Source organism: Picosynechococcus sp. PCC 7117, from assembly GCF_001693275.1.
In the GTDB taxonomy this organism is placed as follows: domain Bacteria; phylum Cyanobacteriota; class Cyanobacteriia; order Cyanobacteriales; family MRBY01; genus MRBY01.
Map to the genome: position 1 here is coordinate 170,418 of NZ_CP016477.1, position 115,343 is coordinate 285,760.

The 115,343-nt window shown below is 49.4% G+C and carries 101 protein-coding genes and 4 tRNA genes (2 of these 105 cut by a window edge); 61 read left to right on the plus strand and 44 right to left on the minus strand.

Going from position 1 to position 115,343, the window contains the following annotated elements:
- Positions 1 to 3 carry the final stretch of a dUTP diphosphatase gene (gene dut / locus AWQ22_RS00840; protein ID WP_030006710.1) on the plus strand. 426 nt of this gene lie to the left of the window's left edge, so only the last 3 of its 429 coding nucleotides appear in the window; its start codon lies beyond the left edge, outside the window; the stop codon is at positions 1 to 3.
- Between the two features lie 61 nt (positions 4 to 64).
- Entirely contained in the window at positions 65 to 913 is an 849-nt protein-coding gene (locus AWQ22_RS00845) for a hypothetical protein (RefSeq protein WP_065709887.1), read from the plus strand.
- A gap of 183 nt (positions 914 to 1,096) precedes the next feature.
- On the opposite strand, the gene psbA is transcribed toward AWQ22_RS00845, so the two are convergent.
- The 3 genes from psbA to AWQ22_RS00865 all read right to left on the minus strand — a co-directional run bounded on the left by psbA (position 1,097) and on the right by AWQ22_RS00865 (position 5,709).
- Positions 1,097 to 2,179 (minus strand): photosystem II q(b) protein, encoded by a 1,083-nt coding sequence (psbA, locus tag AWQ22_RS00855; RefSeq protein ID WP_065709889.1) that lies wholly within the window; start codon positions 2,177 to 2,179, stop codon positions 1,097 to 1,099.
- A gap of 178 nt (positions 2,180 to 2,357) precedes the next feature.
- Positions 2,358 to 4,511 carry a transglycosylase SLT domain-containing protein gene (locus AWQ22_RS00860; protein ID WP_065709890.1) on the minus strand — a complete coding sequence of 718 codons (2,154 nt, stop codon included), beginning with the start codon at positions 4,509 to 4,511 and terminating at the stop codon, positions 2,358 to 2,360.
- A 145-nt stretch (positions 4,512 to 4,656) separates the two neighbouring features.
- On the minus strand, positions 4,657 to 5,709 hold the full coding sequence (locus AWQ22_RS00865; protein ID WP_030006707.1) for a fatty acid desaturase: 1,053 nt from the start codon (positions 5,707 to 5,709) through the stop codon (positions 4,657 to 4,659).
- Positions 5,710 to 5,895: 186 nt separating this feature from the next.
- Between AWQ22_RS00865 and AWQ22_RS00870 the strand changes: the two genes are divergently transcribed.
- On the plus strand, positions 5,896 to 6,363 hold the full coding sequence (locus AWQ22_RS00870; RefSeq protein WP_012305798.1) for a Tic20 family protein: 468 nt from the start codon (positions 5,896 to 5,898) through the stop codon (positions 6,361 to 6,363).
- A gap of 102 nt (positions 6,364 to 6,465) precedes the next feature.
- Positions 6,466 to 7,023 (plus strand): COP23 domain-containing protein, encoded by a 558-nt coding sequence (locus AWQ22_RS00875; RefSeq protein WP_084448936.1) that lies wholly within the window; start codon positions 6,466 to 6,468, stop codon positions 7,021 to 7,023.
- Positions 7,024 to 7,047: 24 nt separating this feature from the next.
- On the opposite strand, the gene AWQ22_RS00880 is transcribed toward AWQ22_RS00875, so the two are convergent.
- From AWQ22_RS00880 to AWQ22_RS00890, 3 genes are all read right to left on the minus strand, one after another.
- Positions 7,048 to 8,145 (minus strand): ATP-dependent 6-phosphofructokinase, encoded by a 1,098-nt coding sequence (locus AWQ22_RS00880; protein ID WP_012305800.1) that lies wholly within the window; start codon positions 8,143 to 8,145, stop codon positions 7,048 to 7,050.
- 184 nt (positions 8,146 to 8,329) lie between these two features.
- A complete protein-coding gene (locus AWQ22_RS00885) occupies positions 8,330 to 9,058 on the minus strand; it encodes a hypothetical protein (protein ID WP_030007882.1) in 729 nt (242 codons plus the stop codon).
- Positions 9,024 to 9,566: an Npun_F5560 family protein gene (locus tag AWQ22_RS00890; RefSeq protein WP_012305802.1), complete on the minus strand. Its 543-nt coding sequence runs from the start codon at positions 9,564 to 9,566 to the stop codon at positions 9,024 to 9,026. Before AWQ22_RS00890 ends, AWQ22_RS00885 begins: the two co-directional genes overlap by 35 nt.
- A gap of 270 nt (positions 9,567 to 9,836) precedes the next feature.
- On the opposite strand from AWQ22_RS00890, the gene AWQ22_RS00895 reads away from it, so the two are divergent.
- Positions 9,837 to 11,270, plus strand: a complete 1,434-nt coding sequence (locus AWQ22_RS00895) for a phosphoglucomutase/phosphomannomutase family protein (RefSeq protein ID WP_030007883.1) — start codon at positions 9,837 to 9,839, stop codon at positions 11,268 to 11,270.
- 79 nt (positions 11,271 to 11,349) lie between these two features.
- Here the strand turns inward: AWQ22_RS00895 and AWQ22_RS00900 are convergent, their stop codons facing one another.
- Positions 11,350 to 12,336 carry an ABC transporter ATP-binding protein gene (locus AWQ22_RS00900; RefSeq protein ID WP_065709892.1) on the minus strand — a complete coding sequence of 329 codons (987 nt, stop codon included), beginning with the start codon at positions 12,334 to 12,336 and terminating at the stop codon, positions 11,350 to 11,352.
- A gap of 152 nt (positions 12,337 to 12,488) precedes the next feature.
- On the opposite strand from AWQ22_RS00900, the gene AWQ22_RS00905 reads away from it, so the two are divergent.
- The gene (locus tag AWQ22_RS00905; RefSeq protein ID WP_012305805.1) at positions 12,489 to 12,842 is read left to right on the plus strand and encodes a c-type cytochrome; all 354 of its coding nucleotides are present in this window, start codon (positions 12,489 to 12,491) and stop codon (positions 12,840 to 12,842) included.
- A 196-nt stretch (positions 12,843 to 13,038) separates the two neighbouring features.
- Here the strand turns inward: AWQ22_RS00905 and AWQ22_RS00910 are convergent, their stop codons facing one another.
- Positions 13,039 to 14,340 carry a DUF4912 domain-containing protein gene (locus tag AWQ22_RS00910; RefSeq protein WP_012305806.1) on the minus strand — a complete coding sequence of 434 codons (1,302 nt, stop codon included), beginning with the start codon at positions 14,338 to 14,340 and terminating at the stop codon, positions 13,039 to 13,041.
- A gap of 320 nt (positions 14,341 to 14,660) precedes the next feature.
- Between AWQ22_RS00910 and aroA the strand changes: the two genes are divergently transcribed.
- Positions 14,661 to 16,001 (plus strand): 3-phosphoshikimate 1-carboxyvinyltransferase, encoded by a 1,341-nt coding sequence (aroA, locus tag AWQ22_RS00915; protein WP_065709893.1) that lies wholly within the window; start codon positions 14,661 to 14,663, stop codon positions 15,999 to 16,001.
- Positions 16,002 to 16,010: 9 nt separating this feature from the next.
- Here aroA and AWQ22_RS00920 read toward each other — a convergent pair whose 3' ends face one another.
- Positions 16,011 to 17,378 (minus strand): cytochrome P450, encoded by a 1,368-nt coding sequence (locus AWQ22_RS00920; protein WP_065709894.1) that lies wholly within the window; start codon positions 17,376 to 17,378, stop codon positions 16,011 to 16,013.
- Between the two features lie 240 nt (positions 17,379 to 17,618).
- On the opposite strand from AWQ22_RS00920, the gene AWQ22_RS00925 reads away from it, so the two are divergent.
- The 5 genes from AWQ22_RS00925 to AWQ22_RS00945 all read left to right on the plus strand — a co-directional run bounded on the left by AWQ22_RS00925 (position 17,619) and on the right by AWQ22_RS00945 (position 23,872).
- Positions 17,619 to 18,554: a LysR family transcriptional regulator gene (locus tag AWQ22_RS00925; RefSeq protein ID WP_030007888.1), complete on the plus strand. Its 936-nt coding sequence runs from the start codon at positions 17,619 to 17,621 to the stop codon at positions 18,552 to 18,554.
- Positions 18,555 to 18,681: 127 nt separating this feature from the next.
- Entirely contained in the window at positions 18,682 to 20,532 is a 1,851-nt protein-coding gene (locus tag AWQ22_RS00930; protein WP_065709895.1) for an NAD(P)H-quinone oxidoreductase subunit F, read from the plus strand.
- 55 nt (positions 20,533 to 20,587) lie between these two features.
- Positions 20,588 to 22,084, plus strand: a complete 1,497-nt coding sequence (locus AWQ22_RS00935) for an NADH-quinone oxidoreductase subunit M (protein WP_012305811.1) — start codon at positions 20,588 to 20,590, stop codon at positions 22,082 to 22,084.
- Between the two features lie 59 nt (positions 22,085 to 22,143).
- Positions 22,144 to 23,427 carry a CO2 hydration protein gene (locus AWQ22_RS00940; RefSeq protein WP_065709896.1) on the plus strand — a complete coding sequence of 428 codons (1,284 nt, stop codon included), beginning with the start codon at positions 22,144 to 22,146 and terminating at the stop codon, positions 23,425 to 23,427.
- Between the two features lie 43 nt (positions 23,428 to 23,470).
- Entirely contained in the window at positions 23,471 to 23,872 is a 402-nt protein-coding gene (locus AWQ22_RS00945; protein WP_065709897.1) for a fasciclin domain-containing protein, read from the plus strand.
- A gap of 79 nt (positions 23,873 to 23,951) precedes the next feature.
- Here AWQ22_RS00945 and AWQ22_RS00950 read toward each other — a convergent pair whose 3' ends face one another.
- The 4 genes from AWQ22_RS00950 to AWQ22_RS00965 form a co-directional block, all read right to left on the minus strand.
- Complete coding sequence (locus AWQ22_RS00950) at positions 23,952 to 24,725, minus strand: thioredoxin domain-containing protein (protein ID WP_223209951.1); 774 nt, start codon at positions 24,723 to 24,725, stop codon at positions 23,952 to 23,954.
- A gap of 76 nt (positions 24,726 to 24,801) precedes the next feature.
- Positions 24,802 to 25,950: an alanine--glyoxylate aminotransferase family protein gene (locus tag AWQ22_RS00955; RefSeq protein WP_065709898.1), complete on the minus strand. Its 1,149-nt coding sequence runs from the start codon at positions 25,948 to 25,950 to the stop codon at positions 24,802 to 24,804.
- A 104-nt stretch (positions 25,951 to 26,054) separates the two neighbouring features.
- On the minus strand, positions 26,055 to 28,700 hold the full coding sequence (gene mutS, locus AWQ22_RS00960) for a DNA mismatch repair protein MutS (protein WP_065709899.1): 2,646 nt from the start codon (positions 28,698 to 28,700) through the stop codon (positions 26,055 to 26,057).
- Positions 28,701 to 28,803: 103 nt separating this feature from the next.
- Positions 28,804 to 29,064: a glutaredoxin family protein gene (locus AWQ22_RS00965; protein WP_065709900.1), complete on the minus strand. Its 261-nt coding sequence runs from the start codon at positions 29,062 to 29,064 to the stop codon at positions 28,804 to 28,806.
- A 209-nt stretch (positions 29,065 to 29,273) separates the two neighbouring features.
- Here AWQ22_RS00965 and AWQ22_RS00970 point away from each other — a divergent pair, with 209 nt between their 5' ends.
- Positions 29,274 to 29,468, plus strand: coding sequence for a hypothetical protein (locus AWQ22_RS00970; RefSeq protein WP_198166510.1), 195 nt, complete (start codon positions 29,274 to 29,276; stop codon positions 29,466 to 29,468).
- 117 nt (positions 29,469 to 29,585) lie between these two features.
- On the opposite strand, the gene AWQ22_RS00975 is transcribed toward AWQ22_RS00970, so the two are convergent.
- Positions 29,586 to 30,062 (minus strand): hypothetical protein, encoded by a 477-nt coding sequence (locus AWQ22_RS00975; RefSeq protein ID WP_232318843.1) that lies wholly within the window; start codon positions 30,060 to 30,062, stop codon positions 29,586 to 29,588.
- 155 nt (positions 30,063 to 30,217) lie between these two features.
- On the opposite strand from AWQ22_RS00975, the gene AWQ22_RS00980 reads away from it, so the two are divergent.
- Positions 30,218 to 31,801 (plus strand): S8 family serine peptidase, encoded by a 1,584-nt coding sequence (locus tag AWQ22_RS00980; protein ID WP_065709902.1) that lies wholly within the window; start codon positions 30,218 to 30,220, stop codon positions 31,799 to 31,801.
- A gap of 42 nt (positions 31,802 to 31,843) precedes the next feature.
- Here the strand turns inward: AWQ22_RS00980 and AWQ22_RS00985 are convergent.
- The 5 genes from AWQ22_RS00985 to AWQ22_RS01010 all read right to left on the minus strand — a co-directional run bounded on the left by AWQ22_RS00985 (position 31,844) and on the right by AWQ22_RS01010 (position 35,647).
- Positions 31,844 to 31,916, minus strand: a tRNA-Thr gene (locus AWQ22_RS00985).
- Between the two features lie 59 nt (positions 31,917 to 31,975).
- Complete coding sequence (locus AWQ22_RS00990) at positions 31,976 to 33,172, minus strand: glycosyltransferase (protein ID WP_084449024.1); 1,197 nt, start codon at positions 33,170 to 33,172, stop codon at positions 31,976 to 31,978.
- Between the two features lie 187 nt (positions 33,173 to 33,359).
- Positions 33,360 to 33,704, minus strand: coding sequence for a hypothetical protein (locus AWQ22_RS00995; protein ID WP_012305821.1), 345 nt, complete (start codon positions 33,702 to 33,704; stop codon positions 33,360 to 33,362).
- A 625-nt stretch (positions 33,705 to 34,329) separates the two neighbouring features.
- Positions 34,330 to 34,467, minus strand: coding sequence for a chlorophyll a/b-binding protein (locus AWQ22_RS01005; RefSeq protein WP_012305823.1), 138 nt, complete (start codon positions 34,465 to 34,467; stop codon positions 34,330 to 34,332).
- Between the two features lie 235 nt (positions 34,468 to 34,702).
- Positions 34,703 to 35,647 (minus strand): PRC-barrel domain-containing protein, encoded by a 945-nt coding sequence (locus AWQ22_RS01010; protein WP_012305824.1) that lies wholly within the window; start codon positions 35,645 to 35,647, stop codon positions 34,703 to 34,705.
- A 364-nt stretch (positions 35,648 to 36,011) separates the two neighbouring features.
- Between AWQ22_RS01010 and prfB the strand changes: the two genes are divergently transcribed.
- The 3 genes from prfB to AWQ22_RS01025 all read left to right on the plus strand — a co-directional run bounded on the left by prfB (position 36,012) and on the right by AWQ22_RS01025 (position 40,183).
- Positions 36,012 to 37,125, plus strand: a protein-coding gene (prfB, locus tag AWQ22_RS01015; RefSeq protein ID WP_157094643.1) for a peptide chain release factor 2 whose coding sequence is annotated in 2 segments (ribosomal slippage) — positions 36,012 to 36,083 and positions 36,085 to 37,125 — 1,113 coding nt in all. Because the reading frame shifts where the segments join, the coding sequence is not laid out codon by codon here.
- A gap of 49 nt (positions 37,126 to 37,174) precedes the next feature.
- Complete coding sequence (locus AWQ22_RS01020; RefSeq protein ID WP_084448937.1) at positions 37,175 to 38,641, plus strand: hypothetical protein; 1,467 nt, start codon at positions 37,175 to 37,177, stop codon at positions 38,639 to 38,641.
- 57 nt (positions 38,642 to 38,698) lie between these two features.
- Positions 38,699 to 40,183 carry an Ig-like domain-containing protein gene (locus tag AWQ22_RS01025; RefSeq protein WP_065709906.1) on the plus strand — a complete coding sequence of 495 codons (1,485 nt, stop codon included), beginning with the start codon at positions 38,699 to 38,701 and terminating at the stop codon, positions 40,181 to 40,183.
- Between the two features lie 9 nt (positions 40,184 to 40,192).
- Here the strand turns inward: AWQ22_RS01025 and AWQ22_RS01030 are convergent, their stop codons facing one another.
- The 3 genes from AWQ22_RS01030 to ureC form a co-directional block, all read right to left on the minus strand.
- Positions 40,193 to 41,518 carry a PhoH family protein gene (locus AWQ22_RS01030; RefSeq protein ID WP_065709907.1) on the minus strand — a complete coding sequence of 442 codons (1,326 nt, stop codon included), beginning with the start codon at positions 41,516 to 41,518 and terminating at the stop codon, positions 40,193 to 40,195.
- Between the two features lie 128 nt (positions 41,519 to 41,646).
- Positions 41,647 to 42,225 (minus strand): Uma2 family endonuclease, encoded by a 579-nt coding sequence (locus tag AWQ22_RS01035; protein WP_157094561.1) that lies wholly within the window; start codon positions 42,223 to 42,225, stop codon positions 41,647 to 41,649.
- 92 nt (positions 42,226 to 42,317) lie between these two features.
- On the minus strand, positions 42,318 to 44,027 hold the full coding sequence (gene ureC / locus AWQ22_RS01040; RefSeq protein ID WP_065709909.1) for an urease subunit alpha: 1,710 nt from the start codon (positions 44,025 to 44,027) through the stop codon (positions 42,318 to 42,320).
- Between the two features lie 212 nt (positions 44,028 to 44,239).
- Between ureC and hypE the strand changes: the two genes are divergently transcribed.
- The 13 genes from hypE to hypD all read left to right on the plus strand — a co-directional run bounded on the left by hypE (position 44,240) and on the right by hypD (position 56,580).
- Positions 44,240 to 45,286, plus strand: a complete 1,047-nt coding sequence (hypE, locus tag AWQ22_RS01045) for a hydrogenase expression/formation protein HypE (RefSeq protein ID WP_065711589.1) — start codon at positions 44,240 to 44,242, stop codon at positions 45,284 to 45,286.
- 293 nt (positions 45,287 to 45,579) lie between these two features.
- Positions 45,580 to 46,071 carry a bidirectional hydrogenase complex protein HoxE gene (hoxE, locus tag AWQ22_RS01050; protein WP_065709910.1) on the plus strand — a complete coding sequence of 164 codons (492 nt, stop codon included), beginning with the start codon at positions 45,580 to 45,582 and terminating at the stop codon, positions 46,069 to 46,071.
- A 56-nt stretch (positions 46,072 to 46,127) separates the two neighbouring features.
- Positions 46,128 to 47,732, plus strand: a complete 1,605-nt coding sequence (gene nuoF, locus AWQ22_RS01055) for an NADH-quinone oxidoreductase subunit NuoF (RefSeq protein WP_065709911.1) — start codon at positions 46,128 to 46,130, stop codon at positions 47,730 to 47,732.
- Positions 47,733 to 47,802: 70 nt separating this feature from the next.
- Positions 47,803 to 48,519, plus strand: coding sequence for a bidirectional hydrogenase complex protein HoxU (gene hoxU, locus AWQ22_RS01060; RefSeq protein WP_065709912.1), 717 nt, complete (start codon positions 47,803 to 47,805; stop codon positions 48,517 to 48,519).
- The gene (locus AWQ22_RS01065) at positions 48,519 to 49,085 is read left to right on the plus strand and encodes an oxidoreductase (RefSeq protein ID WP_065709913.1); all 567 of its coding nucleotides are present in this window, start codon (positions 48,519 to 48,521) and stop codon (positions 49,083 to 49,085) included. The genes hoxU and AWQ22_RS01065 overlap by 1 nt, the downstream gene beginning before the upstream one ends.
- A gap of 5 nt (positions 49,086 to 49,090) precedes the next feature.
- Complete coding sequence (locus AWQ22_RS01070) at positions 49,091 to 49,735, plus strand: CBS domain-containing protein (protein ID WP_232321423.1); 645 nt, start codon at positions 49,091 to 49,093, stop codon at positions 49,733 to 49,735.
- Between the two features lie 78 nt (positions 49,736 to 49,813).
- Positions 49,814 to 51,238: a Ni/Fe hydrogenase subunit alpha gene (locus tag AWQ22_RS01075; RefSeq protein ID WP_065709914.1), complete on the plus strand. Its 1,425-nt coding sequence runs from the start codon at positions 49,814 to 49,816 to the stop codon at positions 51,236 to 51,238.
- Positions 51,238 to 51,669: a hydrogenase maturation protease gene (locus AWQ22_RS01080; RefSeq protein ID WP_065709915.1), complete on the plus strand. Its 432-nt coding sequence runs from the start codon at positions 51,238 to 51,240 to the stop codon at positions 51,667 to 51,669. Before AWQ22_RS01075 ends, AWQ22_RS01080 begins: the two co-directional genes overlap by 1 nt.
- A complete protein-coding gene (gene hypA / locus AWQ22_RS01085) occupies positions 51,657 to 51,998 on the plus strand; it encodes a hydrogenase maturation nickel metallochaperone HypA (protein WP_065709916.1) in 342 nt (113 codons plus the stop codon). Before AWQ22_RS01080 ends, hypA begins: the two co-directional genes overlap by 13 nt.
- Before the next feature lie 42 nt (positions 51,999 to 52,040).
- Positions 52,041 to 52,817, plus strand: a complete 777-nt coding sequence (hypB, locus tag AWQ22_RS01090) for a hydrogenase nickel incorporation protein HypB (protein WP_232321425.1) — start codon at positions 52,041 to 52,043, stop codon at positions 52,815 to 52,817.
- A gap of 7 nt (positions 52,818 to 52,824) precedes the next feature.
- A complete protein-coding gene (gene hypF / locus AWQ22_RS01095; protein ID WP_065709918.1) occupies positions 52,825 to 55,119 on the plus strand; it encodes a carbamoyltransferase HypF in 2,295 nt (764 codons plus the stop codon).
- A gap of 132 nt (positions 55,120 to 55,251) precedes the next feature.
- On the plus strand, positions 55,252 to 55,491 hold the full coding sequence (locus AWQ22_RS01100) for a HypC/HybG/HupF family hydrogenase formation chaperone (RefSeq protein WP_065709919.1): 240 nt from the start codon (positions 55,252 to 55,254) through the stop codon (positions 55,489 to 55,491).
- 3 nt (positions 55,492 to 55,494) lie between these two features.
- A complete protein-coding gene (hypD, locus tag AWQ22_RS01105; protein WP_065709920.1) occupies positions 55,495 to 56,580 on the plus strand; it encodes a hydrogenase formation protein HypD in 1,086 nt (361 codons plus the stop codon).
- A 36-nt stretch (positions 56,581 to 56,616) separates the two neighbouring features.
- On the opposite strand, the gene AWQ22_RS01110 is transcribed toward hypD, so the two are convergent.
- Positions 56,617 to 57,009: a hypothetical protein gene (locus tag AWQ22_RS01110; RefSeq protein WP_012305844.1), complete on the minus strand. Its 393-nt coding sequence runs from the start codon at positions 57,007 to 57,009 to the stop codon at positions 56,617 to 56,619.
- A gap of 15 nt (positions 57,010 to 57,024) precedes the next feature.
- Positions 57,025 to 57,372, minus strand: a complete 348-nt coding sequence (locus tag AWQ22_RS01115) for a YtxH domain-containing protein (protein ID WP_065709921.1) — start codon at positions 57,370 to 57,372, stop codon at positions 57,025 to 57,027.
- Between the two features lie 66 nt (positions 57,373 to 57,438).
- Between AWQ22_RS01115 and dtd the strand changes: the two genes are divergently transcribed.
- The 5 genes from dtd to AWQ22_RS01140 all read left to right on the plus strand — a co-directional run bounded on the left by dtd (position 57,439) and on the right by AWQ22_RS01140 (position 65,298).
- A complete protein-coding gene (gene dtd / locus AWQ22_RS01120; RefSeq protein WP_065709922.1) occupies positions 57,439 to 57,894 on the plus strand; it encodes a D-aminoacyl-tRNA deacylase in 456 nt (151 codons plus the stop codon).
- 302 nt (positions 57,895 to 58,196) lie between these two features.
- On the plus strand, positions 58,197 to 59,165 hold the full coding sequence (locus AWQ22_RS01125) for a protochlorophyllide reductase (RefSeq protein WP_012305847.1): 969 nt from the start codon (positions 58,197 to 58,199) through the stop codon (positions 59,163 to 59,165).
- Positions 59,166 to 59,400: 235 nt separating this feature from the next.
- Positions 59,401 to 60,504: a calcium/proton exchanger gene (gene cax, locus AWQ22_RS01130; protein ID WP_065709923.1), complete on the plus strand. Its 1,104-nt coding sequence runs from the start codon at positions 59,401 to 59,403 to the stop codon at positions 60,502 to 60,504.
- Positions 60,505 to 60,715: 211 nt separating this feature from the next.
- Positions 60,716 to 62,038 carry a carboxyl-terminal processing protease CtpC gene (ctpC, locus tag AWQ22_RS01135; protein ID WP_065709924.1) on the plus strand — a complete coding sequence of 441 codons (1,323 nt, stop codon included), beginning with the start codon at positions 60,716 to 60,718 and terminating at the stop codon, positions 62,036 to 62,038.
- A gap of 209 nt (positions 62,039 to 62,247) precedes the next feature.
- Positions 62,248 to 65,298, plus strand: coding sequence for a plasmid replication protein, CyRepA1 family (locus AWQ22_RS01140; RefSeq protein ID WP_065709925.1), 3,051 nt, complete (start codon positions 62,248 to 62,250; stop codon positions 65,296 to 65,298).
- A gap of 77 nt (positions 65,299 to 65,375) precedes the next feature.
- Here AWQ22_RS01140 and msrA read toward each other — a convergent pair whose 3' ends face one another.
- Entirely contained in the window at positions 65,376 to 66,035 is a 660-nt protein-coding gene (msrA, locus tag AWQ22_RS01145; protein ID WP_065709926.1) for a peptide-methionine (S)-S-oxide reductase MsrA, read from the minus strand.
- Between the two features lie 154 nt (positions 66,036 to 66,189).
- On the opposite strand from msrA, the gene AWQ22_RS01150 reads away from it, so the two are divergent.
- The 7 genes from AWQ22_RS01150 (at position 66,190) to AWQ22_RS01180 (ending at position 73,817) form a co-directional block, all read left to right on the plus strand.
- Positions 66,190 to 67,176: an SDR family oxidoreductase gene (locus AWQ22_RS01150; RefSeq protein ID WP_062431858.1), complete on the plus strand. Its 987-nt coding sequence runs from the start codon at positions 66,190 to 66,192 to the stop codon at positions 67,174 to 67,176.
- 173 nt (positions 67,177 to 67,349) lie between these two features.
- Positions 67,350 to 68,291, plus strand: a complete 942-nt coding sequence (locus tag AWQ22_RS01155; RefSeq protein ID WP_012305854.1) for an NAD(+) kinase — start codon at positions 67,350 to 67,352, stop codon at positions 68,289 to 68,291.
- Between the two features lie 142 nt (positions 68,292 to 68,433).
- Positions 68,434 to 69,159, plus strand: a complete 726-nt coding sequence (gene nblR, locus AWQ22_RS01160) for a response regulator transcription factor NblR (RefSeq protein WP_012305855.1) — start codon at positions 68,434 to 68,436, stop codon at positions 69,157 to 69,159.
- Positions 69,160 to 69,215: 56 nt separating this feature from the next.
- Positions 69,216 to 69,752 carry a DUF192 domain-containing protein gene (locus AWQ22_RS01165; protein WP_065709927.1) on the plus strand — a complete coding sequence of 179 codons (537 nt, stop codon included), beginning with the start codon at positions 69,216 to 69,218 and terminating at the stop codon, positions 69,750 to 69,752.
- Positions 69,753 to 69,799: 47 nt separating this feature from the next.
- Positions 69,800 to 70,531, plus strand: coding sequence for a DNA repair protein RadC (gene radC / locus AWQ22_RS01170; protein ID WP_065709928.1), 732 nt, complete (start codon positions 69,800 to 69,802; stop codon positions 70,529 to 70,531).
- A 404-nt stretch (positions 70,532 to 70,935) separates the two neighbouring features.
- Positions 70,936 to 72,354, plus strand: a complete 1,419-nt coding sequence (gene gnd, locus AWQ22_RS01175) for a decarboxylating NADP(+)-dependent phosphogluconate dehydrogenase (RefSeq protein WP_012305858.1) — start codon at positions 70,936 to 70,938, stop codon at positions 72,352 to 72,354.
- Between the two features lie 146 nt (positions 72,355 to 72,500).
- On the plus strand, positions 72,501 to 73,817 hold the full coding sequence (locus AWQ22_RS01180; RefSeq protein WP_065709929.1) for a TldD/PmbA family protein: 1,317 nt from the start codon (positions 72,501 to 72,503) through the stop codon (positions 73,815 to 73,817).
- Positions 73,818 to 73,847: 30 nt separating this feature from the next.
- On the opposite strand, the gene AWQ22_RS01185 is transcribed toward AWQ22_RS01180, so the two are convergent.
- From AWQ22_RS01185 to AWQ22_RS01205, 5 genes are all read right to left on the minus strand, one after another.
- Positions 73,848 to 73,929, minus strand: a tRNA-Leu gene (locus AWQ22_RS01185).
- The gene (locus AWQ22_RS16265) at positions 73,908 to 74,783 is read right to left on the minus strand and encodes a M48 family metallopeptidase (protein WP_071925395.1); all 876 of its coding nucleotides are present in this window, start codon (positions 74,781 to 74,783) and stop codon (positions 73,908 to 73,910) included. Before AWQ22_RS16265 ends, AWQ22_RS01185 begins: the two co-directional genes overlap by 22 nt.
- A gap of 15 nt (positions 74,784 to 74,798) precedes the next feature.
- Positions 74,799 to 75,230, minus strand: coding sequence for a M48 family metallopeptidase (locus AWQ22_RS01195; protein ID WP_232321429.1), 432 nt, complete (start codon positions 75,228 to 75,230; stop codon positions 74,799 to 74,801).
- Positions 75,231 to 75,291: 61 nt separating this feature from the next.
- The gene (locus tag AWQ22_RS01200) at positions 75,292 to 75,645 is read right to left on the minus strand and encodes an iron-sulfur cluster assembly accessory protein (protein WP_030006037.1); all 354 of its coding nucleotides are present in this window, start codon (positions 75,643 to 75,645) and stop codon (positions 75,292 to 75,294) included.
- 49 nt (positions 75,646 to 75,694) lie between these two features.
- Positions 75,695 to 77,623, minus strand: a complete 1,929-nt coding sequence (locus tag AWQ22_RS01205; protein WP_065709932.1) for a sodium:proton antiporter — start codon at positions 77,621 to 77,623, stop codon at positions 75,695 to 75,697.
- 257 nt (positions 77,624 to 77,880) lie between these two features.
- On the opposite strand from AWQ22_RS01205, the gene AWQ22_RS01210 reads away from it, so the two are divergent.
- The 10 genes from AWQ22_RS01210 (at position 77,881) to AWQ22_RS01255 (ending at position 87,500) form a co-directional block, all read left to right on the plus strand.
- Positions 77,881 to 78,228: a rubredoxin gene (locus AWQ22_RS01210; protein WP_012305864.1), complete on the plus strand. Its 348-nt coding sequence runs from the start codon at positions 77,881 to 77,883 to the stop codon at positions 78,226 to 78,228.
- A 65-nt stretch (positions 78,229 to 78,293) separates the two neighbouring features.
- A complete protein-coding gene (locus AWQ22_RS01215) occupies positions 78,294 to 79,316 on the plus strand; it encodes a photosynthesis system II assembly factor Ycf48 (protein ID WP_065709933.1) in 1,023 nt (340 codons plus the stop codon).
- Positions 79,317 to 79,419: 103 nt separating this feature from the next.
- Complete coding sequence (gene psbE, locus AWQ22_RS01220; RefSeq protein ID WP_012305866.1) at positions 79,420 to 79,665, plus strand: cytochrome b559 subunit alpha; 246 nt, start codon at positions 79,420 to 79,422, stop codon at positions 79,663 to 79,665.
- Between the two features lie 46 nt (positions 79,666 to 79,711).
- A complete protein-coding gene (gene psbF, locus AWQ22_RS01225; protein ID WP_012305867.1) occupies positions 79,712 to 79,843 on the plus strand; it encodes a cytochrome b559 subunit beta in 132 nt (43 codons plus the stop codon).
- 9 nt (positions 79,844 to 79,852) lie between these two features.
- Complete coding sequence (locus AWQ22_RS01230; RefSeq protein WP_012305868.1) at positions 79,853 to 79,972, plus strand: photosystem II reaction center protein L; 120 nt, start codon at positions 79,853 to 79,855, stop codon at positions 79,970 to 79,972.
- Positions 79,973 to 80,027: 55 nt separating this feature from the next.
- Positions 80,028 to 80,147: a photosystem II reaction center protein J gene (locus tag AWQ22_RS01235; protein ID WP_012305869.1), complete on the plus strand. Its 120-nt coding sequence runs from the start codon at positions 80,028 to 80,030 to the stop codon at positions 80,145 to 80,147.
- Positions 80,148 to 80,280: 133 nt separating this feature from the next.
- Entirely contained in the window at positions 80,281 to 82,119 is a 1,839-nt protein-coding gene (locus AWQ22_RS01240; protein ID WP_232321431.1) for an alpha/beta hydrolase, read from the plus strand.
- Positions 82,120 to 82,156: 37 nt separating this feature from the next.
- On the plus strand, positions 82,157 to 83,440 hold the full coding sequence (locus AWQ22_RS01245; RefSeq protein WP_065709935.1) for a valine--pyruvate transaminase: 1,284 nt from the start codon (positions 82,157 to 82,159) through the stop codon (positions 83,438 to 83,440).
- Positions 83,437 to 84,339, plus strand: coding sequence for an Rpn family recombination-promoting nuclease/putative transposase (locus AWQ22_RS01250; RefSeq protein WP_065709936.1), 903 nt, complete (start codon positions 83,437 to 83,439; stop codon positions 84,337 to 84,339). Before AWQ22_RS01245 ends, AWQ22_RS01250 begins: the two co-directional genes overlap by 4 nt.
- 344 nt (positions 84,340 to 84,683) lie before the next feature.
- Positions 84,684 to 87,500 carry a COR domain-containing protein gene (locus AWQ22_RS01255; protein WP_198166512.1) on the plus strand — a complete coding sequence of 939 codons (2,817 nt, stop codon included), beginning with the start codon at positions 84,684 to 84,686 and terminating at the stop codon, positions 87,498 to 87,500.
- 24 nt (positions 87,501 to 87,524) lie between these two features.
- Here AWQ22_RS01255 and uvrC read toward each other — a convergent pair whose 3' ends face one another.
- Together uvrC and AWQ22_RS17020 are read right to left on the minus strand one after the other, a co-directional pair.
- Complete coding sequence (gene uvrC / locus AWQ22_RS01260) at positions 87,525 to 89,402, minus strand: excinuclease ABC subunit UvrC (RefSeq protein ID WP_065711591.1); 1,878 nt, start codon at positions 89,400 to 89,402, stop codon at positions 87,525 to 87,527.
- A 131-nt stretch (positions 89,403 to 89,533) separates the two neighbouring features.
- The gene (locus tag AWQ22_RS17020) at positions 89,534 to 90,574 is read right to left on the minus strand and encodes a hypothetical protein (protein WP_232321433.1); all 1,041 of its coding nucleotides are present in this window, start codon (positions 90,572 to 90,574) and stop codon (positions 89,534 to 89,536) included.
- A gap of 49 nt (positions 90,575 to 90,623) precedes the next feature.
- On the opposite strand from AWQ22_RS17020, the gene AWQ22_RS01270 reads away from it, so the two are divergent.
- From AWQ22_RS01270 to AWQ22_RS01285, 4 genes are all read left to right on the plus strand, one after another.
- On the plus strand, positions 90,624 to 92,141 hold the full coding sequence (locus tag AWQ22_RS01270; RefSeq protein WP_065711592.1) for a SagB/ThcOx family dehydrogenase: 1,518 nt from the start codon (positions 90,624 to 90,626) through the stop codon (positions 92,139 to 92,141).
- Between the two features lie 701 nt (positions 92,142 to 92,842).
- The gene (locus tag AWQ22_RS01275) at positions 92,843 to 93,766 is read left to right on the plus strand and encodes an ABC transporter ATP-binding protein (RefSeq protein ID WP_065709939.1); all 924 of its coding nucleotides are present in this window, start codon (positions 92,843 to 92,845) and stop codon (positions 93,764 to 93,766) included.
- Positions 93,767 to 93,839: 73 nt separating this feature from the next.
- Positions 93,840 to 93,912 (plus strand) — tRNA-Ala (locus AWQ22_RS01280).
- 276 nt (positions 93,913 to 94,188) lie between these two features.
- The gene (locus tag AWQ22_RS01285; RefSeq protein WP_030006045.1) at positions 94,189 to 94,788 is read left to right on the plus strand and encodes a superoxide dismutase; all 600 of its coding nucleotides are present in this window, start codon (positions 94,189 to 94,191) and stop codon (positions 94,786 to 94,788) included.
- Positions 94,789 to 94,891: 103 nt separating this feature from the next.
- Here the strand turns inward: AWQ22_RS01285 and AWQ22_RS01290 are convergent, their stop codons facing one another.
- Together AWQ22_RS01290 and AWQ22_RS01295 are read right to left on the minus strand one after the other, a co-directional pair.
- Complete coding sequence (locus AWQ22_RS01290; protein ID WP_065709940.1) at positions 94,892 to 96,604, minus strand: glycosyltransferase family 39 protein; 1,713 nt, start codon at positions 96,602 to 96,604, stop codon at positions 94,892 to 94,894.
- A 47-nt stretch (positions 96,605 to 96,651) separates the two neighbouring features.
- A complete protein-coding gene (locus tag AWQ22_RS01295) occupies positions 96,652 to 97,113 on the minus strand; it encodes a pentapeptide repeat-containing protein (RefSeq protein WP_012305879.1) in 462 nt (153 codons plus the stop codon).
- 375 nt (positions 97,114 to 97,488) lie between these two features.
- On the opposite strand from AWQ22_RS01295, the gene AWQ22_RS01300 reads away from it, so the two are divergent.
- The gene (locus tag AWQ22_RS01300; protein ID WP_084448938.1) at positions 97,489 to 100,317 is read left to right on the plus strand and encodes a cation-transporting P-type ATPase; all 2,829 of its coding nucleotides are present in this window, start codon (positions 97,489 to 97,491) and stop codon (positions 100,315 to 100,317) included.
- Positions 100,318 to 100,412: 95 nt separating this feature from the next.
- Positions 100,413 to 102,587, plus strand: a complete 2,175-nt coding sequence (locus AWQ22_RS01305; protein ID WP_065709941.1) for a glutamine synthetase III — start codon at positions 100,413 to 100,415, stop codon at positions 102,585 to 102,587.
- 97 nt (positions 102,588 to 102,684) lie between these two features.
- Here the strand turns inward: AWQ22_RS01305 and cysK are convergent, their stop codons facing one another.
- A complete protein-coding gene (gene cysK, locus AWQ22_RS01310; protein ID WP_012305882.1) occupies positions 102,685 to 103,644 on the minus strand; it encodes a cysteine synthase A in 960 nt (319 codons plus the stop codon).
- Between the two features lie 173 nt (positions 103,645 to 103,817).
- Entirely contained in the window at positions 103,818 to 104,186 is a 369-nt protein-coding gene (locus tag AWQ22_RS01315) for a DUF2237 family protein (protein WP_030006051.1), read from the minus strand.
- Positions 104,187 to 104,437: 251 nt separating this feature from the next.
- On the opposite strand from AWQ22_RS01315, the gene AWQ22_RS01320 reads away from it, so the two are divergent.
- Positions 104,438 to 105,292 carry a GIY-YIG nuclease family protein gene (locus AWQ22_RS01320; protein WP_065709942.1) on the plus strand — a complete coding sequence of 285 codons (855 nt, stop codon included), beginning with the start codon at positions 104,438 to 104,440 and terminating at the stop codon, positions 105,290 to 105,292.
- A 168-nt stretch (positions 105,293 to 105,460) separates the two neighbouring features.
- Here the strand turns inward: AWQ22_RS01320 and ppsA are convergent, their stop codons facing one another.
- From ppsA to AWQ22_RS01345, 5 genes are all read right to left on the minus strand, one after another.
- The gene (gene ppsA / locus AWQ22_RS01325; RefSeq protein ID WP_065709943.1) at positions 105,461 to 107,962 is read right to left on the minus strand and encodes a phosphoenolpyruvate synthase; all 2,502 of its coding nucleotides are present in this window, start codon (positions 107,960 to 107,962) and stop codon (positions 105,461 to 105,463) included.
- 297 nt (positions 107,963 to 108,259) lie between these two features.
- Entirely contained in the window at positions 108,260 to 108,589 is a 330-nt protein-coding gene (locus AWQ22_RS01330) for a 2Fe-2S iron-sulfur cluster-binding protein (RefSeq protein WP_065709944.1), read from the minus strand.
- Positions 108,590 to 108,699: 110 nt separating this feature from the next.
- Entirely contained in the window at positions 108,700 to 109,275 is a 576-nt protein-coding gene (locus tag AWQ22_RS01335) for a Uma2 family endonuclease (protein ID WP_065709945.1), read from the minus strand.
- Between the two features lie 54 nt (positions 109,276 to 109,329).
- Positions 109,330 to 109,402, minus strand: a tRNA-Ala gene (locus tag AWQ22_RS01340).
- A gap of 11 nt (positions 109,403 to 109,413) precedes the next feature.
- The gene (locus AWQ22_RS01345; RefSeq protein WP_065709946.1) at positions 109,414 to 110,133 is read right to left on the minus strand and encodes an HAD family phosphatase; all 720 of its coding nucleotides are present in this window, start codon (positions 110,131 to 110,133) and stop codon (positions 109,414 to 109,416) included.
- A 106-nt stretch (positions 110,134 to 110,239) separates the two neighbouring features.
- Between AWQ22_RS01345 and AWQ22_RS01350 the strand changes: the two genes are divergently transcribed.
- Together AWQ22_RS01350 and AWQ22_RS01355 are read left to right on the plus strand one after the other, a co-directional pair.
- Positions 110,240 to 111,007, plus strand: a complete 768-nt coding sequence (locus tag AWQ22_RS01350; protein WP_157094563.1) for a WecB/TagA/CpsF family glycosyltransferase — start codon at positions 110,240 to 110,242, stop codon at positions 111,005 to 111,007.
- Positions 111,008 to 111,082: 75 nt separating this feature from the next.
- Entirely contained in the window at positions 111,083 to 112,519 is a 1,437-nt protein-coding gene (locus tag AWQ22_RS01355; RefSeq protein ID WP_065709948.1) for a sugar transferase, read from the plus strand.
- Here AWQ22_RS01355 and AWQ22_RS01360 read toward each other — a convergent pair.
- The 3 genes from AWQ22_RS01360 to AWQ22_RS01370 form a co-directional block, all read right to left on the minus strand.
- Positions 112,516 to 113,178 (minus strand): HAD-IB family phosphatase, encoded by a 663-nt coding sequence (locus AWQ22_RS01360; RefSeq protein WP_065709949.1) that lies wholly within the window; start codon positions 113,176 to 113,178, stop codon positions 112,516 to 112,518. The genes AWQ22_RS01355 and AWQ22_RS01360 overlap by 4 nt on opposite strands.
- Before the next feature lie 72 nt (positions 113,179 to 113,250).
- Entirely contained in the window at positions 113,251 to 114,270 is a 1,020-nt protein-coding gene (locus AWQ22_RS01365; RefSeq protein ID WP_084448939.1) for a pentapeptide repeat-containing protein, read from the minus strand.
- 114 nt (positions 114,271 to 114,384) lie between these two features.
- Positions 114,385 to 115,343, minus strand: the 3' portion of a protein-coding gene (locus tag AWQ22_RS01370; protein WP_065709951.1) for a TIGR03279 family radical SAM protein. 376 nt of this gene lie beyond the right edge of the window; only the last 959 of its 1,335 coding nucleotides appear in the window; its start codon lies off the right edge, out of view; its stop codon occupies positions 114,385 to 114,387.

Sequence of the window (115,343 nt, forward strand, 5' to 3'; positions counted from 1 at the left end):
TAAATCCAAAGTGCCTTACGCTAAATTGGAAGAAAGGTAACTACGGTAGGCAATATTTGCAGCTATGGACTTTTCTTTTTTTTGGGGCTTAGGGTTAGGGGGAATTGGCCTGTTTTTTACGATGCGCACCGTCCAAAAGCAGGAAATTTTAAAGCTCAAAAAAAACTTTGCCACCCAACAGGAAGCCTACGAATCCCAGCTCCAGCTCCAGGCGGAAAATTACAGTTTAGAAATGGCGAATCAGGCCCAGGATTTTCAACAGGCGATCGCCGACCTCGAACAACGCATTGCCAAGCAAACCCAAATTAAAGAACGCCTTGAACAAAAACTCCAGCGGGAAAAAGAATTAAGCCTTGCCAGCCAAAAGAAACTCCGTGAAAATAACCGCGACATTGACGAAATTCTTGAATCTTTAGAACAATCACAACAGGATGTCCTGCACCACAAAGAAGCAGAAATCAGCCAACTGAAAGCCCAATTACAAGAATATGCAGTTAACTTAGAACAGCAAAGGGTTGATTTATTTAATCTCCAACAGCAGTCAGCTTCCCAACAAAAGACCCAAGGCGATCGCCTCAATGCAGAACAAATACAAACCCTTGTGGGTACTCTACTACCAGAAATCACCCTTCTGCGGGACTCTCTAAATGTATTAGTAGACCAGCCCGAAAACCTCGCCGCTCTCATCAAAGCCCTGAAAGATATTCTCGAAGGCCAAGCCTACGCCGCCAAAAAAGTCCGCGCCACTGACAACAAATGGACAGAATGCCGGGTGCCCCATATCAATTTGATGCGCCTTTATTATCAAAAATGTAAAAAAACATCAGGCTATCAAATATTAATTTCACCCAAGAAAAATCAAAAAAGCCAAGATCAAGATTACGAATGGCTCAAAAATCAAAGTAGTTGTTAATGATTGACCAAAAATATATTTTTTCAACTGCGATTGCGATACCAACAATCCGAAATTTTCCCAAAAAAAGCAAGCAAAAACCCCCACCATCTCTGGTAGGGGCTCTCGCCAATCATTACTTATTCAGTTTTACTGTCAAAGCAATCATCTTTTCTCAACTAAGCCCGAAGACTCAAACAGTTATTAACCGTTGATTGCAGGTGCTTGCAGAGCCACAGGTGCTTGCTCGCCAGCTGCTAAGTCTAAGGGGAAGTTGTGAGCGTTACGCTCGTGCATTACTTCAAAACCGAGGTTCGCACGGTTCAGAATGTCCGCCCAGGTGTTGATTACACGACCTTGAGAGTCAAGGATGGACTGGTTGAAGTTGAAACCGTTCAGGTTGAATGCCATGGTAGATACACCAAGAGCAGTGAACCAGATACCGACTACAGGCCATGCACCCAAGAAGAAGTGCAAGGAACGGCTGTTGTTGAAAGATGCATATTGGAAGATCAAACGACCGAAGTAGCCGTGGGCTGCAACGATGTTGTAAGTTTCTTCCTCTTGACCGAACTTGTAACCGTAGTTCTGAGATTCGGTTTCAGTGGTCTCACGTACCAAAGAAGAGGTTACGAGAGAACCGTGCATTGCGGAGAACAAAGAACCACCAAATACACCAGCCACACCAAGCATGTGGAAGGGGTGCATCAGGATGTTGTGCTCTGCCTGGAATACGATCATGAAGTTGAACGTACCAGAAATACCCAAAGGCATACCATCAGAGAAGGAACCTTGACCGATGGGGTAGATGAGGAATACTGCAGTTGCTGCTGCTACGGGAGCAGAGAACGCAACACAGATCCAGGGACGCATACCAAGGCGGTAAGAAAGTTCCCACTCACGACCCATGTAGCAGAAAACACCAATGAGGAAGTGGAAAATTACCAACTGGTAAGGGCCACCGTTGTACAACCACTCATCTAGAGAAGCAGCTTCCCAGATGGGGTAGAAGTGGAGACCAATTGCGTTAGAAGAAGGTACAACTGCGCCAGAGACGATGTTGTTACCGTAGAGAAGAGAACCTGCGACGGGCTCACGGATACCGTCGATGTCAACGGGAGGAGCTGCGATGAACGCAATGATGAAGCAGGTAGTAGCAGTGAGAAGGGTAGGAATCATCAGGACGCCGAACCAACCGACATAGATGCGGTTCTCGGTGCTGGTGATCCACTGACAGAACTTCTCCCACAAGGAAGCGCTTCCGCGCTGTTGTAGTATAGTAGTCATATCGTTATGATTGCTATGAAATTATCAAGGTGCGCTCTGGAAAAACCAGAACTGTTTTATATGTATGTGTCCATACTAGCAACAAAATGAAGTTTTGTAAAGGATTTTGGGGGGATCTTTACATTTGCTTTAGGTTTATGCATTACAATACAATTCGCACGAGCAGCCAAGGAAGTTGCTACAAAGAGTCTAGCTTGGCTTGAAGTTCAGGATTATAGAGGCGTTCGTAGTTCCAATAGTTTGCAAAGACAGTTTCGACGTAGTTTTTCGTTTCATTAAACGGGATCTGCTCGATGAAGGTGTCGGGATCGTTAAGGCCATAGCGTTGGAGCCACTGGGCAACGTTACCAGGGCCAGCATTGTAACTGGCGATCGCCAACATGGAATTATCATCATATTCCTGGTGAGTGTAGCGCAGATACCAGGTACCGAGTTTAATATTGTCCTCTGGTTCATCGAGGGCATAGGCCTTCCCGGTTGTCTGTTGGGCAATCCATTCGGCGGTACTGGGCATCACTTGCATCAGTCCCTTTGCTCCCACGGGGGACTCAATATTTTTCTCAAAGCGGGATTCTTGGCGCATTAAAGAAACGACCAGCAGGGGATTAAGGTCATTTTCGGCGGCCCACCGCTGGATCGGTTCAGCATAGGGGAACGGGAAAAGGGCATGCCAATAGGTTTCGTTTTCCCGGAGTGCTAACCACGCTTGGCGATCGCCGGGTTCGTCCCGTTGGCTGAGATTCCAAATGGTATTAATCCCCTGGAGATAGCGACCTTGGGCCAGTTTTAACAGACCTTGGGTAAAGGCTTCGGGGACAGTGAGTTCTGTTTTACTGGCGAGTTCGAGTTGGAGGGTATTCCAGGCGTCAAAATCCTGGCCGAGGCGATAAAGCTCCTGAAATGTTTCGGAACCCGCCGGGGGCACAGGGCGAGTTTCTGGGATCGTTAATTCCGGTTGGAGACTGCGTACCGACGTGAAATCCCCGACATCCCAGCCGAGTTGTACCGCCGATCGCCAAGCGTAATAGGATTCGGGGTAGTCGCGGAGGACTTGTTGATAGGCTTGTTTTGCTGCTTGGGTTTGGCCAAGCTGTTGTTGCCATTTTCCTGTCCAAAAAATAGATTCAGGGGCAAGGGAATGATCCGGGGTCAAGGAGGCGATCGCCTTGGCCCATTCAATGGCCTGGGTGTAATTTCCTTCTGCGGCGTAGCGTTCGGCCTGTTGCCAGCGGTATTCTGTGGTGGCGGTGCCGTCTTTATAAGTATTGAGCGCTTTTTCGCGGGTTTGGTTGGCGGAACTATTGCTACCGAGCTTTTCTAAAAGGTTGGCCTTGGTAAAGAGGGCTTCGGGGGCTTCCTCTGGAAACTTTTCGACGGCTTGATCTAAATAGGTCAGCGCTGTGGTGTCATTGACTAAACTGGCGAGGCGACGTAAACCAAGGCCTGTTTCTGGGGCGTCGGGGAAAGTTGTGATCAAGGCTTCATAGGCAGGTCGGGCTTGCTCCGGTTGGTCACTGACCTGGAAGCTGCGGGCGAGACGGTATAAATTTTGAGGAGTTTCGGGGGCTTTTTGGTAGGCAGTGGCGGCGTCGGCATATTGCCATTGATCCCAAAAACTATCGGCGATCGCCTGCCAGGTTTCTGGGGATAGCTGATCGGCGAAATTATCAATTAAAGCTTGACGGACTGCGGCAATATCTGGGGCGTCGGCGTCATATTTGAGGCGTAGTTCCAGAAGATCCCGTTGCTGGGGATTTTCTGCAAGGCGTTGCTGGATCAAGCTTTGGGTGCGGGGATGGGCAGGATATTCGGCGATCGCCTGGTCGGCATATTTCGGGTCGTAGGCACTGAGGCGAAAGAGGGCTTCGGCTGCGGCGGCATCCTCTGGGTAATTTTGCACCACATCAAACCAAATCACCTGGGCCTGTTCGGGGTTGTTCGTTAATTCGTAGGCGCGGCCCCGCTTAATCAAAATATGGGGCGTCAACACCGGATAATCTTGCTCTAGATTCTCGAAGGCGGCCAGGGCAGCGGCACCATCCTGTTCAACGAGATAGTCCATCCCTAATAGGTAACGGGCGCGACTGCGGTCAAGGCTATTTTTTTTCCCGTTGGCGATCGCCTCAAGCCATTCCCGCCGTTCCTCTGGTGTTTGTTCTACCAAAGCCAGCACTTCAGAATCGCTTGTTTCAGAGGATTCCACCTGACCAGCGCTCTGGGACAATAAGGGTATCTGTTGCCGGGCGGCGATCGCCCCCAGACCCAAGATCCCCGTTAAACCAAGGCCAATCCAAAAGGTTGGCGAACTGTACTTGACCCGAACCCGCTTCATGGTGGTGCTGTCGTAAATTCAACGGTTTCGATCATAGGCGATCTCTCAAAAATCCGGTGCTTTCCCCAGGCGATCGCCGCAAAAAAACCTAACTTCCAGGGGAAATTAGGATCAATAAAAAAGATTGCAGTGGAGAATAATAGCCTTACTTTTTCGGTTGGTAGTACAGGTTAGACCCTTGATCCGCGATGTAATGGCAGGCTTTTTGGGATCTAAAGAAACTGCGCCAAATCGGAGCATGGCTCACCCGATAATAATCTCCCAGGAGGGGCTTGATCGCTTCGGTCGCATCCTTGAGATAGTAATGGGGAATCGTATGAAAAATGTGGTGGGCGACGTGGGTGCCGATATTGTGGTGGATTTCGTTAAAAATGCCATAATCCCGGTCAATGGTGGAAAGAGCACCCTTGAGGTAATACCAATCATCACCCCGGTACCAAGGAATATCCGCCTCAGTATGGTGCAGATAAGTGACTAGATCGAGCCAAATCACGAAGATGACGTAGGGCACAAAATAGAATTTCACAAAGGCAAGAAGCCCGAACTGCACTGTAAACCACGCGAGAAAACCGACCATGGCGATAATCGCGGCGGTACTGACGATGATATCGTTGCGCTCGGCAGGCTTAAACAAGGGACTTTTTGGCGAAAAATGAGAACCAGGCCCCCGACCCGGCGATCGCTTAAACAAATAAACCGGATAAGCAATCAGGGGCGCATAGAAACGGACAAGTTTCTCCGCAAAACCCATCTGGTCATATTTTGACTCTGGGATTGGGTACCAACTCTCATCGGTATCAATGTTGCCCGTGTTGGAGTGGTGGGTGCGGTGGGAAATACGCCAACCATGGAAAGGCACCAAAATCGGCGTGTGGCTCAAATGCCCAATCAAGTTGTTGAGCCATTTGGACTTAGAAAAAGATCCGTGGCCGCAATCATGGCCGACCACAAACAAAGCCCAAAACATGGTGCCCTGGGCAAACCAAAAAATGGGATAGAAAAACCAAGAATCTAAATAAGCGGCGATCGCATAGAGGCCAGCGATGATCCCAATATCAAGAAAAAAATAGGCGAGGGAACGGAAGACAGAAGGCTGAAAACAGTAGTCTGGGATGGCTGCTTTCACATCCTTGAGGGTGAAGGGCAGATCTTGCCGTAGAGACTCGCGACTCCCTGGGGAGCGGACTGTACTTTGCATTCAGTTTCAAAAAGAGATTAACAAATGTTTACAATTCTACTGCCTTTTGTCAGGATGCAGGGGAAATTGCCGCAAAATTCCTGAATTTCGTTTAATTTTTCCCATTGTTTGGCCCTGGCGATCGCCACAGAACTTCTTCAAGACTTCTCTGTAGAATAGGAGCTAGTCCATTGCAGAAAAAGTTTTATGTCCACTACCACTGAACCCACAGATCGTTTATTTGGGGCCTTGCCTTACCTATTACCCCTCGTCTACGCTTTGCCCTTCGGTCTGCCGTTTTTAATGCGCTTTCCGATTCTGGCGGTGATCTACGTGCCTTTACAACCCCTAATCCGCCTTTATTCGTTTCCCTTTGCGGGGCTGATTATTTTCTTCATTCTCTATGCTGCGGTGGTACGCAACAGCAAAATTAGCCACTTCATTCGCTTCAATACCCTCCAGGCGATCTTGATTGACATTGCCCTGGTGTTGTTCGGGATTTTAATTCGCTTTTTTGGCTTTGGGGGCGGCAGTCTTCTCGTTGAAACCCTTTCAAATGTTGCCTTTCTTGGTACTTTAGTGGCTTGCCTCTATGCAATGGTGCAATCGATCCTCGGCAAATATGCGGAGTTGCCGACTATTTCCCAGGCCGCCTATTCCCAATTACCTTATTAATCGGACGAAATAGGCAAAATTCTGGAAATTTAGGGTCTAATCGGGAAACTTTTTTGGGGTCATCCCCGACAGATAATCATGGTGAAGTATTAGGGAAACACAATGGCGAAGTTGATGATGTTAGAGCCTTATCAATTATTGTTGGGCGGCGTAGTGGCGATCGCCTTTCTCACGGTGGGCCTGACGGTAGGGGTCAGCAATGCCCTGGGGCGCAATATTCTTAAACCCCGGCAGTTTACCTGTCAGCCCGTCATAGAACCCCAAACAGGAGAACTGATGTGGACAGTCTTTCATCAGGGCCAAGGGCAACCGCAACCTTGGCTGCAAATGGTGCCGGGCATGGAAGGGGATGTATCCCCCAAAAGTCGTTGTGAGCAGGTCGCCCAGCGCCTAGATTCCCTAGTACCACAGCAACTCCGCGCCCTCACCTATCAGCCCAACCCGGCCACCCCAGAACGGGAAGCAATTTGTGCTCTGACTCAAACCAAAGGCGGCCCTTGTACGACGCTCCTAATTTTGAAGCCAGAGACAGACCCAACGCAGTTTTTTGCGGATCTGACCCTGCCCCTACGCCAATGGGGAGAGGGGATGCAATTAGAAACCGCAAACCAGGTGCCCCTCGATCTGCAGCCCTATCTTCTGGAGCCAGCTTCTCCCTAGAGTTCTGGGCGGCTTAAATGTGGCCTAAATTTCACCTGGGCGATCGCCGAGACAAATCCCTAAGCCCCGCGCGGTTTTCACCAAAGTTCCCTCCGGATCAACGACCCGATTGATCTCAATGGCCTCACTAATGGGCGCACTAGACACCTGGCCATTTTGCCAAGTCACCATGTGATCAAATTTGCCCTGGGCGATCAAATCCACCGCCGCGACCCCAAAGGCCGAGGCCAGCAAACGGTCTAGGGGTGAGGCGATGCCCCCCCGTTGGATGTGGCCCAATACCGTTACCCGCGTTTCTGCGCCAGTCTTTTTGGCCACCTCATCACCCATGTATTGACCGATGCCCCCCAGGCGACATTCCCCAAATTGTAATTCGTGTTTAAGGGTTTCCCCAGAGGTGGTACAGACTGCCTCTGAAACAACGACAAGGGTATGACCATTACCGGAATTTTGGCGATCGCAAATAAACTCACACACCGTCTGTAAGTCGTAGGCAATCTCTGGGATCAAGATCACATGGGCACCGCCAGCAATCCCCGCATTTAAGGCGATGTGGCCGGCATCTCGCCCCATGACTTCCACAATCATTACTCGGTTGTGACTTGCCGCCGTAAAATGCAGTCGATCTAAAGCTTCCGTGGCAATATTGACAGCTGTTTCAAACCCAATGGAACGTTCCGTAATGCCCACATCATTGTCAATGGTTTTGGGGATGCCCACGAGGTTCATGCCCCCCAGGTGGGCTAATTTTTGGAGAATCGCCAAGCTACCATCGCCGCCAATCCCGACCAGTGCATCCAGCCCCAAGCGGTGATAGGCTTCGCCAATTTCCTGGGAGCGATCCTTTAGGGAACCATCTTCCATGGGAAAAGCAAAGGGATTACCTTTATTGGTTGTCCCTAACATGGTGCCCCCCATCGTTAACCAAGTATCGACTTGATCTTCGGTGAGGACAATGGTTTCTGGTGGCTCCTGGAGCAGGCCGAGGGTCGCTCGACAGATACCAATCACTTCCCAACCGTATTGATGTCGGGCGCAGCGAGTTACAGCCCGAATCGCTGCATTCAAGCCGGAGCAGTCGCCGCCACTGGTGAGTACACCAATTTTTTTTACGTTTCCCATAACTGATGCTGTTTACCGTTGTCCTAAAGCGTTTATGACCTGGGGCCATTGGGCCTATTGTTAATCAGGAAACGGCGATCGCCACAGCCTCTGAGATGATTCGTTTAATTTTTTGACAGTTATTTACTGATATGGCTGATAAGTCAGCGATCGCTCACATCCCCAGGGAAATTTCAGGGAAACTTTAGGATGCGAGGTAATGGGGAATAATCACATCGGGGATACTTTGCCCCGTCAGACAATGCCAATGGCAGGTAAACAGGTCTGGTTGTTGGCAGCGCAGAGAGGCGATCGCCGGTGCTGCCGGGAAAGGCCAGAGTCGATCAAAAATCAACCGCTTTTCCGGCGAGAAGGAAAACTGTAGCAGGTAAACCCCAGGCGTAGCCCCAATGGAATCGAGGAGTTGGTAGCCCAGATAATACAAGCTTTGGCGCTGTTCATCCCGGAGATCGATGGGCTGGTGGTAGGAGTTGGGCATTACCCCTTCACCGATCACTTCGCCGTACAAAGGCCCCTTCGCCGTGTAGATAATTGGTAGCCAGTGATCACCTAAATAATTGTGGTTACAGACCCGGTGGGTTGTGTGTTTCTGCACCCACTGACGCCGCTCTTCAATTTTGCGACAGGCTTGAAATACTTTTTGGTGCGTGAAAGAAAAAGGCTCTGGTAAATCAATCGTCAAGGGACAAACGAGGACGTCGCGACCCTGGGACTGGCCCCCGTGCCGAACCATCGCCGGTGTGAGCACTTCTACTTCTGTGCCCTCGGCCTGCTGCACAATTGCCGTTTTAAATGCCTTAATCATCCGCTCCGTAACGGGGGAAGCAGAGATAAATTTGCCAGAATGCTTTAATTCAGCATTGACTAAGATGATGACCTTAGAGGGTGCTGAACGTCGGGATGGGGCTGCCACCTTTGGGGTTAAATGTGGGTAATTCAATCTCAGACAGGCTATGACGACGATTTTTCACTGCAAGGCGGTAACTCACACTTTGTAAGTCGGCATGGAGTTGGCGATTCTCCCTTTGCAGCTTCTCTACTTTATCGCGAACTGTTGCCATTCTCTCAGCAAATTTTTGCCGATAAATCTGCGGTAGTTCTTGAACCACCTGTTCTAACCGCCGACTGCGATCGCCTAATTCTTTAACGGATTGGCGCAATTGGGAAATTTCTTGATCTTTCTGGGTCAAGCGCTCTTGATAAAAAACGACTTGCTGTTCAACCTCTTGGAACTGCTCCCGGAGGCGCTGGAGTTCTTCTTGGTGCTGGGCTTCTAGCTCCGGGGCCGGGTCATCATTGCCCTTGACGAGACGAAATAACTCCTGGGACAGTTGCTGCACCAGTTGATCCCGCAGTTGGAGTTCCTGCTGGAGTTGGGCGACATCGAGGGGTTGGGATTGACGGGGTTCGGTTGTTGCCACGGTTATTCATCACTCCATTGATCAAGGGTTTGGGGTTAGATCGTCCGATATGTACATCAATCTAGACAAAACTTGCACCGCCCAAAGGATAGAAAAGACAGTCTTTCGCCTATGACTTTTTACTGGAACTGGCCAGTATAGACCTAATAATATCTAATGCTTTGGAAAAATGCCTGTCTTCGGGGAAATTTTGTAAGAAAATCGCCATTCGTGGTTTCCCCCTTGCGGATAAGATAAAGGGGATTTTTAACAAGCCCTGTTTTTCTTCACATGAGTATTGCAAGCAATCCCCCGATTAAGTTTGGCACTGACGGTTGGCGTGGCATTATCGCCGATGATTTTACCTTCGCTAATGTTTGTAAAGTGACCCGGGCGATCGCCAGCTACCTAGAGACGGCCTATGGGAAGGATCGTCCGGTGCTGGTGGCCTATGACACCCGTTTTTTTGCAGACGAATTTGCCCAGACTGCGGCGGAAGTGCTCGCGGATCTCGGTTGGACGGTGCAGGTGGTAGAGCGGGATTGCCCGACCCCGGTGATTGCCTACAATGCGAAGTTTCTTAATTCTGCTGGCGCGTTGATGTTTACGGCCAGCCACAATCCGGCCCCCTACTGCGGGATCAAATATATTCCCGATTACGCCGGGCCAGCGACCCCAGAAATCACCGACACGATTGTGGCGAATATTGCTAGTGCTTCGGCGGAGATGCCCACGGGCAAAAATGGCGACAAGATTTCTCGGTTTGACCCGAAACCTGCCTATTTAAAATTTATCTACACTCTCCTGGATGTGGACAAGATTCGTTCAGCGGGCCTGAAAGTTAAATATGATGCGCTGTATTCCACGTCGCGCGGTTACTTAGATGAAGTGCTCGCCCACTGCGGCTGTGAAACGGAATCATTTAATACCAGCCGTGATGTTTTGTTTGGCGGTGGGATGCCAGAACCGAAAGGCTCTCAGTTGGTGGGCCTCGTGGATGCGGTAAAGGCGGATCAAGCGGATCTAGGCTTGGCGACCGATGGTGATAGCGATCGCTTTGGGGTTGTGGATGAATTGGGGAATGTTTTAACGCCCAACACAATTCTGCTGTTGCTCGCGCGGCACCTGCTGAAAAACAAAGGTCAAAAAGGGGCGATCGTCCGCACGGTGGCCACAACCCATTTGCTCGACAATTTGGCCGCAAAATATGGCTTAGAAATTTTTGAAACGGCGGTCGGCTTCAAGTACATCGGCGAAAAAATGCGCGAAACTGCTGTCCTCATTGGCGGTGAAGAATCCGGTGGTTTGAGTGTGCTCGGTCATATCCCGGAAAAGGATGGCATTTTGGCGGATATGCTCGTGGCCGAGGCGATCGCCTACGAAGGTAAGCCCCTATCGCAGTTAGTCAAAGAAGCCCTTGAAGATGCCGCTGGGCCGCTCTTCAACAAGCGCTTGGATCTGCACCTGGAAGAACCCCACAAAAAGGCTGTCTTGGACTTCTATAAGGCGACGCCCCCGGAAACCGTGGCTGGTTTAGCGGTCAAGGAAGTGGGCCTAAAAGATGGCGTGAAACTGTACCTCGAAAATGGCAGTTGGGTGCTCCTGCGTCCTTCTGGTACAGAGCCGTTGATGCGGGTTTACATGGAAACGGATTCTGCTGCCCTTGAAGCGAAAATTGCCTCAGAAATGGAAGCGGCGATCGCCAAACTTGATCCCGCGAAATAAACACCTTTGAAATTTTGTGAGAGAGGGCGTTACTAATCGGTAATGCCCCTTTTTTAATGCTTTTTTGAAAGAGAAAAAATTAGGCGATCGCCTTGAGATTTTCCTCGATGTGCGCCTGGGGATCATGGTCACGAATTTGGCGAATAAAGAAATCCTCTAGGGAAACTCGCGCCAATTTCAAATCTAATAATCGCGCCTTCATTAAGCTCAGGGAAGCAATGAACTTTTGGGGATCTCCCTCCAAATGGCCGATCCAATGGTGATCCTTGCGGGCTAAATCCGGCACCCAAGACCGTAACGCTGCCTCGGTACCCCCTTCGATGACGACTTGATAGCGATCTGCTGCCCCCAAAAGCTCATCTAAAGTACCTTGGCAGATAATTTCCCCCTTCGACAAAATCGCCAGGCGATCGCAAATTAGTTCCACATCCGCCAAAATATGCGAATTAAAGAAAATCGTTTTTCCCTGGGCCTTTAGGGACAAAATAATTTCTCGCACTTGGTAGCGACCGAGGGGATCGAGGCCCGACATCGGCTCATCGAGGAAGACTAAATCAGGATCATTGATTAACGCCTGGGCCATCCCTACCCGCTGGAGCATCCCCTTGGAATATTTGCGGAGTTGCCGCTTTTTCGCCACTTCCTGGGCCAGTCCCACCGTATCCAGCAGTAATTTAATCCGCTTTTGTCGCTTGCCGCGCGGAATCTGAAATAAACCCGCCGTAAAATCTAGAAATTCCCAGGCCGTCAAAAAGTCATAGAAATAAGCATTTTCCGGAAGGTAGCCAATGCGCTGTCGGGTCTGGCGATCGCCAAACGGTTTCCCCAACAGCGTCGCATTGCCCCCAGTCGGTCGGATAATCCCCAACAGAATTTTCAAAAGGGTGGTTTTTCCCGCTCCGTTCGGCCCCAGTAGCCCAAAGGTTTCTCCTCCCAAGACTTCGAGGGAACAACTTTTCAGGGATTCACTGGTTTTGTTGAGCCAAAAGCCGGTACGGTAAGTTTTGCAAAGGTCCCAGGTCTTGACCACTGCCATACCATCGGAGGAAGGAGATGCGGACTGCATAGGGCAATTTCGTGACAAATTGAAACAATTTAGGGAATTTCAGGCTAAGCGTTTGAACCAAACGACAAGATCGATAAAATATAGTCTGGTTGATTATATTAAACTTTTAACCAAATTCTTTTTCTGTTGAGAGCATTGAGAGGAAAACTCCTTTGAAAAAATTACTTGCTATTGCTTTAACCGTACTTGCTACTGTTTTTGCCTTCGGGACTCCTGCATTTGCCGCTGACGCTGCTGCTGGTGCCCAGGTATTTGCCGCTAACTGTGCCGCTTGCCATGCTGGTGGTAACAACGCAGTCATGCCCACCAAAACCCTAAAGGCTGATGCCCTAAAAACTTACCTCGCTGGCTACAAAGATGGCAGCAAGTCCCTCGAAGAAGCGGTTGCCTACCAAGTAACCAACGGACAAGGGGCAATGCCTGCTTTCGGTGGTCGTCTAAGCGATGCTGACATTGCTAACGTTGCCGCTTACATCGCTGACCAAGCAGAAAACAACAAATGGTAAACGACTGATTGCCTCAAAATCAGTTGCAATCCATTCCCCATAGACCAGTTATTTAAGCAAAATAACTGGTTTTTTTATGGCGATTGACCCTTTCGACAGATGAGCTTCAGAACAAAAAACCTCCCCAGATGGAGAGGTCAAGAAATAAATTAATCAAATCAAAGCATTCGTTTTTGAGATTTACCGCAACAGTGGCCTAGACAAACCACTCGTCCATTGCCTGTTCTTTGGTGTTGGTATTCCGAGAAGGAGTCGCCCGGTCAAAAGTCATGTGAATCGAACGGGTTTGTTCCCCATCGGCAGCCACGGCCACAATTGGATAATCGATATTGCCGTCCTGGAAAGACATCTGGAAGCGGAATGTGCCGTCTGGATTCAGTTTGATCGGTTGACCACCAATGGTGACAGTGGCATCGGGTTCCGTCGCACCGTAAACAATCAACTCTGCATCGGCCACGAGCCAGAATTTCCGGGGACGCGCTGGTGGCATCGACGCAAAGCCAGCACCGGACATATTCAAGCCGGACATATTGAGACCAGAAACGTTGGGGGCTGCCCATAGTCCTGCTCCAGAGGGGAAGACATAGGAACTGATGGATTCTTGGGGCGGTACTGAGCCAGCCACATGTTGCATCGAACCAAACAGAGATCCAGCAATACGTTGGGCTTCGAGGGATTGGAGATCGCCAAAGATTTCGTCGTAGATGGGACTAGAGGTACTTTCGGCAGCGGCGGCAGCAGCTTCTGCTTGTTTCTTGGCTGGGGGTACCAGATTGTAAACGGTTTTTCCTTTCAGTTCTTCATCCCACTGGACGGTCACAAAGATGTCTTCTACCCAGTCGCTGGGATAGACGGGGGGAATGCGAATTGCGGTGGAGCGGGCCAAGCTTAACCAACGGCCATCGGCGCAACGGTAACCGATTTCGACAACGTAATCGCGATCGCTAACGGGGACGGGGAAATACCATTCCCGTGCCATTTCATCACACAAATATTCTTGGACGTTGTGGGGGGTCTGGTAGTCGAGGTTGATATCCGTGACGTCATAGAGGCGCAGGGCGATCTGCTGGCCCCCTTGGTTGCGCAGGTATTGCTTGTGGTCGTTGGGGATATCCCAGTAGGCGTAGGCCCATTGGGGATCGCGGGGTAAGAGAACGATGCGACTTTGGCCATAGCCGCCGGGGAGGTCACCGAGGTCTTCATCGACACTGGCGAGATCGAGCTCGATGGGATCATCTTGACCAACTTCAAATTTTGCTGCTTCCACTTGAGTTTCCTCCTCTTGGCTATTGACTGGGGTGATGGATTCAGTTTTGTCGGGGGTGACTGAGGCTTTGGGATTGTCGTAGCTTGAGCGTTTTTTCACCTCAGCGAGGAGTTGATCTTTGCGCATCCGACTATAGCGGCTGATGCCAAGTTTGCTGGCGAGCTTCCGTAGTTGCCTCAGGGTCATATCTTCTGGGTTGTCTGCGAATCCATTGCCTACTGTGGTGGTCATGGGATGGGCTCCTCCGTTGCACGAATTTTGGACTGATACAGGGTAGGCGCTTGCATCGGTTTTTTTGGCGATCGCCTGTTGTTTCATGTTTTAGCAGAGAATCCTGGGTTTCGTGATCCCAAAAGTCAAGATATGTTGACTTTTAACGAATTCAATGGCTTTCAGTGATTTTTTATGTCAGGAAACTATGACTTTTGTATCTGGAGTAAGTATTTGTGCTTGGTTAAAAAGACGAATTTGAGTGATTCTGCCCCGGGCCATAGGCAAGGGATTTGGAAATCCGCTAAGATGACATCGCCCATTTGTAACATCCCGACATTATGATTCGCCTCGAAACGGTTTCTCCCCACCAGCAACTTGTGATTACGCCGCCTGCATCGGGCCTCAGTTTGCAGGGAAAGGTGCGGATTCCGGGGGACAAGTCCATTTCCCACCGGGCGCTGATGTTGGGGGCGATCGCCGAAGGCGAAACGATCATCGAAGGCTTGCTATTGGGCGAAGATCCCCGCAGTACGGCGGCCTGTTTCGCGGCGATGGGGGCCAATATTTCAGAATTAAATGAAACGGAAGTCCGGGTGCAGGGGGTCGGCCTCGGTAATCTGCAAGAACCAGATAATGTCCTCGATGCGGGCAACTCCGGCACTACGATGCGCTTGATGATGGGTTTGCTGGCTTCGTCGCCGGATCGCTTTTTTGCCGTGACGGGGGATGGTTCCTTGCGATCGCGGCCCATGTCTCGGGTTGTCAATCCCCTAAAGGAAATGGGGGCACAAATTTGGGGCAAAAAAGGCAATACCCTCGCTCCCCTGGCGATTCAAGGGCAACAACTCAAGGGAATTCATTACCATTCCTCCATTGCGTCAGCCCAGGTCAAATCCTGTGTATTATTGGCGGGACTCTTGGCAGAGGGGCAAACCACCGTCACCGAACCTGCCCTTTCGCGGGATCACAGTGAACGGATGCTCCGGGCCTTTGGCGCAAATCTCACCATTGATCCCGAAACCCACAGCGTGACCCTTGACCCCTACCCGACGTTGCGGGGCCAAAAAGTGGTGGTGCCGGGGGATATTAGTTCGGCGGCTTTTTGGATGGTGGCGGCGGCGATTGTGCCCGATTCTGATTTGACCATTGAGAATGTGGGGATTAATCCGACCCGCACCGGGATTATTGAAGCGATGCAGATGATGGGGGCGGACATGACCCTGGATAATGCGCGGGAAGTGGCCGGGGAACCGGTGGCGGATCTGCGGGTGCAATATTCTCCCCTCAAGGGTTGCACCATCGGCGGCGAGATTATTCCCCGGCTGATTGATGAAATTCCGATCCTGGCGGTGGCGGCCTGTTTCGCAGCAGGAACAACGATCATCAAAGATGCTGAGGAGTTACGGGTCAAAGAAAGCGATCGCCTCGCAGTGATGGCCGCAGAATTGACGAAAATGGGCGCGAATATTATCGAGCATCCCGACGGCCTAGAGATCATTGGGGGCGCCTCTTTAAACGGAGCAGAAATGGATAGCTACACTGACCATCGCATTGCCATGAGTTTGGCGATCGCCGCTTTAAATGCCAAGGACGAAACCCGCATCCACCGGGCCGAAGCCGCTTCCATTTCCTATCCCACCTTTGTCGAAACCCTCACCAACGTTTGTCAGTTTGAATAAACGCCCAGGCTAGATTTTGCTGCCGTTAAAGCGCATTTTCACCCCCGTTGCAGGAGACAAAACTAACCCCTTGCGTTTGGCGGCGACGGGCACTTGATCCAGTAGGGTTAAATCGGCTTGGGTGGCGATCGCCGCAAGACCTAAGCGCAACTCCACCATCGCTAAAGCTTCCCCGGCACAACGGCGCACACCGCCCCCAAAGGGCATAAATTCGTAGGGCGTAAACTGCCGTTCGAGAAACCGTTCAGGGCGAAATTCCCTGGGGTTGGGGTAGAGATCCGGGTGTTGGTGGAGCAGATAAATTGACCCCATCAGCACCGTGCCCCCCTCAATGGAATAATCGAGCAACTGGGTGGTGGCAACAGCTTGACGAGCAAAAGTGAACATCGCCACGGGATTAATCCGTAGGGTTTCATTGCAAACGGCTGCGAGGTAAGGCAAACGGTAAATATCCATCGGGTCAGGATTTTTGCCCAAGGCTGTGATTTCGGCGCGGACTTTTACCATCACCTCCGGGTGGGTATGGAGCCAATAGGTGCCCCAGGCCATGGCGATCGCCGTCGTTTCGTGGCCCGCAAACAACAGCAACATCAGCTCATCGCGTAACTGTTGATCGTCCATGGTGTTGCCCGCTTCGTCAGTGGCTGCCATCAGCAAAGACAAAATGTCAGTTCGCTCCGGGTCGGGGTGGGCGCGGCGTTCCTGCAATTCGGCGTAGATCAACTCATCTAGGGCCTGGCGATCGCGGATAAAACTGCCCCAGGGACTCCAGGCCCCCAAATCCTTTTGTAGCGACGTGAAAAAGAGAAAACTATTGGCGATGGGCGAGGTAAACCGATTTAAAATCTTGCGGGTCATCGCCATAATCGGCGCGTAGCGATCGCCCCCCTGCACCCCAAAGACCACCTCAATGATCGTGCGCAGGGTAATCTTTTGGGTGATGTCCTGCATCTGGAAAGCTTGGCCCGGCTTTAGCTGGGACAACTCCTCCTCAATAATTTGGGTAATGAGCGCCCCATAGTTGTGCATCCGCGCCCCGTGGAAGGCTGGCATGATCAACTTTCTTTCTTGTCGATGGCGATCGCCGCTCAAACTCACCAAAGACCGTTGCCCAACCAGGGGTTCAATAATGCCGTTTAACTCCCCAGGGGCCGCAAAAGCCTGGTTACTATTACTGAGCAACTGCCGCATCGCCTCAGGATGATAGGCCAAAACCAAGGGCTGGTCATAGCCTGCCGCTGGCATATAGGCGAGATCCGGTGCCAAACTTGCTAAGCGGGTTAAATATCCCACAGGATTCAACAACGATTGTAATTTTTGCTGAAATTTTCCCGTAGATAAACGCGGAATGGACTTGAATTCAGTGGCGATCGCCATAGGTTTGACTCGATAGGGTGAAGGGCCTTGTTTCCCTATTGTGACACTTTTGTCCAGAGAACCATACTCGCTAAAAACGTCCCTAAGCCAGAAAAAATCAGAGTTTGACGGGAAGCCCAAGGGAATTTTTATAAATTTTTCTTATATAGAACCGAAACTATGACGATATTTTCTTGTATTGACTCTAGTCTATGGTATTGCTAAACTCAGGCATAACAGCACAAGTTCAGGAGTAAACCCTTGATCCCTGCAACTCTCCACCAACTGAAGGTGTTTGAAACTACGGCTCGCCACGGCAGTTTTACCAAGGCAGCGGAGGAATTATCAATCACCCAACCGACGGTTTCTGGACAAGTGAAACAACTGACCCAGACCATCGGCATGCCACTGTTTGAACATATTGGCAGAAAGCTATATCTCACAGAAGCAGGTGAGGAACTCCTCGCAACCTGCCAAGAAATCTTTGAACGGTTGGATAACTTTGAGATGAAGTTGGCCGCCCTGCAGGGAGCGAAACGGGGTCAACTCCGCCTTGGGGTAATCACCACAACCAAATATTTTGTGCCGCGTATCCTGGGGGAATTTTGCCAAGATTACCCAGATATTGACGTGTCTTTGCAGGTGATCAATCACCAACAGCTCCATGATCGGATGGCGAATAATCTAGATGATCTCTACATCCTGAGTAATTTGCCCGATGATCTTGATGTCCATGCGCAAGCATTTTTGGACAATCCCTTGGTGGTGGTCGCCCGCGCCGATCATCCCCTGGCTTGCCAGAAAAATCTCCCTCTGTCTGTGTTGGACGGGGCCGATTTTGTGACGCGGGAAATGGGGTCGGGGACACGACTCGCGGTCGAAAAACTCCTGGCAGAACATGATGTGTCGGTGCAGGTGCGCCTGGAACTGGGGTCAAATGAGGCGATTAAACAGGCGATCGCCGGTGGTCTAGGGATTTCTGTCTTGTCCCGCCATACTTTGATCACGGAGCCTCCCCACGGCGAATTAACGGTGTTGGATGTGGAGCATTTTCCGATCCAGCGCCATTGGTATGTTGCCTACCTCGCCGGGAAACAACTGTCGGTGATTGCCCAAGCCTTTTTGGAGTTTATGGTCCGGTCTAGCCAGAAAACTCTCGAAAACTCAGGGCGGCGATCGCTTGCTCTGCAACCCTAAAAGCTCAAAATTGTTGGGCCATTTCCCGTGCCTTTGGTAGGTCGAAGTTGGTAATTGCCCAACCAGTAAAAAAGATGGGTCATCAGCCCGCTTTTTCCTAAGCAAATTATTTCAGCGTCATCGTCATATGAATACTTTTTTCAGTCAGAGTGTCTGGCTTGTTCCCTGCTATCCTTTGCTGGGAATGGGTCTATCGGCACTATGGATGCCGAGCATCACCCGAAAAACAGGGCCACGGCCTGCGGGCTACGTCAATATGTTGCTTACTTTCATGGCCCTAGTCCATAGTTGTCTTGCCTTTATCGAGCGATGGGAACAGCCCGCCCTAAAACCATCGTTAACTTGGCTCCAGGCGGCGGACTTGACCCTCAGCATTGACCTCGATATTTCCAGCATTACTATCGGGGCGCTGATTCTGATCGCCGGGATTAATTTACTCGCCCAACTCTATGCCGTGGCCTACTTAGAAATGGATTGGGGCTGGGCGAGATTTTTCGCGACCATGAGCTTATTTGAAGCGGGGATGTGTGCCTTGGTGCTCTGTAATTCCCTTTTCTTTAGCTATGTGGTACTCGAAATTTTGACCCTCGGTACTTATCTGTTAATTGGCTATTGGTTTAACCAGTCCCTGGTGGTCACGGGGGCACGGGATGCGTTTCTAACAAAACGGGTCGGCGATCTGTTCTTGCTGATGGGGGTTGTGGCTCTGTTGCCCCTTGCTGGTACTTGGAATTTTGATGGTCTGGCTGAATGGGCGGCAACGGCAGAACTCGATCCGACTTTGGCAACGCTGCTTTGCTTGGCCTTAATTGCGGGGCCGTTGGGGAAATGCGCTCAATTTCCTTTACACCTCTGGCTTGATGAGGCGATGGAAAGTCCTGTCCCGGCAACGGTGGTGCGGAATAGTCTCGTGGTTGGTACTGGAGCCTGGGTGCTGATTAAGTTGCAGCCGATTTTTGCCCTCTCGGATTTTGCTTCTACTTTTATGATCGCGATTGGGGCAACGACGGCCTTGGGGGCGGCCATGGTGGCGATCGCCCAAATTGATATCAAACGTTCTTTGTCCTATTCCGTCAGTGCCTACATGGGCATGGTCTTTATGGCGGTGGGTTCCCAACAGGATCAAACGACATTGGTCTTGCTGCTCACCTATGGCGTGGCGATGGCGATTCTCGTGATGGCGATCGGTGGCGTTGTTTTAGTCAATATCAGCCAAGATTTAACCCAATATGGCGGCCTCTGGTCACGGCGACCGATTACAGGGATTTGCTACCTTGTCGGTGCGGCTTCCCTCGTTGCCCTACCGCCGTTTGGTGGATTCTGGAGCCTGGCCCAACTGACAACAAATTTTTGGAAAACCAGTCCGATTCTGGCCGTGATTTTGATTACGGTCAATGCCTTGACTTCCTTTAGTATCATGCGAGAATTTGGCCTAATTTTTGGCGGTAAGCCGAAGCAGATGACCGTGCGATCGCCAGAAGGATTATGGGCCTTAGTCTTGCCGATGGTGATTCTTGCGGGTTTCGCCCTCCACAGTCCTTTTATTCTGGCGAAACTGAATTTTCTGCCGGATTGGCACCAGTTGAATCTGCCCCTAGCTGCAGTTTTGATTATTTCGACCATGGTCGGTGGCGGTACCGCGATGTATCTCTATCTCAATGAAAAAATCAGTAAACCGATCCATGTTTTTTCAGATCCGGTGCGGGAATTTTTCGCCAAGGATTTGTACACAGCAGAGTTGTATAAAAACACAGTTATTTTTGCCGTTGCCTTGATTTCCAAAATCATTGACTGGTTAGACCGCTATTTTGTCGATGGGGTGATCAACTTTCTCGGTTTAGCAACCCTTTTCGGTGGCCAAAGTTTGAAATATAACAACTCTGGGCAAAGCCAATCCTATGCCCTCTCAATTGTGGCCGGTATTCTCCTCTTTATTGCCGCTTTATCGTATCCCTTGCTGAAGCATTGGCAATTTTAAAGGGGGATGTGTTAACGATTTTCGCTGAAATATTTATGACCTTCTCCGAAAGATTATGCTGAGTTTCTTACTGTTTTTACCGCTCGTCGGCATTGGGGCGATCGCCCTTTTCCCCAGGCCCCTGACCCGGATTGTGGCAACGGTGTTTACGGTTGTTACCCTGGCGATCAGTAGTGGCTTATTGATTAACCTCAACCTCCAAGATGCTGGTATGCAATATACCGAATTCCATAATTGGTTAAGCATCCTGGGCCTCAACTATAACCTCGGTGTGGACGGTTTATCTTTGCCGCTGATTGTCCTAAATAGTTTGCTGACATTGGTCGCGATCTATAGCATTGGTGAAAGCAACCACCGTCCGAAGCTTTATTACTCCCTCATTTTGTTGATTAATAGTGGAATTACAGGGGCTTTGATTGCCAATAACCTGTTGCTCTTTTTCCTCTTTTACGAAATTGAGTTGATTCCTTTTTACTTACTGATTGCCATTTGGGGTGGCGAGAAAAAAGGATATGCCTCGACTAAATTTTTGATTTACACTGCCATTTCTGGACTCTGTGTATTAGCGGCATTTTTAGGGATTGTGTGGCTTAGTCAATCGAGCAATTTTGACTTTGAGAATTTAACCCTAGAAAATCTTGAATTTAATACCAAGGTAATCCTGCTCACGATTTTGTTGATTGGCTTTGGGATTAAAATTCCCCTTGTGCCTTTACACACCTGGCTGCCCGACGCCTATGTAGAAGCAAATCCAGCGGTAACAGTTCTGTTGGGTGGTGTTTTTGCGAAATTGGGCACCTATGGTTTGGTGCGCTTCGGTTTGCAACTGTTCCCGGATGTGTGGTCTACGGTTTCCCCCGCCCTCGCAGTCATTGGTACGGTGAGTGTGATGTATGGTTCCCTGGCGGCGATCGCCCAACGGGATCTCAAGCGGATGGTGGCCTACAGTTCCATCGGTCACATGGGTTATATCTTGGTTTCGACCGCCGCCGGAACAGAGTTAAGCTTGCTCGGTGCCGTGGCGCAAATGATTAGCCACAGTTTAATTCTGGCGCTGTTGTTCCACCTCGTCGGCATTATCGAACGCAAAGTTGGCACGCGGGATTTGGATGTGTTGAATGGCTTGATGAATCCGGTACGGGGTTTGCCCCTCACCAGTAGCTTGCTAATTTTGGCAGGAATGGCGAGTGCCGGGATTCCTGGCTTGGTCGGTTTTGTCGCGGAATTCCTGGTGTTCCAAGGTAGCTTTAGCCGTTTCCCGATTCCGACCCTGTTCTGCATCATTGCCTCTGGTCTAACGGCGGTTTACTTTGTGATTTTGCTCAACCGCACCTGTTTCGGTCGCCTCGACAGTCACACCGCCTACTACCCCAAAGTTTTCGCCAGTGAAAAAATTCCGGCGATCGCCTTGACGGTCATTATCCTTTTCCTTGGTTTACAACCCGCCTGGCTCACCCGCTGGATCGAACCGACCACTAGCCAATTCATTGCCGCCATTCCCACGGTTCAGACCATTGCCTTGACTCCCGCTGAATTGTCGAAAGCACCCTAGTCAATCAGACGTTCTCGCTTGACCGATTCGCCCAGCATTTTCCTCAGGAACAAAGCACTATGATCACCACGAAAATTCCCCCTTCAACCCATCCCCATGCTGATGTAATTCATCGCCTCGAAGCCGGGGGATCGATGTTACCCGACACCCCCGAAAACCTGATGCAGATTATCGGCATCTACAAAGCCTATGCCGTACCGATGGATTTCTACTGGCGGGATCTGCTGTACATTGCGGAACAAGTTTTCTTAGAGCCTTTTCGCTTCTTTAAATACTTCATTTCCGACGAATATCTAGAACGGCAAAACCACTACGCGGGTGATCAAGCTGATCTCCGCATTTGGCGCGGCACAGGCTCAGCTCACCCGGAACTGTTGGAATTTATGAAAAAAGGGGAAACCTTTAAATCCTCTAAACTCTTCCATCACCTGTTCCACGACCGGATCAACATGGAATTCGCCGAAGCCTGTATGCGGGCAATGCTGTGGCATGGGCGGGACATGGGCCTGGGTAAATTTGATGCCTACCTCGATTCTGACGAATATAAAGCCAACGCCGACCGCGCGATCAAAGCCTACTTCAAGAAAAACCCGGTCATGTTGGGCTTATATAAACTTTTCCCCGATATGTTCCTGGAGCAGGTGCGCGAACTCTCCTATTACGCCAACCTCGGACTGTTTTGGGAGGTGATGGCCCCCGTCTTCTTTGAAATGTCCGATATCTACGATGAAGGCGGCTTTAAAGGTGTCCCCGATGCGATGAATTTTTTGGTGAATGGCATTTTTGCGATCGCCGGCCGACCCATTTACCACCACGTCTATATCGATGGGGAATGTTTTGAAATTATTCCCAAATCCCAAGGCTTTACTTGGCTCTACGAAGCGGCCTTACCCTACGTCGAAGCCGTGTTTTACCGCACCGCACCTTTCCGGGGGACAAAATCCTACAATGCCCAGGCCCATGAAGTCCCCGACGAGCAGAAGGATTTCCACTACGGTATTTTGTACGCCGATGTATTTCCCGTAGGAACCGCCGGCATTCCGCCGACATTGTTGATGGATGATATGTATCACTTCCTGCCGCAATATCTGAAGGATTACTACAAGGAACATTGCCGGGGCGAAGATGATGAGCTGATCCAATTGGGCATTACCTTCCAGCGGTCGATGTACAACGTCACCTCTGCGGTGATTCAAGCCCTACGGACAGCCTTGCTTTATCCCCTTGATGATCCCAATCCGAAACATTTACAGAAAAACCGTGAATTTTTTGAAGCCCAAATGGATCGGTTTCTCCGGCCAGAAGCCCGCTTACGGGACATTCAAAACGCAGAATATCGTTAATCTATTTTGAATTTCTTTTATTTAGTCAATCGGAGTTTAAACAATGCCAAGTATTGTGGATATTGCGGTTAATAATGAGGGTTTTTCGACCCTGGTGGCCGCCGTGCAAGCCGCAGGTTTAGTGGAAACCTTAGCCGGAGAAGGGGATTTTACCGTCTTTGCGCCCAACGATGACGCTTTCGCCAAATTGCCGCCGGGCACAGTACAAACCCTTGTGCAAAATCCGCCCCAGTTAGCGCGCATTCTTACTTATCACGTCGCAGCGGGACGCTTAACTAAGGATGATTTAATCAAACTTGGGGAAGTGACTTCCATCGAAGGTTCCCCCATTCCCATTAATGGTGAAGATGATTTTGAGGTCAAAAATGCAACGGTTTTAGCGGCCGACATCGAAGCTGACAATGGCATTATTCATGTAATTGATAATGTTATTTTGATGGGCTGATTTTTGTCTCATTATTTAAAACAGTAGGAGTCTACCATGGTAAACCCCTACTACAAATTTTTTGGTTAAATTTAACAGTCTATGGCGTGGTGATCGCGGCGAGTTTTTCTTCGTATTCCTGCAGATCTAATGCCCCGGAGAAGGTTTCAAATTTCCCAGTTTCCGTCGATGCCAAAATAAAGAAAGGCGTACCGTTTAGACCCAACTGTTGAGCCAGTTCAAGATCCTGTTGAATAGCCGGTTGGGCATTTTGGCGATCGCCTTCAAACTTTTCTAGATCCAGACCTAGATTTGTCGCAATTTCTTGGTAGAGTTCTTCCCCAAGACGGTCTTGATTTTCAAAAAGCTGATCATGGTATTCCCAGAATTTCCCCTGTTGTTGGGCGGCCCAAGATGCCTCTGCTGCCGGGATTGCTTGGGGGTGAATTTGAGCCAAAGGCAAGTGCTTATAGACAAGAGTAACAGTGTCACTGTTTTGAGCCATAAACGTTTGCAAAGTGCTATGGGCGCGGGCACAGAACGGACATTCAAAGTCAGAAAATTCGATCAAGACCACGTTCAGATCCTCAGCACCCAGGGTGGGGCTATCGCCAATGACCGTCTGTGGTTCCGTCAAGACCTGCTGTTGAAAATCCTCAGCCGCCTTTTGTTGTTCTTCCTGTTGGGCCTGTTGTTGGGAGAGTTGGTAGTTTTGTACCGCATCAATCAACACTTGGGGATTGTCCCGAATCACCTGGAGGATTTGCGCTTCCAGTTCCGGATCGACATTGACATCCGCTTGGGCTGTCTCTTGATCGCCATTACAGCCCCAGAGACCAAACCCAAGACAAAGGGCAGAAAAAAGGACAAGCATTTTTCGGGAAAAACCTTGCCCCATAGATAACGAAAGAATCATTAGATCTTCAATAAAAATTGCGCTTCTAGTCTATCTAAAAGAGAACCTGTTTTAGGGCAGCCAACAGAAGCGTCACATTTTCCTTGCGGGCGTTATAACCCATCAGGCCAACACGCCAAACTTTACCCGCCAGATCCCCTAAGCCCCCAGCAATTTCGATGTTGTACTCTTTCATCAACTGAGCAGCCACGGCAGCACCATCGACCCCATCGGGAATGCGCACTGTGGTGAGGGTCGGCAGACGGATTTCACGATCCACATGGCACTGTAACCCCATCTCTTCGAGGCCCGCCCAGAGGAGATCTGCTGCCTCCTGGTGCCGTTGCCAACGGGCTTCTAATCCTTCCTCGGCGACGAGCATCAAGGCTTCCCGCAGGGCATAATTCATATTAACCGGGGCGGTGTGGTGATAGACCCGTTTCCCAGTGCCCCAATATTTGCTGACCATGGACATATCCAAATACCAGTTTTTCACCGGCGTCTTGCGATTATTCAGGACATCCAGGGCGCGGGGGCTGAGGGTCAGGGGGCCAAGGCCAGGGGGACAAGCGAGGGCTTTTTGGGTGCCGCTGTAGGCGAGGTCAACGCCCCATTCATCAAGGAAAAGAGGCACACCGCTCAAGCTGGTCACGGTATCGATTAAGAGCATCGTGCCGTGTTTTTCACAAATTTCCTTGACACCTTCGAGGGGTTGTCTGGCTCCCGTAGAAGTTTCGGCGTGGACAAGGGCCAGGATTTTCGGCTCGTGCTGGGCAACGGCAGCACTGATTTCTTCGAGGGTGAAAGCTTTACCCCAAGCAGTGGAAAAAGTATGCACCTCGGCATCGTAACGGCTCGCCATGTCCACGAGGCGGTGGCCGAAGTAACCATTGATGCCAATCAGGACTTTATCGCCGGGTTCGACCATGTTGGCGAGGGTGGCTTCCATGGCGGCGCTGCCAGTACCACTGACAGAAATCGTGAAGGGGTTTGCGGTCTGCCAGGTGTAGCGGAGGAGATCCTTGACGTCCTCCATAATTTCAAGATACTTCGGATCGAGGTGGCCGATGGGAGGCATAGCGAGGGCAGCTAAAACCCTGGGGTGGGCATTGGATGGGCCAGGGCCGAGGAGGAGCCGGGGCGGTAAATCCAGTTGTTTAACGGGCTTACGGTAAGTATTTTGGACGGTGGGGCGATCGCTCATGGATAGTTAAGCTCTAAGGACTGTATTTAATCAGATTTTTATCGGGTTCAATTTTCCCATATTGTCGGGGCCATCAAGCGAGGGAAGTCTGATGTTTAAAGAATTTAAACTTTGAAAATATTTAATTGTTCCGATACCCTTTGGGGATCTTCTGGCGTGGTAGTGGTTATTTTCTTGGGGATGCCTTTGCGTAGACCGACGGCAATTTTACTGTGCTTTTCAATTTGGGTCATGACTTGTTTTGCCCGTTGAATGACGCTCTTGGGTAAACCCGCTAAACGTCCGGCTTCAATCCCATAGGAACGGTCAGCGCCACCAGGTCGAACTTGGTGCAAAAAGATGATTTCTTCGGGCATTTCTTGAACTGTGACTTGATAATTGGCGACATTTTCAAGGAGCGACGCTAACTCATTTAACTCGTGATAATGGGTCGCAAAAATTGTTTTCGCTTTGATTTCCGTGGCGAGGTATTCTGATACCGACCAGGCGATGGAAAGGCCATCAAAAGTTGCAGTTCCCCGGCCAATTTCGTCGATTAAAACCAAAGATTTTTCCGTGGCATGGTTGAGGATATTGGCGGTTTCATTCATCTCCACCATAAAGGTTGATTGGCCCGTGGCGAGGTCATCGACAGCGCCGACCCTAGTAAAAATGCGATCGCAAATGGGAATTACAGCACTTTGGGCAGGGACAAAACTGCCCACCTGGGCCATCAGTTGAATCAAGCCCGTTTGCCGGAGATAACAACTTTTGCCGCTGGCATTGGGGCCAGTAAGGATAATCAAATCAGGATAGGAATTCTGAGTGCGACCAAGGTAAGTGGAGTTGGGCACAAAGAGGCCCATACCCAGGGACTTTTCGACGACGGGGTGACGACCAGCTTCAATTTCGAGGGTTTTTTCGGTGGTAATCTCCGGACGGCAATACCCTTGGTACACGGCGGTTTCCGCGAAGCTCGTCAATACATCCAGGGCGGCGATCGCCTTGGCGGTGGTGCGAATTTGGTCGGTATGTTCAGCGACCTCGGCGCGGAGGGTGGTGAAAATTTCGTATTCCAAGCTGCAAATGTCGTCCTTAGCAGTGAGGATGCGACTTTCTCGCTCCTTTAACTCCGGCGTAATATAACGTTCCTCGTTAGCGAGGGTCTGTTTGCGGAGATATTCGTCGGGGGCCTTGTCCGCCTGGGAGCGGGGCAAACTAATGTAATAGCCGAAGGTTTTGTTATAGCCGACTTTGAGCTTACTGACCCCCGTCCGTTCCCGTTCGGTAACTTCTAAATTCGCCAGCCATTCCCGGTCTTCCACTTGGGAGCGCCGCAGAAAATCGAGGTTTTCATCAACCCCATCCCGAATTAAACCCCCTTCTTTGATGTGGATCGGCGGCGAATCTACGAGGTATTGCAAAACGTGCTGTCCCAGGGCTTCTAATTCCGGCGGAAAATCTTTCACTGCCTGGAGATAAGGCGATCGCCCCTCGGTGGCCAATTCCGCGAGATAGGTTAATTTCGTTAAAGATTCCGCTAAAGCGTATAAATCGCGGGCATTCGCACTACCAGAGCCAATTCTCCCAGCAATCCGCTCTAAATCGTAAATTTGCTTCAGCAACTGCCGGATATCTTGACGGAGATTTGTATTTTCTACCAGTTCTGCGACGGAATCTAATCGCTTGGCGATCGCCTTTGGATCTAATAAAGGTTGCAACAACCAACGGCGGAGGGCGCGGCCCCCCATATTTGTACAGGTCACATCCAGCGCCCAGAGTAGGGAACCGTAAAAACTGCCATCCCGCACCGTCTGGGTAATTTCGAGGTTGCGCCTCGTCTGGTGATCCAGTTGCAAAAAGGCGTCGATGCTGTAGGTTTTGAGGCTTTCAAAGGGCACCTTGTAGGCCTGCTGGGTTTCCTCCACATAGGCCAAGAGTCCCCCCGCCGCCCGCACCGCCAGGGGTAAATGTTCGCAGCCAACTCCCTCCAGGGAACGCCACTGGAAAGTCATCAAAAGCTTGGGTTTCGCCTCATTGAGGTCAAATTCCCTGGGCGATCGCAACGCATAACAAAAGTCCGACGGCAAACAATCAGGCAGATGGTTTTGTAATAATGTTTGGCGATCGCTGGGACGCATCAAACGATTTAAATCTGGAGCATCGCTGGGATAGAGCACTTCCGAAGGCTGAAGGCGGAGGAGTTCTAGGTTTAAGGCTGCCAAATCCTGGGCCTGGGTCGTACAAAATTCCCCCGTAGAAATGTCGGCATAGGCCAACCCCCAATGGTTGCCGGCGATCACCACCGCCGCAAGATAGTTATTTTGCCGCGCCCGCAACATCCCATCGTCGGTGAGGGTGCCAGGGGTCAAAACCTTTTGCACTTCCCGCCGCACCATTCGTTTTTCGGCGTGGGCGGTGGCGGCGTCTTCTACTTGGTCACAGATCACCACCCCATAGCCTTTTTCTAAAAGCTGGGTGCTGTAACGTTCGAGGGCATGGTGGGGCACCCCTGTCATGGGGACGCGACCAATGCCTTTGCCGGATTCTTTGCTGGTGCAGACCAACTCCAATTCGCGAGAAACGGTGATCGCATCCATGAAAAAACACTCGAAAAAGTCGCCGACCCGGTAGAGCAAGATATTGTTGGGATACTTATCCTTAAGGTCTGCGTAGTGCTGCATCATCGGTGTGAGGAGTTCCCGATCGAGCTGGCGATAATCTGCGTTGGGAATGTCTTCGGCGCTGGGGTTACGGTTGGCAGCAGGCATGAAACTTGGCTTCAGTCACGGACAAGTATTCTATCTTAGCGGCGATCGCCTTTTTCCTTAGGAGTCTCCTGGGAGATTGCCCCAAAAACCTGGGTAATAAAGTTTAAGCCAGATATCCAGCTAATTTTTCTTCGAGTTTAGCCACGGCCATGCGGGGCGGAAAACGGGGCAATTCTTTTTCCTGACCATTTTCGAGCAGACACAAAACCGGAATTTCGTACTGGTAGCGCGCAAACCACTGGAGATTTGTCGTAATGTCGCGCATTTCGAGTTGGAATTCTACCTGGGTCACCTGGGCCAACTTTTCGGCGAGGCCCTCACAGAGATGACAACCGGGTTTTGTGTAAAAAATAATTTGCTTCACAGTACGATCGGTAACAAAAACGTTTAAGAAAAGTAAAGATCCGATGAGAAATGTAGAGAATTTAGGGGGTGATTACATGATTGTTCCTGGCTATCCTTGATAATTTTTTTAGTATTTCAGCTTATTGACAAACTGAATTGATCTTACATCTAAGGAAATTGTGGCCTTGTTTCCGTGGGAAATCAGGTGGCAAAGCTAAAGCGAGAAGTATGGAATGTCAGCAAATGAACCCTTTATTAGAAACCATTGATCATGTATTTTCTTCAGGTACTTTAACCAAGCAGGATGCAAGGGTGATCAATCAATGGCTCTGGAAAACTCCCATGAGTGATGCTCTGTATCAAGCGTTAGACCAGTTGTTGCAAGACATCGAAGCGGGTTATATCGCCGTACGTGGTACCTAAGAAACTAAAACAGCACGATTACATCAATTACAAAGCAGTTGTGTCGAGGCGATCGCCACCCAAGCAAACGGGCAAAAAGAGAGAGCCCGGGTCAAGCAGCGATCTAAACGTCGTTTTTTAGAAGTTAGGCCGGGTAAATTCGCGACTGACAAAGCCGATTTCTAGCAGTTGTTGGTAGGCCTTTTCGCCGAGGTCGCTGGTAGGACTTTGGGAGCGAATCACCTGGATCAGGAGGGGCACTGCCAATTCGGGTTTTTCTTGGACACGGTGGACGAGGGCCAAACGGTAGGTGGCGGTGTCGCGCATTTCCCCAGCGGCGATCGCCGAACGTCGCTCTGTATCATAAACAGAATTGTCTAAACCCTGGAAACTATTGGCTAGATCTAGGTGAAAATTAGAAAGCTGATTATAAACTTGACGCGCTTCCTGGAGTTTAGAGACGGCAACCTCGTAATCTTTGGCAGAAATGGCGGCGATCGCCTCATCCATCACCTGGGAAGCCCCGGACATACTGAGGATGCTGCTCTGGAGGGGGCGGAGTTCGCTGCTACTCCCTTGGACAGCCTCAGGCTGCGCCGAAACGGATGGCATCATGGCCAAGGAACACCCCATTGCCAAACTAGCGAGTGGAATCAAACGGTCGATAAAATTCATAATGTTCGTCAAGTCTTGTTTTGACACAATAACAGTACTGATTATGTTGTACATCTTGATCCCACAGTGGGAACAGACAAGGAGAGCTTAGGCCTATGGCACGCCCAGGGGGGACACCACAGCAACAAGGTCTTATTTTACAACGGGGACATACGGAACTTTTACTTCATCAGTTAGAGGATCGCCTCCTGGTGGCATTTCGCAGTTCTGATGTGGATCTTCTCGATATTGTTCCAGGATTAATGTATCGTCCCTTACCATCGGGGCAGCCAGATATTTTATTCGAAGAAATTCTTGTACCGCCAGAGGATTTCGCCACCTCCTTGAGGGCCGCACGCCAACATCCTGATATTCTCTTTGCTTACCCGGTTTATCAGCTAGCAGACTCGGCTGAGGGCTTTGTCTATCTGACCCAGCAAATCACCCTCCAATTCGCCCCGGAGGTTTCCCCAGCAGCCCAAAAAGCGATTGGCGATCGCCACCACCTTAAAAAAATTCGTCCGCTTCTGGGGGTCGATCAAACGTTTATTTATGAACTAACGGCGCAAACTGACTGCGATCCCCTCCGGTTAACCCAAATCCTCCAGCAAGATCCGGCGATCGCCCTCGCTGAACCCAATGTTTTACTTCCCCTTGCGGTGCGGCAAATGTCCTTGGCGACAAATCCCCAAAGCCGCCACTGGTACCTAGACGCCATTCAAATCCCCCAAGCTTGGCAAATGACCAAAGGCGATCGCCAGACGACCATTGCCGTGTTGGCCCCTGACCTCGATTTAGAAAATTCTGCCGAGCCAACCGCTGAAACAAGCGAAACTCCCTATGGTGCCATTCCAGAAATTCGGCCCACGACCTGGGGTAATACCATTGCCCAGTTGACGATCGATGTGGCCCCAGAATGCACCCTATTACTCCTGCAACTGCCCCAGTACTTAGATGATGCACTCCTCGAAAAAGTCATCGAAGCGGCGATCGCCCAGGGGGCCGCAGTGATTCTTTTGGCTTGGCAACTGGCGACGATCAATGGGCCTCTCTCCCTGCGGCAAAGTTTAGCTCTCCGCCGGGCTGCTACCCAGGGAAACCGGGGTCAAGGTTGTCTGTTGGTAACGGGAGCCGGGGATGCCAATCGCCCCCTCGCCGGAATAATTTACGAACGTCACTGGCCGAATCAACTTTTTCAGGGGCCGACCGCTTGGCTCGATGGGAAAGGTAATCATCCGGCAGTTGTGACCGTTAGTGGTTGTACTGAGGCAAACAAAAAAGCTAGCTATAGCAACTGGGGAGAGGCGGTCAGCCTTTGTGGGCCAACAAATCCAGGCACACCAATTCTTTGGCTACCAGAACAAGGGATGGTCGCGGTACCACCGGAAATTAATGATGACCTGGGGGCCGAGATAGATCCGGTTGAAGCTTTAAATCAGCAGGGCAGCACCTTAGAAGCTGCTGCTTTAGTGGCGGGGGTCGCGGCATTGGTTTGGTCAGTAAATCCGAAGCTGACGGGGTGGGCCGTGCGGGAGATTTTACAAACCACAGCCGAAAAAATTGTCGATTTAAGCGGCGATCGCCAATTGCAGTTAACCTTGGGCACCTACGACGTCCAGGGCCATTCCCAATGGTTTGGTTACGGTCGTGTGAATGCCTTGGCAGCGGTTTCCTTCGCTCAGGGAAATCAACCGGACTAACTGAAATAACTGGCGTTGAATATTTTTGTGAATTAATTCAGAAGCCAACAATGGGACTTGAACCCACGACCTACGCATTACGAATGCGTTGCTCTACCGACTGAGCTATGTTGGCGCTTTTGCGAGAATTTATTGTACTACATTTTTCTGCGGCGCTTGGGGAAAATTTTACGGCTATTGGTGCATGAGTTGGGCCAGCTTTTGCTTGAGGCGTTTGGCTTCGGCGGGATTTTGGGTTTCGTGGAGGGCGATCGCCTGCTTAAAGAATTTCTGGCTTTCGGCGATTTGGCCAATGCGGAACAGGAGCGCGGCTAAATTTTGGTGCGTCCAAGGATTGAGGGGGTTTAATTTCAAGGATTTTTCGTAGGCATCAATGGCTTCGCCCACTTGACCCAGGGCTTTGTAGGCCAAACCGAGATTGTAGTAGCCAGGGGCAAAGGTCGGATCGATTTTTAAGGTGATCTGATGTTGGGCGATCGCCGCATCGGGTTTGCCGAGGGTCTGTAAAAGCGCGCCGAGGTTGTGGTAAGCCCCAATTTTTAGCTTGTCTTGGAGGGGCTGCTCTCCGGCGAGTTGATAATGCTTGATTGCTTTTTCGGGTTCGTGGTTTTGGCGGAAAGCGTTACCCAGATGGTAATGCAACTCATAGCGGAGGTTGGCGCTTTCGTTCGCGCTGTATTTCAAACCCTGCTTGAGAATCTTGAGGGCCTGTTTGGGTAACCCTTCACCCAAGTAAATGCCCCCCAACTTACTGCACACATAGGGATCATTGGGATGGCCTTCGTAATAGGCCTCCATCGCCAATTTGGCCCGGGTGCTCTTTTCTAATTTGGCGATCGCCGTCCGTTGATAGCCCGTATGGAAAATCGCCACCTGCGGTAACTCTGTAATCTGCCATTGGGGTTCTGTGGCCAACAAAGTCTGGACGCTATCATCGATCATTGCGTGGTAGGGCCGCGAAAATTCTAGGGAGGGGTGACGGCGAAATAACCGCGACACCAGGGAATAGGGAGATTGACTCGCACCAATTTCATAGCGGAGCAGATTGACCACCAAAGTATCCGGCTTGGCGATCGCCGCTTCGATGGCCGGAATTACCTTCGGGTTTAAGGTCTCATCCGCATCCAAAACCAAGACCCATTCTTTCGTCACCAGCTTGAGGGCTTCGTTCCGGGCCGCCGCAAAATCTTGATTCCAGTCGAAATGGCCCACCGTCGCGCCAAATTCCTTGGCGATCGCCACCGTTTCATCCGTTGACCCCGTATCGAGAATCGCGATTTCCCCCACGAGATCCTGCACACTCTTGAGACAATCCCCCAGGGCATCCGCTTCATTCTTGACGATCATGCACAAACTTAAGCGATCTTTTATGGCGGCCACTGGTTTACATCCCAAACTCAATACAACATTCAGGCAAATTGTACCGGAAAGTGCTTCACTCTCTTTTCCAATCGCTAGACAAAAAAATAAGGGAGTTACCTCCCCTTGGCGAATCTTGAAATCATTCAGCAAAAGCTAGTTGGTATATCAACTGCTCAGCACTACGCCTGTAAAATCTTTAAGCTAAGAGATTCACCGTAATGGCCGCACCAATCAATAGAACTCCCACAGCTAAGGCAATTACCCCTAGCATCGTGTAATCCAGTCGTCTCTGCGCCGAGGACTTTTCCTCTTCATAAACCTCAGGCGTTACCGCGTAGTTATTGACTAAACCCTGCTCACTGACTGTATAACCAGCCGTTGTATCAACGCTCTTATCTGTTTCTTGTTTCGGGTCTGGGGTGAATTCGCCTTCCCGCGCTTTCCTTGCTGCGACTTCTGCCGGCACAAGCTCTTCACCACTACTAATATCTTCAGGTTTTAGGTTTTCAGGAACAGAAATATTTTGGGTATCCTTATCCATAAAATGAAATGCCTCGCTTTCTTGCAATAAAGATTAAAATTGACGATTTTCCAAAGCTTTGAAGCTTATTTCAATTTTAATCGACACTTTCATTATAACAATTCAATGACAGGCCATCATCTATCGAACGTAAGAGATTAGTGCCAATCAATAATATTTATTATTCTGCTTTTTTCTCTTTTAAGAAGAGTTACCTTGGTTTTTTTAAATAATTCTTAGGCTTGATTTAAATGACTCAAATAACTGACTTTCACTAACCTTAATCCGGTAGTTACCGTCGTGGAATCAAGCTACAAACAAACTTTCGTCGATCATTTGCCAAGTCGAGGTTGTGGAGGCAATCAAACTTTTGTACCGGAATTTTTTTGCCATTAATGCGTAATACAGCGCGATACTCCCAATAATACTTTGCACTGCGCTTCAGAGATACCAAACAAATTTGTTGTTCCCCATAAACACGGCATAACTCACCGTAGGCTGGTGCTGCCCACCAACAAAGCCCGATTAGAATAACGAAATAAATAACGCGCCCCATACTGCCCTAAACAAAAAAAAGCCGAATACCAACTATAGTATCCAGCCCTCGGAGATTGACAATGAAAATTGAAGAGGTTAGTGCAAAGACTTAGAGGAGACCGAAGAAGTGGAGTACCCCTTGACCTGTTGCTACTTCGAGAATGATCGCTGCGATGAAACCGATCATTGCCATGCGGCCGTTGAGGTTTTCAGCAGAAGCGGTGAAACCAAATTTCTTGTCGTCCATGATGGGTACCTATGTGAAGAAAATAAAATTGCTTGCTGGTATCAGCTTAACAAACTGTTACGTTGATCCGCCACAACTCTGGGGCCATGATTGTTTGATTTAAGTTTTGAAATTTATAAGCAAAAATTATATTTCGACCTAGATAACCGTGAAGCAGGAGAGCCAAACAGACAAAAAAGTAGCCGTAGGCTTAAAGCTACGGCCTTTGCAGTCAAGGGACAATCATGTTTGGTGGTTAATAGCCAGATTCTTCTTCGTATTCGTATTCTTTCTTTTTCTCCGGAATGTTAACCGCCGGAGGTTGGTAGGGAGTTTCGTCAAGGGTGTCGTCGTCCCAAACGTCACCGGCGACGTCTTGGGGATAGCTAGGGGCTGGTTCTTCGTACTCATAGGCTGTGTCGTCGCCCCAGTTGCTACTTTCGTCGTAGTCGTCATAGCTCATGGCGCGGGCCTGCTGGCGTTGGGGTGGGGGTGGGGCGATCGCCTCTTCTTCCCACTCATCTTCCCAGGTATTAATCGGTTGGCGCGTTTCCACAGGACGAGAAATCGGCTGCTGGAGGGGCACCCCCGTACCCAGTTGATTTTCCGGGCGGGCAGTGGGCGCGTAGTAGATATCTTCCTGTTCCCGTTCCCAGGGAGGGCGACCAATGCCTAGGCGTTCGAGGAAACCCACACTAATTTGACTGAGGCGCTCTTCGGCCCCTTCAAAAACAATGAGTCGGTTAGGGCCGCTGCTCACGACTTCTTCAATGGGGAGTTCGTAGGTGCTGATCACCTGTTCTGGAATTTGGGGCAAGCCAATGGAAGCGATAATGATCGAAGAGACGGTGCCGCTTTCGAGGTCAAACTGAAAATCACGCACCCGGCCTAGGGGTTCGCCCGCTTCCGTAATTACTTCGCTGTTGATCAGAGGACTGTAAGCTTCGACATCCACATCAGCCAGCACATCCTCATCTTCAACGAGAATGACATCTCCGGTTTTGGTGATCGCCTCTAGATACATATATTTGGGCATTCCAGAGACCGAGAAAATACTATCCCGTAGCCCTAGGGAAACGACTTCGCGACGGTCAATGTCCACTAATACATCCTTGACAACCCCTAGGCGCGTCCCTCGATTGCGGGTAATCACCTGGGTGTTAATGAATTCGTTGCGTAGGCGGATAGAATCAATGCTCATATTGTCTAAATTAATGGCGATGCGTTAGTGGAAACAGGAAAAATCAGCTTAAAGGTAACGGGGACATGTGAAGGTTCAGGGGAAACAGCACCGGAAAGTTCCGTACAATAGCAAAAGCAAAATGTTGAGAGAATTGATCTCGACTGTGCACCGTAGCCTAGGGGCAATTATTCAGCAGACTCTATCATTTCGGGGTATTCTTGACAACTTTTCCATTGCGTGGGTGGTTTTATTTTAGCGAATCGCGCCGGAAATTTGAGATGATCATTTTTTTCCAGCAAGGGATTTCGTTATAATTGACTGCCGATATTGTCAGCTATTTCCATATTTTTTGCGTATTTGCCACAACTCCCAAAGATCTATGGTGGAATTAACCGATTTAAAGCGTTCCCTCGAAACTGTCCAAGCGCACCTGGGGAAAACCCAGGACTATCTTTGACCTAAAAACCTTAGACGCGAAGATTTTTGACCTCGAACAACAGGCGGCCCAGCCAGAATTTTGGGAGGATCAACAAGGGGCCCAAGACATCCTCCAAGAGCTGACGGAGCTAAAGGGTACCGTGGCCCAGTATCAACAGTGGCAAGGTCAGTTTGAAGATGCGGCGGCGATCGCCGAATTATTGACCGAAGCAGAAGACCCGGCCCTCCTCACGGAAGCGATGGAAAACCTTGATGGTCTCCAGAAGGAACTAAACCGCTGGGAACTGCAACAGATGCTCTCCGGGGAATATGACAACCTCGGTGCTGTGCTGACGATTAATGCCGGGGCTGGGGGCACCGATGCCCAGGACTGGGCGGAAATGCTGTTGCGGATGTACACCCGCTGGAGCGAAAAACCAGGCTATAAGGTGCGGCTGGCAGAAATTTCCGAAGGGGACGAAGCAGGCTTAAAATCGGCCACCCTCGAAGTGAGCGGGCGTTACGCTTTCGGGTATCTCAAGCATGAAAAAGGCACCCACCGCTTAGTCCGAATCTCACCCTTTAATGCCAATGGCAAACGCCAAACGAGCTTTGCCGGGGTGGAAGTGATGCCCATTTTGGGAGACGATGCTGTTAAAGTCGATATTCCCGAAAAAGATTTAGAGATCACCACATCCCGTGCAGGCGGCAAGGGGGGACAAAACGTCAATAAAGTTGAAACGGCGGTACGGATTGTCCATTTACCTACGGGGGTGGCTGTGCGCTGTACCCAAGAGCGATCGCAGTTACAAAACAAAGAAAAAGCCCTGGCGATCCTCAAGGCAAAATTATTAATCATTGCCCAGGAACAACGGGCCCAGGAAATCGCCGAAATTCGGGGAGACATGGTAGAGGCCGCCTGGGGAAATCAGATCCGGAACTATGTTTTTCACCCTTATCAAATGGTCAAGGATCTGCGCACCAACCACGAAACGACCGATGTGGATGGTGTCATGGATGGCGACCTCGATGCTTTTATTGAAGCCTCCCTGCGCCAGGACACCTGGGTGGGAGACTAGCACCGGGGAATGGGGAACGGTGAGCTAAAATGCAAGGTGGCAAAATTTCGTGGCTTCTTCAGTTTTGGATATTTTTCGCCTCAAACGCTTCGATCAAGTCGTCCTCGCTGCCCTTTTTAGCCTTACGTTAGCGGTGGCACTGCTGTGGGGATTTGGCGATCGCACCCTCACCCAAGTGCAGGCTTTCAGTTGGGAGGGGCAACAAATTGGGGTAGCAGACCAAAAATTTCAACTGTCCTTTAACCAGGCCCTCGATCCAGCCATCGTCACGGAAAATTTCACCATTGAACCACCCCTGGCAGGCCGTTGGAGTTGGGTCGGCAAAACATTTTTCTATAGCCTTGATGAACGCCCCATCTACGGCCAGGATTATCAATTCAAACTAGCTGCTCCTACCCCAGAAGCGGCAGAGAAGCCCAATATCGTGCCTTTCTTGAGTCGGGTAAAAAGTCGAGACCGGGCCTTTGCTTACATTGGCACCGACGGCACTGACCGGGGCCGCTTGATTTTGTATAACCTGACTCGCCAGGAAAAAAGTGTCCTCACCCCAGCCGACCTCATCGTTCTCAATTTGGATGTGTATCCTGAAGGCGATCGCCTGTTATTTTCTGCCATTCCCCGCGGATCGGCCCAGGCTGAGATTGGCGACCAACAACTCTATACCGTGAGCACAGGCTTAAATTTCCAAGGCTCTACCGACAGCCCCCCACCTGCCGGGCGCATTCAATCGGTTCTTACAGCTAAAGACTATCGCAATGGGGCCTTTCAACTTGCGGACAATGGAGAACGGATCATTATTCAGCGCACAAATCGAGAGAATCCCCGCGATCGCAGTTTGTGGGTCATCGAAGGTCAAGCCGAGCCCCGCGCCCTAGGGATTCCCGCCGATGACTTCCTCCTCGCCCCCAATGCTGAAGTTGTTGCCATTTCCCAACAAAATAAACTCTCCCTCGTGCCCCTAAATCGTAATGGTGGTGCCGTCCAAGCCAAGGAAGAATTTACGAAGCTCCTCGCTTTTTCCCCCGACCAAACCCAACAAATCGCCCTCCAGCAGGCCAATGGCGTTTACTCCCTCCACCGCATCGACGCCCAGGGTGAAGCCACAGAAATTTTACGCACCCTCACGCCGATTATTGATTGTCGCTTTGAACCCCGCGCGGCGGAACTTTTGTATTGCCTCAAGCTGGATCGAAATGAAACCTCAGGCCAAGTGCTTGAGGAACCTTTTCTCAGTGCCTTGAATCTCAAAACAGGGGAAGAAACTGCCCTCCTCGCTTTACCGAATTACCGGGATGTGGGCCTGAGCATTGCCGCCGATGGGGTTGCCCTCCTCTTCGATCAGGTGGTCACGACTCCACCAACGCCCACCAGCGATCTGTTTACTTCCACGGGCCTGGCGGTGGAAGGGGGCCGACTCTGGCTATTGGCGCTCCCGGAGTTGGAGACAGATACAGAAATTCAGCCTGTTCCACCGGAATCTCTGCTGCCGGGCTATCAACCCCAGTGGATTCCTTAACGATTTTTTTGCTGCACTTTCCTTTTTTAATGGGAGCAATTAGCCCCCGTAGATCCTATGACCGTTTTGAAAACCATGACCCGCATTGATCGTCTTGCCCTCCTGTTGATTGTGATCTTTAGCCTGATGATCGGCATCGGTGTCGGCGGTGAGCAACTGTGTGGCGTGGATTGTCCGATTAATACCGGGCCGAGGGTGCGGGAATTTTCTTGGCAGGAACAACGCATTGGTGGTGATGATACGGCCTTTATTTTGACCTTCGACCGACCGATGGATGCGGTGGGGGTCGAGGACAATTTAGTTATTGATCCACCGCTCCCTGGCAAGACCAGTTGGGCGGGTAAACGCTTGGCCTATACGCTGTTGGCACCGGCTCCCTATGGCCAGGATTATCAATTAACCTTACGGGGGGCGCGGGAAAAATTTGCGGCTTCGGGAAATCTAGGCAAGACGATGCAGCCATTTTCCAGTAGTTTTCGCACCCGCGATCGCGCCCTGGCCTATGTGGGCACCGATGAGACACAACAGGAAAAGGGACGGTTAATTTTATACAACTGGACAAAGGACGAGAAACGCATTTTAACGCCGCCGAATTTGGTGGTGCTGGACTTTCAGGTGTATCCAGAGGGGAAAGCAATTTTGTTTAGTGCGGTGGATCGGACGCGCCCAGCAGAAGGGATTCAGGATAGTCAGCTTTATCGGGTGAGCACAGGCCTTGGAGAAGATGATGCGTCTGCGGATTTGGAACTGGTTTTAGATAATCGCACCTACCAAAATTTGCAGTTTCAGTTGGCCGCCGATGGGGAGGCGATCGCCGTGCAGCGGGTCAAGCGGGATGATCCAGCGGACTTTGGGCTGTGGCTCGTGATGCCTGGGGAAGAGCCGCAACCGTTGGGCTTGTCGGGGGGAGATTTTGCGATCGCCCCGGACGGGAAAACCATTGCTCTGCCCCAGGGGAAAGGGATTGGTATTTTCTCCCTAGAAGATATTCAAGAAGAACCCCTCGACTTTTTGCCCCGTTTCGGTCAGGTGGTGACGTTTTCGCCCGATGGGACAACGGCGGTACTGGTGGATTTCAACAGTGATAATCCGGAGTTACGCTATCGGCGATCGCTTTATTTGGTCAATAGTCGTAACCAAGAACAAAAATTACTGGATACGGACGGCTCGGTGCTGGATTGCGACTTTAACCCCACGGAAACCCAGCTTTACTGTTTGCTGACGGAATTAATCCCTGGGGACGAATACCGGGAGCAACCCTACTTTGCCCAGATTGATCTCGAAACCCAGGCAGTTTATCGCCTCGCCCAGTTGACCCAATACCAAGATATTGCCCTCAGCATGGCCCCCGATGGCCTGGGGTTGCTCTTCAGCCAGGTGGTGACGGACATTACCGACGTGGAAGAACCCTTTTTCCGGACGGCATCCGGGGAGGCGATCGCCGGGGGGCAACTTTGGCTTATTGTTCCTGGTGAAACCCCCGACCAAACTCAGTTGGAGGCCCTACCCTTTGCGGGAGTTTATCCCCGTTGGCTGCCCTAGAATCAGCTTTTAAAGCAGGATTGAGGCCCGTTCTGCCAATGGCGATCGCTCACCTTTGAGGAGGGTAATGTGACCGGCGATCGCCTCCTGTTTAAATTTTTCTACCACATAGGTCAGCCCATTACTGGACGCATCCACATAAGGATTATCAATCTGCTCGACGTCCCCGGTGAGGATAATCTTGGTGCCTTCCCCGGCTCTGGTCAAAATGGTTTTTACCTCGTGGGGCGTTAAATTTTGCGCCTCATCAACGATCAAAATTTGCCGGGGAATCGTACGGCCTCGGATGTAGGTCAAGGGTTCGATTTGCAACAAGCCTAATTCCATCAGTTCCTCGTAGCCGTGCCGCCAGTGGCGCGGTTTGTCTTTGAGGTCTTGGGTATTGAAAATCAGATCTAAGTTGTCGTAAAGGGGCTGCATCCAGGGGGTAAGTTTCTCTTTTATTTCCCCCGGCAGATAGCCCAAATCTTTCCCCATGGGCACAATGGGCCGTGAAATGAGCAGTTGATTATAAAGACGTTCCCCGGCCACTTTCGCTACCCCAGCAGCGAGGGCCAAGAGGGTTTTACCTGTGCCCGCTTTCCCGACCAACGTCACCAGTTGAATCTCATCCTGCAGCAATAATTCCAGGGCAAATTTTTGTTCACGGTTGCGCGCTTGGATATTGGAAACCGGGGCTTTCGTTGCTTTATGGAGGGGCACCACCTGATGCTCATCGCCGCGACAAATCCCCAGGGCAGTGTGGGTTGGCTTTAGGCGATCAACGAGGGTTACCGCCTGATTAGGAAAAAAGCTTTCGGGTAGGGTCACAGTTCCGTCTTGGTAAAATTTGGCGATCGCCTCTGCATCTACAAGAACTTCCGCCGTTCCCCCATAAAACTCATCGAGGTTGACCTTGCCCGTTTCATAATCTTCCGTAGTCAGGCCCAAGACACCGGCTTTAATGCGTAGGTTCGTGTCCTTACTGACGAGGACGACCGGACATTGACAATTATTTTGTTCCGTTAGGGCCACCGCCAAGATTTCATTATCGCCAGAATCCCCTGCCAATTCCGTCGGCAAAGTTTCGAGAATTTCTGGTTTACAGAGGGCGACCCGCAGCAAGCCTCCCTGATCGAGGGTGATTCCCTGCACCAAAGATCCCCCATGGCTGAGGGCATCAAGGGTACGGGAAACTTGCCGGGCATTGCGACCGATGGAATCGACTTGTTTCTTGAAACGGTCTAATTCTTCAATAATCGTGATCGGCAAGACCACTTCGTTATCCGCAAAGGACAGCATCGCCTTGGGATCATGGAGCAGGACATTCGTATCCAGGACAAAGACTTTTTTCATAGAGATCTGCCAAAGGATCAATAGCTCATAGTTCTATCGTCCTTTGTTTGATCCCGTCAGTGTTACCTTTGCAATAAAAATTCTTTTAGGAAGAACCGAGCTTATGGGTTAATAAAGTATTTAGGCAATTAATTCTCAACAAAGTTAACCCGTTTATATAATTCTGAAAGTTTAATTTCTAGCGCAGCAAATTTGAATTTGATGACAGCATTTTCCCCCATTAATTCAGTTAATAACCATTGGCGATCGCCTACCTTTTGATAAAGCTCTACCCGTGGGTGGGTCTGATCGATTAACAAATACTCTTGTAACTGGGGAATCGTGCGATAAAGGGCAAATTTTTGATTTTTATCAAATCCTTCGGTGGAGTTAGAAAGTACCTCAGCGATCATAGAAGGATTTGTCACCGCCATTTGGCTCTCGTCAAGAAAAACTGGTGCACCTTCAATCATCATCACATCAGGATAAAGATAACTAGCCACATCTGGTAACCAAAGACGCATATCACTGACGAAGATTTCGTATTGGCGATCGCTGATTTCAAACGGCAATAAGCGACTTAGATTTAAAGTCAAACGATTGTGATTTGCGGAAGCCCCTGCCATGGGAATAATTTTTCCTTGAATAAATTCATGTCTTAAGACTGATCTCGCTTCCTGTTCGAGATAATCTTCTACCGTAAAAAGTTGAGGGACTGTAGAAATCATTATCGATCTCCGATTTCATTGAGCCGATAGACGGTTAACGTTGCTTTGAAGCCAATATTAAGAGTCTTTTTCTATTTTTAACAAGATGGTCTTTAAAATAAAAAGTAACGTTGGGCCATGGGTAAAACAGTGGCCGGTTCACAGACGAGCATTTCCCCATCGGCCCGCACATGGTAGGTTTCAGGATCTACTTCCATTCTAGGCAGGTAATCATTCAACTTCAGGTCGCGCTTCGTCAGGTTGCGGCAGTTGGTAACAGGTAAAACGGTTCTCTGGAGACCCAATCGTGTCGCCACATCTGCTTCCATGGCCGCTTGGGAAACAAAGGTGAAGGCGGTAGATTGCATTGATTTCCCAAAATTGGCGAACATTGGCCGCATGTGGATTGGTTGCGGTGTGGGGATGCTGGCATTGGGATCGCCCATCTGGGCGTAGGCGATCGCCCCCCCTTTGATCACCAGTTCCGGTTTGACCCCAAAGAAAGCAGGTTTCCAGAGACAGAGATCGGCGTATTTTCCTTCCTCAATGGAGCCAACATAATTAGAAATGCCGTGGGTGATCGCTGGGTTAATTGTGTATTTGGCAACGTAGCGTTTAATGCGGAAATTGTCGTTCTCCCCAGTATCCTGGGCCAGAGCGCCCCGCTGAACTTTCATCTTATGGGCCGTCTGCCAGGTGCGAATGATTGTTTCCCCAACGCGCCCCATGGCCTGGGAATCTGAGGAAATCATGCTAAAGGCCCCCAGGTCATGCAAAATATCTTCGGCGGCAATGGTTTCCCGACGGATGCGCGACTCGGCAAAGGCGACATCTTCAGGGATACTGCGATCGAGGTGATGGCAAACCATCAACATATCCAGGTGTTCTTCTAGGGTGTTGAGGGTGTAGGGACGGGTCGGGTTTGTTGAAGATGGCAATACATTCGCTTCACCACAAACTTTGATAATGTCCGGTGCGTGGCCACCCCCAGCCCCCTCGGTGTGGTAGGTGTGGATGACACGATTTTTAAAGGCGGCGATCGTATCTTCCACAAAACCTGCTTCGTTTAGGGTATCGGTGTGGATTGCGACTTGCACATCAAATTGATCGGCGACCGAAAGGCAATTGTCGATGGCGGCGGGGGTTGTACCCCAGTCTTCGTGGAGTTTGAGGCCGATTACCCCGGCACGAACCTGTTCGATTAGTCCTTCTGGTTTGGCACTGTTGCCCTTCCCTGTAAACCCAAGGTTAATGGGAAACCCTTCGGCGGCTTCGAGCATCCGAGAAATGTGCCATTCCCCAGGGGTGCAAGTGGTTGCGTTGGTACCGGTGGCGGGGCCAGTGCCGCCACCAATCATCGTCGTGATCCCAGAGGCGATCGCCACCTCGATTTGTTGGGGACAAATAAAATGCACGTGGCTATCGATGCCCCCAGCGGTAAGGATATGGCCTTCACCGGCGATCGCCTCCGTGCCGGGGCCAATAATAATGTCGATATTGTCTTGGATGTCAGGGTTGCCAGCTTTGCCGATTTTGTAAATTTTGCCGTCTTTGATGCCGACATCGGCCTTGACGATGCCCCACCAGTCCACGATCAGCGCATTGGTGATTACGGTATCCACCGCCCCATCAGCACGCGTCACGGCGGATTGCCCCATGCCGTCGCGGATCACCTTCCCGCCCCCAAATTTCACCTCATCCCCATAGGTGGTGAAATCCTGTTCCACTTCCAGCCACAGTTCCGTATCTGCCAAGCGCAGGCGATCGCCCACCGTGGGGCCATAGGTTTCTGCATAGGCACGGCGCGACATCCGGTAACTCATGGGGACTCCTTCTTGCGTTGAGGCTCAAATTCTCAGTCCAGATTACCCCATCTCCTAAGCCCCGAACCGTAGCTGAGACAACTTGTTAGATCAGCGATATTTCACCCGCAAACTTCAGGATTTGAACTTTCATTACCCAAAGTGATGGCGGGGTTCTTTTTCCCTTGGGGAGGCGCTACCTTAAACGAAAAAATAGCAAGCAATACGCCCCCATGGATTTAACCTGCCCGCTTCCCTTACAAAATACTTCCCATGTACTGTTAGCCCATGGCGGCGGTGGCAAACTGATGCAAGACCTCATCGACAAAATGTTTGCCACGGTCTTTGGTGAGCCTTGCACGAGCCATGATGCGGCGGCCTTACCCGTATCGGCGGAGAAACTCGCGTTTACGACGGATTCCTATGTGGTGCAGCCCCTCTTTTTTCCGGGGGGAGACATTGGCAAATTAGCGATTTACGGCACGGTGAATGATCTGGCGATGGCGGGAGCGCGTCCCTTGTACCTTAGTGTGGGCTTTATTTTAGAAGAAGGCTTACCCTTAGAAACCCTCTGGCGGGTGGTGGTCTCGATGCAGCAGGCGGCCCAGGTCGTCGGCGTACAGATCGTCACGGGGGATACGAAGGTGGTGGAGCGGGGTAAGGGAGATGGTCTGTTTATCAACACATCAGGCATTGGCATTATTGAATCTGGGCTTAATATTCAACCGAAGGCGATCGCCCCTGGGGATGCGATTTTAGTCAGCGGAGATCTCGGTCGCCATGGCATCGCGATTATGGCCCAGCGGGAAGGGTTAGCCTTTGAAAGTCCCATTGAAAGTGACTGTGCTCCCTTGGTGGAGCCGGTACAGGCTTTGTTAAAAGCGGGAATTGAGATTCATTGTTTACGGGATATCACGCGGGGCGGGCTAGGGGCGGTCTTGAATGAGTTGGCGATCGCCGCTGGATATCAGTTTAAAGTCCATGGCAATCAAATTCCTGTAATTGAAGCGGTGCGCGGGGCTTGTGAAATTTTTGGCTTTGACCCGGTACATATCGCCAATGAGGGCCGCTTTGTGGCGATTTTGCCAGCAGCAAAGGCGGCGGAAGGCCTAGCGATTTTGCAGCACCACAACCCCAACGCCCGTCAAATTGGTCTCGTGACAACCCAAAACTGTGGGGAACAACATTTGGCGATCGCCCCCGTGATTGTAGAAAATGATCTGGGGGTAACACGCATTTTAGAACGTCTGAGTGGTGAACAATTACCGCGAATTTGTTAAGTATTTTTTGTACGTTGATTAAAATTATGAGCTGCCAAATTTTTCCGGAATTAAACAATAAAATAATTGTTTTATAGCGCGATCAAATTTATCTTAATTCGCAAAAAGCTGGTGCTAATCTTTATACAATCAAGGTTCGTTTGTAAGACTTAACATTTTAGAGAAAAAGCTTAAATTTTTCTGTAGAATTCTGAGGTTTCAAGGCGTTTAATTGATCCTTGGGATTAATCCTTTTTAAGATGAAAGCAAAGGCGATCGCCGCCTGATTTTTACTGTCATTTGAGACGATTACCATGGCCATTTCCCATGCGGTTCCTGCGGATAAACGTTTTCGGGTGCTGGAAGTCGCCATGAAACGGAATCAATATCGCCAAGATACTCTGATCGAGATTCTGCACAAGGCCCAGGAAGTCTTTGGTTACCTCGAAGATGAGGTGCTTGAATACGTGGCGCGGGGGTTAAAACTGCCCCTCAGTCGAGTGTACGGGGTGGCGACGTTTTATCATTTATTTTCTTTAAAGCCGAAAGGAAAACATACCTGTGTCGTCTGTTTGGGGACGGCATGCTATGTGAAAGGCTCCCAAGAACTCCTCGATAAAATTGATGAAACTCTCCACATTAAACCGGGGGAAACAACCCCTGATGATCAAATTTCTTTGGTGACGGCGCGCTGTATTGGAGCCTGTGGGATTGCGCCGGCGGTGGTTTATGACGATGAGGTGTGCGGCAAACAGAACGCTGAGCAGGTGATGGCAAGGCTTCAGCAGTTATCTGAAGGAAGTTAACAGGTATCAGGGATCAGGTTTCGGTGTTTTATTTGTAGGCAGGATTTGCGGGAAAGATGACAGATTTAGCGGAATTGTTTGAAATTGCTGAGGCGGAACAGGATAGCCATCGGAAAATTCAGATTCGCTGTTGTACGGCGGCGGGTTGTATGTCCTCTGGGAGTTTGGCGGTAAAAGAAGAGATTGAGAAACGGATTAAAGAAAAAAATTTGGGCGATCGCCTGGAGGTGGTTCCCGTCGGTTGCATGAAACTCTGTGGGTTTGCGCCGTTGGTGGATGTGAGCGATGAGACTTGTTTCCAGCAGGTGATGCCAGAAGTTGCCCCAGAGATCGTCGATGTAGTATTGGGGGAAACGCCCTCGAATAAGCTGGAAATTTGCGATCGCCAAGCGCCATTTTTCACATTACAAAAACCCGTGGTGCTGGAAAATAGCGGCAAAATTGACCCCGAACGGATTGAGGCCTATATCGCCCGGGGCGGCTATCGGTCATTGCACCAAGTGCTCGAAGACATGACCCCGATGGCAGTCGTCGAAGAAATCACCCAGAGCGGGCTACGGGGGCGCGGCGGCGGCGGTTATCCCACAGGCTTAAAATGGGCCACTGTCGCGAAAATGCCGGGGGATCAAAAATATGTCGTCTGTAACGCCGACGAGGGGGATCCGGGGGCATTCATGGATCGGGCGGTGCTCGAAAGTGACCCCCACCGCGTCCTCGAAGGGATGGCGATCGCCGGCTATGCCGTGGGCGCAAACCACGGATATATTTACATTCGGGCAGAATATCCCCTCGCGATCCAACGCCTCGAAAAAGCAATCAAACAGGCTAAGAGCAAAGGTTTACTCGGTAGCCAGATTTTTAATTCCCCCTTCAATTTCACCATCGACATCCGCATTGGCGCAGGGGCATTCGTTTGTGGCGAAGAAACCGCCCTAATTGCCTCCATCGAAGGCGGACGGGGAACCCCCAGACCTAGACCTCCCTACCCCGCCCAGTCCGGACTATGGGGACATCCCACCCTAATTAATAATGTCGAAACCTACGCCAACATCGTCCCGATCATCCGTGAAGGGGCAGACTGGTTTAGCAGCATCGGCACCGAAAAAAGCAAAGGCACAAAAGTCTTTGCCCTCACCGGAAAAGTGAAAAATAATGGCTTAATCGAAGTGCCAATGGGAACCCCTGTCCGACAAATTGTCGAGCAAATGGGCGGTGGCATCCCCGACGGCGGCACAGTCAAATCCGTCCAAACCGGAGGGCCCTCCGGCGGTTGTATTCCGGCGGACTACCTTGATACGCCTATTGAATATGATTCCTTGATCAAACTCGGCACAATGATGGGTTCCGGCGGCATGATCGTCATGGACGAAGCCACTAGCATGGTTGATGTGGCGAAGTTTTACATGGAATTTTGTCAGTGCGAATCCTGCGGTAAATGTATCCCCTGCCGTGCTGGAACGGTGCAGATGTCGGGACTGTTAAGCAAAATGCTCAAGGGACAGGCTGCCCCCAAGGATATCGAACTGCTCGAACAACTTTGTCACATGGTCAAGGACGCGAGTTTATGTGGGTTAGGACAGAGTGCGCCCAATCCAATTTTGAGTACCCTGCGCTATTTCCGCGCGGAATATGATGCCTTCGTGGGGAGTAACGCCGATTAAATTTCCTCTAAAAATTCAAAGAATTCCATGCAGTCCTTAAAACAAGCATCCTAAGCAACAAAGCAAAACTATGGCAGTCAACACCTTAACGATAAATGATCAGCTAATCAGCGCCCGTGCTGGGGAAACGATCCTTGAAGCCGCCCGTGATGCGGGGATTCACATTCCGACCCTGTGCCATCTGGAGGGGGTGTCCGATGTGGGAGCTTGTCGCCTCTGTCTCGTGGAAATTGAGGGGAGTAATAAACTCCAGCCCGCCTGTGTGACGGAGGTGATGGAGGGGATGGTTGTCCAGACCCACACAGAAAAATTAGAAGAATATCGTCGGATGACGGTGGAATTGCTCTTCGCGGAAGGGAACCATGTTTGTGCCGTCTGTGTGGCGAATGGCAATTGTGAGTTGCAGGATATGGCGGTGGAGGTGGGGATGGATCATTCGCGCTTTCCGTACCAATATCCAAAACGGGAGGTGGATATTTCCCACAAGCAATTTGGCATTGACCATAATCGCTGTATCCTTTGCACCCGCTGTGTTCGGGTCTGTGATGAGATCGAGGGGGCGCACGTCTGGGATGTGGCAAATCGGGGTGGTGAATCGAAAATTGTCTCTGGTTTAAATCAGCCTTGGGGGGCGGTGGATGCCTGTACGAGTTGTGGCAAATGTGTGGATGCTTGTCCAACGGGATCGATTTTCCGCAAGGGAGCTACAGTAGGCAGTAAACTCGGTGATCGCCAAAAACTCGAATTTTTAATTACCGCACGTACAAAAGGGGAGTGGACAAGATAATGGCGCAAGAAACCCAAGAAAAAATTCGGTTTGCAACAATTTGGTTGGCGGGTTGTTCCGGTTGTCACATGTCATTTTTAGACCTCGATGAATTTTTAATTGAGTTGACAAAATATGTGGATGTGGTCTTTAGTCCCGTCGGTTCCGATGTCAAAGATTACCCTAAAAATGTCGATGTTTGTCTCATTGAAGGGGCTGTTGCTAACCAAGAAAATTTGGAATTATTAGAAAAAGTTCGCCAAAATACAAAGCTATTAATTGCCTTTGGGGACTGTGCCGTAACGACCAATGTCACGGGCATTCGTAACCAAAAAGGTGATGCCCAAACCATTTTAGAACGGGGCTATAAAGAACTCACTGAAGAACACCAATTACCCCAACAAATTACCGGAGGAATTTTGCCGCCCTTATTACCCAGAGTTTTGCCCATCCATGAAGTCGTTGATATCGATTTATTTCTCCCCGGTTGCCCCCCCGATGCCGACCGAATTAAAGCGGCGATCGCCCCCTTATTAGAAGGAAAATTGCCGGAAATGGAAGGACGAGAAATGATCAAATTCGGCTAGATTTTATGTCCCAAACATTTGCCATGCTGACTGCCGCCGATATCATGAATCCCAATGTGGTGACCATCAAAGGTTTAGCGACCATTGCCAGTGCCACCCAATGTATGCGAGTGAATAAAACCCGTGTATTAATAGTTGATCGTCGCCATGTTCACGATGCCTACGGCATTTTGACCGCCACCGATATCGTCAGTAAAGTGATCGCCTATGGTCGTGATCCAAGGGCAATACGGGTCTATGAAATTATGACCAAACCTTGCATTTTCGTGAGTCCCGATCTGGCGGTTGAATATGTTGCCCGCCTATTTAGCCAATGGAATTTGCACAGTGCCCCCGTCATGACTGACAAACTTTTAGGGATAATTACCGTTGAAGATTTAATTAGCAAAAGTGATTTTTTAGAACGTCCCAAAGAACTATTATTTGCCGCAGAAATGCAAGCCGCCATTCAACAAGCAAAATTAATCTGTCAAGAAAAAGGATATGATTCGAGTGACTGTATTCAAGCATGGGCAATGGTGGAAGAACTACAAGCTGAAACCGCCTACCAACAATCCCAAAAAGTGGACAAAACCGCCCTTGAAGAATATTTAGAAAAAAATCCAGAAGCCATCGATCATTTAATGGTTGACAATTGGTGTAGTGGTTAACAGTCATAATTCGTTAAAACAAAAACTTTAATCAACACATTTTTAGCGTCCGTTTGAAAAAGCATCTAGGAGTAAAAAATGTCTAAAACAATCATTATTGATCCCGTAACTCGCATCGAAGGACATGCCAAAATTTCCATTTATCTAGATGATCAAGGGGAAGTGAATGAAGCCCGTTTTCATGTAGGGGAATTTCGGGGGTTTGAGAAATTTTGTGAAGGTCGTCCTTTCTGGGAAATGCCCGCCTTAACTTCCCGAATCTGTGGCATTTGTCCCGTCAGTCACCTAATTGCATCCTCAAAAACAGGGGATCAATTATTAGCTGTAAAAATTCCTGCAGCGGCAGAAAAATTACGGCGAATGATTAATCTTGCCCAGATTACCCAATCCCATGCCCTCAGTTTTTTCCACCTCAGTAGTCCTGATTTAATCTTTGGTTGGGACGGCGATCCAAAGACGAGAAATGTATTTGGTTTAATTGCCGCTGATCCTGATTTAGCACGGGGTGGAATTCGTCTAAGAAAATTTGGACAGGACATTATTAAAATCCTTGGGAGCCAAAAAGTTCACCCCGCCTGGTCAATCCCCGGTGGTGTGCGATCATCGCTAACAAAAGAAGGACAAACTTACATTAAAGAGGGTTTATCGGAAGCAAAAAATACCGTTAAAAATGCCCTGAGTTTATTTAAAAAAATTCTTGACTCCCATCAGGAAGAAGTGGCAGTTTTCGGCAATTTTCCGAGTCTTTATCTCGGCTTAGTGGGCGAGTCCGGTGCATGGGAACATTATGGCGGCATTTTGCGAATGATCGATAGCCACGGCAATATTGTGGGCGATCGCCTTGATCCGAACAATTACCGTGAATTTCTTGGGGAAAAATTACAGGAAGATTCCTACTTAAAATCCCCCTATTACAAACTTTTTGGCGAAACGGGTGTTTACCGCGTCGGGCCTTTAGCACGGCTAAATATTTGTGAACATTTTGGCACAGAAGCCGCTGATCAAGAACTGATTGAATATCGACAACGGCACGGCAAAATTGTGCAGGCTTCCTTTGTTTATCACCATGCCAGACTGATTGAAATATTAGGTTCCCTCGAAAGAATTGAGCGGATGATTGATGATCCCGATTTATTTTCTAATCGTTTACAAGCAGAGGCGGGGGTCAATCAAACCGAAGCTGTTGGTGTGAGTGAAGCACCACGAGGAACCCTATTTCACCATTATCAAGTGGATGAAAATGGACTGCTTCAAAAAATTAATTTAGTGATTGCTACGGGACAAAACAATTTTGCGATTAACCGTACTGTGACCCAAATTGCCAAGCATTATATTCATGGTGAAAATGTCGCCGAAGGTATTTTAAATCGGGTAGAAGCTGGGGTGAGAAATTATGATCCTTGTTTGAGTTGTTCAACCCATGCCGCCGGACAAATGCCGATGATTTTACAATTAATTTCCCCTGATGGTTCCATTGTCAAAGAAATTCGTCGTGATAGTTAATGAAACAAACTTTAATGATTGGTTACGGCAATACATTACGCTCTGATGATGGAGCTGGACAAAAGGTTGCGGAAGCTTTTTTTGATCAGGAAAAGATAAAGGCGATCGCCACCCATCAACTCACCCCTGAATTAGTGGAAGATTTGTTACAAGTGAAGCAGGTTTACTTTATCGATGCAGCTCCCGTTAAGACCGTAACGATTAAACCTATTCAACGGAGAGATAATGAACACAATTTTGGACATTTTATTGACCCCAAAAGCCTTTTGAATTTAGCCCAAGAAATTTATCATTATGTGCCCGATGCTTACTTAGTTTTAATCCCTGCCCAAGATTTTAAACTGGGGGAAAGCTATTCTGATATAACCCAAAAAGCAATCGAAACAGCGATTCATCTTTTGCAAGAACGACTCACACCATGCATGAAGTAGCCATTATGACAGAAACCGTGGCGATCGCCTGTGCCTCAGCCGAGAAACAAAATGCCGCCAAAATTTTAAACTTGACCATGCGAATTGGGGCAATCAGTGGTGTCGTGCCGGAAGCCCTGAGTTTTGCCTTTGAGGCGGTGGCAGGCGGAACCCTTGCCGAACAGGCTAAACTAACTATTGAAACGGTTCCTGTAACCTGTTATTGCGCCGAATGCGATCGCCCCTTTACACCCCCCGATTTATTTTATGAATGTCCGTTATGTAGTAGTTTAAGTCAACATATTTTAAGTGGTAAAGAAGTCGAATTAAAATCCTTAGAGGTGATTTAAATTATGTGTGGAAATTGCGGTTGTAACGCTGTTGAAAAACCTGTGAAAATTCATACCCACGCCCATGATCATTCCCACGGGCATCATGACCATCATCACCCCCATGATCATGAACATCACCATAATCATGATGGGAACCATAGCCATGCCATTAATATTAATCAATCTATTTTTGCAAAAAATGATCGTCTAGCTGAGCGTAATCGCGGCTATTTTTTAGCGAAAAATTTATTTGTTATTAATGTCGTTTCAAGTCCCGGATCAGGGAAAACGGCATTATTAGAACGCACCATTAAGCAATTAAAAAATAAACTGAATTCAGCCGTCATCGTGGGCGATTTAGAAACGGATAACGATGCCCAACGGCTGCGAAAAAATAATATTCCGATTGCCCAAATTACTACAGGAACACTTTGTCACCTTGATGCGGCAATGGTCTTAAATGCCGCCCAAAAACTTGCCCTTGATGGTGTTAATTTATTAATCATTGAAAATGTGGGCAATTTAGTTTGTCCTGCTGCCTATGACCTCGGTGAACATAAAAGGATTGTCCTACTTTCCACAACTGAAGGGGAAGATAAACCCTTAAAATATCCGACGATGTTTAAGTCCGCTGATGTCGTCATTATTAACAAAATTGATATTGCTGAAGTTGTTGGTTTTGACCGTAATTTGGCATTAGAAAATATCAAGAAAATGTGTCCCCAAGCGCAAATTTTTGAGCTATCTGCCCGCACGGGGGAAGGCATGGAAAGCTGGTTAAACTATCTTCAAAGCCAGTATCAAGACGTTGTTTCCCAAGCTGTAATCACTGTATAAATTACTTGTGAAACGACGGTTAAGGTTAGAGATTCAAGGTACAGTGCAGGGGGTTGGTTTTCGTCCCTTTGTTTACCAATTAGCGACAGCACTCAATTTATTTGGTTGGGTGAATAACTCGGCTGCGGGGGTCACTATTGAAGTAGAAGGTGGGCGATCGCCTTTAAATTTATTTCTCGAAAAACTGCAAGCAGAATTGCCCTCTAATGCCAAAATTAATACTTTGAAATATCAATATTTAGAGCCAGTTAATTTTAAAAAATTTCAAATTCGGGTCAGTCAAACTGGAGAAAAAATTGCCGTTGTTTTACCCGATTTAGCCACCTGTTCTGAATGCATTGCAGAAATTTTTAATCCTCAAAATCGCCGTTATCAATATCCTTTTACGAACTGCACCCATTGCGGCCCCCGCTACAGCATTATTGAAACCCTGCCCTACGATCGCTCCCTAACGTCAATGGCAGATTTTCCGATGTGTGCCGACTGTCAACGGGAATACGAAGACCCCGGCGATCGCCGTTTCCATGCCCAACCCAATGCCTGCCCAATTTGTGGCCCTAAACTTGAATTTTTGAGTCATTGCCAAGGGCAAGAAAATACAAATCAATCACCTTTAGAGGCAGCAATTCAATATATTCGTGATGGAAAAATTGTTGCCCTAAAAGGCTTAGGCGGATTCCAGTTATTAGTTGATGCCAGAAATAAAAAAGCAGTGCAACAATTGCGTGGACGGAAACAACGTCCTGATAAACCCTTTGCGGTGATGTATCCTGATTTGCCGTCCATTAAAAATGATTGTTTTCTGTCACAATTAGAAGAAGAATTTTTGACTTCCCAAGCTAGTCCGATTATTTTATTACAGAAGAAAAAAGAATTTAATCTTGCTGAAAATGTTGCGCCGCACAATCCGAATTTAGGAGTAATGTTGCCCTATACTCCGCTACACCATTTGTTATTAAAAGGCCTGAATTTTCCAGTCATTGCAACCAGTGGTAACCGCAGTGATGAACCCATTTGCATTGATGAAACTGAAGCGCTAGAGAGGCTCAAAAATATTGCCGATGGCTTTTTAATTCATAATCGCCGAATTTTGCGTCCGGTGGATGATTCAGTGGTGCAGGTGATGAACAATAGGCCTATAATTTTGCGGCGATCGCGGGGCTATGCGCCAGAGCCACTCACCTTAAAACGAACGCTCTCGAAAAGTGTTTTGGCAATGGGGGCACATCTAAAAAATACGGTGGCGATCGCCCAAAAAAATCGTATTTTTCTAAGTCAGCATATTGGTGATCTATCCAATCAATTAACACTGCAAGCGATGGAAAAAACATTGCAGAAATTAAGTCAAATTTATGACTTTCAACCTGATATTATTGCCTGTGATTTACATCCTGATTACCTCTCTACTCAATACGCTAAAAATCTCGCGCAGAAACTGAATATTTCTTTGATTTCAGTGCAGCACCACCATGCCCATATATATGCTTGTATGGCGGAACATCAGCTTGAATCGCCGCTGTTAGGTGTGGCTTGGGATGGGACGGGATATGGCGAAGATGGCACAATTTGGGGCGGTGAGTTTTTCTGGGTGACAAAACAGGGTTGTGAAAAAATTGCCCACTTTAAACCGTTTCCGTTACCGGGGGGAGATCAAGCGAGTCGAGAACCCCGTCGCAGTGCTTTAGGTTTGTTGTCTCAACTCTATGATTTGCAGGTATTGAAAAAGTTAAATTTACCCACAATTCAGGCTTTTTCTGCAACAGAATTGGAATTGCTTTTATCAATGTCAAAAAAAGACATTAATACACCATTCACTTCTAGTGTTGGACGCTTATTTGATGGGGTTGCCTCTCTGCTTGATTTAAGGCAAAGTGAAAGTTTTGAAGGACAGGCAGCGATGGCTTTAGAATTTTCAATTGATAGTTTGCAAATACCAGATTTTTATCAGTTTCAATACACAAAAAATGATTCAATCTTAGAGATTGATAGTCGTGGTATATTTCAGGGTATTATTCAGGATTTGCAAAATGACTTGCCTAAAAATTTTATTGCGGCAAAATTTCACAATACCTTGGTAGAAATTATTTTTGCTATTTATCTGCATACCCTTAAGCTTGGTTTTAATTCTCGAAAAAATATTGTCTTAGCGGGGGGCTGTTTTCAAAATAAATATTTATTAGAGCAAACGATCCAAAAGTTAGAATCTAGTGAGGCAAATATCTATTATCCACAGAAATTTCCGCCCAATGATGGGGCGATCGCCTTGGGGCAGATTATGGCGGTTGCTGGACAAGCGATCTGATTTTTTACTGTTGGGAAATCATCCAGAAGAGCCTCAACAAAAAGCTTAATAAAAAACTTAAAACTAATAACATCAAGGCGAAAAATTCGTTAGGATAAACAGTAGCCAATCCAATCAAAATATTCCAAAAATATGTGCCTTGCTGTGCCGGGAAAAATTTTAGAAATTACAGGGGATGACCCCCTTTTTAAAATGGGTCGCGTTAGTTTTAGCGGTGTGGTGCGGGAGGTGAGCCTCGCCTATGTGCCGGAAGCCCAAGTGGGGGATTATGCGGTGGTTCACGCGGGGTTTGCCCTGAGTGTTTTGGATGAAGTGGCGGCAACAGAAACCCTTGCCACTTTGGCCGAAATGGAGTCCTTTGCGGGGGGATAGTGAATGAAATTTGTAGATGAATTTCGCGATCCCGCAGCGGTTCAGAAATATGTGCAGGCGATCGCCAATGTTGTGACCCGTCCGTGGCAAATCATGGAAATTTGTGGCGGACAAACCCACAGCATCGTTAAATACGGCATCGATCAACTGCTCCCCCCAGAAATTACGCTAATCCATGGCCCCGGTTGTCCGGTCTGTGTTACTCCCGCTGAACTCATTGATCAGGCGATCTCCCTGGCTCAGTTGCCCGATGTGGTGTTGTGTTCCTTTGGTGATATGTTGCGCGTGCCGGGGACAAGGCTCGATTTGCTTGCGGTGAAGGCGCAGGGAGCAAACGTAAAAATGGTTTATTCCCCCCTCGATGCCCTAAAAATGGCCCAGGAAAATCCCGATAAAGAGGTGATTTTTTTTGCGGTGGGCTTTGAAACGACAGCACCAACCACGGCGATGGCAGTCTACCAAGCCGCCAAATTAGGACTAACCAATTTTTCCCTCTTGGTCGCCCATGTGTTAGTGCCGCCAGCGATGGAAGCGATTTTGTCCGCCCCGGATCGAACCATTCAGGGTTTTTTGCTCGCGGGTCATGTTTGTACTGTGATGGGCTATCAGGAATACGAGGCGATCGCCGAAAATCACCAAATCCCCCTGATCGTGACAGGCTTTGAACCGTTGGACATTGTGCAAGGCATTTATCTGTGCGTGAAACAATTAGAAGAAGGGCGAGCCGCAATCGAAAATCAATACCGTCGCGTCGTCCAAGCCGCAGGGAATGCCACGGCCCAGCAATTAGTGACCGAAATTTTTGAAATTGTGCCACGTACTTGGCGCGGGATTGGTGAAATTCCCCAGAGTGGTCTCGGATTACTGCAAAAATATGCCGCTTTTGATGCCTCTCGCAAATTTAAGCTAGATTTGACGCATTTCCAGCCCCAAGCACCTTCTTCTTGTATCAGCGGCGAAATTCTGCAAGGTCGAAAAAAACCCAAGCAATGTCCCGCCTTTGGAAAAAGCTGTACTCCAGAACATCCCCTCGGTGCACCGATGGTCTCCTTCGAAGGGGCTTGTGCCGCCTATTACCGTTACGGCTAAATTTCCCTTGGCGATGACATCAGAAAATAAGGAAAATTAACGACGTCGCCTGGATTTTTTACGGGGCGATCGCCAAAACGTTTGCCAAGCCGTCTGGAATCCCGTCCAAGTACTACGTCCCCCCCGTTGCACCTGTTGAATTTGTCGTTGGGTGTGCTTCAGTCCTTTTTCTGTCTGCTGGAGAATCCCCCGGGCACTTTTAAAACTGGCTTCGAGTTCATCGGTTAATTCGGTAATATCTCCCCCCGTACGCCGGAGGGCATCAAGGGTGCGCGGCAGTTCTCGGTTGAGGGTATCGAGGAGTTTTTCTGCGCTACGGGCCGCCCGTCCCAGTTCCAAAAAGGCCGGGAAAGCAGCGGCGAGGACAGCGGTAAGGCTGAGGGCAACGAGCAAAAAAGACAGGAGTAGCCAAAAAAGGGGATCTTGCACTGTAAATGAAACGGTTTAATTTTGGGACGGGTCAATCTCTTGGACAGGGAGGAGTTCCTCTTCTTCGGCATCGAGACGTTGGGCTTCGGTTTGGCTCGCTTCAATCCCAGCGGCGATCGCCTCCTGTAACCGTTGCAGGGTATCTTCCCAATTGCGACGGGCCGTTTCCGAGAGTTGATCAGCGTGGAGTTGTAGACTATCCGAGAGATCCTCCGCCAGTTCTGGCAACGCTTCGAGGGATTTTTTGAGAATTTTTCGGGTATCTTTACCAGAGTGCGGTGCGAATAATAAACCGGCGATCGCCCCCACAGCGCCCCCAATGAGCACACCGCCCACAAAGGCCCCACCATTTCGCTCAGCCATACTGAAGTTCTCCCATTACACAAATCGCCTCCATTGTAGTATTCAACCCGGCTTCTACTAAAACCGATGAAAATTGTTCTCCAACGGGTGCAACAATCCCACGTCAGCGTCAATCAGCACATTGTTGGCCAAATCAACCAAGGCTTAACGCTCCTCGTCGGCATTTCCCCCACCGACACCGACGCCGAATTACAGTGGCTCGCCCGCAAATGCCTTGATCTGCGCCTCTTTCCGGATCCTGAGGGCAATCCCTGGCAAGCCTCGATCCAAGATATCCAAGGGGAAATCCTCGTGGTTAGTCAATTTACCCTCTATGGCGACTGTCGTAAGGGCCGACGACCATCCTTTAGTGGTTCTGCCAAACCAGATCAAGCCGAACAGATTTACGACAAATTTGTGGCTTTCTTGCGCCAAAGTGGGCTGAAGATCGAAACCGGACAATTTGGCGCCATGATGCAGGTGGAAATCAGCAACGATGGCCCCGTGACCTTCCTCCTAGAGTGCGAAGCTAAACCCGCCTGAACTGGCCTCAAATTTCAGTAAAGTTTTCCCCCAGGTTTTTACGAGAAATATGGCTTTGTAAAGCAGTGGGCAATATTGAGATACAAATATTAAAAGTTTGGCGATCGCCGTTTCAGTTCCCCCACGCAAAAGGCGATCGCCCCATGGCATAAGCCTTTGCCCAATTCAGCCCTCCCGTACTGCTTGCCCAATTCCCAGGACAAATTCTCCCCGACGAATTCCCCTGAAATTAAGGGAAAAGAACGATAGTAAGATTTTCAACAAGCAGTTAACGTGATGAATTTCCGCCAAAGCATAGAATCATGACAGATCAACAAAAAACAGCGATCATTACTGGTGCCTCGTCCGGGGTCGGACTCTATGGGGCCAAAGCCCTCGCCGATAAAGGCTGGCATGTGGTCATGGCCTGCCGCAACCTCGAAAAAACCGAGCGAGTCGCCAAAGAAGTTGGTATCCCCGAAGCCAGTCGGACGATCATGCACCTTGATCTCGCTGATTTCGATAGCGTCCGTAAATTCGTCGCCGATTTTCGGGCAACGGGTAAAACCCTAAACTCCCTAGTTTGTAATGCGGCGGTTTATCTGCCCCTCGCCAAGGAACCCCAACGCAACAAAGACGGTTATGAACTGTGCGTTGCCACCAACCATTTGGGTCATTTCCTGCTCTGCAATCTGATGTTGGAAGACCTCAAAAATTCCCCCGCTGCAGACAAACGCCTTGTGATTCTCGGCACTGTCACCGCCAACCCGAAAGAAGTAGGCGGTAAAATTCCCATTCCTGCGCCCCCCGACCTTGGCGATCTCCAGGGAATGGCCGCTGGCTTTAAGCCCCCTGTTGCCATGATCGACGGCAAAATCTTTAAACCTGGTAAAGCTTACAAAGACAGCAAACTCTGCAATATTCTCACCATGCGGGAACTCCACAACCGCTATCACAAAGACACTGGGATTATCTTCAATTCCTTCTATCCGGGTTGCGTTGCCGAAACGGGTCTCTTTAGAAATCACTATGGTCTATTTCGGAAGATCTTCCCTTGGTTCCAAAAAAATATCACCGGGGGTTATGTCACTGAAGAAGTGGCCGGAGAACGTCTCGCTAAAGTTGTTGCGGATTCTGGCTTCGATGTATCTGGTGTTTACTGGAGTTGGGGAAACCGCCAACAGCAAGGACGGGAAGCCTTTATGCAAGAAGTTTCTGATGAAGCTCTCGATGACAACAAAGCAGATGTCCTTTGGGATCTCAGCGCCAAGTTAGTGGGGATGCCGGCCTAATTTCTATCCTGATTCCTATTCCTTAAGAGAGTAATTTAATTGTTAACATCTCCCATCAAGGGAGATTTTTTTTCTCACGAAATATTCTCCCTTGCCTATATTTTTAGGGTTTAAAGTCGCGTATTAGGGCAAGTATCAAGGGTCGAGGCGATCGCCTTGGGGAATCTCTGCCGAAAGGGGCGCGGATTCTTGGTTTCGCGTCTATATTGGACACTAGCGCAACCCTTACGTCTCTATGCTAAACAAAAACACTCTTTTCCTGGCCCTGCTCGTTTTTATCCCAATTTCCTTGGCTGGTCACTTCCTCGAATGGAGTCCCGTGACTGTATTTTGTACAGCGGCGATCGCCATTGTGCCCCTAGCCGCTTTCATGGGAGAAGCCACCGAAGAAATTGCCGTTGTCGTCGGCCCCAACCTTGGCGGTCTGTTAAATGCCACCTTTGGTAATGCCACCGAATTAATTTTGGCTTTTATCGCCCTCAAGTCCGGCTTAGTCGATGTTGTCAAGGCCACGATCACCGGATCAATCATTAGTAACCTGCTGCTGGTGATGGGTTTTGCGATGCTCCTGGGTGGCCTCAAGTTCAAAGAACAAGACTTTCAGCCCACCGCTGCCCGCCTTAATGCTTCGTCCATGAACTTGGCGGTAATTGCGATCCTAATTCCTACCGCCGTAGAGTACACCTCCGCTGGTATCGGCCAAGCAACTCTCCAAAATCTTTCCGTTGCCGTAGCCATTGTGCTCATTCTGGTCTATGGCCTCACTTTATTGTTCTCGATGAAAACCCACTCCTATCTATATGATGTGGGGGTCGCAGAAATCGAAGAAGAAGGGGAAACAGAAGAAGAAGCCAAGGCAAAAGTTAACCTTTGGCTCTGGGTTGGAGTCCTACTGATTGTTACCCTCGCCGTTGCCATTGAGTCGGAACTCCTAGTCGGTTCCCTCGAAGCAGCCACCGAAAGCCTTGGCCTCAGTCCTCTCTTTACAGGGGTGATCCTCCTGCCCATCATCGGTAATGCCGCAGAACATGCCACCGCTGTTACCGTTGCCCTAAAAAATAAAATGGATCTGTCTGTGTCCGTTGCCGTTGGCTCTAGTTTACAAATTGCCCTCTTCGTCGCCCCGGTCTTAGTGATTGCTGGTTGGGTCATTGGTCAACCGATGGATCTTGATTTTAATCCTTTTGAACTGGTGGCCGTGGCCGTGGCTGTACTGATTGCCAACTCCATTAGTTCTGACGGCAACTCCAACTGGTTAGAAGGAAGCTTGTTGCTAGCGACCTATACAGTGCTCGGATTGGCCTTTTTCTTCCATCCTGCCGTACCTGGATTGGCCTAGGCCGAGATATTCAACACAATCAAGCTGCTAATTTTTTTGGGCGAACCTTGGTTCGTCTTTATTTTTAGCCACCATAAATAATGCTGATCTAATCGGGAAATCTTCATCGCTCTTCCCGATTTTAAGTTTGCTGCATTAGCATAGGTATAGTGGCTGTCGTGCAAATTATTGATGGGGGCAGTCCCAATTTACTAATTATCTGAAGCCTTCCATGTCAAACTCTAAACCCTTTGTACTCGGTGCAACAGCTCTAGTGTTAACCACTGTGGCGGTTACAGGGGCAGGGCTGCACTACTCTAAAAGTCAAGCCTACCTCAAAGACAGCCCAAAGGAAATTGTGGACGAGGTTTGGTATGTCATCAACAAAGAATATGTTGATGCGACCTTTAACCAAAATGACTGGCGTCAGGTGCGGCAAAAGTTTCTCAGCAAAGACTATGCCAACACGGACGAAGCCTACGATGCAATTCGGGAAATGTTAGATCTCCTGGGAGATCCTTACACCCGGTTTATGCCCCCCCAAGATTTTGAAAATTTACAGGTTGATACGTCCGGTGAGTTGACCGGGGTCGGCATTCAGATCGCCAAGGATAAAGATACAGAAGAGGTGGTCGTGATTGCGCCCATTGAGGAGACGCCAGCCTTTGAAGCGGGCATTATGGCCCAAGATGTGATCGTTGCTGTGGATGAGCAACCCACCGAAGGGATGGAACTCAACGATGTGGTGAATTTGATCCGGGGCCAACGGGGTACGGAGGTCACCCTCACCATTCGCCGAGATGAGCGAGTATTAGAATTTCCCATTGTCCGGGAAGTGATTCAGATTCACCCGGTAAAGGCACGGATTAATGAGAGTCCCATTGGGGATGTGGGCTATATTCGCTTGACCCAATTTAGCGCCCAGGCAACGGCAGAGATGCGCGAGGCGATCGCCGATCTAGAGTCCCAAAATGTCGATGGCTACGTTTTAGATCTGCGTTCAAATCCTGGGGGACTGCTCTACGCCAGCATTGACATCGCCCAAATGTGGCTCGACGGTGGTGGGATTGTTTCGACGGTAAACCGTGTCGGGGAAGTGGATCGCCAGGAGGCCAGTGACCGTGCCCTAACGGATAAACCCCTGATCGTTTTAGTGGACGGGGGATCCGCCAGTGCCAGCGAAATCCTTTCTGGCGCGCTCCAGGACAATCAACGGGCGGTACTTGTAGGGACGCAAACCTTCGGTAAGGGCCTAGTCCAGTCTGTCCGCCGCCTAGGGGATGATTCTGGGGTTGCCGTGACGGTGGCAAAATATTTGACCCCCTCTGGTCGGGATATCAATAAAGAAGGCATTGCGCCGGACTTTATCGTGGAACTTGATGAAGCTGATCAAGAAACATTGCAAGAAGATCGCACAAAAATTGGTACAATGGCTGACCCGCAATATGCCAAGGCGATCCAACTGCTCGACGAACAACTCCGTACTGGGACGATTGTGATCCCCGAAAAACAGGCCAGTACTGAGCGACCGAGCCGCCCCGCCCAGGATAGCTAAACTCCCTAGTCCTTGGTTTCAGCGATCGCCCTTTAAAAGGCCGTTACAAATCTTGTTGCGGTGGCGATCGCCCCCCGGATCCCAGGCCCAACTTCCCTGGATTTACAGCCTTAAGATTTGCTTAAGATTTTTTTTAAAATAAAGTTGCGCACCAGATATAGAGTGGAGTATGCTTAGTTACCCTACATCTAGCGTCTGAGGTGCAACCCATGGATCATGTTCAAGAATGGCAGCAAAGCTGTGTTGATCCTGAACTCATCCAACTGAATGTTATTTCCCTAGAGGGCGATCGCCCTTTGGATTATTTGCTCTATTCAGAGGCGTTGCCCCGACGAAATGATGGTCGTTTGGGGGACAGTTACCTCCAGCGCTATCAACACACCGAGGCCGGGGGCTGGTGGTGTTCTGGCGTCGATATTTTGACGGGAAAGGCTGACCTTTGGGGCTGTTTCAAACCGGAACAACCCCGCGTCAATCCAGAAAAAGGCAAACCCATCAAGTACGAACACCCCCCGAAAACGAGTACGGGCCTGTTTGCGTTACGCCTGCCGCCCCATGTGTGGGAACGGGTGGCCCGCCGCCATCAACTGGAATTTAGCCAAGACGATTGGGACGATACCCAGCCCGATGGGGGCTTTTGGCAATGGCTAAAGGAACATCCCCAAATTCCCTTGATTATTACTGAAGGGGCGAAAAAAGCAGGCTCTCTCCTCAGTGCCGGCTACGGGGCGATCGCCCTGCCGGGAATTTACGGAGCAATCCGGACGCCCAAGGATGAATTTGGCCACCGCATCGGCCAATCTCGACTGATTCCCCAACTGAAAAAACTGATTCACGGGCAGCGCACCATTTACATTGCCTTTGACCAGGACGAAAAACCCACCACCATCCGGGCCGTGCGCAGTGCCATCCGGAAAACGGGTTATTTACTCAAACAAGCCGGTTGCCCCGTCAAGGTGATCACCTGGGACCGTCGTGCTGGGAAAGGGGTGGATGATCTCATTGCAAACCAAGGTCAAGCCGCCTTTGAAGCTGCCTTTCAAGACGCCCCCAGCCTCGATCTCTGGAAAGCCCAAGACCTTGAACAACTCACCTATCCCCGTCACCAAATCCTCCACCAGCGGTATCTCCCGGAGCAGTTAACAATTCCCCCAGCAGCCAAGTTAATTGCGCTCAAATCTCCCAAAGGAACGGGCAAAACCCGTTGGCTAGAATCAGTTGTTGCAGGGGCGATCGCCCGCCAACAGCCCGTCCTTGTGATTGGGCACCGCATTCGTCTCGTCGAAGAACTCTGTCAGCGGTTTGGCCTCGATTACATCCGTGATCTTCCCCGGGGCAAAGATCGATCCAAGGAACCCAACCTAAAAATTAATGGCTATGGCCTCTGCATTGATTCTCTGCATGGCAAATCCCAGGCCCGTTTCAATCCCCATCACTGGGGTGATGCCCTGATTATTTTTGACGAAGTAGAACAAGTGCTATGGCACGGGTTAAATTCCAGCACCTGTCGCGATAACCGGGTCAATATTCTCCAGAGCCTCAAGCACCTGCTGCAAAATGTCTTTGTCGGCGAAGGCCAAATTTACATCAGTGATGCCGACTTGAGTGATGTTTCCATTGACTATCTCCTGACCCTGGGAGGCCAGAAGCTTCAGCCCTATCTCATTGAAAATACTTGGCAAGCGGATACCACCACCCACTACACCCTCAATCACTATCCCGATGGCACACCAAAACGGCTAGTCAAGGACTTGGTGCAACATATCCAAGGGGGCGGGCGGCCTTTTATCTGTCTCTCTGCCCAAAAACTCAAGAGCCAATGGAGCACTTCGACCCTCGAAATTTACCTCAAAAATCAGTTTCCTGACCGCAAAATTCTCCGCCTTGATGCGGAATCCCTGGCGGATCCTGAACATCCTGCCTACGGTGCCATGGGCCAAATTAACCAAACCCTCGCCCAGTATGATGTGGTTTTAGCGAGTCCAGCTGTGGAAACGGGGATTAGTCTCGATTTGCAGGGACATTTCACCTCGGTGTGGGCGATCGCCCAGGGGGTACAAACGGTTAATTCCATCTGCCAGGCCCTGAGTCGAGTGCGTGAAAATATTCCGCGTCATCTCTGGGTGGCCAAATATGGCTTTAACACCATCGGCAATGGGGCCACTTCCATTCCGGCACTACTCACCTCCAGTCAAAGGCTCACCCAAACGAATATCCGCCTGCTGCAACAGTCTGACTTTATCGCCCTTGATGATTTAGACACTGCTTTTCAGGCTGAATCCCTTCTGTGTTGGGCCAAATTTGCGGTGCGGATTAATGCGGGCATGGTGAACTACCGCGAGGCCGTGCTCGCTCATCTTCAGCGGGAAGGACATCAGTTGTCGGCGGTACCAAAACACCGCAAAACGACGGCGACTCAAAGCCAACCCGATAATCAATTGGCCACGGCGATTAATTCCATTCGCGATACGAACTACCAAGCAGAATGTTTGGCGATCGCCCAGGCAACCCCCTTGAGTACCAAAGACTACCAACGCCTGAAAAAGAAACTCCTGAAAAGCCCCTCTGAACGACAACAACTCCGCAAATACGAACTCCAGAAACGCTACAATCTCCCCGTCACCGCTTCCCTAGTGGCCAAAGATGACGACCACTGGTACCAAAAGCTGCGGCGTCACTATTTCCTGACCCTGGGTCGCCCTTACCTGGCGGATCGAGATGCCCTCATCGCCACTCACCTGATGCAACAGGGGGGCGGGCAAATTTTCCAGCCTGATTTTAACCACTCCCAAATGGGGGCAATCATCGGCACCATGGAAATTTTGGGGATCACCACTCTCCTCGCCCAGGCCAATCGACCGCTCCACAACCTCGATCCAGAGATGCAACGACTGGCGGCGATCGCCTTAGAAAATCGAGATGCCATCAAGACCACCGTTGGCATTGGCCTCGCGAAAAATTCTACCCCGATCATGATTCTGCGTCGCTTCCTCGAACTACTCGGCCTCGAACTGAAATACCTCAAGATCACCACCATTCAGAAAAAACGCACCCGTATTTACCAAATCAGTCAGCCCCAGGATCAACGCCAAACGGTCTTCCAACATTGGCTACAAACCGACCAAAATTGCCCAGGCACCTCCGCTTTCTGGCAAGAAGACTGCCAAAAATACCTGGCTAAGCTTCAGGAAACCCGGCACCAAACGGAATCAAACTATGTCCAACTGACGTTTGAGTTACCGACCCCAGAGGCGTCCTAATCTGCGGTGAAAAATAAAAAAAAGGGGCTATTTTACCCAAGCCCCTGATGTTCAAAAATTATGCGATCCGAGAGTCACTAGGATTTAGCTTCGAGACCCACGGGACAGCCGACCCCTGTACCACCGAGGCCACAGTAGCCCCCTGGATTTTTTGCGAGATACTGCTGATGGTATTCTTCCGCGTAATAAAATTCCGGTGCCTCCAAAATTTCCGTTGTGATCGCGCCATAACCCTCGGCCTTTAAAGCATCTTGGTAGGCCTCTAGGGATGTCTGGGCCAATTGTTTTTGAGCCTCGGAGTAGGTGTAAATACCAGAACGGTACTGGGTGCCTACATCGTTACCTTGGCGCATGCCTTGGGTGGGATTATGGCTTTCCCAAAAAACCTTGAGGAGAGTCTCGTAGGACACTTGCGTAGGATCATAGGCAACAAGAACCACCTCATTGTGGCCCGTCATCCCAGAGCAGACTTCCTGATAGGTTGGATTGGGGGTGTGGCCAGCCGCATAGCCCACCGCTGTACTAAAAACGCCGGGGGTTTGCCAAAATTTGCGCTCTGCCCCCCAAAAACAGCCCAGACCAAACATCGCAAGTTTGATCCCTGCGGGGAAGGGGGGAGCAATGGGATTGCCATTGACGAAATGCTGATCGGGGATAGGCATTGTTTGGGTACGACCGGGTAAAGCCTCCTGGGGCGTAGGCATCTGGGTCTTTTTACCGAGCAAACCAAAAAACATAGGACTTAAATTTTAACCATGGTGACTGCCTTGATTGTAGACAAAAAGATCTGGCGGATGGGGCGGCCTTTTTCTCTGCATGGGGGGAGGGGGCGATCGCTTTCTGATAAAATTCTATAGAATCTTAAAAAAACGTTACTTAACCGGAATTTAAATGAATTTACTGGTGGTCGGTGCTACTGGCACATTAGGCAGGCAAGTCGCGCGACGGGCATTGGATGAAGGACATCAAGTCCGTTGTCTCGTCCGGAATCCCCGTAAAGCTTCCTTTCTCAAGGAGTGGGGTGCAGAATTAATCGGCGGAAATTTATGCCAGCCCGAGTCTTTGCTCCCAGCCCTAGAAGGGGTTGATGCTGTCATTGATGCTGCCACGGCCCGGGCAACGGATTCTATTGGTGTTAAGGAAGTTGACTGGGAAGGGCAAGTAAACCTGATCCAAGCCGCCAAGGAAGCTGGGGTTGAGCGATTTATTTTCTTCTCAATTCTTAATGCAGAGCAGCACCGTGATGTGCCTTTGATGGATGCAAAATATTGCGTCGAGGAATATCTCAAGGAAGCGGGCATGAATTATACAATCCTGCGCTTGAGTGGGTTTATGCAGGGGTTGATTGCCCAATACGCGATTCCCATTCTTGAAAATCAAGCAGTCTGGATCACTGGGGAGAGTTCGCCGATCGCCTACATGAACACCCAAGACATTGCGAAGTTTGCGGTGCAGGCGGTGAAAATTCCGGCCACGGAAAAACAAACATTTCCAGTGGTGGGCACCCGGGCTTGGAAAGGGGAAGAAATTATCGCCATTTGTGAGCGTTATTCTGGCCAAACTGCCAGCATTGCCCGACTATCTCTAGGTTTTCTGCGGTTAATGCGCCGGGTCAGCCGCTTTTTCCAATGGGGGCAAAATGCGTCGGATCGCTTGGCTTTTGCAGAAGTGATGGCCACGGGTAAGCCTTTGGACGCGCCGATGGAAGATGTTTACAAAACCTTTGGGCTTGATCCCGCCGAAACAACGACCCTCGAAAGTTATTTACAGGAATACTTCAGCCGCATTATGCAAAAGCTGAAGGAAATTGACTACGAGAAAAATAAGGGCAAAAAGAAAAACGGGAAGAAAAAGCCGAATATTCGGACACCGTTTTAGGGACGTTTTACTACAGTTGTGTTCCCCTGGAGTGAGGCCTGGGGGGATGCTGCTGAAGAATTAAAAACTTGACGTTTCATTAGTGGCGATCGCCAACCGTATAGGTATTAAGGGAAACGGTTTGAGTGATACCCTATTGTTTATATCCTTAAGTTTGTAGGACACTTCTACTTGTGCCCAAAGCCGGCATTATCTATAACGACATCAAACCCATTGCCTGCCAAGTCGCTCAGGAATTAGCCAAAACCTTGAGGAATAAAGGGTGGGAAGTGTTTACGGCCACTGGATTTGGCGGTCTACTTGGCTATGCAGAATGTCCGCCAACCCAGGAAACGGGCCACCAACAGCCCGTGTGTCACACCAAAATTGAGCAATTGGTGCCCCCCAACTTTGATGAAAATATGCAGTTTGCCGTGGTTCTGGGGGGAGATGGCACAGTCTTGTCAGCCGCACGCCAGGTTGCCCCAAAGGGAATCCCGTTGCTAACGGTCAATACGGGACACCTCGGATTTTTAACGGAAATGTATCTCCAGCACCTCGATGAGGCGATCGCCCAGCTTTTAGCCGGAGAATACGAAATCGAAGACCGTTCGATGATTACCGTGCAGCTTTTCCGCGACGGGGAACTCCTTTGGGAAGCCCTCAGTCTCAATGAAATGGTGCTCCACCGGGAACCCCTAGCCGGGATGTGCCACTTTGAAATCCAGATTGGTCGCCATGCCCCCGTTGATATTGCCGCCGATGGCATTATGATTTCAACCCCCACCGGCTCCACGGCCTATTCCCTCAGTGCGGGTGGCCCCGTCGTTACCCCCGATGTGCCCGTTTTCCAGCTCGCCCCCATTTGTCCCCATTCCCTCGCGTCCCGGGCCCTCGTCTTTTCGGACACAGAACCGGTAAATATTTTTCCGGCAACGTCCCACCGCTTGGTGATGGTCGTCGATGGTAACGGTGGGGCCTATGTCTTGCCGGAGGATCAAGTCCATTTAGAGCGATCGCCTTACAATGCCCGCTTTGTGCGCCTCCACCGACCCGAATTTTTCCGAATCCTCCGGGAGAAGCTGGGCTGGGGACTCCCCCACGTGGCGAAGCCCACATCCCGCAAAGTTCTTTAGGGAAATGGCATCAGAAGCAAAGATTCATGAAAATTTGTCTTTCCCTAAATTGAGCCTTTCTAGAATCAAAAAGATTACCCCTTGAGCTTTTTTATTTAGCCACATTTATTTTTCTTTGTTCGGAAGATTTCGATAGCTTGATATGCCCCAAAGCCAATATGCCGCCGATGGTTTAGCCTATGTTCTCCTCGTTGGGACGGATCAAGAGTTTACACAACGGGCCACCCTAGATCTTGCTGATCTCGGCTATCAAACCATTACCGTTGAAACGGTAGAACAAGCCCAACAACGCCTCCAACAGTTACCAGCAGGCATGGTAATTGTGGACTATCCCCTCCTGGGACAACGGGGGATCGACTTTTGTCGCAGTCTCCGCAAAGCGCAATTTGTGCGGCCCATTTTATTTCTGGTGACCCAGGATCGCGTTGAGGAACGGGTAATCTGCCTGGAAGCGGGTGCCGATGATTATGTGCTGCAACCCTACCAACAGGAACGCTTTTTACGACTCCTCGAAATTTATCTCCAGCCCCAAACAGGCCAACGGGAGCAACTTTTTTTTGGGGATTTAATCTTAGATCTCAATACCCGTCAGGTGTGGCGATCGCCAGGCCAAAGTAGCGACTCGCCCCGTCCCATTGAACTAACAGTCAAAGAATTTGAACTGTTGAAATATTTGATGTCCCATCCCCAACAGGTCTTAACACGGGAGCAAATCCTGGAAAATGTCTGGGGCAACGAATTTCAAGGGGAATCTAACGTGATTGAAGTCTATATTCGTTATTTACGCCTTAAAATTGAAGCAAAAGGCCAGAAACGCCTGATTCAAACTGTGCGGGGAGTCGGTTATGTCCTCAAAAAAGATCCCTAGGTTTTAAAATGCGTTCCAACTGCCTCCCTTCGATCTCCACCATTTAACTAAGCACCATGTCTTTTACTTCCCGTCTTTGTCTGGCTCTCTGTGGCACCGTCTTGGTTGGGTGTGTCCCATTTCCGGTTGATGATTCTGGCCTCAGTACGCCTCCCAGTGAGACCCCGGTGAGCCAATCCGCCCCCAGACCCCAGGGGCAAATGCTCCCGATTACGGCAACGGCCAAGATCGTCGGATCGGAGCAACGGTTTGGGTTAGAGGTTGCAGAAACCGCCGAACAACAGCGGTTAGGGCTGATGTATCGGGAATTTTTACCGGATAATCGGGGGATGTTATTTGAGTTTGATCCCGCCCGCCCAGTCAGTTTTTGGATGAAAAATTGCTTGATCAATCTGGATATGATTTTCCTGCGGGAGGGGGTGGTGCAGGCGATCGCCCATGATGTCCCCCCTTGTGAAAATGATCCTTGTCCTACCTATGGGCCGCCAACGACCGTCAATATTGATCAAGTGATTGAAATTCGGGGCGGTTTGGCGAAGGAAATTAACCTCCAAGCAGGCGATCGCATCGAGGTCACCAAGACCAACGAATAATGAAATCCCCATCGTCAAGTTGTGTGCATTGATCTGTTAAGAACTAGATGAACTACAGCCCCCGGATCCAAGATATTCCCGCTAGCGAACGACCGCGCGAACGCCTGGTGGCAGTGGGGGCCAAATATTTATCCAATGCCGAATTAATTGCCATCTTGATCAGCACTGGCGATCGCCACCGCAACCTCTCCGCCGTCGGCCTCGCCCAATTTATTTTGCACACCTGCAGTCAGGGTAAGCGGGATCCCTTTGATGTGTTGCGCCACACGACCCCCCAGGAACTGACCAGCATCCCTGGAGTGGGCCTTGCCAAAGCTGCCCAGATCCTCGCCGGGATCGAACTCGGCAAACGAATTTTCCAGGCGAAACCCAGCGAAAAAATCATCGTTGATAGTCCCGAAGCAGCGGCGATCGCCCTCAGCAACGATCTCATGTGGCAAGACCAAGAACGCTTTGCCGTCCTCTGCCTCGATGTGAAAAATACCCTAATCGCCACGAGGGTTGTCACCATTGGTTTAGCCACCGAAACCCTAGCCCACCCCAGGGAAATTTTCCGCGAAGTCATCAAACATGGAGCCACTCGCTTGATCATCGCCCACAATCATCCTTCCGGTAATGTCGATCCCAGTCCCGAAGATTTACAACTCACCGAACGCTTACTACAATCCGCCCAAATTCTCGGCATTCCCCTCCTCGATCACCTGATCCTTGGCCGTGATAACTTCGGCAGCCTACGCCAAAAAACAGCCCTCTGGGACTCTTACCCCCAACCAGAATAAGAAATATTTTTCGATAAACTTTTCCAATAAAAATTGTTTCAACTCAAAACAATAATGTATGGAATCTGTCGACTTTATAGGCCTTTTGGTGACATTTATTTCCGTATTTTCTTCCATTGATCTTGGTCACAACGATAAACTAAAAATTAGAAAAATATGGCCTAAAGCCTTGATAAACCGAGAGAATCACCGTTTTAAAAAAGGCAAAGCCACCATAGTGAAGTCTTAAATCAACCTTAAACCGTCACGAACTCACAATAATTTGAAGAACTTTTCACAGATCCTTGATCGATATTTAAGAAACACGACAAATGATGACCGAATTCTGAGCAAGATCAGACCCACACGCTAACGTAAAAGAAAAGAAGACCTCACACGCTTAGAAAAACAACTCAACACTCAATATGACTAAACGAACCTTTGGCGTCATCGGCCTCGCGGTAATGGGCGAAAACCTAGCCCTCAACGTTGAACGTAATGGCTTCCCGATTGCCGTGTACAACCGCACCGCCAGCAAAACAGAAGAATTTATGGCGACCCGCGCCGTCGGCAAGGACATCAAAGCCGCCTATAGCCTCGAAGAATTTGTCCAACTCCTCGAACGTCCCCGCAAAATTTTGGTGATGGTTAAAGCCGGGGCTCCCGTTGACTATGTAATCAATGACCTCAAACCGCTTCTAGAAGAAGGCGACATGATCATCGATGGCGGTAATTCCCTCTATGAAGACACTGAACGTCGCACCAAGGATCTCGAAGCCACAGGTTTAGGTTTCGTTGGTATGGGAGTCAGTGGTGGCGAAGAAGGTGCCCTCAACGGCCCTAGTCTGATGCCCGGTGGAACAGAAGCCGCTTATAGGGAGCTCGAACCGATCCTGACAAAAGTTGCCGCCCAGGTAAACGATGGCCCCTGCGTTACCTTTATTGGGCCAGGCGGTGCAGGTCACTACGTCAAAATGGTGCACAATGGCATTGAGTACGGTGATATGCAGCTGATCGCCGAAGCCTACGATCTCTTAGCAAACGCCGCAAAGCTAAACCATACGGAACTCCATGAGGTCTTTACGGAATGGAATCAAACCGATGAGCTCAATTCTTTCTTAATTGAGATTACCGCTGATATTTTTAAAAAAATTGACCCTGAAACCAATCAGCCCCTGGTAGAACTGATCCTCGACAGTGCAGGGCAAAAGGGCACTGGACGCTGGACAGTGGTGAGTTCCCTGGAGTTGGGTGTGCCAATTCCGACGATCTATGCCGCTGTGAATGCAAGGGTGATGTCAGCCTATAAAGATGAACGGAAAGCCGCATCCTTGGAGTTACCCTCACCGGAGCGCGTTTATCGGGGTGATATTAAAACCTTTATTAACCAAGTACGGGATGCGCTTTATTGCTCGAAGATGTGTTCCTATGCCCAAGGGATGGCCCTGCTGGGTAAAGCTTCAGCGGAGTATGGCTACAACCTAGACCTCGGTGAAACAGCGCGGATCTGGAAGGGGGGCTGTATCATTCGGGCAGGCTTCCTCGACAAGATTAAGGCGGCCTATGTGGAAAATCCAAATCTGCCGAATTTGTTACTGGCGCCGGAATTTAAACAGTCAATTATCGATCGCCAAACTGCGTGGCGGACAGTTATTTTGGCGGCAAATGAATTGGGGATTGCAGTACCAGCTTTTAGCGCCTCGTTAGATTATTTTGATAGCTATCGTCGGGCGCGTTTACCCCAAAATCTGACCCAAGCCCAGCGGGATTACTTTGGGGCCCACACCTACGAACGAACCGATAAATCCCGGGGTGAGTTTTTCCATACGGCCTGGGCAGAGTAAGTCCTGTATTGGGCCAACAGATTCAATGAGCGGCTATTCATTCAAATGATATAGATATTTTCCGCAAAACATTCTCCCTTCTATCGACTGTGGTGGAAGGGTTTTTGTTGTTTTAATAGAAAAAGTTTCAATGGATAGCACTCGACATGGTAGCGACGGCATCACAATTAATTTCCCAAGCTCAGGCCTTTGACTGGATTGAAAAAATTATTCGGGCGGCAGAATCGGACGGGGTCATGGTGGCGATCGCCGAACGGGAATCTACCCTAGGCCGATTTGGAGAGAACCAAATTCGGCAAAATTTACAAAAAAATCAGTTTGAAATAACAATCACAAGTTCTTTCGGCTCCCGTAGTGCCAGTGTCACCACCGTCGAACAAGACTGGGAGCAGATCCAGGTGGCGTTACGGCGGAGTGAAGATTTAGCGAGGCTTGCCCCAGAGGATCCCGAATGGGTACCGCTTTTAGCAAAACAAGTGTACGCAGCGCGGACGGCAAAATTTGATGCCGCAACGTTGCAGCGATCGCCTTTACAGCGGGGAGAATTAATTCAGCAGGTGTGCCAGTGGAGCGAGGCAGCCGGAGTAAACGGGTCAGGAATTTTAAGTACCAGTGCTAAGGTTTATGCCCTGGGGAATTCGGCGGGCTTACGGGCAGGCGATCGCCAAACCCAGGCAGAATTTAGTTACACGGCCAAAATTGGCAATGGCTCCAGTTGGCAGAGTCGCACAGCCTGGGGGATTGATGAGTTGCCCATCGAGCAAATGGTACTGACCACCATGGAGCGGGCAAAGCGATCACAAAATCCCCGTCGGGTTGAACCCGGTACTTACCCAGTGGTTCTGGGAGCCGGAGCAGTTGCTAATCTGATCCCCCGATTAGTTTGGTATATGTCGGCACGGGCTGCCGCCGAGGGACGCAGTTATTTTGCCAAACATCCCCTCGGTGAACAAATCTTTAGCCCATTGGTGAATCTATACCGTGATCCGGCCCATTCCCTGTTACAAACCGGAGCCTTTGACAGTCAGGGTTTGCCCTGTAATCCATTGGCGATCGCCACTGAAGGGATTCCGAGAACCCTGAGCTATGACCGTTACTGGGCGCAGCAAACCGGCCAAGAACCCACTGGGAGCCTTTTTCCCCTGGTGATGACGGGTAGTGACCAGACTGTCGCTGATTTAATTGCCCAGACAGAACGGGGAATTTTTATCAATCGTGCTTGGTATGTGCAGGCGGTGAATCCTCAAACCCTCGAATTTACAGGCATGACCCGCGACGGCACTTTTTGGATCGAAAATGGGAAACTTGCTTACCCGATCTGTAATCTACGTTTTAATCAATCTTTGCCCGATTTACTCCGGGATGTGGAGGCGATCGCCACCCCAGAACGCCACGGCAGTACCGTGGTTCCGGCCCTTAAGGTGAAAAATTTTCACTTCAGCAGCGTTACCGACAGTATCTAGAAGCTTAAATACTTCAAAACTATTTTTAGATGGGCAGAGGGGGACTTGAACCCCCATGACCGAAGTCGCCACATTTTGAGTGTGGTGCGTCTACCAATTTCGCCATCCGCCCTTGGATGAACCTTTGTGATTATAAACTGAATCTCTGTTTTGAAGCAAGAGGGAATATTCCTGGGAACTCGCCCACCGCCAGATTTCCTGGGCGCGCACCACCGGTAGGGGATGGGTGAGTTGGGTGGTTTGAGTTTCCTGCAACAGTTGACCCAACTGATTTTGGCTCAAATATTCGTAGGTTTTGGCCTGTTCCATGAACGCATCCAGGTTCAACAACGGGGCCAAACTCGGCGAGCCTCCCGCTAATTTCATCAGCACCGACATCATAATTTTTGGATCTTGACTCACCAAAAAAGCAGCGCGATCGCAACTCAGTTCCGCACAACGTAACCAGGCCAACATCTGATTTTGCAGAGACTGGGAAAGTAAGCTTCCCCACACTGGGAGGGCATTAGTGGCCAGCATTAGCAGATTCGCCAGGGTCAGATAAACGCCATGTTCGCACTTGAGGTGCCCCAGTTCGTGGGCCATAACCGCCTGGAGTTCTGCTTCTGTGAGGATTTCTACCAGGGCCGTGTGGATCACCATAAAGGGTTTTTGGCCCCGCATAGCAAAAGTATAGGCATTGGGCACAGGATTTTGTTGGATGTAGAGATCCGGCGGCGTCAGATCCAGTACCTGGGCGGCTTCCTGGAGGAGGTGATGGAGGTGGGGCAGTTGGCGATCGCCCACCAAAATGCTCGACGCGAGATTATTGAACTGAAAAACCTGCTCTGCCGTTGACCCCAAAAAAGAGCGTACCAACAGATCCAAACCAGGGAGGCGGCGGAGGGCGGCAGTGGCTTCTTGATCTAGGGGATGGCGAAACTGATCTGCGGTTAGGCCGGTAAAATAATGCTTCACGCCAATAATCACCTCTACTGTTGTTTACTCAGACAGCCAGTTCTTCACCTTGGCCAACTCTTTCCAATCCGGTCTCCGCTTGAGGCCATCGTCAATATTTTCAAAAATATCTTGGCGCACCTCTTCACTGAAATCCATCACCTTTTGCACCAGTTCGATGTGCTTGCGTACCCCTTTACCCCCAGTACCAAGGAGCGCAAGGGCGAGATTTACATGGGCTTGGGGATTGCGGTGGTCAATTTTGACACTGCGTTGGGCGGCAGGGAGGGCGAGGTCTGCTTTCCCCCGGAGTAAATGTAACCAAGCCACACAGCTCCAGGCGGCGGCATTTTTCGGATCGAGCCGACAGATTTCGATAAATTCTGGCAGCAGGGCATCCGGGGACTCGCCGGCATCGTAACGCTTAAAACCAGCTTCAAACCGTTGTTCGATGGTTAATTCGGTCATAGTTGTCATTCAGGCTCATAAAAAACAGGCACCTTGCCGACCGCATGAGGGGCAAAGACGCGATTTTCTATTAAACCCCAAAAGATTTCCCACAACCACAGGTTTGGTTGGCATTGGGGTTGGTGAACTGGAACCCACCGCCAATCATTGCATTGCTGTAATCCAGGACGAGGCCATAGAGATAAAGCATACTTTTGCGATCGCAGATGATCTTAAAACCGCCTTCGTAGTCAAATACTTCATCATGTTCGCTGACATTGTCGGGGCGATCAAAGTCCATCATGTAGGACATTCCCGAACATCCCCCCTGGCGCACACCCACTCGCAACCAGAGGTCTTGGCCCTGTTGTTCGCGGAGCATCAGGACGTGCTTGAGGGCGGTTTCAGTGAGTTGGATGCCGGGGGCAGTAGTTGTTTGTGTCATGGCTGCTCGATGATTTCCACACAATCTATGGGCTGAACATGACCCTATTTTAACTGTTCTCTGGAAGCTCAGGCAGGGCAACCGGGGCGATCGCCTGGGGAGAGCGGGGTAATTTTTCCACTTCCGGTAATGTTTCTAAGAGGAGGCGCGGCGCTTGCATTCCCCCCGAAAGTCGTTTTAGAAGCTGAGGTCGGGGGTCATGGAGGAGGTAAATAAGTTCGTCTTCGGCCTTGAGATCCTCTAGCGATCGCACGATCATGAGGCTGGCTTGGCGGCGGATGAGCAGGGGCAAAAATTTACCGGCATCAATGAGGGTTTGGAAGGGTAAAGTCTGGTTTTTATCCCTGGGGCCAATGGTTGTTTTTCCCAATTTGACCTGTTGATCAAGGATATATTGATTCCAAACTTTGACAGAAAAGCCGCCCCCAAAGACCTGACTGATTTTGCCCTTGTTGGCGATCGCATTGTCCGGATCCCCCTGTTCAAAAAACGCCGCTACCCTCGGCGGATGAAACTCTTCCATGATCCGTTGGGCCAACACTAAATTGACTTCCCCGTTGGTGGTGAGGGCGACAAAGGCTCCCATGGAGCTAATGCCAATTTCCTCTAGCACATCTCCATCTAGGGCGCTGCTTTGGTACACTTCCAACTGCTCCGTGCGGGCCGCTTCACAGGCTTTGGGGTCTGTATCGATGATCACCACCGACTCCCCCTGCTGCTGAAACAGCTGGGCCAACAGGCGACTGAGGGGACTAGAACCAACGATCACCGCTCCCCGCGCCTCAATGGAGGTAATTTTTAACTGCCGTGCAATCCATTTGGCCGACAAGCCTTGGATAAATACCGTCATCAAAATTGTCAAAAAAACCAAGGCCTTAATGGAAGCACCACCATTAAACCCTTTTTCCGTCAAAATAATCGCAAATAGAGAGGCGACCGAGGCCGAGACGATGCCCCGTGGCGCAACCCAAGCAACAAAAAATTTCTGCTTCCAATCCAGATCGCTATTGGCCGTACAAAGAGCAACGCTAATGGGGCGTACCACAAACATCAGCACCGCCACCGTAAAGAAACTCCCCCAACCCAAAGCAAAAATACTGGCAATGGACAAATCCGCCGCCAACAAAATAAACAAAACAGACACACAAAGAACCGTGAGCTGACTCTTAAACCGCCTTAGTAGCCGCTCTTCTGGGATGGAAAAGGCCCGGAGGACAATCCCTGCCACCACCGCTGTCATTAAGCCCGATTCTCCTCGCACTGACTGGGCAAAACCAAAGAGGCCCCAGATTCCCGCCAGCACCAACAAATTTTTTAAATCTTCAGACAGGAAGTTTGCCAGGCGCAAAAATTGACCCATGAGCCAGCCACCAGCGGCCCCAATAACGGCCCCGATCCCCAAACGGAGGGCCAAACCACTGGCCACTTCTCCCAGGCCCGCATCCACGTTCAAAATCGTATCGAGCACCACCACCGCCAGAATGGCCCCCACTGGGTCGATCAGTACACCCTCCCCCTCCAGGAGGGTTGCCACCTTACGGTCAACGGCCACTTGTTTTAGGAGCGGCCCCACCACCGTCGGCCCCGTCACCACCACCAAAGAGGCATACAAAAAGGCGATCGCCCAGGGAAACTCAGCGAGGTAATGGGCCGCAAGGCCTCCCCCCACCAAAGTGATTAAAGTACCGATGGTGACGAGGTTACGGAGGCTCCCGGAAACTTCATTTAATTCCTTCAGTTTGAGATTTAACCCTCCCTCAAACAGGATGACGGCCACCGCTAGGGCGACCAAGACCTCCAGGCCGACGCCAAATTCACTCGGATGCAAGATCCCAAAGCCATCTCCCCCCAGGGCAATGCCAAAAATCAGGAGGAGCACAATGCTCGGAATCTTTAAAAACTCACCACACACCTGGGCACTAATGCCCGCAAAGACGGTGATGATAATTTGCAACGTAAGATCAAAAGAATCTGTCATGCGGACGTTCTAGCTTGCCCCGGAGGGATCTGCAGCAATGCCATAAAATTAATCAAAGTATAGCTTCTCCCCTAATTTGTCCCTAGGGCGATCGCCTTTCCCCGTGGTGACTGCTCCGGATCTATCGCCGCAAACGAAAAAGCTGACTTTGCACTTTATACCGCTGGCCAGATTCATAAATTAAAGAAAGTTTACGGATTATGTCATAATTTTTCATAATTACTTCCTTGGTTTGCTAGTCAAATACCCTCTGAACGATGAGCGATCGCCCCATAGAAAAAACCCTCGCCGAAAAGGCTCCCGCCAGTTACGAATGCCCCAGCTGCGGTTACATTTACACCCCTGCAAAGGGAGAAAGCCGTACCAACACACCACCGGGCACCGCCTTTGAAGATCTGCCCCTCATTTGGAACTGTCCTGTTTGTAGCGTTGATCGCGCCCAATTTCGCAATATTGGTGCAGCGGATGCCCCCTCAGGTTTTGAAGAAAATCTGAAATATGGTTTTGGTGTGAATAATCTCAGCTCCAACCAAAAAAACCTACTCATTTTTGGGGCCATGGGCTTGGCAATCCTTTTCTTCCTGAGCCTTTATGGTCTGGACTAAAGACCCCCATAGCAAAGCCTTGTCTTAATTCCAAATTTTTACTTTTATTGCTTTTATATTGCGCTATGACTTCAGTTTTAGGTCTATTAAAACCCTTAAAAAAAGCCATTGCGGCGATCGCCGTTTTGGTATTGTGCATCGGCTGTGTCCAAGCACCAACCATTAGCGAAAATCCCTGGCAAGAAATCGACTTAAATACCGATTCGACCTTTGCCAATATTGCCTTTACCGACGACCTCCAACATGGCTGGCTTGTCGGTACCAAAGAAACCCTCTTTGAAACTACCGATGGCGGCAAGACCTGGGCCGAGCGAATTATTGATCTCGGTGACGAAAAAGAAAGTTTTACCGGTGTTAGCTTCTCTGGCCAAGAAGGCTGGATTACCGGACGGCCTTCGATCCTGCTCCATACCGACGATGGTGGTGAGCACTGGAGTCGCATCGCCCTCAGCAGTCAATTGCCCGGTGCCCCCTACAACATCACTGCCCTAGGGCCAAACACCGCCGAAATGGTCACCGACCTTGGGGCCATTTACAAAACCACCGACGGCGGCAAAAACTGGAAAGCCCTTGTCGAAGGTGCCGTTGGCGTTGCCCGTACCATTGAACGTTCTGCCGATGGTAAATATGTGGCCGTTTCTGCCCGGGGTAATTTTTATTCCACTTGGTCGCCTGGGGATACAGAATGGACGCCCCATAACCGGAATTCTTCCCGTCGCCTTCAGAGCATGGGCTTTAATGGCGAAGATAAACTCTGGTTGTTAGCCCGTGGGGGAGTTGTGCAATTTAGCGACGATACAAATCCAGACAATGCAGAAGCCTGGAGCGAACCGGTGACACCGCAGTATCGCAACAGTGTTGGTTTGTTGCACATTGGCTATCGTACTCCCGCAGAACTATGGGTCGTCGGTGGTAGTGGCAGTGTTGTTGTGAGTAAAGATGGTGGCGACACTTGGTTCCGGGACGCTGCCCTAGAAGAGATCCCGACAAACTTTTACCGGGTCGTTTTCTTAAATGAGAATAAAGGCTTCATCCTTGGGCAACAGGGGGTGATTTTACGGTACGATACATCCACGGAAGCGGCCTAAGGGCAACCCATTCTATTGTGGGAGTGTCTGTTAATTCCGTATGATATAGGCTAATTTGTTTAATAAGTTTTTTTTCATTAACAATTGAGAGGAGAATAGTCGCATGGCAGGTTCTACCGGAGAACGCCCGTTTTCTGACATTGTGACCAGTATTCGCTACTGGGTTATTCACAGCATCACCATTCCGATGTTATTTATTGCTGGCTGGCTCTTTGTGAGCACTGGCTTGGCTTACGATACTTTCGGGACACCCCGTCCTGACCAATACTTTACTGAAACTCGTCAAGAGATTCCCATTGTGACTGATCGTTACAAAGCGATTGATCAGATCAATGAGTTTAACAATTAAGTAACGCGCGTTTTTCTTTGCTGTATTCACTAAAAGGTTTTGTATTATGACAAGCGGTCCTAACCAACCTGTTTCTTATCCGATTTTTACCGTCCGTTGGTTGGCGGTGCACACCCTGGCTGTACCCTCGGTTTTCTTCCTAGGGGCGATCGCCGCTATGCAGTTTATTCAACGTTAGGAGCTTCCGATGGAAAGAAATCAAAATCCCAACAGACAGCCTGTGGAACTAAACCGGACTTCTTTGTACCTGGGTTTACTCCTGATTGCTGTGCTCGGTATTCTATTTTCCAGCTACTTCTTTAACTAAGCTGGCAGCCCTTTAATTTCAGCCCTTTAATTTATTTTTTTCGGAGGTTGTTCTCATGTCTGAAGGCGGAAAAATCCCACTTTGGATCGTTGCAGTTGTCGCTGGTATGGGCGTCATTGCGGTTGTCGGTATCTTTTTCTACGGTGCATATGCAGGGGTAGGCTCTGCGGTTTAGATGCACCATTTGCTCTAATTAATTGTTGAGACACCACCTACTCTAATCGAGGGGTGGTTTTGTTTTGGGAACTTCTCAGATGAAGGCAGGTCTGGGCAAGGCTGGGGATAGTCATTAGAAAATTTGGATAGATATGCAAAAGCAGTTGCGAAATCTGAAGGTATGGGGCATTGTTGGTCTCCTGTGTTTGGGCTGGGGAACCAGTGAAAAGGCGATCGCCGCCGAAACCCTCCGGCTAAAATTAGGGCCACTTCAACAAACTTTACAATTGCGGGATTTAGAAACCTTTGCCGAAACGGGTCAAGTTCCCCAAAGCCTCCGACCCTATGGGGTGTTTTTGGATGGTAATTTGCAGAAATTTCTCCAGCGACACTTAGAAATTGAACCAGAGATGGCGGATCAGTTTTTTGATCAGTTGTGGCGATCACCCACCGGAAAACAAATCCTGGCGCAAATTCAAACGGCTCTACCGGGGACTTCTGTCCAGGATCTCCAGGCAACGGTGAATCTGGTGTTGGGTCAGGGGGTCGAAATTAGTGCTCTGAATTTGTTGCAGGCTTACCCCAAGGAGGAACTGACCATTGATCTCACGGCGGTGGCCAGCCTCTTGTTGCAACTCAATTTACCGAATATTCAGAATCAATTGCTTGCCCCCAGGGTAACTGACGCCCTCGAAAGTACGGAACCGCAGATTTTCCAACGTGCAAACCTGAACCCCACGGCCCCCGGCTCCCAAACGGTGCGGCGCCAAAGTTTAATTCTGCAAGATGAAAGGCGCGATCGCACGATTCCCATTGATATTTTTGATAGTCCCCAATCCCAGTCTCAGTTGGTGGTTTTGTCCCATGGATTTGCGGCAAATCGTCATTTTCTTGATTATCTGGCGGTGCATCTGGCCTCCCATGGTTATACCGTCGTTACCCTCGATCATCCGGGCAGTAATATTCAGTCACTGTTTAATCCGGGCTTAAATCTTGATACTTTGCTCCCGGCGACGGAATTTGTCGATCGGCCCAAGGATATTCAGTTTGTGCTGGATCAACTGGAGCGCCTCAACCAGGATCAAACCCTCACAACCCGCTTTGCGACGAACAATGTAACGGTGATTGGTCATTCCTTTGGGGGCTATACAGCCTTGGCGATCGCCGGCGGAATTGTCGATCCCATTGCCATCCGCGCCCACTGCCAGCGGGCAACCCCCTTAACCAGAGCACCGGGGGACTGGCTCCAATGTGCGGCGGCAAAACTGCCCTATGACCAGTTGAATTTGCGGGATGAGCGGGTCAAGCAGGCGATCGCCCTTAATCCCCTCAGCGATCAAATTTTTGGGGAGCAGGGTTTAGAAAAAATTAAAATTCCGACCTTGATCGTTGCTAGTACAAAAGATACCGTCACCCCAAGCTTGGCTCACCAGTTGAAACCATTCCAGCAGTTAGGCGGTGAAAAATATCTCGTCGTCGCCGACGGCGCAACCCACATGAGCGTCACCGATGTCAGCAATCGCGACAGTGCCCTCGCCCAAAGTACCCTGGTGCCAGAGGTAATGGGCAACGCAGCGGAACCAGTCCGACAAATGGTGCGGGGGGTAAGCTTGAGCTTTTTGGCACGCCACCAAACTAGGGGGCAAAATTACCAACAGTTTCTCACGGGAGCCTACGTGCAATCCTTGTCTCAGGGGGCGATCAAGCTGCGCCTCACGGAAACGATTTCTCCAGAATTAGAACGATTTCTCAGTCGCTTACCCCAGGCACCCAGTTCTACCGCAGCAACGGCCCCGACCCAACAAGCTGCTTTTTTGAACATGGGGCGATCGCCAAACCCAAGCCCAAACCGCACCTATCCCCAAGGCGTTCTCACGGAAAGTCTCAAGCCATTGATGACGAACTTGGAAGCCGAAACCTTTCTCGCAATGAAACCGGACAATTTTGATGTCTTGTATCAAAAACCCGGAAGAATTTCGGAGAAACGGTAAGATGAAAAAGTTCAATTTTCAGGCCACTTAAATAACAATGTCTCAGGCACCTCTGTTATCGAAATTTGGGACGCAAATGTCGCGTTTAACCGGCGTGCGGGCGATCATGAAAGACATCATCGATACCCTAAAAGCAGGGGCAGGCCAAGATTTTATTAACCTCAGTGCGGGCAATCCGGTGATTATCCCGGAAGTGGAACGGCTCTGGCGCGATTGCACCAATGATCTCCTCAATAGTCCGGAATATGGGGAAGTGGTTTGTCGCTATGGATCGTCCCAGGGTTATGAACCCCTGATTGAGGCGATCGCCACCGATTTTAACCAACGCTATGGCCTGAACTTAACGGGCGAAAATATTCTCATCACCCCCGGCTCCCAGTCCCTCTATTTCCTCGCGGCCAATGCCTTTGGTGGATATGATAATGTCGGCCAACTGAAATCGATCATTCTTCCCCTCAGCCCCGACTACACCGGCTATGGGGGCGTCAGTTTATACCCAGAGGCCATCCGCGCTTTTAAACCGAGCCTCGACATTGACCAGGCGAACCACCGCTTTAAATATCGCCCCGATTTTAGTCAGCTTAATATCGATGAAAATACAGGCTGTGTAATTTTCTCGCGCCCCTGTAATCCGACGGGAAATGTCCTCAGTGACGAAGAAGCCGAAAAGATTGCTGATCTGGCTGCCGTCCATGATGTGCCAGTATTTATTGATTCGGCCTATGCCCCTCCTTTCCCAGCTCTGAATTTCACGGAGATGAAACCCCTCTTTGGTGGCAACGTGATCCACTGCCTGAGCCTCTCTAAAGCGGGCTTGCCGGGAGAACGGGTAGGGATTGCCATTGGGGAACCGCGTTTTATCGGGGTTTTACAGGCCTTTCTAACCAATGCTTGCATTCATTCGTCGCGCTATGGTCAGGCGATCGCCGCCCGGGCGATCCAATCGGGGGCCTTGGCTAATATCGCCGAAACGGTGATCCGACCCTACTACCAAAACAAAATCCAAATCCTCGAAGCTGCCTTAGATCGGGCGATGCCCAAAGATGTGCCCTGGTATCTCCACCGAGGGGAAGGGGCGATTTTTGCTTGGTTGTGGTTTGATGAGTTGCCGATAACCGACTGGGAACTCTACCAAGAATTAAAAGCCGTGGGCGTGATTGCCGTGCCCGGCAGTCCCTTTTTCCCAGGCTTGCGCGAAGATTGGCCCCATAAGCAGCAATGTCTCCGCATTAGTTTGACAGCTACCGATAGTGAAATTGAAACCGCAATGGCCCGCCTCAGCGATGTGGTAAAGAACGTCTATCGTTCCTCGGTGAAATGAGCTACGACAACATTCTCAAGTTTTTATTGGAAATAGATCCCCATCCTTTTGTCCATTGGCTTCTGGGGGAATCAGCCCTTGAGAGTGTGAGCTTTCTTAATACAGAATTGAACCTCGAACCAATTCGGGCGGATGGGGGGTTTTTCTTGGAGACTGCTGGCAAAATTCTCCATCTTGAATTTCAAACGGTGGCTACTTCTAACCCACCAATGCCCCTGCGGATGTTGGACTATTGGGTGAGGCTTTATCGGCGTTATCGCCTTGAGATTGAGCAAGTCGTTATTTTTCTCAAGCCCACTACGATGCCCGAAGTGTTTCATGATTATTTTCAACAACAACAGACCACCCATCGCTACCGGGTGATTCGGCTCTGGGAGCTAGAACCACAGCTCTTTTTTGAGTTGCCGAGTTTGTTGCCTTTGGCGGTTCTTGCCAAAACCCAGGCTCCCGAACAACTGTTGCAGCAAGTCAGTCAGCAATTGGATAGGATTGAAGACAGGACAGAACAATTAAATCTCAAGGCTGCAACGCAAATTTTAGCTGGGATTAAGTTTACAGATGCGATGATCGAGCAATTTTTCCAGGAGGAACTTATGCAGGAATCGGTGATCTATCAAAAAATTTTCAATCGGGGTATCGCCCAAGGGGTAGAGCAAGGCTTGCAACAGGGACTTCAACAAGGTTTACAACAGGGATTACAGCAGGGGATTGAGGAGGGAGAATTCACATTACTCACAAAACTCTTATCCCGCCGTCTTGGTTTGTTAGATGCCGCTGTACTCAAACGTTTGCGTCAGTTGTCTCGGTTGCAGCTGGAGGCTCTGGGGGAAGCGTTATTGGATATGCAGTCCCGTGCTGATTTAGATCAATGGTTAGCGACCTATGGCAACGAAACCTAAGCGGTTAACTTTCTGGAAAAACCTCGAAATTTTTGTCCTTGGTGATTCCTTTAATCACTCGCGTGAAAATAGCGGAAAACTTCCTCGGCGAGACGCGGCCCAATCCCTTTTACTACTCCAATTTGACGCAGTATTCTAATTTTCCACATTTTTTGTGAGCCAAAGCGACAAAGGATCCAGTTTTTTCAAAATCAAATCGGGTTTAGCATAGCGACCTACAAAAGTGAGTGTTGGATTAGGGGCAGTGGCGCAACGAAAAAGTAGTTTTTATGGTGCCTATTGAATATCCGGTTAAAATCATTACATTTGAGGAAAATGACTTTGTACAGGGTGGAGGGTCGATCGTGGCAAAGGACGCAGTATACCAACGAGCATTAGAGAAAATTCGACAAGCCAAGCAGATAAGCGCTACAGAATTGAATTTAGATGGGATGAAGTTGACGGAACTACCACCAGAGATCGCCCAACTCACCAATCTCCAAAACCTTGTTCTCAGAAGTAATCAGCTAACGGCATTACCGGAGGTGATCACTCAACTAAGCAATCTCCGAACCCTTGCTCTCAGTGGTAATCAGCTAACGGAACTACCACCAGAGATCGTCCAACTCACCAATCTCCAAAGACTTGACCTCAGCAGAAATCAGCTAACGACATTACCGGAGGTGATCACTCAACTAAGCAATCTCCAAATCCTTGCTTTCATCGGTAATCAGCTAACGACATTGCCGGAGGTGATCGCCCAACTAAGCAATCTCCGAACCCTTGCTCTCAGCGGTAATCAGCTAACGACATTACCGGAGGGGATCACCCAACTAAGCAATCTCCAAGCGCTTTATCTAAGCTTTAATCAGCTAACAACATTACCGGAGGTGATCACCCAACTAAGCAATCTCCAAACCCTTGTTCTCAGAGGTAATCAGCTAACGGCATTACCAGAGGCGATCACCCAACTCACCAATCTCCAAAGACTTGACCTCAGCAGAAATCAGCTAACGGCATTACCGGAGGTGATCACCCAACTAAGCAGTCTCCAAACCCTTGTTCTCAGCAGAAATCAGCTAACGGCATTACCAGAGGCGATCACCCAACTCACCAATCTCCAAAGACTTGACCTCAGCAGAAATCAGCTAACGACATTACCGGAGGTGATCGCTAGCTTAAAGCAACTTAGAAGATTAGTGTTGCAAGATAATCGACTACCAATACCGGAAGAAATTATTTATAAAGGCTGGGGTAAAAGCAAGTTGTCCGATGGCAATCCCCGAGCAATTATTGACTATTACCTCGACTATTTGACGCAGGGACGGCAGCCCCTCAACGAGGTAAAAATGATTTTGGTTGGACAAGGAACAGTAGGAAAAACATCTTTAGTAAAGCGTTTATGTAAAGAAGAATTTGACCCATCAGAAACGAAAACTGACGGCATTGTAATTCGTGATATTAAACTCAACCTTAGTCCTCAAAGTCATCATAATCACATTGTACAGCTAAATATTTGGGACTTTGGTGGGCAGGAAATCATGCACGCCACTCACCAATTTTTTCTAACTAATCGGAGTGTTTATTTATTACTCATTAATAACCGTAATAGTGAAGAGGAAAATCGCCTTGAATATTGGCTAAATACCATTGAAAGCTTTGCTTCTAATTCTCCAGTAATTATCGTTGGCAACAAATCAGATGAACATCCTCTAGACCTCAATGAAAAAGACCTCAAACAAAAATATCCCAACATCAAAGCCTTCATTTCCATTTCCTGCAAAGAAAATACCTGCATTGAGGAACTCCTCCAAAAAATCTGCCACGAAATTAAAGCCTTACCCCATGTGGGGGATTTTCTCCCTAAGCACTGGTTTGATGTCAAAGAACGCTTAGAGAACCTCAACAAAAATTATATTCCCTATGAAGAATATGCCGACATTTGTTCAGAAAATTCCATTACCGAAGACGACAAACAAAAATCCTTAGTGAGCCTGCTTCATGACCTTGGCATTGTTCTCAATTTCCATGACGACCCCAACGTTAACGATACCCATGTCATTAACCCCGAATGGCTAACCGCTGGCATTTACCGCATTATTAACTATTCAGATCTCACTACAAAATTTAAAGGCATTTTGTCCTTTGATCTCCTTGCCAAAATCCTCCCCAATAACGACTATCCCGCCCACAAACACAAATTTATTATCGCCATGATGAAAAAGTTCGAGTTATGCCTTGATCTCAATGGCGATGACCTCCTTATTCCCAACCTCCTACCAAAATCAGCCCCCGAATCCCTCGACGAAACCCAGTGGCAAGACTCACTCCGCTTTGAATATCACTATCTGATTTTGTCTCAGAGCATCATTTCCCGATTTATCGTAAAAATGCATGACTACATCGCGAATAAAATATGGTGGCGCACGGGAGTCGTTTTAAGTGATGGGAAGAACCAAGCCCTTGTCAAAGCTGATCTTTACGACAAAAAGATTTTTATCGCGATTAATGGAACAGCTCATACTCGCCGCGACTTCCTCGCCGCAATCCGTAGTTGTTTTAACTCCATTAACAAAACCTTCAGTGAAAAAAGCCAACCAGAAGAAAAAATTCCTCTCCCCAATAACCCGAAAATTGCTGTTAGTTACCAGCATCTCCTCACCCTAGAATGTAAAGGATTTGAAGACTTTATCCCTGAAGGTGCAGAAGATCCAGTCAGCGTATTCGAACTTTTGAGTAGTATTAAACCCATCCCTAGCGATCAAGAAAACTTCGATAGAATTCGGGGAGATATGCACTTTCACGGAGAAACAATAGTCAATATGTCAGATATTCAGCAATCCGGTAATTTCGGTATTGGTCATATGAGTGACGGAACGTTGAAAGACAATGCCAAGGCTGTCGGACAGTACAATGAAGCTTCATCTCAGAATCTCGCCCAAGCTGCCCAAGATATTAAAGCCCTTATCGACCAACTCGAAGGCGATTACGCATCGACCCCAATGGGGAATATGCAAATGGGTACGGAAATTGTCACGCGCATTGATCAAAACCAAACCATTAAAGGACGTGTGGTCAATGCCCTCAAAGAAGCTGGAGTCGAAACCTTTAAACAAGCCATATCCCACCCTGTCGCTGCCATTGTTATTGCTGGTGTAGAAGGATTTCTCGAAGCCGACTAACACATGCCAACCATATTCAACATTTTAATCGGCAATTGGATGGAAATAATCATAAATATCCTGAGCGAGGCGATCGCCGATCCCTTTGACCTCAGCGATTTGTTCGGGTTTCGCTTCCCGGAGATAGTCGAGGGAGTGGAAATGGGCGAGGAGTTGTTTTTTGCGGTGGTGGCCTAAACCAGGGATGTCATCCAATTGCGATCGCCTGCTGGATTTGAGACGTTGTTGGCGATGGAAACTGACCGCAAAACGGTGGGCCTCATCCCGCACCCGGCGGAGAAGTTGAATGCCAGGCTGTTCTTTTTCACTTTTAAGGGGATTGGATTCGTAGGGGAGATAAACTTGCTCTTGTTTCTTGGCAAGGCTAATCACATTTAACTTATCGGCTAGATTCAGTTCCTCCAAAACTCCCATGACTGCGGATAATTGGCCTTTGCCGCCGTCAATCATGATCAAATCGGGGCAGTCTTTTTCCAAGCCTTGTTTAAAGCGCCGTCGCATAATTTCCGCCATGCTGGCAAAGTCATCAGAGCGGCCAATGTGAATCTCAGGATTTTTAATTTTGTAGTGGCGATAGTCTTGTTTCGCGGGAATGCCGTCGATAAAAACCACCTGGGAGGCCACCGCATTCGATCCCTGAATGTGGGAAATGTCATAGCCTTCGATGCGTTTGGGCAGCTCTGGTAAATCTAAGAGATTCGCTAAATCTTCGAGGGCCGCTAAATTCTTGGTGGCGGTGCGCTGGGTGCGGCTCAGTTCGTATTGGGCGTTGCGTTCTACCATCGCGATCAAATCCGCCTTCAGTTGCCGTTGGGGTTGGAGAATTTGCACTTTACTGCCCCGGCGATCGCCTAAAAATTGCCCTAACCATTCCTGATCTCGGAGGGGATATTGCACTAAAATTTCTGCTGGAATTTCTACCCCATCCACATTGGCATAGTGGGCTTCCAAAACGTGCTGGAGGATTTTGCCATACTCCACCGTTAAATCTGGCCCCAAATTTTCCGGCAGGGGCGTAAAAAAGCCTAACCGACCCACCAGTCGTCCCGCCCGTACTTGAAAAAGTTGAATCGCACAGTGACGTTCATCGGCAGCCAAGGCGATCGCATCCCGGGACAACCGATCATCCGGTAAGCTCACCTTTTGATCGGCATTGAGCGCACCAATTGCCTTGATTTGGTCGCGGATTTGGGCCGCCTTCTCAAACTGGAGATTCTCTGCCGCCTGGGCCATCTGGGCCGTCAAGGTTTCAATCAATTCTCCGCTGCGCCCTTGGAAGACCATCGCCACCTTTTGCACCGTCTGTCGATATTCCTGGGGGGAAATCAACTGCTGACAAACCCCCGGACAGCGGCCAATATCGTAGTTCAAACAAGGCCGATGTTTAAACAGCGGTTGTCGCCGTTGCCGCAGCGGAAAAATCCGTTTCATTAAGCCCAGAGTATGCCGCAGTAACCTTGTGTCCACATAGGGGCCATAGTAGCGATCGCCCTTGTTCCCCAGATGTCGTTTACGAGTAATGAAAAAACGCGGATAATCCTCCGACCAGGTGATGCACACATAGGGATATTTCTTGTCATCCTTGAGCAGTACGTTGTAATAGGGCTGGTGCTGCTTAATCAGGTTTGCTTCGAGGGCGAGGGCTTCTGCTTCCGTATCCGTGACAATGAATTCAATGTCCGCTACCTGCTGCACCATCATTTCAATGCGGGGCGAATGCAAACGGGCATCACGAAAATAAGACCGCACCCGATTCCGCAGGGTTTTGGATTTGCCAATGTAGAGAATATCTCCCTGGCGACTGTGCATAAAATAAACCCCAGGCTCCGTTGGAATTTCCCGGAGACGTTGTTGCAATCGCTCAGGATCTTGCAGTAAAGGCACTGAATTCAAGGTAGCCATGGCCAAGACAAGACATTGTTGAAGGGAGTTTAGAAATTGTAAGCAATTTTCCATCAAGACAGCCCCGACACAAAAAAACGAGGCCTCCCCGGGAAGGTCTCGCCGTTAATTGTTTCCCAGTGAAATGCCGGTTACAGACTCGTGTTGGAGTTGATGGTTACGGTGCCATCGGGGGTAACAGTCACAACGCTTTCAATGGTGTAGTCAACGGAGCCGGGTCTACGCCCCTCGAAGGTGAACGTGTAGCTCCCATCGGCATTTAGTACATAGGGAGACTCATTGGGATTGCCGTGCATTGCCGGTTCAGCCCGGTAGTTATTCAAACCGCCATTTTCTTGTTCTGCAGCTTGGCGGGCGAGGTTCTTCGCCTGATTGAGATCAACAATAGTCGCGCCGGAATCTACGGTACTGTCACTGGTACGCACGTCGCCATTGTAAAGAATCTGGGTACTCCCATCCGTCAGCACCTTGACCTCTGTTTCGTAGGTGTAATCAAGGGATTCGGGACGGCGGCCTTGGAAAGTAAAAGTATAGCTGCCGTCACCGTTGCTAACGTAGGGAGATTGCTCTGCTAGACCATGCATGGAGGGTTCAGCGCGATATTGACTCAGACCACCATTCTCCCGTTCTGCAGCTTGGCGGGCGAGGTTCTTCGCTTGGTTGAGGTCGAGGCTCGCCGCAGCGATATTGGTGCTGTTGAAATTATCAGAGCGAATTGACCCGTTGTAATCAATGGTTGCGGTGCCATCGTCAGTGACCGTTACAACGGTTTCGTAGACATAATCCGTGGATGCCGGTTGCCGTCCCCGGAAGGTAAAGGTATAGCTGCCATCGCCATTGTCCACATAGGGGGACGCCAAGGGATCACCATGCATGGAAGGTTCGGCCCGATATTGACTCAGGCCACCATTGGCATCCTCTGCGGCTTGGCGGGCGAGATTTTTTGCTTGGTTCAGGCCAAAGGCAAGGGTAAGATTTCCTTGGGCCAGGAGGGTCTGGGCTTGGTTGGGGGAGGGAGCAAGCAGGATGCCACCACTACTGAACAAACCAAGTAGCAGCATCGATCGTAAAGCAGTGATTTTCATAGTCAATAACCGAAAACTCCAAAGGGCGATCGCCTTGCCTTTCATGCTACCTAAAGAAGCGATCGCCGGGAAAAAAGTTTCCGTCAAGGGGGAAGCAAGGGGGATAATGGAAGAGTTTTCTTGCTTTCGGGAAAAAATGAGCCGATCTTTACCCCTCTCAGCCCATTATCACCAACGCACCAAATACGATCCCCAAACCCTTTCCAAGCGGGGCAAATCCCTAGACTGGTCCCAGCAGCCGAGTCCCTTCAAAGGCTACAAAATTGGCACCAGTTACGATCTCAAGCCCTATTTAGAACTTGACCGCAATGAGCCCCAATGGGAAAACCTGTCCTATCTATTATTGTTGAGCTACGGGCTGACCGCCAAAATTCCGACTTTTGGGGGAGATTTTGTTTACCTCAGAACCGCTCCTTCAGCGGGGGGGCTGTATCCGGCGGAATTGTATCTCATCTCCCGGGGTACTGAATTGCTCCCGGCAGGCCTTTACCACTACCAGCCCCAAACCCATACCCTGTTGCGCTTTTGGGATAACCACTGTTGGGTCGATCTCCAAGAAGCTTGCTTTCGCCATCCGGCCCTCGAAAAGACCCAACTCGCGCTAGTAACGACAGCAATTTTTTATCGCTCGGCTTGGCGCTATGAAGCCCGGGCTTACCGTCGCATTTTTCTAGATACGGGCCATTTGCTAGGCAATGTGAACCTGGCAGCCACAGCCCATGGGTTTCGTCCGCATCTCATCGGTGGGTTTAGCGATCGCCTGATGAATCAACTCCTCTATCTTGATGGTGAAACAGAGGCTGTGACCAGTATTATGGCCCTCAATCCACAACCCCAAGCAACCAGTCACGGCAAAACCGCCTTACCCTCCCCTGTGTCCTTCAATTACCCTGATTTGGCAGAAGACGAGCTACTCAAAGCCCTCCATGAAGCTTCGATGATTCAGGCCAAGGCTCCGGTACCCCCCCACCAACCGAATCTGTTGGAAGATAAATATAATTTTCCATTTTGCTTAAAGGTTTCCCTCGCCAATACTGATGCCGAAAATCGTTATCGTCAGCGCATTGACTGGGGCGAAGACCAGGAGGATTTAGAAGAAACCCTGTTAAAACGGCGCTCGACCCGGGCCTACACCGGGGAAGACCTCACCCTCGAAGAATTGCAACTGATACTCCACTTTACCTATCATCCTGAGGACTATGGAGAACAGGGTCTACTAGGCGATCCGGACTATTTTGACTTGAGTTTGATCGAGACCTTTGTGGCGGTTTCTGGGGTCGAGGGTTTAGAGGCGGGTTGCTACTACTATGCGCCTAAGGCCCAGGCACTGCGGCAAATACGCTTTAAAAATTTTCGCGAAGAGTTGCATTACCTTTGTTTAGGTCAAGATTTAGGTCGGGATGCGGCGGCCTTGGTCTTTCACACGGCAGATTTAGGGGCAGCAGTCAGTCGCTATGGCGATCGCGCCTATCGATACTTACACATGGATGCAGGCCAATTGGGACAACGCTTAAACCTCGCTGCAATCCAGCTAGACTTGGGGGTCAGTGGCATTGGAGGCTTCTTTGATGATCAAGTCAATGAGGTTCTCGGTATTCCCGATGATGAGGCGGTGCTCTATGTCACAACCCTCGGTGTACCAGAGCAAGGGTGACATACTCCCGACTCTGATGCTTACGCATACAGAGCGGGCTTCTCAAGATCGCTCTCGATCAATTTCCTGCTTCATCCGTCCTCCCTAGAATGTTGCCATTCCCCGTTATGGATACGTCCACAGGCAGTTTAGAGTCTCCTGATGCCCCACGGAGACTATGTACAAGGAACCAAAGTTCTGTACAACGCAACCAAATTGGTTTTACGCATCAGTGGCTTCAGACAGTATTGTCATTCTTCCTGATGCAACGCCCTACCAATTATCAAGGTTCAATACCGTTCCTAGAGTTTGCGCTGTTCACCACGCTACTAAGACGTGTTCGTTTGAGTCAATTTAGTCAGTGGTTAGCTGATACAGTCATTGTAGTACAAGAAGACTGCAACAATAGCAAGAAATAAAGTTTTTCGAGTTCGATTGACTCAGCAAGAATTGGACAAATTAGAGCGAAATCCAGAAGAACGGGGGAGTTCTAGCGCTGAACTGATTCGAGACCATATCAAAAGGCTACCGAATCTGGCTGCTTCGAGGGCATCGAACCCCACTCAGCAACCTTGAGGAGTCCATGTTGTTACTGAGCAGCTCGAGTGAGCCTCGCCGAACTCTTGCCGAAGTATCCCGGCACTCATCGAAGCGATAGAGCGCGGGACTTATAGCCCCTCAAATTCCCCAACGGTTAAGATTGGGAAAAAAGGCGATCGCCTATGTTGAAAATTAACAACCTCACAAAAGCCTATGGCCAACGCCCGGTGCTCCAGGGCCTCGATTTATGGATCGACACCGGAGAAATTTATGGTCTCTTGGGGCCGAACGGAGCCGGAAAAACCACAACCATCAATATCCTGTGTAATTTACTCCAGGCCGACGATGGTGCCATTGAAATCGCCGCTTCTCCCCTTTCTGAAGCCACGAAAAAGATCATCGGTGTCGCCCCCCAGGAAAATTTGCTCTACAAAACCCTGACCTGTGCGGAAAATCTCCGGTTTTATGGTCGCATCTACGGGCTGTCGAAACAGGATTGTCAGGTGCAGATCGGCGCTTGTCTAGAGGCAGTGGGTCTCGGCGATCGCCACGGTGCTCCTGTCGAAACCCTCAGTGGCGGGATGCAACGGCGGATGAACATTGCCATTGCCCTGATGCACCGACCCCAATTGCTGATTTTAGACGAGCCGACCACGGGCCTAGATATCGAAACCCGCTATGAAATTTGGCAACTAATCCAGCGGCTCCGGGATGAAGGCATGACAATTTTGCTAACAACCCATCTTTTAGATGAAGCCCAGCGGCTCTGCCAGCGCATTGGCATCCTGAAAGGGGGACAAATTATCGCCGAGGGGACGCTTCCGGAACTACGCCAACGGATTCCCGCCAAGGAAGTTGTCCTGCTGCAAACGACGGATAGAGAAGGGGCGATCGCCAAAGGCACCGCCGCCGGCTTTACCCAACGGGACTATGGTGGCGATCTCGCCTTTTGGCTACCAGAAGCCTTAGAACTTTCAGACATTCTCGATATTTTTCAGGGCATTCCCATCGATTCCATTGCCCGCCAAGGCGTTCAGCTCGAACATATCTATGTCGAAATCACCCAAAACCACCAGCAAGCCGTCCCCGAAGCCCAAATGAGCTAGGGCGAGCCAAAACTTTTTCCCCCAAAGCTTGACAAGCCTAAAATAGTTAGGGCAATATATTATCCGTGCCTAAGGGGGTATAGCTCAGTTGGTAGAGCGCTTGCATGGCATGCAAGAAGTCACCGGTTCGAGTCCGGTTATCTCCATCGAAAAAACTATCTTCAGAAAATCCAAGACCTCTGGTGCCCAATCGCCCAGGGGTCTTTTGTCGTGGTGCATTGTGCCCAACTGTCGCAGTAAAAAATCAGGTTTTGGCGATCGCCCCACAGCGGATCAGGGTGCGGATGTCTCTACCCAGGGTCGGTAAATGTTCATGCTAAGATCTCAATCAGTACGTTCTACGAACAACTCTCACTTCAGAATCTTCCTGAGATAGGAAATCTCTGAAGCATCCTGCAAACTCCAACGAGGAAAACACCACCATGGGATACGAACTACCTGCATTACCCTACGATTACACTGCCCTCGAACCCCACATCTCGAAAAGCACCTTAGAATTTCACCACGATAAGCACCATGCGAGCTATGTCTCCAAGTACAACGATGCCGTAGCTGGCACCGACATGGATAGCAAAAGTATCGAAGACGTAATCAAAGCCGTAGCTGCAGATCCCGCCAAAGCAGGTTTGTTTAATAACGCTGCCCAAGCGTGGAACCACAGCTTCTACTGGAACTGCATGAAGCCCGGTGGCGGTGGTCAACCCACTGGTGCCCTCGCCGACAAAATCAACGCCGACTTCGGTAGTTTCGATAAATTCGTTGAGGCTTTCAAAACCGCTGGTGGCACCCAGTTTGGTAGTGGTTGGGCTTGGCTCGTCCTCGACAATGGCACCCTCAAGGTCACTAAAACTGGCAATGCTGGCAACCCCATGACCGAAGGTCAAACGCCCCTCCTCACCATGGACGTTTGGGAACACGCTTACTACCTCGACTACCAAAACCGTCGCCCCGACTACATCAACACCTTCCTCACCAGTCTTGTGAATTGGGACTTCGTAGCGGCTAACCTCGCAGCGGCCTAACGTCTTGTTTAAATCCTAAGATTCATTTGGTTTTTCAAAATATCTAACTTAACTGACAAGGGACTTACCATGGGTAAGTCTCTTTTTTTTGGTGATAGGGAAATTAATTAGAAGAAGGATCGCAAAAATACAAACGATAGCGATATCCGGTCACTTTTTGCCTTGCTTCTGGTTGCAACGGACAGATGGATTCTGGGGGCGCAAAATGGGTATTAAACATCAAGATCTGGGTTGGTGTCGTGAGCTGAGTCGCAGTTTCAGCAAGGACTTTGGCGGCTGTATCCTGTTTGAAAAAGTTATCGAGAATTAAAAACCGAGGTTGCAGGCTGGGATCGAGGTGATGCAAAGCCCAGGCAAGGCCCATCTGGGTGCGGGTTACGGCAATTTCATAGTAATGGGTCGCAAAAATTTGAGGGTCATTCCAGTCTAAATTTTGTTGGAGGATTTGGGCGATCGCCTGATTATTTTCGGGCTTCCGGTAGGCAAGATCGACATTGACACACAAACTACTTAAACCCATTAAACCCACAATCATTAGGGCACTGAGACGACAATTTTGGGGCCAGAATAACTTAGAACAGGCAATATTTTTTCCCATCTGCGCCAGGAAAAATCCCAATAGAATCGTTAACGCTGGGAAATAAATGAAATGGTAGCGAGGGGCTAGGGTAATATCCAATTTCAGCACATAGGTAATACCAAGAATTGTGACCAGATTCGCAAGAATAATACCTGTGAAAATTTTGACTTCTAATTGCGCCCAGCTTTGTTGAAATGCCGCTGTCAGATTAGGAATAAACCAGAGCAAAATCAGCAAAAGGGCGATCGCCGCGGCCACCACTAACCAAGTTTGATCTGCTTCGATGGGTAGCATAAAAATCATCCCCAAGGCCCACCCCAAGGAACGGAGCGGTGGCAGCAGATTTCCTAACCCCCAACCGTAGTCTTGATTGAGCCAGGAAGTCAGTTCGTCATTATTTTGGCTCTGCCAGTGGTTGAGCAGCAGAAAAACGACAATTGCCGAGGCGATCGCTCCACAAAAAATCCGTTGCCAATAGCCTGGGAAAAAGATTTTTGCAAGAGATTTCTGGGGCCAATTTTTTCTTAAATCCTGACCATAACAAAAGAGTAAAACGAGTCCTTCCGCAAAGAGCGATAGCACCATGAAATAATGACTGGCCACCCCTAAAGTATTAACAATTAGCCAGCCTAATAACACTTGAAACGGAATTTTGTGCGACCGTTGTTGAGCTTGAATGATTTTTGCAACGCACCCATAGGACAGGGTCATCCAAATCATTGCCAGGGTATAGTGACGGGCCTCCTGGGAAAGATAAACGGCGTAGGGGGACAGGGCCATGGCGATCGCCCCACCGTGGGCCGCCCATTTATTTTTAAAAACCCAGGCACTTACTCCGAACACCACCAGAATGAGTAAAACCCCAAAAAAAGCAGCCGGCGATCGCCCCACAAAAATACTGATTAATTCCCCGTCTGTACTCCACAAATCGAGCCAGAGGTGGGTCAGCCAGTAGTACAAAGGCGGATGGTTACTCTCACTGAGGAGCATCTCGCTGACTGTCGCAAGATTCGTACCAGTTTCATAGCGGAGTGGTGCCAGGAGAAGATCCGCGGAAATTAACTGGTCTAAGGCAATCTCCCGGAAACCATGGCCCAAGCTAAAGACTAAAGTGGCCCACTCATCTCCCCACACAGACTTAAGGGTGAGGTTCCAGAAGCGCAATAACGTTCCTAACCCCACCCAAATGCCGAGTAGATAAAAATCTTTTTTAGAAAATATTCGGGAGCTTGCCATGGTGCCTTTCGCCGATCAGTCTTGAAAGGACAATAGCAGATTACTCTTTATTGTTGTTCGGGCAATTCAAAGTCTTCGTAGCTACCACCAACGCTGATATCGGTATTAAACAATTCCGCATCGGTTAAGGTTAAATCTTCCATCACAGCCCCAAAAACATGGGTGTCATACATCCGTGCTGCGGTGAAATTTACCCGGTTGATTCGGGCATAGTTTAAGACCGCATTGGTGAGAAAAACATCGGTAAAGTCGGCCCCAGAAAGGTTCGCGCCCGTTAAGTCGGCCCCTTCGAGGTTGGCCCCTTCAAGGTTGGCATAACTGAGGTTCGCATCCCGCAGATCGGCCCCAATTAAGTGCGCTTCCCTGAGATCCGCGCCAATGAGGTTACAGCCTTGGCAGGCACCCGTTTCCAGCAGACGTTTTACGTGGTCTGGGTTCTCGCCCCTAGCTGGCTTGGCGATCGCCAAGAGCATTGTGAGGGTTGCGAGGGCTAATAATAGGCGTTTCATATTGATTTCCTCCTGCCAATTTTGCACAAAACCGAGCCAGTTTTTCGACGGTCTTTTTGTTGCCTAGGTCATCGGCTTTCGGCAGGTACTTGTTCACATCATTAGAGCTAACGTCATAGTCGATTATTGCTCCAAAAAATTTAGCGAAAAATCAATTCTGATGCAGAGTACAAAGTCCCTTACTTTTATTATTTCACAACTTCTATTGCCTGCTTGACTCTCGCCAAAAGCCGTTACATTTTGTCTTGCTACTGTCGAAAAATGACCGCTAATAATAGTATAACAAAAATTCATAATTTTTGCCAGTTTAAAGCAATATTCAAGCGATAACCTTTATGATTACGGATAATATTTGAGCGATATTTTTTTTGGATTGTGATTGTGAGTGATCTCCACGAAAAGACTTCTTTACCAGACCCAGCAGCCCCTTGGCACCATCAGGCGATCGCCCATGTCCTCCAAGTATTTCAAACGGATGAACAACAGGGCCTAGAAGGGCCAGAGGTAGAACGACGTCAACAGTTTTATGGCCCCAATGAAATCGAAGCCGGTCGGGGGCGTAATACTTGGGAAATTTTCCTCGATCAGTTTAAAAATGTGATGCTGATCATGTTGATTGTCGTGGCCCTAATTTCTGGGGTAATTGATTTTGTAGAACTCCGTGCCAATGCCTTACCGGAAGGAACGGTTCCCTTCAAGGATACGATCGCCATTATGGCCATTGTGGTTCTCAATGGACTATTGGGATTCATGCAGGAAAGTCGCGCCGAAAAAGCCCTGGCCGCCCTCAAAAAAATGTCTTCTCCCCAGGTGCGAGTGTGTCGTGGGGGGCAATTTTCTGAAGTCAAAGCGGCCCAGTTGGTGCCCGGGGATCTGATGTTTATCGAAGCTGGTTCCCAACTCAGTGCCGATGGTCTCGTCCTCGAAGCGGCCCAGCTCCAAGTGCGCGAGTCAGCCTTAACCGGAGAAGCCAACCCCGTCACCAAAAGGATTTGTCCGGTAGGGCTCGCGGCGGATACGCCCCTAGGCGATCGCCAAAATATGGTTTTTTCAGGCACAGAAGTCCTCCAAGGCCGGGGCAAGATCTTGGTCACTGCCACTGGAATGAGCACCGAGCTCGGCAAGATTGCCCAAATGCTCCAAAGCGTCAAAGCTAGCCAAACCCCTCTCCAAAAGCGGATGGCCCACCTCGGCAAAATTCTAGTCACCGGCTCACTTATCCTCGTGATTTTGGTGGTGGTTTTCGGTAGCCTCCAGGTGGGCAATTTTAGTCGCATCAAAGAATTAATCGAAGTTTCCCTGAGTATGGCCGTGGCCGTCGTCCCAGAAGGCTTACCCGCTGTCATCACCGTTACCCTTGCCATTGGCACCCAGCGCATGGTGAAACGCCAGGCCCTGATCCGAAAACTACCTGCCGTTGAAACCCTTGGTTCTGTCGATACCATTTGCTCCGATAAAACGGGTACCCTCACCCAGAACAAAATGGTGGTACAGCGCCTAGAAACCCAAGACCAGTCCCTCCGGGTTACCGGGGAAGGGTACGCCCCCATTGGCGAATTTTTGTCCCAGGATCAAAGCCTCAATCCAACTCAACATCCCGAAGTGCAGCAATTATTACGGGCTTGTGTCCTCTGCAATGATGCCGTTTTAAAACAAGACGACCAGGATTGGCTGATTATTGGCGACCCCACAGAAGGGGCTTTACTGAGTCTGGCTGGCAAAGGGGATCTATTTGCTGAAGCTCTCCAGAAAGAATGGCCCCGCTTGGGAGAATTTCCCTTTTCCTCGGAACGCAAACGTATGAGCGTTATTTGCGCCACGCCAAACCCTGACCAAGCTGAATCAACGGCAGCTTATTTGCTCTGCTGCAAGGGTTCGCCGGAGTTGGTGCTGGAGCGCTGTCAAACCTACCAAACTGCCACAGGTATTTTGCCTCTCCAAGCAGAAGACCGGGCCGCGATTCTCCAGCGCAACAACGAAATGGCCCAGGCAGGTTTACGGGTTTTGGGGTTTGCTCAACGTTGTTTAACCCATGTACCAGAAGCCCAAGCCGAGACAAATGCGGAACAGGAAATGGTTTGGCTGGGCCTAGTGGGGATGATGGATGCGCCCCGTTCGGAAGTCAAGGAGGCCGTGGCGAAATGTCGCGCCGCCGGGATTCGGCCCGTGATGATCACCGGTGATCACCAACTTACGGCTCAGGCGATCGCCCAACAATTGGGCATTGCAACCCCAGACGCCAAGGCCCTCACAGGGTTAGAGCTTAGTAAACTTTCCCAGGTTGATCTAGAAGCCATGGTCGAAACCGTGAGTATCTATGCACGGGTGGCCCCAGAACATAAGTTGCGCATCGTCCAGGCCCTCCAAAGTCGCGGTAAATTTGTCGCCATGACCGGAGATGGGGTTAATGATGCCCCCGCTCTCAAGCAAGCTGACATTGGTATTGCCATGGGAATTACGGGCACTGATGTCAGTAAAGAAGCCAGTGACATGGTGCTCCTTGATGATAATTTCGCCACCATTGTCGCCGCCACCGAAGAAGGCCGGGTCGTTTACACGAATATTCGTCACTTTATCCAATACATTCTCGGTAGCAATATCGGCGAAGTAATTACCATTGCCGCTGCTCCCTTGATCGGTTTATCCGAAGTGCCCCTCATTCCCCTGCAAATCCTCTGGATGAACCTCGTCACCGATGGTTTGCCCGCCCTGGCCCTCGCCATCGAACCCGCTGAACCTGACGTGATGCAACGCCGTCCCTTTAATCCCCAGGAAAGTATTTTTGCGCGGGGGCTAGGTGCTTATATTCTGCGTATTGGCTTGATTTTCTCCGTGATCAGCATTGCCCTCATGGCCTATAGCTACAATGCCCACCCCGATAATTGGAAAACCATGGTCTTCACGACCCTCTGCCTTTCGCAAATGGGCCATGCGATCGCCGTCCGTTCCCGCACCCAACTGACCTTAACCAGTAATCCCCTAAGGAATCCCTACCTAATTATTGCCGTGGCCGCCACAACAATCCTCCAACTCATGCTGATCTATGTCGAACCCCTACGGCTATTTTTCGATACCCAACGTCTCTCTGGCCAGCAACTGTTAATTTGTTTGGGGGTCAGTACCCTACTCTTTGTTTGGGTAGAATTAGAAAAACTTGTGATTCAGTGGTATTGGGCTTGGAAAAATCCCCCAAAAAGCAGATGAAAAAAACAAAAGTGAATTCGATTTCTGTATAGATCTTATCTGTTTTTAGGATTAGTCTTGGGTAGTATGGTGCGGTTAGATCTACGGAAAAACCTATGACTGGAAACGCCGCCCGTGTTCAAGCGATTCAGCAAATTACCAATCGTACCCCCATCAAGTGTGAACCGCCCATTAAGCTCGAAGAAGCTTGGGCTACTAATGTTTTTGATCTGAGTAAGATGCAGGCCAGTCTCCCAAAGGCCGTCTTTAAATCTATCAAAAACACCATTACTTCCGGTGAAAAGCTAGACCCTTCCGTGGCCGATGCTGTGGCAACAGCAATGCGTGATTGGGCCATGTCTAAGGGCGCTCTCTACTACGCCCACGTCTTCTACCCGATGACCAACCTCACCGCAGAGAAACACGATGGTTTCGTCTCTGTCCAGAGCGATGGAAAAGTCATCTCCGAATTTTCCGGTAAGGTACTGGTACAAGGGGAGCCCGATGGTTCTTCTTTCCCCAACGGTGGGATCCGTGACACCTTTGAAGCACGGGGTTATACGGCTTGGGACGTGACCAGTCCGGCCTACATCATGGAAACCGAAAATGGTTCGACCCTTTGTATTCCTACCGTTTTCGTCTCCTGGACCGGGGAAGCACTCGATAAAAAAGTGCCCCTACTGCGCTCCATCGATGCCATGAATAAGGCAGCCCAGAAAGTTTTAAAACTGTTGGGTCACACCGAAATCGCCCGGGTCAATTCCAGTTGTGGGGCAGAACAGGAATATTTCCTCGTTGACTCTAACTTCGCCCACCAACGTCCGGATCTTCTCTTGGCTGGTCGTACCCTTTTTGGTAAGTCTCCGGCTAAGGGCCAAGAATTTGATGATCATTACTTTGGGGCCATCCCTGAACGGGTACAAATCTTTATGCAGGATGTGGAAGCGCAACTGTATAAGCTCGGTATCCCCGCAAAAACCCGTCACAATGAAGTGGCACCGGGTCAATTTGAAATTGCGCCTGTGTTTGAAGCGGCAAACGTGGCCAGTGATCACCAACAGTTGATCATGACCACCCTCAAGACCACGGCGAAAAAGCACGGTTTTATGTGCTTGCTCCACGAGAAACCCTTTGCCGGGATCAATGGTTCTGGTAAGCACGTGAACTGGTCTGTGGGGAATGCAACCCAGGGTAACCTGCTGGATCCGGGCGATTCTCCCCATGACAACGCTCAGTTCCTCGTCTTCTGTGGGGCGGTAATCCGTGGTGTCCATAAGTTTGGGCCTTTGATGCGGGCGGTAATTGCTAATGCCAGTAACGACCACCGCCTTGGTGCCAATGAAGCCCCCCCAGCCATTATGTCTGTGTACCTCGGTTCTCAGTTGGAGGAAGTTTTTGAACAAATCAAAAATGGCACTGTTTCTGAGTCGAAGAAGAAAGGGGTTATGGATCTCGGTGTGGCGGTACTGCCTGAACTGACTAAGGATGCGGGCGATCGCAACCGGACTTCTCCCTTTGCCTTTACCGGGAACCGCTTTGAATTTCGGGCTGTGGGCTCTAGCCAGTCTGTGTCTGGGCCTTTGGTGGCACTCAATACGATTTTGGCCGATTCCCTAGAGTGGATTGGCGATCGCCTTGAGAGTGAATTAGCAAAGGGATTAGAAATCAGCGAAGCCATCCTCACAGTTCTCAAGGAAATCATGAACGAACATGGTTCTGTGATCTTCGGTGGCAATGGCTACTCCGAAGAATGGCACCGGATGGCCGTTGAAGAGCGCGGTTTACGTAACCTACCCACGACGGCGGATGCCCTACCTGTGCTCAAGGAAGCAGAAGTTGGAGCGTTGTTTGACCGACTCAAAGTCTTGACCCCCATAGAGCTTGAAAGCCGCTTTGAAGTGTACGCCGAGCAGTACATCAAATCCATCGAAGTGGAAGCCAAGCTGGTGATGAACATGGCAAAAACCATGGTTTATCCTGCCGCTGTAGAATACCTGTCTAAGTTGTCAGGTACCATCACTGCCCTTGTGAATCTCGGCATTTCCCTCGAGAAGAAAAGTGCAGAAACCGTTTCTAGTCTCACCAATGACCTGATGGCTGCCACCGAAAAGCTCAGTGCTGCCTTTGAAAAAGAAGATTTTGCTTCCACAGAAGAGCATATGCACTATTGCGCGAGCACCATTCGTCCTTTGATGGATGAGGTTCGTAGCTACGCAGATCTGTTGGAAAATGAACTACCAGACAGCTTCTGGCCCCTGCCCACTTACCAGGAAATGCTGTTTATTAAGTAGATGATTCGCCTCGATTGAGTCAATCATTAAATAAAACTCAAAATCCCTCTATGTTCTCTGGCAATGTAGAGGGTTTTTTTTGCATGGAAAAATGGGTTCAAACCGAATGGATCACGTTGGCAGGGAGATCCTGATAAAGGGGAGTACTCAGGTACCGTTCTCCGTAGCTTGGTTGAATCACAACAATGAGTTTGCCACTATTTTCTGGACGTTGGGCAACCTTGATCGCGGCACAGAGGGCGGCCCCCGTTGAAATGCCCGATAAAATACCTTCTTCTCTGGCCAGGCGACGGCCAAAATTGATCGCGGCTTCGTCGGTCACCGTCACCACTTCATCGATGATGGTCTGATTGAGCACACTGGGGACGAAACCCGCGCCGATGCCTTGGATTTTGTGGGGGCCGGGTTTACCACCAGAAAGTACGGGGCTATTGGCTGGTTCAACGGCGATCGCCTGGCATTCGGGCTTATATTTCTTTAGCACCTCGGCGATTCCGGTAATTGTGCCACCGGTACCAACTCCAGCAATGATCATATCGACTTTCCCTTCTGTATCTTCCCAAATTTCGAGGGCTGTAGTTTTGCGGTGGGCATCGGGGTTCGCCAAATTATTAAACTGCTGCAACATATAGGCATTGGGCAGGGTATCGACGATTTCCTGGGCTTTGGTGATACAAGCACTCATGCCCGCATCCCCAGAGGTCAGTTCGAGTTGTGCTCCATAGGCGAGGAGCATGGCCCGTCGCTCCATACTCATGGTTTCTGGCATCGTCAAAATTAACTGATAGCCTTTGGCGGCGGCGGCCATCGCTAGGGCAATGCCTGTATTCCCGGAAGTCGGTTCTACCAAAATCGTTTTACCGGGGGTGATTTCCCCAGCGGCTTCGGCAGCTTCGATCATGTTGACGCCAATGCGGTCTTTAACGGAGGCGGCTGGATTCATCCCTTCTAATTTGATCACAACCTGGGCAACACAATTTTCCTGCTCAGGAATACGATTTAACTGCACAAGGGGCGTTTTTCCTACTAATTCGGTAATGTTCTTGGCAATTTTCATGGTGGGTGAGATTGTGCCGCTAGGGGTGAAACAGAATGGCGAACCGATGTTCATTATAGATGCCGACTCCCCTGAAAAGATGTTCCTTCAACTGTTTGAGAAAATTTGGGGTAATCGGCCCTTGGTTTAGGGGCAGAGACTGGCCTGAATTGGAGGCAGTAATCCAAGCTCCGTTAGGAAACCAAGGCGTGGTGCTGTAGATCTTCGAGGCGAACAATTTCTAGGGCTTTGGCATGGGTGGCTTCGAGGTGAACTGGGGGCGCAACACCAACCTCAAAAGCTTCTTGCCAGCGGGCAGCGCAGAGACACCAGCGATCGCCAGGTTTAAGGCCAGGGAAATGGTATTGAGGCACGGGGGAACTCAAGTCGTTGCCTTGGTTTTTGGTGAATTCCAAGAAAGCCGGCGTCATTTTCGCACAGACCACATGGCGGCCAAAATCATTCGCGCCAGTGGTGCAGCAGCCATCTCGATAAAATCCAGTCAAGGGGTCGGTACTGCAAGGCTGGAGGGCAGTTCCTAAAACGTTTTTTGCGTCTGTCATTGGGGGTTCAAAAAATCCTCGTTGCAAGGGTAGACAATTCCAATGATAACGGCCGACACGACGGGTAACGCAGATTAGGCCATAGGAAAATCCCCTCCCCAATTTAGTGATTGGAGAAGGGAAAGCCAAGGAATTTAATCTAGGGATCTAGCGGCCAAGTTTTTGTTCTAAAGTGGCGATCATCGTTTATTTTTAGTTTAGTAATTTGAAGTTTTTCAATATATTTGGACAAATAAAAAGAGTATCACAGCATGAAAATTAGTGCAGAAATCGAAAAACTATCTTTTGTCGAGTGGTCGGACTTAAGTCAGCTTCCAAATTGTCCAGCTATTTACTTTGTTGTTGATTCGAAAAATATCATTCAATACATTGGTCAGGCAAAAGATTTAGAAAAAAGGTGGAGAAACCATCATCGTAAGTTTCAATTGGATCAAATCAATGAAAAATATCCAATTAGATTATATTGGATTATTTTAAATCTAGATGATTTAAAAACTGCGGAAAAACATTTTATTGAGAAATACAAACCATTACTCAATTCTACAATTGTTGAAACACCTGAAGTTATTCCGTCTGAAGTTATTTTGAAGCAGTTGTTGCGAAAAATTGCACGTAAAATCTGTGTTATTGGGATATCTGAAAATCCTAGTAGTCGCTTAAAGACAGTTTATGCTAAATTCGACGCTCAAAATTGTACAAAAAAAGGAGCAGCGGCAATCATCAAAAAGTTTCAAGCAGAAAATAAAGGTTCTTCTTTAAAAATAAAAAGAACTAAATATGTAAGCAAAATCTATGGCGAAGTTCATCGTTTTGGCAGTAGAAAAGCACGTAGGCAAGCATTAGAAAATCGCACCTATAATAATCATTGGGAAATCGGATGCAATGGCGTAATAATTGACATTACTCCAGAAAATGGTCTGCATCAGTTGGCTTTCTTTAAAGAGAGAGCTATTTCTTGGAAATTGGCAAATGTCACCATTCGCGCATTGAAACCTGAAGATTTTTTAGAAATACAAGAAAAAACTCTTATCTCACATTATAAATGTCAAGAATTATCTCCAATAAACATCAATATTGATCCTATTCCTATTCTGTGGAAGAACTAGGAGTCTAAACTTAAAGAATGAATTTTATAATTCAGTTCCAATAATACCGACCGACAGGACTGGCAATGTAAATTGAGCTATTGCATTGGGCCGTAGGAAAATCCCCTCCCCAAGACGGTGGTTGGAGAAGGGACATTAATACGGGATAAAAAGATTCAACCTGTAACTCTATCGACCGAGTTTTTGTTCTAAAGCGGCGATCGCCAACTTAGTTTTCAGTAAAGAATCAGGGTTCAAACTGATGGAATCAATGCCCAATTCAACAAGGAATTCAGCAAATTCTGGATAATCAGAGGGAGCTTGACCACAAATACCGATCTTGCGACCGTATTTTTTTGCCCCTTCGATCGCCATGCGAACCATGCGTTTTACCCCTTCATTCCGTTCATCGAAAATGTGGGCAACGAGGGCAGAATCCCGATCCAAACCAAGGGTCAATTGGGTGAGGTCGTTAGAGCCAATGGAGAAGCCATCGAACACTTCGCTGTATTCGTCTACAAGGATGACGTTGGAGGGTAATTCGCACATCACGTAAACCTGTAAACCATTTTCCCCACGGCGGAGATCATGTTTTGCCAGTTCAGCGAGGACGCGACGACCTTCTTCCGGAGTACGGCAGAATGGAACCATCGGAATAATATTCGTCAAGCCCATTTCATTGCGGGCAATCTTGAAGGCTTCACATTCCAAACCAAAGGCATCAGAATAGTTCGGATCGTAGTAACGGGATGCCCCACGCCAGCCGATCATCGGGTTTTCTTCTTCCGGTTCAAATTGACGACCGCCGAGCAGATTTGCATACTCATTGGATTTGAAGTCGGACATACGAACCACAACCGGATTCGGATAGAATGCGGCGGCAATCATTGCAATGCCACTTGCGAGTTTATCCACGAAGAAATCGGCTTTATTGTCATAGAGATGGGTGAGTTCGGCGATCTCTTTTTTCACCATGAGATCTTCGAGTTCATCAAAGTGAATCAGGGCTTTCGGGTGGGCTTTAATGTGGTTGGCAATGATGAATTCAAGGCGAGCTAAACCCACACCATCGGCAGGTAAAGGCGACAGCGAAAAAGCCTGTTCGGGGTTACCCACATTCATCAAAATTTTGGTCTTGGTGGTGGGCAGATTCTCAAGGGATGTTTCTTCCACTTCAAACTTCAGCAGACCCTCGTAGATCTTGCCGTCTTCCCCTTCACAACAGGAGACGGTTACGTCTTGACCAGACTTCACCAAGGTCGTGGCATCACCGCAACCCACCACGGCAGGGATCCCCATTTCTCTGGCAATAATCGCAGCGTGACAGGTGCGTCCGCCTTGGTCGGTGACGATCGCCGAGGCTTTTTTCATAATCGGTTCCCAATCGGGATCGGTGCGGCGGGTGACCAGCACCTGACCGGGTTTAAAGAGTTTAATTTGATCAACGTCGAGGATGACATTGGCTTCCCCTTGACCGACCATTTCCCCAACGCTGCGACCATGGGCCAAAACATTCCCTGTTTCTTGGAGCTTGTAGGTGCGGATGATATTGGCCGCTTTTTGGGACTGTACCGTTTCGGGGCGGGCTTGAACGATAAATAATTCACCCGTTAACCCATCCTTTGCCCATTCAATGTCCATCGGCGTATATTGGCCCCGGACATTGGAATAGTGTTCTTCGATGGTGGTTGCCCAACGGGCGAGGGTTAAAACGTCTTCGTCGCTGACGCAGAATTTATTTTGCAGGGCTTCGGGCACATCGACATTTTTGGTGAGCTTGGCACCGTCGGCATAGATCATCTTAATCTTCTTGCTCCCGAGACGCCGTTCGAGAATCGGCTTGTAGCCATCCTTGAGGGTCGGTTTGAAGACCACAAATTCATCGGGGTTCACGGCCCCTTGCACCACGTTTTCCCCTAAGCCATAGGCTCCGGTGATAAATGCGGCATCCTTAAAGCCGCTTTCAGTATCGATGGAGAACATCACGCCGGAGGTGGCGAGGTCGGAGCGCACCATTTTTTGGACACCGACAGACAGGGCCACTTCAAAATGATCGAAGCCGTTATGCTGCCGGTAGGCGATCGCCCGATCCGTAAACAGCGACGCAAAACATTTATGGCAGGCTTCGAGAACGCCCTTGACACCGTGGACATTCAGATAAGTTTCCTGCTGTCCCGCAAAACTGGCTTCCGGCAAATCCTCTGCCGTGGCACTGGAACGTACCGCCACATCGACGTTGTGGGCACTGTCTTCGCAGGCTTGTTTGTCTGCCCCCTCAAAGCGATCGCACACATCAGATTTAGCCCCATAGCGTTCGCACATTTTTTTGTAAGCAGAGGCGATCGCCACCTGGAGATCCTGGGGGAACGGCGTATTTAAAATCAAAGCCCGTGCCTGCCGCCCCCGTGCTTGGAGATTCGCCACATCATCCGTATCTAAATCTGCAAACAATGTCCGCAACTTTTCCTCTAAGCCCGCAGATTTAACAAAATGCCGATAGGCATGGGCCGTCGTCGCAAATCCGCCTGGAACGTTGACCCCCTGGGGCTGTAACTGCTGAATCATTTCCCCAAGGGAAGAATTTTTGCCGCCAACCAGACCCACATCCAGGGAACCAACCTCCTCAAACCACAAAACGAGCGCTTCGGTTCTCGCATCAGAAGCCGTAGCTGTGTTAAGAGTGCTAACCATAACGATAAAAACTCCTTAATCATCCCTCTCCGTACACCTCGATCCTAAAAGACTTAAAATGAGCCCTTTACAGAAATGAAATATATCCTTACCTTTCACTTCTGTTGAATGAAAAAACATCAAGAAAAACAAGCTTGATGTTGCCTAAAAAGACAATATTTTTTTCTTATCTTTATTTAAGATATTTTTAACCTTTTCAAGATATGTCAAGGCGCTTTAAAAAAGAAAAAGACTAGGTTTTTCCCAGTCTCGCCGCCCAAGTTGATTGGTTTTTATCAATATTGCTCAAGGTTGCAATCAGTCACTAACCACAGTATCCCCCTGGCCCCAGAAGCCATCATATTTTTTGACAGTAATATCCCCTTCTACGCTAACTTGGCAAGCCAGACGCCGTTCTTTGTCTGGGTTATGGGGCGGGAGAGAGAGGCGTGTTTTTTCTTTCCAGCTCTGGGCTGAAACAGGGCCAGTAATTTCGACAGCACAGGTGCCACAGGTACCAAGGCCATGGCAATTGATAGTTTTTGCATTGCCATTGTAAAGACTAATTTTGTTGGCTAGCAGAACTTTACGTAAATTATTGCCTTGATTGCAGGTAATGGTTTGATTTCCGAAGGTGATAGTCGGCATGGTTGGTGTTTTCTCTCATTATCTCAATGATGATTGCTTCTATGGTGCCACACTTTCTAAAAAGGGTCGGTTAAAGATGCTGCAAAACCAATTTTTTTGTGGGGAAGCTATCACCATAAATCACTGAGATCTAAAATAAAATTCTGTAAAATATCCTCTCCGGTAAGCTGTTTGGGGGTCATTAAAATTTCCACGGTTCGACCAGGACGATAAATTTCCACTTGGCGATCGCCTTGGTTAATGAGCCAGCCCAACCGACAACCATTGGCTAAATATTCCTGCATCTTTTGACGAGTCTGTTGTACCAGATCACTGGGCGAGAGCAGTTCGGCGACAAAATCAGGGCAGAGGGGAACAAATTTTTGCTGTTGTTCTGGAGTGAGGCTATCCCAGCGGGACTTTTCGACCCAACACATATCCGGCGATCGCGTCGCACCATTGGGCAAAACAAAGCCCGTCGAAGAATCGAAGCATTCCCCTAGGCGATAATGATTATTCCAAATCCCAAGCTGGACATTTAACTTGAAGTTGAGTCGGCCAGTTTCACCACCAGTAGGGGCCATGATCACAAGTTCTCCTTGGGCTGTGCGTTCGAGTTTTGCATCGGGATTCGCCTGACAGAGCTGGGCAAATTGGCCTTGGGTCAGGGTCAAAACGGGCTGGAGATCAAGGGTTACGGTAGCCATTGTCACGACCTCTCGCGGCGGAATGCTCCCATTGTAGGCAAGTTTTTTGGGGGATGGAGAATAGGGGATTCGAACCCCTGACCTCTGCGGTGCGATCGCAGCACTCTACCAACTGAGCTAATTCCCCAGAACGAAAAATTATTTTAGCACCTCTGCGGGGGGCGCAAGGCTGGGATCGATGCGTTCGAGTTCTAGATCGCTGAGGTAGTCCACACACCAGTTACTGCAACGCTGCAACATATGAAATGGATAGGTATGGGCGACGCCAACCACGGGAATACCGATGGATTTGGCGGCTTGGATACCATGGAAATTATCTTCAACGGCGAGACAATTTTCAGGCTGGATATTTTGGTCAGGAAATTTCTGGTTCAGTTGGGCGATCGCCAGGCGATAACCATCTCCGTTCGGTTTAAACGTTTTCACTTCATCGGCGGTGACAATCACATCAAAAGCTTGGTCAAGTTGCGCTTGCTGGAGAATAAATTCGGCATCGGCACGACAATAGCCCGTTACAATCCCCACGGGAATATTTTTGAGTTTAATCGCCGAAATTAGGGGAACAACGTCTTCATAGAGGGGGAACGGCTTTATTTCCCGTAATTTGCTTTGGTAAAGTGCAGATTTTTGTTGAATGAGACTATCCAGTTGCACCTCGGAGAATACCCGCCCCCGGAGTGCAAGATTTTCCTTGAGGCAGCGGCGATCGCTTTTGCCCAGGCTACTATCACGATAAAGGCGGTCGGTGGGTCGAAGATTTTCGGCCAGCAAAATGTCATCGATCAGCTCAAATTGGAGGGCCGTATCGTTTAGAAAGACTCCGTTGATTTCAAATAAAACGGCTTTGAGCAGGGTCATAACGGGACGATGGGAGAATGAAAGTTTACGTTTTTTGACCAAGGGTCAGGTTTTTGCCTGGTAATCCTCATCTTAGAATAAGCGTTGATATTTGCGGGCGATCGCCATGGTTTTGATGACGGATATTCCCCAGCGACACATTCTAAAAACAAGGGTGCATTGCCTAGATTATCAACGGGCCTGGGCCGAAATTGCGGCGGCGATCCGCGATGGGACATTTGGTTATGGGGCGATCGCCAATGTACACATGGTGATGACGGGTTACTGGGATCGAGGGTTTCAAAAAATCATCAACCAAGCCTTGGTAACAACTCCCGACGGTATGCCCTTAGTTTGGGGGTTGCGGTGGTTGGGTTATCCCCAGGCGATCCGGGTTTATGGGCCGGATTTGATGCTCCATTGTTGCGCCATGGCTGCCCAGGAGAAACTTCCGGTGTATCTTTACGGCAGTCGCCCAGAAACCCTCGAAAAATTGCAGCATCATCTTTTAGAAAAATTTCCCAATTTGCAAATTGCCGGAGTAGAAGCGCCCCCCTTTCGGCCACCAACCTCCGCCGAGGTGATCGCCACAAGACAGCGCATCGAACAATCTGGCGCGAAGCTGGTTTTCGTCGGTTTGGGTTGCCCGAAGCAAGAAAAATGGATGGCTGAAAATAGCCCTCACCTTAATGCCGTTTTGTTGGGGGTGGGGGCTGCCTTTGATTTCCATGCGGGTACGGTTTCCCAGGCCCCCCACTGGTTGAGGCCCCTGGGTTTGGAGTGGCTTTATCGACTGATCCAAGAACCCCGTCGCCTCTGGAAACGTTATCTCATCCACAATGGGGCGTTTATTTTGCTGTTTGGTTGGCAACTGCTCCGGCGGCGATCGCCCTAATTCTTTTCAAATTCTGCCCACCCCTGAGGGATTTTAAGTATTTTTCTTTGTATTGCCAGTTGATGGCCTCGATCCATGCCCAAGTCTCCGTTTCCCCTTCCCACCCAGGATATCCGCGCGATTCATCCGCTCCACTGGTTAAAAACTGCCCAAGGCCGCTGGAAAAGGGGTTTATTGCTGGTGGGTAGTGATCTGTTGGGGTTGGCGATCGCCTGGCAACTCGCGGACTACATTAATAATTTTTATTCACCGATTCCGGCGGATCTGGTCTGGTGGGTGTGGCTCGATATTCCCAGTCTGTTCTGGATTTTTGCCGTTGTCACCCTCTGTTTTTTCTTTGGAAATCATCTCTATCGCCTGCCTCCGGCTCCCCAGAACTACACCCGCGCCGCCTGGATCATCACCTTGGTCTATGGTTTATTCTTGGTCGGCAGTTATTTTCACAATCCAATGTTGGATCCGCCCCGTTCACTTTTTATTACGGCGTGGTTTCTCAGCATTGCCTTTGTCGTAGGTTTTCGCTTTATTCTGACCCTCATCCTACGGCAGTTTGATCGCCAAGCACCGCCGGTAAATGTCTTTTTGGTAGCACCGGCAAAACAGTTGGACTGCCTCAAGCGGGTGATCAAAAAACGTCCCCATTACAAAATTGTTGGTGCTGCCCTCGCTTCCATGGCCGGCACCCAGGCCACCATTGCCCAAATTCGTCAGTCAGGCGCCCAGGAGATTTTAGTCAAAGACTTGCCGGAAACGGAATTAGCTTCCCATTTGTTTTGGCACTTGCGCAGTGCGGGGATTGCGATTCGTTTGATGCCATCCAGTCGGGAAATGCTTTATCGTCGGGGTTTACCGGAAATGTTCGCGGGAATTCCCACCCTCCGCATTGAAACGCCCTTGTTATTGTGTTGGGATTATCGCCTGAAACGCTGGTTTGATTTCCTGGGTGCAGGGTTGGGTCTACTGCTAATCTCACCGCTGTTGGTCGGCGTGGCGATCGCCATACGTCTCGATTCACCGGGGCCAATTTTCTTTCGGCAACCGAGGGCGGGTCTTAATGGCAAACCCTTCAAGATGTGGAAATTCCGCACAATGGTCGTCGATGCGCCCCAGTTGCAGGCCCAACTAGAAGCGCAAAATCAAATGAAAGATGGGGTCTTGTTCAAGATTAAAGACGATCCCCGCATTACCAAGCTTGGTAAATTTCTCCGCCGCACCAGTATTGATGAGTTGCCCCAATTAATTAATGTGGTACTGGGTCAGATGAGTTTAGTGGGGCCGCGCCCCTTACCATTGCGGGATGTGGAACGGTTTGACGAATGGCACCATATCCGCCATCAGGTATTACCGGGGATTACAGGACTTTGGCAAATTTCGGGCCGCTCAGATCTAGAGGATTTTAATGATGCGGCACGGCTAGATTTGTACTACATTGACAATTGGTCTTTGAACCTCGATCTCGATATTCTGCTAGAAACGGTGCGGATCGTCTTTTTTGGCAAAGGCGCTTATTAGGCCGGAAAACCGTTGGTTTCGAGGTAATGGCGGATATCATCAAAGGTTTCCCAAGGCACGTAAGCTTTGCCTTCTTCATCCAGATATTGCTGGAGGCGATCGCGGGCAAAAACCAAATCTGCTTTGAGGGCCATATTGATATCCGTCAGGGAATCCCCGATGGCGATCGCCTTTTGGTATTTATACTTTCCCATCACCTGCACTTTTTCCACCATTTCTGTCCCCCCTTCAAAGGGCGCAATAATTTTGAAATAGGGATCAAAGGTATCAATATTCATCGCGGCCACCGTTTCAATGTGATCGCGCAGGGGTGTGCCATCGGTACCGGGGCGCGCTAAAACCCGCTCTACCATTGGCACGAGGCCACCGGAGACCACCACAATCGGCACTTGGCGATCGCCTAAAAACTGGAGAAAATCACTGAAGCCCTGACGTACAGGTTTATCGTCCACCTCGCTGACAAAAGCAGCAAATTGCTCCGAGGGAATCGCTTCGAGGATTTTGCGTACCCCTTCCCGGAGCGTAATCTTGCGGTTATACAAGCCCGGAAGAATGTCGGCGGCAACCTCCGGCGCATATTTACCGAGGGCATCGCCGAAGGTATCGACGGTCGTGATTGTGCCGTCAAAGTCGCAAAATACAATCGTTTGGGCGTCCATTAACTTTTGTAACGTAACAAGTTCCCCAGGATTATAGTCCGCTTTGGGATAATTTTGATCTTGTACTTTCCCTTACGAAGCAAGGAGAGTCTGTGTGCGGGGATCGAATTCAAAAACAGCCCCTTGGAAATTTGTCTGATTTAGTTTAGCGCCCTGAAACTTGGCTCCCCGGAGGTCAGCACGGGCGAAATTGGCTCCCCAGAGATTTGCGCCCCGAAAATCGGCCCTTTGGAGTTGGGCATGCCGAAAATCCGTCGAAACTAATTCTGCTTGCTGAAAATTGCTGGCGATCGCCTCTACATATTGACAGTTAGCGGCGGTTAAATTTCCGTGTTGGAAATCAGCTTGGTGCAGAGATGCCCGTGAGAAATTAGCCCGGACAAAACTCGTAAAACGCAGTTTGGCTCCAGTTAAATTGGTTCCCACCAAATTCATATCGTGGCCTTTTCCACCACAAAAAAGAATTCCAGCACAATTGAGACCACTAAAATCCTGCTGCCGAAAATCAACACCATTGAGATAGGCGGCCTGTAACTGTATGCCTTGTAAATTTGTTTCCTGCAAAATCGCACCACTGAGCTTCGCCTCACTCAAATTACTCCAACTGAGATCCGCTCCTGTTAAATTGGCCCCGCGAAAATTGACCCCCGTTAAATTGGCGCCACAGAGATTCACATTTTGGAGATCCGCCATGAAAAAAGTGACCCAACGCATAATGGCCCCACTGAGCTGGGCGTGATTTAGGGTTGCTTGGGTTAAGGTCGCCCCCTGGAGATTAACTTTCGTGAGATCCGCGCCGGTCAAATCGGCTTGGTCTAATTTGGCATAGCTAAGGTTCGCGCCGTATAAAAAAGCTCGCTTGAGGTTGGCCTGACGTAGATGGCAATGGTGCAAATTCGTCCTTGCGAGGGAGGCAGAAACAAAATTTCCTCCGGTAAAGTTGGTATGGGCTAAGTTTAACCCAGTCAAGTTTGCGGCAGTAAACCGTTCCCTGGGAAATAACCTCTGTCCCAAGGCATAGTCATTGAGAAGCGCTTCAATATTCATAGGGCCAGCTTTATGCAACCGAGCACCAAAAACGAGCAGCACCATTTGTAAATGCTACCTGCTGGCATCGGCCTCCTCTTTTATTAGAAAAGCAAACATACTCTATTTACTGAAGAAGCATTTAATTCTTAATGTTTCGATAATCTTCTTTGTGAACTGTTAATCTTGACAACAGCGGTTCATCAAATCTAAGACATTTTCTACAGCATAGATGGGGGTCTCTAAGGCGATCGCCACTTCTGCCACCGTTTTATCATCGAGGAATTTGGCTTCATCGTGCTTAAGCATCACCGTCGGGAGCAAAATGCCATCGCCAAAATCTCGGCCAGCCAGTTTTTTAATCAAGTCTTCCCCCGTGAGCAGTCCGGTAACCGTAATCGCCTGGCCCCAGTAGTCACTATTTAAGGCTGCTAGGGTAATCGTTAAATTTTCCACTTGGTTTAGACGCGCGACAAGGGGTTCAAAGGCTTGTTCTACGGCATTCCCTACGACCCAAGTGAAGTGCTTGGGTTTGGCGATCGCCGACGGTAAAGTCTCATCGGCGGTGTTGAGAAAATCCCGGATGAACTGGCGAATCGAACCCACCCCATTCCCCAGTTGAGGATAGTCTTCGTAATGGGACTCCGGCGGCAGTTCTGCCCGTGCAATGAGAAACCATTCATCGGCTAGCCAAGCAAAATTCGTTTGAAACCGTTCCCGGAACTCTGCCTGGAGCGCTGTCACCTGGGCGATCACTTCCTGGGCTTTGGCCTGATCAACGGGGCTCAGTTCCGTCAAATTAGGGCGAAAACGAGTTAAACCGACCGGCACCACCGCTGCCGAAATCACAGCGGGTAAATCTCCCCTGTGAAATTCAGCCAAATCCCGCAACGTTCTTTCTAAATGAGGCCCATCGTTGATCCCAGGACAAACGACGACTTGGGCATGGATTTGTAAGCGATGATCCGCAAACCATTGGAGTTGCGTGAGGATTTCCCCGGCACGGTCATTTTTGAGGAGTTGCCGACGAATCTCCGGCTCAGTGGCATGGACGGACACAAACAGGGGCGAGAGGCGCATTTGGTTAATGCGTTGCCATTCCCGCTCGGTCAGGTTGGTCAGGGTGAGATAACTGCCAT

Coding starts and splice junctions, on each gene's coding strand:
- AWQ22_RS00845 (WP_065709887.1), top strand. CDS start 65: ATGGACTTTTCTTTTTTTTGGGGCTTAGGGTTAGGGGGAATTGGCCTG.
- psbA (WP_065709889.1), bottom strand. CDS start 2,179: ATGACTACTATACTACAACAGCGCGGAAGCGCTTCCTTGTGGGAGAAG.
- AWQ22_RS00860 (WP_065709890.1), bottom strand. CDS start 4,511: ATGAAGCGGGTTCGGGTCAAGTACAGTTCGCCAACCTTTTGGATTGGC.
- AWQ22_RS00865 (WP_030006707.1), bottom strand. CDS start 5,709: ATGCAAAGTACAGTCCGCTCCCCAGGGAGTCGCGAGTCTCTACGGCAA.
- AWQ22_RS00870 (WP_012305798.1), top strand. CDS start 5,896: ATGTCCACTACCACTGAACCCACAGATCGTTTATTTGGGGCCTTGCCT.
- AWQ22_RS00875 (WP_084448936.1), top strand. CDS start 6,466: ATGGCGAAGTTGATGATGTTAGAGCCTTATCAATTATTGTTGGGCGGC.
- AWQ22_RS00880 (WP_012305800.1), bottom strand. CDS start 8,145: ATGGGAAACGTAAAAAAAATTGGTGTACTCACCAGTGGCGGCGACTGC.
- AWQ22_RS00895 (WP_030007883.1), top strand. CDS start 9,837: ATGAGTATTGCAAGCAATCCCCCGATTAAGTTTGGCACTGACGGTTGG.
- AWQ22_RS00900 (WP_065709892.1), bottom strand. CDS start 12,336: ATGCAGTCCGCATCTCCTTCCTCCGATGGTATGGCAGTGGTCAAGACC.
- AWQ22_RS00910 (WP_012305806.1), bottom strand. CDS start 14,340: ATGACCACCACAGTAGGCAATGGATTCGCAGACAACCCAGAAGATATG.
- aroA (WP_065709893.1), top strand. CDS start 14,661: ATGATTCGCCTCGAAACGGTTTCTCCCCACCAGCAACTTGTGATTACG.
- AWQ22_RS00920 (WP_065709894.1), bottom strand. CDS start 17,378: ATGGCGATCGCCACTGAATTCAAGTCCATTCCGCGTTTATCTACGGGA.
- AWQ22_RS00930 (WP_065709895.1), top strand. CDS start 18,682: ATGAATACTTTTTTCAGTCAGAGTGTCTGGCTTGTTCCCTGCTATCCT.
- AWQ22_RS00935 (WP_012305811.1), top strand. CDS start 20,588: ATGCTGAGTTTCTTACTGTTTTTACCGCTCGTCGGCATTGGGGCGATC.
- AWQ22_RS00940 (WP_065709896.1), top strand. CDS start 22,144: ATGATCACCACGAAAATTCCCCCTTCAACCCATCCCCATGCTGATGTA.
- AWQ22_RS00945 (WP_065709897.1), top strand. CDS start 23,471: ATGCCAAGTATTGTGGATATTGCGGTTAATAATGAGGGTTTTTCGACC.
- AWQ22_RS00950 (WP_223209951.1), bottom strand. CDS start 24,725: ATGCTTGTCCTTTTTTCTGCCCTTTGTCTTGGGTTTGGTCTCTGGGGC.
- AWQ22_RS00955 (WP_065709898.1), bottom strand. CDS start 25,950: ATGAGCGATCGCCCCACCGTCCAAAATACTTACCGTAAGCCCGTTAAA.
- mutS (WP_065709899.1), bottom strand. CDS start 28,700: ATGCCTGCTGCCAACCGTAACCCCAGCGCCGAAGACATTCCCAACGCA.
- AWQ22_RS00970 (WP_198166510.1), top strand. CDS start 29,274: ATGGAATGTCAGCAAATGAACCCTTTATTAGAAACCATTGATCATGTA.
- AWQ22_RS00975 (WP_232318843.1), bottom strand. CDS start 30,062: ATGATGCCATCCGTTTCGGCGCAGCCTGAGGCTGTCCAAGGGAGTAGC.
- AWQ22_RS00980 (WP_065709902.1), top strand. CDS start 30,218: ATGGCACGCCCAGGGGGGACACCACAGCAACAAGGTCTTATTTTACAA.
- AWQ22_RS00995 (WP_012305821.1), bottom strand. CDS start 33,704: ATGGATAAGGATACCCAAAATATTTCTGTTCCTGAAAACCTAAAACCT.
- AWQ22_RS01005 (WP_012305823.1), bottom strand. CDS start 34,467: ATGGACGACAAGAAATTTGGTTTCACCGCTTCTGCTGAAAACCTCAAC.
- AWQ22_RS01010 (WP_012305824.1), bottom strand. CDS start 35,647: ATGAGCATTGATTCTATCCGCCTACGCAACGAATTCATTAACACCCAG.
- AWQ22_RS01025 (WP_065709906.1), top strand. CDS start 38,699: ATGACCGTTTTGAAAACCATGACCCGCATTGATCGTCTTGCCCTCCTG.
- AWQ22_RS01030 (WP_065709907.1), bottom strand. CDS start 41,518: ATGAAAAAAGTCTTTGTCCTGGATACGAATGTCCTGCTCCATGATCCC.
- AWQ22_RS01035 (WP_157094561.1), bottom strand. CDS start 42,225: ATGATTTCTACAGTCCCTCAACTTTTTACGGTAGAAGATTATCTCGAA.
- ureC (WP_065709909.1), bottom strand. CDS start 44,027: ATGAGTTACCGGATGTCGCGCCGTGCCTATGCAGAAACCTATGGCCCC.
- hypE (WP_065711589.1), top strand. CDS start 44,240: ATGGATTTAACCTGCCCGCTTCCCTTACAAAATACTTCCCATGTACTG.
- hoxE (WP_065709910.1), top strand. CDS start 45,580: ATGGCCATTTCCCATGCGGTTCCTGCGGATAAACGTTTTCGGGTGCTG.
- nuoF (WP_065709911.1), top strand. CDS start 46,128: ATGACAGATTTAGCGGAATTGTTTGAAATTGCTGAGGCGGAACAGGAT.
- hoxU (WP_065709912.1), top strand. CDS start 47,803: ATGGCAGTCAACACCTTAACGATAAATGATCAGCTAATCAGCGCCCGT.
- AWQ22_RS01065 (WP_065709913.1), top strand. CDS start 48,519: ATGGCGCAAGAAACCCAAGAAAAAATTCGGTTTGCAACAATTTGGTTG.
- AWQ22_RS01070 (WP_232321423.1), top strand. CDS start 49,091: ATGTCCCAAACATTTGCCATGCTGACTGCCGCCGATATCATGAATCCC.
- AWQ22_RS01075 (WP_065709914.1), top strand. CDS start 49,814: ATGTCTAAAACAATCATTATTGATCCCGTAACTCGCATCGAAGGACAT.
- AWQ22_RS01080 (WP_065709915.1), top strand. CDS start 51,238: ATGAAACAAACTTTAATGATTGGTTACGGCAATACATTACGCTCTGAT.
- hypA (WP_065709916.1), top strand. CDS start 51,657: ATGCATGAAGTAGCCATTATGACAGAAACCGTGGCGATCGCCTGTGCC.
- AWQ22_RS01100 (WP_065709919.1), top strand. CDS start 55,252: ATGTGCCTTGCTGTGCCGGGAAAAATTTTAGAAATTACAGGGGATGAC.
- hypD (WP_065709920.1), top strand. CDS start 55,495: ATGAAATTTGTAGATGAATTTCGCGATCCCGCAGCGGTTCAGAAATAT.
- AWQ22_RS01115 (WP_065709921.1), bottom strand. CDS start 57,372: ATGGCTGAGCGAAATGGTGGGGCCTTTGTGGGCGGTGTGCTCATTGGG.
- dtd (WP_065709922.1), top strand. CDS start 57,439: ATGAAAATTGTTCTCCAACGGGTGCAACAATCCCACGTCAGCGTCAAT.
- AWQ22_RS01125 (WP_012305847.1), top strand. CDS start 58,197: ATGACAGATCAACAAAAAACAGCGATCATTACTGGTGCCTCGTCCGGG.
- cax (WP_065709923.1), top strand. CDS start 59,401: ATGCTAAACAAAAACACTCTTTTCCTGGCCCTGCTCGTTTTTATCCCA.
- ctpC (WP_065709924.1), top strand. CDS start 60,716: ATGTCAAACTCTAAACCCTTTGTACTCGGTGCAACAGCTCTAGTGTTA.
- AWQ22_RS01140 (WP_065709925.1), top strand. CDS start 62,248: ATGGATCATGTTCAAGAATGGCAGCAAAGCTGTGTTGATCCTGAACTC.
- msrA (WP_065709926.1), bottom strand. CDS start 66,035: ATGTTTTTTGGTTTGCTCGGTAAAAAGACCCAGATGCCTACGCCCCAG.
- AWQ22_RS01150 (WP_062431858.1), top strand. CDS start 66,190: ATGAATTTACTGGTGGTCGGTGCTACTGGCACATTAGGCAGGCAAGTC.
- nblR (WP_012305855.1), top strand. CDS start 68,434: ATGCCCCAAAGCCAATATGCCGCCGATGGTTTAGCCTATGTTCTCCTC.
- AWQ22_RS01165 (WP_065709927.1), top strand. CDS start 69,216: ATGTCTTTTACTTCCCGTCTTTGTCTGGCTCTCTGTGGCACCGTCTTG.
- radC (WP_065709928.1), top strand. CDS start 69,800: ATGAACTACAGCCCCCGGATCCAAGATATTCCCGCTAGCGAACGACCG.
- gnd (WP_012305858.1), top strand. CDS start 70,936: ATGACTAAACGAACCTTTGGCGTCATCGGCCTCGCGGTAATGGGCGAA.
- AWQ22_RS01180 (WP_065709929.1), top strand. CDS start 72,501: ATGGTAGCGACGGCATCACAATTAATTTCCCAAGCTCAGGCCTTTGAC.
- AWQ22_RS01195 (WP_232321429.1), bottom strand. CDS start 75,230: ATGACAACTATGACCGAATTAACCATCGAACAACGGTTTGAAGCTGGT.
- AWQ22_RS01200 (WP_030006037.1), bottom strand. CDS start 75,645: ATGACACAAACAACTACTGCCCCCGGCATCCAACTCACTGAAACCGCC.
- AWQ22_RS01205 (WP_065709932.1), bottom strand. CDS start 77,623: ATGACAGATTCTTTTGATCTTACGTTGCAAATTATCATCACCGTCTTT.
- AWQ22_RS01210 (WP_012305864.1), top strand. CDS start 77,881: ATGAGCGATCGCCCCATAGAAAAAACCCTCGCCGAAAAGGCTCCCGCC.
- AWQ22_RS01215 (WP_065709933.1), top strand. CDS start 78,294: ATGACTTCAGTTTTAGGTCTATTAAAACCCTTAAAAAAAGCCATTGCG.
- psbE (WP_012305866.1), top strand. CDS start 79,420: ATGGCAGGTTCTACCGGAGAACGCCCGTTTTCTGACATTGTGACCAGT.
- psbF (WP_012305867.1), top strand. CDS start 79,712: ATGACAAGCGGTCCTAACCAACCTGTTTCTTATCCGATTTTTACCGTC.
- AWQ22_RS01230 (WP_012305868.1), top strand. CDS start 79,853: ATGGAAAGAAATCAAAATCCCAACAGACAGCCTGTGGAACTAAACCGG.
- AWQ22_RS01235 (WP_012305869.1), top strand. CDS start 80,028: ATGTCTGAAGGCGGAAAAATCCCACTTTGGATCGTTGCAGTTGTCGCT.
- AWQ22_RS01240 (WP_232321431.1), top strand. CDS start 80,281: ATGCAAAAGCAGTTGCGAAATCTGAAGGTATGGGGCATTGTTGGTCTC.
- AWQ22_RS01245 (WP_065709935.1), top strand. CDS start 82,157: ATGTCTCAGGCACCTCTGTTATCGAAATTTGGGACGCAAATGTCGCGT.
- AWQ22_RS01250 (WP_065709936.1), top strand. CDS start 83,437: ATGAGCTACGACAACATTCTCAAGTTTTTATTGGAAATAGATCCCCAT.
- uvrC (WP_065711591.1), bottom strand. CDS start 89,402: ATGGCTACCTTGAATTCAGTGCCTTTACTGCAAGATCCTGAGCGATTG.
- AWQ22_RS01270 (WP_065711592.1), top strand. CDS start 90,624: ATGAGCCGATCTTTACCCCTCTCAGCCCATTATCACCAACGCACCAAA.
- AWQ22_RS01275 (WP_065709939.1), top strand. CDS start 92,843: ATGTTGAAAATTAACAACCTCACAAAAGCCTATGGCCAACGCCCGGTG.
- AWQ22_RS01285 (WP_030006045.1), top strand. CDS start 94,189: ATGGGATACGAACTACCTGCATTACCCTACGATTACACTGCCCTCGAA.
- AWQ22_RS01290 (WP_065709940.1), bottom strand. CDS start 96,604: ATGGCAAGCTCCCGAATATTTTCTAAAAAAGATTTTTATCTACTCGGC.
- AWQ22_RS01295 (WP_012305879.1), bottom strand. CDS start 97,113: ATGAAACGCCTATTATTAGCCCTCGCAACCCTCACAATGCTCTTGGCG.
- AWQ22_RS01305 (WP_065709941.1), top strand. CDS start 100,413: ATGACTGGAAACGCCGCCCGTGTTCAAGCGATTCAGCAAATTACCAAT.
- cysK (WP_012305882.1), bottom strand. CDS start 103,644: ATGAAAATTGCCAAGAACATTACCGAATTAGTAGGAAAAACGCCCCTT.
- AWQ22_RS01315 (WP_030006051.1), bottom strand. CDS start 104,186: ATGACAGACGCAAAAAACGTTTTAGGAACTGCCCTCCAGCCTTGCAGT.
- AWQ22_RS01320 (WP_065709942.1), top strand. CDS start 104,438: ATGAAAATTAGTGCAGAAATCGAAAAACTATCTTTTGTCGAGTGGTCG.
- ppsA (WP_065709943.1), bottom strand. CDS start 107,962: ATGGTTAGCACTCTTAACACAGCTACGGCTTCTGATGCGAGAACCGAA.
- AWQ22_RS01330 (WP_065709944.1), bottom strand. CDS start 108,589: ATGCCGACTATCACCTTCGGAAATCAAACCATTACCTGCAATCAAGGC.
- AWQ22_RS01335 (WP_065709945.1), bottom strand. CDS start 109,275: ATGGCTACCGTAACCCTTGATCTCCAGCCCGTTTTGACCCTGACCCAA.
- AWQ22_RS01345 (WP_065709946.1), bottom strand. CDS start 110,133: ATGACCCTGCTCAAAGCCGTTTTATTTGAAATCAACGGAGTCTTTCTA.
- AWQ22_RS01350 (WP_157094563.1), top strand. CDS start 110,240: ATGGTTTTGATGACGGATATTCCCCAGCGACACATTCTAAAAACAAGG.
- AWQ22_RS01355 (WP_065709948.1), top strand. CDS start 111,083: ATGCCCAAGTCTCCGTTTCCCCTTCCCACCCAGGATATCCGCGCGATT.
- AWQ22_RS01360 (WP_065709949.1), bottom strand. CDS start 113,178: ATGGACGCCCAAACGATTGTATTTTGCGACTTTGACGGCACAATCACG.
- AWQ22_RS01365 (WP_084448939.1), bottom strand. CDS start 114,270: ATGGTGCTGCTCGTTTTTGGTGCTCGGTTGCATAAAGCTGGCCCTATG.